The organism is Paenibacillus phytorum, assembly GCF_013141715.1.
GTDB classification, from domain to species: domain Bacteria; phylum Bacillota; class Bacilli; order Paenibacillales; family NBRC-103111; genus Paenibacillus_E; species Paenibacillus_E phytorum.
The window spans coordinates 1-113,986 of the sequence record NZ_WHOA01000023.1; the positions used below are offsets into that span (position 1 = coordinate 1).

123 protein-coding genes and 1 other annotated feature are annotated in these 113,986 nt (G+C 44.8%); of the genes, 82 read left to right on the forward strand and 41 right to left on the reverse strand.

The window, feature by feature from the left end:
* Positions 1-230, forward strand: a 230-nt coding sequence (locus GC098_RS03065) for a gamma-glutamyltransferase (protein WP_171640869.1), incomplete at its 5' end; no start/stop codon positions are given.
* Between the two features lie 70 nt (positions 231-300).
* Here the strand turns inward: GC098_RS03065 and GC098_RS03070 are convergent.
* A complete protein-coding gene (locus GC098_RS03070) occupies positions 301-513 on the reverse strand; it encodes a hypothetical protein (protein WP_156396697.1) in 213 nt (70 codons plus the stop codon).
* Between the two features lie 429 nt (positions 514-942).
* Here GC098_RS03070 and GC098_RS03075 point away from each other — a divergent pair, with 429 nt between their 5' ends.
* The 27 genes from GC098_RS03075 to GC098_RS03205 all read left to right on the forward strand — a co-directional run bounded on the left by GC098_RS03075 (position 943) and on the right by GC098_RS03205 (position 26,177).
* Positions 943-1,782, forward strand: a complete 840-nt coding sequence (locus GC098_RS03075; protein WP_171640871.1) for a hypothetical protein — start codon at positions 943-945, stop codon at positions 1,780-1,782.
* Between the two features lie 373 nt (positions 1,783-2,155).
* Entirely contained in the window at positions 2,156-3,739 is a 1,584-nt protein-coding gene (locus GC098_RS03080; RefSeq protein WP_171640873.1) for a sensor domain-containing diguanylate cyclase, read from the forward strand.
* A gap of 186 nt (positions 3,740-3,925) precedes the next feature.
* Positions 3,926-4,816 (forward strand): LysR family transcriptional regulator, encoded by an 891-nt coding sequence (locus GC098_RS03085; RefSeq protein WP_171640875.1) that lies wholly within the window; start codon positions 3,926-3,928, stop codon positions 4,814-4,816.
* Positions 4,817-4,963: 147 nt separating this feature from the next.
* Positions 4,964-5,806, forward strand: coding sequence for a transporter substrate-binding domain-containing protein (locus tag GC098_RS03090; protein WP_171640877.1), 843 nt, complete (start codon positions 4,964-4,966; stop codon positions 5,804-5,806).
* A 44-nt stretch (positions 5,807-5,850) separates the two neighbouring features.
* Positions 5,851-6,633 carry an amino acid ABC transporter permease gene (locus GC098_RS03095; protein WP_171640879.1) on the forward strand — a complete coding sequence of 261 codons (783 nt, stop codon included), beginning with the start codon at positions 5,851-5,853 and terminating at the stop codon, positions 6,631-6,633.
* Positions 6,630-7,340: an amino acid ABC transporter permease gene (locus tag GC098_RS03100; protein ID WP_171640880.1), complete on the forward strand. Its 711-nt coding sequence runs from the start codon at positions 6,630-6,632 to the stop codon at positions 7,338-7,340. The genes GC098_RS03095 and GC098_RS03100 overlap by 4 nt, the downstream gene beginning before the upstream one ends.
* A complete protein-coding gene (locus GC098_RS03105) occupies positions 7,337-8,089 on the forward strand; it encodes an amino acid ABC transporter ATP-binding protein (RefSeq protein ID WP_171640882.1) in 753 nt (250 codons plus the stop codon). The genes GC098_RS03100 and GC098_RS03105 overlap by 4 nt, the downstream gene beginning before the upstream one ends.
* Positions 8,090-8,116: 27 nt before the next feature.
* Positions 8,117-9,127 (forward strand): LLM class flavin-dependent oxidoreductase, encoded by a 1,011-nt coding sequence (locus GC098_RS03110; RefSeq protein WP_171640884.1) that lies wholly within the window; start codon positions 8,117-8,119, stop codon positions 9,125-9,127.
* A 38-nt stretch (positions 9,128-9,165) separates the two neighbouring features.
* On the forward strand, positions 9,166-10,353 hold the full coding sequence (locus GC098_RS03115; RefSeq protein WP_171640886.1) for a M20 peptidase aminoacylase family protein: 1,188 nt from the start codon (positions 9,166-9,168) through the stop codon (positions 10,351-10,353).
* Positions 10,350-10,826, forward strand: a complete 477-nt coding sequence (locus tag GC098_RS03120) for a DinB family protein (protein WP_171640888.1) — start codon at positions 10,350-10,352, stop codon at positions 10,824-10,826. Before GC098_RS03115 ends, GC098_RS03120 begins: the two co-directional genes overlap by 4 nt.
* 41 nt (positions 10,827-10,867) lie before the next feature.
* A complete protein-coding gene (locus tag GC098_RS03125) occupies positions 10,868-11,398 on the forward strand; it encodes a GNAT family N-acetyltransferase (RefSeq protein WP_171640890.1) in 531 nt (176 codons plus the stop codon).
* 22 nt (positions 11,399-11,420) lie between these two features.
* Complete coding sequence (locus tag GC098_RS03130) at positions 11,421-12,749, forward strand: LLM class flavin-dependent oxidoreductase (RefSeq protein ID WP_171641177.1); 1,329 nt, start codon at positions 11,421-11,423, stop codon at positions 12,747-12,749.
* Between the two features lie 225 nt (positions 12,750-12,974).
* Positions 12,975-13,421 carry a tellurite resistance TerB family protein gene (locus GC098_RS03135; RefSeq protein WP_171640892.1) on the forward strand — a complete coding sequence of 149 codons (447 nt, stop codon included), beginning with the start codon at positions 12,975-12,977 and terminating at the stop codon, positions 13,419-13,421.
* A 106-nt stretch (positions 13,422-13,527) separates the two neighbouring features.
* Entirely contained in the window at positions 13,528-14,127 is a 600-nt protein-coding gene (locus GC098_RS03140) for a TerD family protein (RefSeq protein ID WP_029195148.1), read from the forward strand.
* A gap of 37 nt (positions 14,128-14,164) precedes the next feature.
* On the forward strand, positions 14,165-14,746 hold the full coding sequence (locus GC098_RS03145) for a TerD family protein (protein ID WP_171640895.1): 582 nt from the start codon (positions 14,165-14,167) through the stop codon (positions 14,744-14,746).
* A gap of 52 nt (positions 14,747-14,798) precedes the next feature.
* Positions 14,799-15,386 (forward strand): TerD family protein, encoded by a 588-nt coding sequence (locus GC098_RS03150; protein WP_171640897.1) that lies wholly within the window; start codon positions 14,799-14,801, stop codon positions 15,384-15,386.
* A 71-nt stretch (positions 15,387-15,457) separates the two neighbouring features.
* Positions 15,458-16,714, forward strand: a complete 1,257-nt coding sequence (locus GC098_RS03155) for a TerD family protein (RefSeq protein WP_171640899.1) — start codon at positions 15,458-15,460, stop codon at positions 16,712-16,714.
* A 32-nt stretch (positions 16,715-16,746) separates the two neighbouring features.
* A complete protein-coding gene (locus GC098_RS03160; RefSeq protein ID WP_171640901.1) occupies positions 16,747-17,484 on the forward strand; it encodes a MeeY/MeeF family manganese export membrane protein in 738 nt (245 codons plus the stop codon).
* A 75-nt stretch (positions 17,485-17,559) separates the two neighbouring features.
* A complete protein-coding gene (locus GC098_RS03165) occupies positions 17,560-18,663 on the forward strand; it encodes an HpcH/HpaI aldolase/citrate lyase family protein (protein ID WP_246358393.1) in 1,104 nt (367 codons plus the stop codon).
* Complete coding sequence (locus GC098_RS03170) at positions 18,608-20,023, forward strand: phosphoribosyltransferase family protein (protein WP_246358394.1); 1,416 nt, start codon at positions 18,608-18,610, stop codon at positions 20,021-20,023. The genes GC098_RS03165 and GC098_RS03170 overlap by 56 nt, the downstream gene beginning before the upstream one ends.
* Positions 19,996-21,129: a cysteine protease StiP family protein gene (locus tag GC098_RS03175; protein WP_171640905.1), complete on the forward strand. Its 1,134-nt coding sequence runs from the start codon at positions 19,996-19,998 to the stop codon at positions 21,127-21,129. Before GC098_RS03170 ends, GC098_RS03175 begins: the two co-directional genes overlap by 28 nt.
* Positions 21,126-21,962, forward strand: coding sequence for an HAD family hydrolase (locus tag GC098_RS03180; protein WP_171640907.1), 837 nt, complete (start codon positions 21,126-21,128; stop codon positions 21,960-21,962). Before GC098_RS03175 ends, GC098_RS03180 begins: the two co-directional genes overlap by 4 nt.
* A complete protein-coding gene (locus GC098_RS03185; protein WP_171640909.1) occupies positions 21,959-22,981 on the forward strand; it encodes an ATP-grasp domain-containing protein in 1,023 nt (340 codons plus the stop codon). The genes GC098_RS03180 and GC098_RS03185 overlap by 4 nt, the downstream gene beginning before the upstream one ends.
* A 255-nt stretch (positions 22,982-23,236) precedes the next feature.
* Complete coding sequence (locus tag GC098_RS03190) at positions 23,237-23,812, forward strand: hypothetical protein (RefSeq protein ID WP_171640911.1); 576 nt, start codon at positions 23,237-23,239, stop codon at positions 23,810-23,812.
* A gap of 92 nt (positions 23,813-23,904) precedes the next feature.
* A complete protein-coding gene (locus tag GC098_RS03195; RefSeq protein ID WP_171640913.1) occupies positions 23,905-24,549 on the forward strand; it encodes a pentapeptide repeat-containing protein in 645 nt (214 codons plus the stop codon).
* A gap of 63 nt (positions 24,550-24,612) precedes the next feature.
* Positions 24,613-25,173, forward strand: coding sequence for a 5' nucleotidase, NT5C type (locus tag GC098_RS03200; RefSeq protein WP_171640915.1), 561 nt, complete (start codon positions 24,613-24,615; stop codon positions 25,171-25,173).
* A 158-nt stretch (positions 25,174-25,331) separates the two neighbouring features.
* On the forward strand, positions 25,332-26,177 hold the full coding sequence (locus GC098_RS03205) for a hypothetical protein (protein ID WP_246358395.1): 846 nt from the start codon (positions 25,332-25,334) through the stop codon (positions 26,175-26,177).
* Between the two features lie 800 nt (positions 26,178-26,977).
* On the opposite strand, the gene GC098_RS41450 is transcribed toward GC098_RS03205, so the two are convergent.
* Positions 26,978-27,154 carry a transposase gene (locus GC098_RS41450; RefSeq protein WP_171640917.1) on the reverse strand — a complete coding sequence of 59 codons (177 nt, stop codon included), beginning with the start codon at positions 27,152-27,154 and terminating at the stop codon, positions 26,978-26,980.
* 72 nt (positions 27,155-27,226) lie between these two features.
* Positions 27,227-27,826: a transposase gene (locus tag GC098_RS03215; protein ID WP_171640919.1), complete on the reverse strand. Its 600-nt coding sequence runs from the start codon at positions 27,824-27,826 to the stop codon at positions 27,227-27,229.
* Positions 27,827-28,381: 555 nt separating this feature from the next.
* Between GC098_RS03215 and GC098_RS40715 the strand changes: the two genes are divergently transcribed.
* Positions 28,382-28,513: a hypothetical protein gene (locus GC098_RS40715; protein WP_281366899.1), complete on the forward strand. Its 132-nt coding sequence runs from the start codon at positions 28,382-28,384 to the stop codon at positions 28,511-28,513.
* Positions 28,514-28,719: 206 nt separating this feature from the next.
* A complete protein-coding gene (yunB, locus tag GC098_RS03220) occupies positions 28,720-29,517 on the forward strand; it encodes a sporulation protein YunB (protein ID WP_246358396.1) in 798 nt (265 codons plus the stop codon).
* Positions 29,518-29,526: 9 nt separating this feature from the next.
* Here yunB and GC098_RS03225 read toward each other — a convergent pair whose 3' ends face one another.
* Entirely contained in the window at positions 29,527-30,585 is a 1,059-nt protein-coding gene (locus tag GC098_RS03225) for a M23 family metallopeptidase (protein WP_376773823.1), read from the reverse strand.
* A 107-nt stretch (positions 30,586-30,692) separates the two neighbouring features.
* Between GC098_RS03225 and larC2 the strand changes: the two genes are divergently transcribed.
* The gene (gene larC2, locus GC098_RS03230) at positions 30,693-31,181 is read left to right on the forward strand and encodes a nickel pincer cofactor biosynthesis protein LarC2 (protein WP_171640923.1); all 489 of its coding nucleotides are present in this window, start codon (positions 30,693-30,695) and stop codon (positions 31,179-31,181) included.
* A 50-nt stretch (positions 31,182-31,231) separates the two neighbouring features.
* Here larC2 and larC read toward each other — a convergent pair whose 3' ends face one another.
* Genes larC through larE form a run of 3 tightly spaced genes read right to left on the reverse strand, consistent with a single transcriptional unit; the run spans position 31,232 to position 33,717 of the window.
* A complete protein-coding gene (gene larC / locus GC098_RS03235; RefSeq protein ID WP_171640925.1) occupies positions 31,232-32,086 on the reverse strand; it encodes a nickel pincer cofactor biosynthesis protein LarC in 855 nt (284 codons plus the stop codon).
* 9 nt (positions 32,087-32,095) lie between these two features.
* A complete protein-coding gene (gene larB, locus GC098_RS03240; RefSeq protein ID WP_171640927.1) occupies positions 32,096-32,872 on the reverse strand; it encodes a nickel pincer cofactor biosynthesis protein LarB in 777 nt (258 codons plus the stop codon).
* Positions 32,869-33,717: an ATP-dependent sacrificial sulfur transferase LarE gene (gene larE / locus GC098_RS03245; RefSeq protein ID WP_036632720.1), complete on the reverse strand. Its 849-nt coding sequence runs from the start codon at positions 33,715-33,717 to the stop codon at positions 32,869-32,871. Before larE ends, larB begins: the two co-directional genes overlap by 4 nt.
* A gap of 155 nt (positions 33,718-33,872) precedes the next feature.
* Between larE and lipA the strand changes: the two genes are divergently transcribed.
* Both lipA and GC098_RS03255 read left to right on the forward strand, forming a co-directional pair.
* Positions 33,873-34,748 carry a lipoyl synthase gene (gene lipA / locus GC098_RS03250; protein ID WP_171640929.1) on the forward strand — a complete coding sequence of 292 codons (876 nt, stop codon included), beginning with the start codon at positions 33,873-33,875 and terminating at the stop codon, positions 34,746-34,748.
* Between the two features lie 40 nt (positions 34,749-34,788).
* Entirely contained in the window at positions 34,789-35,106 is a 318-nt protein-coding gene (locus GC098_RS03255) for a YutD family protein (protein ID WP_047681416.1), read from the forward strand.
* Positions 35,107-35,167: 61 nt separating this feature from the next.
* Here GC098_RS03255 and GC098_RS03260 read toward each other — a convergent pair whose 3' ends face one another.
* The 4 genes from GC098_RS03260 to spoVV form a co-directional block, all read right to left on the reverse strand.
* Complete coding sequence (locus GC098_RS03260; protein ID WP_171640932.1) at positions 35,168-35,980, reverse strand: NAD kinase; 813 nt, start codon at positions 35,978-35,980, stop codon at positions 35,168-35,170.
* 89 nt (positions 35,981-36,069) lie between these two features.
* Complete coding sequence (locus GC098_RS03265) at positions 36,070-36,744, reverse strand: flagellar brake protein (protein ID WP_171640934.1); 675 nt, start codon at positions 36,742-36,744, stop codon at positions 36,070-36,072.
* Between the two features lie 127 nt (positions 36,745-36,871).
* Complete coding sequence (gene glgP, locus GC098_RS03270; protein ID WP_246358397.1) at positions 36,872-39,499, reverse strand: alpha-glucan family phosphorylase; 2,628 nt, start codon at positions 39,497-39,499, stop codon at positions 36,872-36,874.
* Positions 39,474-40,712, reverse strand: coding sequence for a dipicolinic acid transporter SpoVV (gene spoVV, locus GC098_RS03275; protein ID WP_171640936.1), 1,239 nt, complete (start codon positions 40,710-40,712; stop codon positions 39,474-39,476). The genes glgP and spoVV overlap by 26 nt, the downstream gene beginning before the upstream one ends.
* A gap of 281 nt (positions 40,713-40,993) precedes the next feature.
* On the opposite strand from spoVV, the gene GC098_RS03280 reads away from it, so the two are divergent.
* Positions 40,994-41,386 carry a globin domain-containing protein gene (locus GC098_RS03280; RefSeq protein WP_171640938.1) on the forward strand — a complete coding sequence of 131 codons (393 nt, stop codon included), beginning with the start codon at positions 40,994-40,996 and terminating at the stop codon, positions 41,384-41,386.
* 42 nt (positions 41,387-41,428) lie between these two features.
* On the forward strand, positions 41,429-42,133 hold the full coding sequence (locus tag GC098_RS03285) for a DUF2225 domain-containing protein (RefSeq protein ID WP_171640940.1): 705 nt from the start codon (positions 41,429-41,431) through the stop codon (positions 42,131-42,133).
* Positions 42,134-42,201: 68 nt separating this feature from the next.
* Here GC098_RS03285 and GC098_RS03290 read toward each other — a convergent pair whose 3' ends face one another.
* From GC098_RS03290 to GC098_RS03300, 3 genes are read right to left on the reverse strand one after another with little or no spacing between them, the layout of a single operon-like run.
* Positions 42,202-43,350 carry a diguanylate cyclase gene (locus tag GC098_RS03290; RefSeq protein WP_246358398.1) on the reverse strand — a complete coding sequence of 383 codons (1,149 nt, stop codon included), beginning with the start codon at positions 43,348-43,350 and terminating at the stop codon, positions 42,202-42,204.
* The gene (locus tag GC098_RS03295; protein ID WP_082562640.1) at positions 43,347-43,580 is read right to left on the reverse strand and encodes a hypothetical protein; all 234 of its coding nucleotides are present in this window, start codon (positions 43,578-43,580) and stop codon (positions 43,347-43,349) included. The genes GC098_RS03290 and GC098_RS03295 overlap by 4 nt, the downstream gene beginning before the upstream one ends.
* Positions 43,581-43,583: 3 nt before the next feature.
* Positions 43,584-43,748, reverse strand: a complete 165-nt coding sequence (locus tag GC098_RS03300) for a YycC family protein (protein WP_082562639.1) — start codon at positions 43,746-43,748, stop codon at positions 43,584-43,586.
* Positions 43,749-43,904: 156 nt separating this feature from the next.
* Here GC098_RS03300 and GC098_RS03305 point away from each other — a divergent pair, with 156 nt between their 5' ends.
* A complete protein-coding gene (locus GC098_RS03305; RefSeq protein WP_171640944.1) occupies positions 43,905-45,713 on the forward strand; it encodes a M3 family oligoendopeptidase in 1,809 nt (602 codons plus the stop codon).
* 55 nt (positions 45,714-45,768) lie between these two features.
* On the opposite strand, the gene GC098_RS03310 is transcribed toward GC098_RS03305, so the two are convergent.
* Entirely contained in the window at positions 45,769-47,028 is a 1,260-nt protein-coding gene (locus GC098_RS03310) for a methyl-accepting chemotaxis protein (RefSeq protein ID WP_171640946.1), read from the reverse strand.
* A gap of 283 nt (positions 47,029-47,311) precedes the next feature.
* Between GC098_RS03310 and GC098_RS03315 the strand changes: the two genes are divergently transcribed.
* Positions 47,312-47,680 (forward strand): O-methyltransferase, encoded by a 369-nt coding sequence (locus GC098_RS03315; RefSeq protein WP_171640948.1) that lies wholly within the window; start codon positions 47,312-47,314, stop codon positions 47,678-47,680.
* Positions 47,681-47,736: 56 nt separating this feature from the next.
* On the opposite strand, the gene GC098_RS03320 is transcribed toward GC098_RS03315, so the two are convergent.
* From GC098_RS03320 to GC098_RS03330, 3 genes are read right to left on the reverse strand one after another with little or no spacing between them, the layout of a single operon-like run.
* Complete coding sequence (locus tag GC098_RS03320; protein ID WP_171640950.1) at positions 47,737-48,549, reverse strand: ABC transporter ATP-binding protein; 813 nt, start codon at positions 48,547-48,549, stop codon at positions 47,737-47,739.
* Positions 48,550-48,582: 33 nt separating this feature from the next.
* Positions 48,583-49,632, reverse strand: coding sequence for a FecCD family ABC transporter permease (locus tag GC098_RS03325; RefSeq protein ID WP_171640952.1), 1,050 nt, complete (start codon positions 49,630-49,632; stop codon positions 48,583-48,585).
* Entirely contained in the window at positions 49,629-50,660 is a 1,032-nt protein-coding gene (locus tag GC098_RS03330) for a FecCD family ABC transporter permease (RefSeq protein WP_171640954.1), read from the reverse strand. The genes GC098_RS03325 and GC098_RS03330 overlap by 4 nt, the downstream gene beginning before the upstream one ends.
* Positions 50,661-50,840: 180 nt before the next feature.
* Between GC098_RS03330 and GC098_RS03335 the strand changes: the two genes are divergently transcribed.
* The 6 genes from GC098_RS03335 to GC098_RS03360 all read left to right on the forward strand — a co-directional run bounded on the left by GC098_RS03335 (position 50,841) and on the right by GC098_RS03360 (position 57,499).
* The gene (locus tag GC098_RS03335) at positions 50,841-51,839 is read left to right on the forward strand and encodes an ABC transporter substrate-binding protein (protein WP_171640956.1); all 999 of its coding nucleotides are present in this window, start codon (positions 50,841-50,843) and stop codon (positions 51,837-51,839) included.
* A 528-nt stretch (positions 51,840-52,367) separates the two neighbouring features.
* The gene (locus GC098_RS03340; RefSeq protein ID WP_171640958.1) at positions 52,368-53,045 is read left to right on the forward strand and encodes a FadR/GntR family transcriptional regulator; all 678 of its coding nucleotides are present in this window, start codon (positions 52,368-52,370) and stop codon (positions 53,043-53,045) included.
* Between the two features lie 119 nt (positions 53,046-53,164).
* Positions 53,165-54,520 (forward strand): ABC transporter substrate-binding protein, encoded by a 1,356-nt coding sequence (locus tag GC098_RS03345; protein WP_246321196.1) that lies wholly within the window; start codon positions 53,165-53,167, stop codon positions 54,518-54,520.
* Between the two features lie 69 nt (positions 54,521-54,589).
* Positions 54,590-55,471 carry a carbohydrate ABC transporter permease gene (locus GC098_RS03350; RefSeq protein ID WP_171640960.1) on the forward strand — a complete coding sequence of 294 codons (882 nt, stop codon included), beginning with the start codon at positions 54,590-54,592 and terminating at the stop codon, positions 55,469-55,471.
* Between the two features lie 2 nt (positions 55,472-55,473).
* Complete coding sequence (locus GC098_RS03355) at positions 55,474-56,307, forward strand: carbohydrate ABC transporter permease (RefSeq protein ID WP_171640962.1); 834 nt, start codon at positions 55,474-55,476, stop codon at positions 56,305-56,307.
* A gap of 31 nt (positions 56,308-56,338) precedes the next feature.
* Positions 56,339-57,499: a trans-sulfuration enzyme family protein gene (locus GC098_RS03360; RefSeq protein WP_171640964.1), complete on the forward strand. Its 1,161-nt coding sequence runs from the start codon at positions 56,339-56,341 to the stop codon at positions 57,497-57,499.
* Between the two features lie 193 nt (positions 57,500-57,692).
* Here the strand turns inward: GC098_RS03360 and GC098_RS03365 are convergent, their stop codons facing one another.
* Positions 57,693-57,932: an alpha/beta-type small acid-soluble spore protein gene (locus GC098_RS03365; RefSeq protein WP_029194830.1), complete on the reverse strand. Its 240-nt coding sequence runs from the start codon at positions 57,930-57,932 to the stop codon at positions 57,693-57,695.
* Positions 57,933-58,091: 159 nt separating this feature from the next.
* Here GC098_RS03365 and GC098_RS03370 point away from each other — a divergent pair, with 159 nt between their 5' ends.
* The 6 genes from GC098_RS03370 (at position 58,092) to ilvD (ending at position 64,973) form a co-directional block, all read left to right on the forward strand.
* Positions 58,092-58,589, forward strand: coding sequence for a hypothetical protein (locus tag GC098_RS03370; RefSeq protein ID WP_171640966.1), 498 nt, complete (start codon positions 58,092-58,094; stop codon positions 58,587-58,589).
* Between the two features lies 1 nt (position 58,590).
* Positions 58,591-59,238 carry a ribonuclease H gene (rnhA, locus tag GC098_RS03375; RefSeq protein WP_171640968.1) on the forward strand — a complete coding sequence of 216 codons (648 nt, stop codon included), beginning with the start codon at positions 58,591-58,593 and terminating at the stop codon, positions 59,236-59,238.
* A 268-nt stretch (positions 59,239-59,506) separates the two neighbouring features.
* Positions 59,507-60,601, forward strand: a complete 1,095-nt coding sequence (locus GC098_RS03380) for a sugar ABC transporter substrate-binding protein (RefSeq protein WP_171640970.1) — start codon at positions 59,507-59,509, stop codon at positions 60,599-60,601.
* A 69-nt stretch (positions 60,602-60,670) separates the two neighbouring features.
* Positions 60,671-62,179 (forward strand): sugar ABC transporter ATP-binding protein, encoded by a 1,509-nt coding sequence (locus GC098_RS03385; RefSeq protein ID WP_171641189.1) that lies wholly within the window; start codon positions 60,671-60,673, stop codon positions 62,177-62,179.
* Between the two features lies 1 nt (position 62,180).
* Entirely contained in the window at positions 62,181-63,167 is a 987-nt protein-coding gene (locus GC098_RS03390) for an ABC transporter permease (RefSeq protein WP_171640972.1), read from the forward strand.
* Positions 63,168-63,287: 120 nt separating this feature from the next.
* Positions 63,288-64,973: a dihydroxy-acid dehydratase gene (ilvD, locus tag GC098_RS03395; protein WP_171640974.1), complete on the forward strand. Its 1,686-nt coding sequence runs from the start codon at positions 63,288-63,290 to the stop codon at positions 64,971-64,973.
* Between the two features lie 366 nt (positions 64,974-65,339).
* Here the strand turns inward: ilvD and GC098_RS03400 are convergent, their stop codons facing one another.
* A complete protein-coding gene (locus GC098_RS03400; RefSeq protein ID WP_246358399.1) occupies positions 65,340-66,491 on the reverse strand; it encodes a permease in 1,152 nt (383 codons plus the stop codon).
* Positions 66,492-66,651: 160 nt separating this feature from the next.
* Positions 66,652-66,916, forward strand: a binding site (T-box leader).
* A 64-nt stretch (positions 66,917-66,980) separates the two neighbouring features.
* Here GC098_RS03400 and trpS point away from each other — a divergent pair.
* Complete coding sequence (gene trpS, locus GC098_RS03405) at positions 66,981-67,964, forward strand: tryptophan--tRNA ligase (protein ID WP_171640976.1); 984 nt, start codon at positions 66,981-66,983, stop codon at positions 67,962-67,964.
* A gap of 78 nt (positions 67,965-68,042) precedes the next feature.
* Here trpS and GC098_RS03410 read toward each other — a convergent pair whose 3' ends face one another.
* Positions 68,043-68,225 carry a DUF5325 family protein gene (locus tag GC098_RS03410; protein WP_029194821.1) on the reverse strand — a complete coding sequence of 61 codons (183 nt, stop codon included), beginning with the start codon at positions 68,223-68,225 and terminating at the stop codon, positions 68,043-68,045.
* 153 nt (positions 68,226-68,378) lie between these two features.
* Between GC098_RS03410 and GC098_RS03415 the strand changes: the two genes are divergently transcribed.
* Complete coding sequence (locus GC098_RS03415; protein ID WP_047681486.1) at positions 68,379-68,606, forward strand: alpha/beta-type small acid-soluble spore protein; 228 nt, start codon at positions 68,379-68,381, stop codon at positions 68,604-68,606.
* 130 nt (positions 68,607-68,736) lie between these two features.
* On the opposite strand, the gene GC098_RS03420 is transcribed toward GC098_RS03415, so the two are convergent.
* Positions 68,737-69,720 (reverse strand): metal-dependent hydrolase, encoded by a 984-nt coding sequence (locus GC098_RS03420; protein WP_171640978.1) that lies wholly within the window; start codon positions 69,718-69,720, stop codon positions 68,737-68,739.
* Positions 69,721-69,969: 249 nt separating this feature from the next.
* Here GC098_RS03420 and GC098_RS03425 point away from each other — a divergent pair, with 249 nt between their 5' ends.
* Entirely contained in the window at positions 69,970-70,266 is a 297-nt protein-coding gene (locus GC098_RS03425) for a hypothetical protein (protein WP_171640980.1), read from the forward strand.
* A gap of 56 nt (positions 70,267-70,322) precedes the next feature.
* Here GC098_RS03425 and gerQ read toward each other — a convergent pair whose 3' ends face one another.
* The 7 genes from gerQ to urtA all read right to left on the reverse strand — a co-directional run bounded on the left by gerQ (position 70,323) and on the right by urtA (position 76,840).
* Positions 70,323-70,778, reverse strand: coding sequence for a spore coat protein GerQ (gene gerQ / locus GC098_RS03430; RefSeq protein WP_246358400.1), 456 nt, complete (start codon positions 70,776-70,778; stop codon positions 70,323-70,325).
* A gap of 169 nt (positions 70,779-70,947) precedes the next feature.
* On the reverse strand, positions 70,948-71,634 hold the full coding sequence (locus GC098_RS03435; protein ID WP_171640982.1) for a response regulator transcription factor: 687 nt from the start codon (positions 71,632-71,634) through the stop codon (positions 70,948-70,950).
* A 225-nt stretch (positions 71,635-71,859) separates the two neighbouring features.
* Positions 71,860-72,555 carry an urea ABC transporter ATP-binding subunit UrtE gene (urtE, locus tag GC098_RS03440; protein ID WP_312879976.1) on the reverse strand — a complete coding sequence of 232 codons (696 nt, stop codon included), beginning with the start codon at positions 72,553-72,555 and terminating at the stop codon, positions 71,860-71,862.
* Positions 72,548-73,339, reverse strand: a complete 792-nt coding sequence (gene urtD, locus GC098_RS03445) for an urea ABC transporter ATP-binding protein UrtD (RefSeq protein ID WP_171640986.1) — start codon at positions 73,337-73,339, stop codon at positions 72,548-72,550. Before urtD ends, urtE begins: the two co-directional genes overlap by 8 nt.
* Before the next feature lie 49 nt (positions 73,340-73,388).
* Entirely contained in the window at positions 73,389-74,465 is a 1,077-nt protein-coding gene (urtC, locus tag GC098_RS03450; RefSeq protein ID WP_171640988.1) for an urea ABC transporter permease subunit UrtC, read from the reverse strand.
* 21 nt (positions 74,466-74,486) lie between these two features.
* Positions 74,487-75,392 carry an urea ABC transporter permease subunit UrtB gene (urtB, locus tag GC098_RS03455; RefSeq protein WP_171640991.1) on the reverse strand — a complete coding sequence of 302 codons (906 nt, stop codon included), beginning with the start codon at positions 75,390-75,392 and terminating at the stop codon, positions 74,487-74,489.
* Positions 75,393-75,565: 173 nt separating this feature from the next.
* Entirely contained in the window at positions 75,566-76,840 is a 1,275-nt protein-coding gene (urtA, locus tag GC098_RS03460; protein ID WP_171640992.1) for an urea ABC transporter substrate-binding protein, read from the reverse strand.
* Between the two features lie 283 nt (positions 76,841-77,123).
* On the opposite strand from urtA, the gene GC098_RS03465 reads away from it, so the two are divergent.
* The 8 genes from GC098_RS03465 to GC098_RS03500 all read left to right on the forward strand — a co-directional run bounded on the left by GC098_RS03465 (position 77,124) and on the right by GC098_RS03500 (position 83,701).
* Entirely contained in the window at positions 77,124-77,426 is a 303-nt protein-coding gene (locus tag GC098_RS03465; protein ID WP_029194808.1) for an urease subunit gamma, read from the forward strand.
* Between the two features lie 33 nt (positions 77,427-77,459).
* The gene (locus tag GC098_RS03470; RefSeq protein ID WP_171640994.1) at positions 77,460-77,843 is read left to right on the forward strand and encodes an urease subunit beta; all 384 of its coding nucleotides are present in this window, start codon (positions 77,460-77,462) and stop codon (positions 77,841-77,843) included.
* 13 nt (positions 77,844-77,856) lie between these two features.
* Positions 77,857-79,539 (forward strand): urease subunit alpha, encoded by a 1,683-nt coding sequence (gene ureC / locus GC098_RS03475; protein ID WP_216625143.1) that lies wholly within the window; start codon positions 77,857-77,859, stop codon positions 79,537-79,539.
* Between the two features lie 40 nt (positions 79,540-79,579).
* Positions 79,580-80,305, forward strand: a complete 726-nt coding sequence (locus GC098_RS03480) for an urease accessory protein UreF (RefSeq protein WP_246358401.1) — start codon at positions 79,580-79,582, stop codon at positions 80,303-80,305.
* A 55-nt stretch (positions 80,306-80,360) separates the two neighbouring features.
* Positions 80,361-81,020 (forward strand): urease accessory protein UreG, encoded by a 660-nt coding sequence (ureG, locus tag GC098_RS03485; RefSeq protein WP_171640998.1) that lies wholly within the window; start codon positions 80,361-80,363, stop codon positions 81,018-81,020.
* A complete protein-coding gene (locus GC098_RS03490; RefSeq protein WP_171641000.1) occupies positions 81,013-81,867 on the forward strand; it encodes an urease accessory protein UreD in 855 nt (284 codons plus the stop codon). Before ureG ends, GC098_RS03490 begins: the two co-directional genes overlap by 8 nt.
* Before the next feature lie 206 nt (positions 81,868-82,073).
* Positions 82,074-83,051: a heme o synthase gene (cyoE, locus tag GC098_RS03495; RefSeq protein ID WP_312879977.1), complete on the forward strand. Its 978-nt coding sequence runs from the start codon at positions 82,074-82,076 to the stop codon at positions 83,049-83,051.
* 17 nt (positions 83,052-83,068) lie between these two features.
* Positions 83,069-83,701, forward strand: coding sequence for an SCO family protein (locus tag GC098_RS03500; RefSeq protein WP_171641002.1), 633 nt, complete (start codon positions 83,069-83,071; stop codon positions 83,699-83,701).
* Between the two features lie 21 nt (positions 83,702-83,722).
* Here GC098_RS03500 and GC098_RS03505 read toward each other — a convergent pair whose 3' ends face one another.
* Together GC098_RS03505 and GC098_RS03510 are read right to left on the reverse strand one after the other, a co-directional pair.
* Positions 83,723-84,076 carry a ribonuclease M5 gene (locus GC098_RS03505; RefSeq protein WP_171641005.1) on the reverse strand — a complete coding sequence of 118 codons (354 nt, stop codon included), beginning with the start codon at positions 84,074-84,076 and terminating at the stop codon, positions 83,723-83,725.
* 168 nt (positions 84,077-84,244) lie between these two features.
* Entirely contained in the window at positions 84,245-85,411 is a 1,167-nt protein-coding gene (locus GC098_RS03510) for an MFS transporter (protein ID WP_171641007.1), read from the reverse strand.
* Positions 85,412-85,732: 321 nt separating this feature from the next.
* Here GC098_RS03510 and GC098_RS03515 point away from each other — a divergent pair, with 321 nt between their 5' ends.
* From GC098_RS03515 to GC098_RS03550, 8 genes are all read left to right on the forward strand, one after another.
* A complete protein-coding gene (locus GC098_RS03515) occupies positions 85,733-86,167 on the forward strand; it encodes a hypothetical protein (RefSeq protein WP_171641008.1) in 435 nt (144 codons plus the stop codon).
* Between the two features lie 32 nt (positions 86,168-86,199).
* Positions 86,200-87,348: a transglutaminase domain-containing protein gene (locus GC098_RS03520; RefSeq protein WP_376773824.1), complete on the forward strand. Its 1,149-nt coding sequence runs from the start codon at positions 86,200-86,202 to the stop codon at positions 87,346-87,348.
* A 265-nt stretch (positions 87,349-87,613) separates the two neighbouring features.
* Positions 87,614-88,336: an HAD-IA family hydrolase gene (locus tag GC098_RS03525; RefSeq protein ID WP_171641010.1), complete on the forward strand. Its 723-nt coding sequence runs from the start codon at positions 87,614-87,616 to the stop codon at positions 88,334-88,336.
* An 18-nt stretch (positions 88,337-88,354) separates the two neighbouring features.
* Positions 88,355-90,418 carry a peptidoglycan D,D-transpeptidase FtsI family protein gene (locus tag GC098_RS03530; protein ID WP_171641012.1) on the forward strand — a complete coding sequence of 688 codons (2,064 nt, stop codon included), beginning with the start codon at positions 88,355-88,357 and terminating at the stop codon, positions 90,416-90,418.
* A gap of 812 nt (positions 90,419-91,230) precedes the next feature.
* On the forward strand, positions 91,231-93,105 hold the full coding sequence (asnB, locus tag GC098_RS03535; protein WP_171641201.1) for an asparagine synthase (glutamine-hydrolyzing): 1,875 nt from the start codon (positions 91,231-91,233) through the stop codon (positions 93,103-93,105).
* Positions 93,106-93,131: 26 nt separating this feature from the next.
* A complete protein-coding gene (locus tag GC098_RS03540) occupies positions 93,132-93,881 on the forward strand; it encodes a Cof-type HAD-IIB family hydrolase (protein ID WP_216625136.1) in 750 nt (249 codons plus the stop codon).
* 37 nt (positions 93,882-93,918) lie between these two features.
* Positions 93,919-94,398 carry a DUF456 domain-containing protein gene (locus GC098_RS03545; RefSeq protein ID WP_171641017.1) on the forward strand — a complete coding sequence of 160 codons (480 nt, stop codon included), beginning with the start codon at positions 93,919-93,921 and terminating at the stop codon, positions 94,396-94,398.
* Positions 94,399-94,431: 33 nt separating this feature from the next.
* On the forward strand, positions 94,432-96,105 hold the full coding sequence (locus GC098_RS03550; protein WP_171641019.1) for a putative polysaccharide biosynthesis protein: 1,674 nt from the start codon (positions 94,432-94,434) through the stop codon (positions 96,103-96,105).
* A 10-nt stretch (positions 96,106-96,115) separates the two neighbouring features.
* Here GC098_RS03550 and GC098_RS03555 read toward each other — a convergent pair whose 3' ends face one another.
* Positions 96,116-97,417: a DUF2515 family protein gene (locus GC098_RS03555; RefSeq protein WP_171641021.1), complete on the reverse strand. Its 1,302-nt coding sequence runs from the start codon at positions 97,415-97,417 to the stop codon at positions 96,116-96,118.
* Between the two features lie 91 nt (positions 97,418-97,508).
* On the opposite strand from GC098_RS03555, the gene GC098_RS03560 reads away from it, so the two are divergent.
* A complete protein-coding gene (locus GC098_RS03560; protein WP_216625137.1) occupies positions 97,509-97,688 on the forward strand; it encodes a hypothetical protein in 180 nt (59 codons plus the stop codon).
* Between the two features lie 314 nt (positions 97,689-98,002).
* On the opposite strand, the gene GC098_RS03565 is transcribed toward GC098_RS03560, so the two are convergent.
* The 3 genes from GC098_RS03565 to GC098_RS03575 form a co-directional block, all read right to left on the reverse strand.
* Positions 98,003-98,365 (reverse strand): hypothetical protein, encoded by a 363-nt coding sequence (locus GC098_RS03565; protein ID WP_171641025.1) that lies wholly within the window; start codon positions 98,363-98,365, stop codon positions 98,003-98,005.
* A 112-nt stretch (positions 98,366-98,477) separates the two neighbouring features.
* Positions 98,478-98,669: a type II toxin-antitoxin system antitoxin gene (locus GC098_RS03570; protein ID WP_171641027.1), complete on the reverse strand. Its 192-nt coding sequence runs from the start codon at positions 98,667-98,669 to the stop codon at positions 98,478-98,480.
* A 12-nt stretch (positions 98,670-98,681) separates the two neighbouring features.
* Positions 98,682-99,521 (reverse strand): SPFH domain-containing protein, encoded by an 840-nt coding sequence (locus tag GC098_RS03575; protein WP_171641029.1) that lies wholly within the window; start codon positions 99,519-99,521, stop codon positions 98,682-98,684.
* 165 nt (positions 99,522-99,686) lie between these two features.
* On the opposite strand from GC098_RS03575, the gene GC098_RS03580 reads away from it, so the two are divergent.
* Positions 99,687-100,031 (forward strand): thioredoxin family protein, encoded by a 345-nt coding sequence (locus GC098_RS03580; RefSeq protein ID WP_171641031.1) that lies wholly within the window; start codon positions 99,687-99,689, stop codon positions 100,029-100,031.
* 86 nt (positions 100,032-100,117) lie between these two features.
* Here GC098_RS03580 and GC098_RS03585 read toward each other — a convergent pair whose 3' ends face one another.
* Complete coding sequence (locus tag GC098_RS03585) at positions 100,118-100,639, reverse strand: general stress protein (protein WP_171641033.1); 522 nt, start codon at positions 100,637-100,639, stop codon at positions 100,118-100,120.
* Positions 100,640-100,884: 245 nt separating this feature from the next.
* On the opposite strand from GC098_RS03585, the gene GC098_RS03590 reads away from it, so the two are divergent.
* The 5 genes from GC098_RS03590 to GC098_RS03610 all read left to right on the forward strand — a co-directional run bounded on the left by GC098_RS03590 (position 100,885) and on the right by GC098_RS03610 (position 106,182).
* Positions 100,885-101,784 carry a COX15/CtaA family protein gene (locus GC098_RS03590; protein ID WP_171641035.1) on the forward strand — a complete coding sequence of 300 codons (900 nt, stop codon included), beginning with the start codon at positions 100,885-100,887 and terminating at the stop codon, positions 101,782-101,784.
* A gap of 134 nt (positions 101,785-101,918) precedes the next feature.
* Positions 101,919-103,682 carry a UbiD family decarboxylase gene (locus tag GC098_RS03595; protein WP_171641037.1) on the forward strand — a complete coding sequence of 588 codons (1,764 nt, stop codon included), beginning with the start codon at positions 101,919-101,921 and terminating at the stop codon, positions 103,680-103,682.
* Positions 103,679-104,635: a DMT family transporter gene (locus tag GC098_RS03600; RefSeq protein WP_171641038.1), complete on the forward strand. Its 957-nt coding sequence runs from the start codon at positions 103,679-103,681 to the stop codon at positions 104,633-104,635. Before GC098_RS03595 ends, GC098_RS03600 begins: the two co-directional genes overlap by 4 nt.
* A 37-nt stretch (positions 104,636-104,672) precedes the next feature.
* Positions 104,673-105,383 carry a Cthe_2314 family HEPN domain-containing protein gene (locus tag GC098_RS03605; RefSeq protein WP_171641040.1) on the forward strand — a complete coding sequence of 237 codons (711 nt, stop codon included), beginning with the start codon at positions 104,673-104,675 and terminating at the stop codon, positions 105,381-105,383.
* 7 nt (positions 105,384-105,390) lie between these two features.
* Positions 105,391-106,182 (forward strand): SDR family oxidoreductase, encoded by a 792-nt coding sequence (locus GC098_RS03610; protein WP_171641042.1) that lies wholly within the window; start codon positions 105,391-105,393, stop codon positions 106,180-106,182.
* 65 nt (positions 106,183-106,247) lie between these two features.
* Here the strand turns inward: GC098_RS03610 and GC098_RS03615 are convergent, their stop codons facing one another.
* Positions 106,248-106,493, reverse strand: coding sequence for a NifU family protein (locus tag GC098_RS03615; protein WP_056829608.1), 246 nt, complete (start codon positions 106,491-106,493; stop codon positions 106,248-106,250).
* A 95-nt stretch (positions 106,494-106,588) separates the two neighbouring features.
* Between GC098_RS03615 and GC098_RS03620 the strand changes: the two genes are divergently transcribed.
* The gene (locus GC098_RS03620; protein WP_057307555.1) at positions 106,589-106,843 is read left to right on the forward strand and encodes a YuzB family protein; all 255 of its coding nucleotides are present in this window, start codon (positions 106,589-106,591) and stop codon (positions 106,841-106,843) included.
* A 2-nt stretch (positions 106,844-106,845) separates the two neighbouring features.
* On the opposite strand, the gene GC098_RS03625 is transcribed toward GC098_RS03620, so the two are convergent.
* Together GC098_RS03625 and mqnE are read right to left on the reverse strand one after the other, a co-directional pair.
* On the reverse strand, positions 106,846-107,910 hold the full coding sequence (locus GC098_RS03625; RefSeq protein WP_171641044.1) for an NAD(P)/FAD-dependent oxidoreductase: 1,065 nt from the start codon (positions 107,908-107,910) through the stop codon (positions 106,846-106,848).
* Between the two features lie 44 nt (positions 107,911-107,954).
* The gene (gene mqnE / locus GC098_RS03630) at positions 107,955-109,058 is read right to left on the reverse strand and encodes an aminofutalosine synthase MqnE (protein ID WP_376773826.1); all 1,104 of its coding nucleotides are present in this window, start codon (positions 109,056-109,058) and stop codon (positions 107,955-107,957) included.
* A 332-nt stretch (positions 109,059-109,390) separates the two neighbouring features.
* Between mqnE and GC098_RS03635 the strand changes: the two genes are divergently transcribed.
* The 5 genes from GC098_RS03635 to GC098_RS03655 all read left to right on the forward strand — a co-directional run bounded on the left by GC098_RS03635 (position 109,391) and on the right by GC098_RS03655 (position 111,657).
* Positions 109,391-109,579: a Spo0E family sporulation regulatory protein-aspartic acid phosphatase gene (locus GC098_RS03635; RefSeq protein ID WP_312879978.1), complete on the forward strand. Its 189-nt coding sequence runs from the start codon at positions 109,391-109,393 to the stop codon at positions 109,577-109,579.
* A 132-nt stretch (positions 109,580-109,711) separates the two neighbouring features.
* The gene (gene erpA / locus GC098_RS03640) at positions 109,712-110,083 is read left to right on the forward strand and encodes an iron-sulfur cluster insertion protein ErpA (RefSeq protein WP_029194777.1); all 372 of its coding nucleotides are present in this window, start codon (positions 109,712-109,714) and stop codon (positions 110,081-110,083) included.
* Positions 110,084-110,219: 136 nt separating this feature from the next.
* Positions 110,220-110,567, forward strand: a complete 348-nt coding sequence (locus GC098_RS03645) for a VOC family protein (RefSeq protein WP_171641048.1) — start codon at positions 110,220-110,222, stop codon at positions 110,565-110,567.
* 80 nt (positions 110,568-110,647) lie between these two features.
* A complete protein-coding gene (locus GC098_RS03650) occupies positions 110,648-110,926 on the forward strand; it encodes a hypothetical protein (RefSeq protein WP_171641050.1) in 279 nt (92 codons plus the stop codon).
* 149 nt (positions 110,927-111,075) lie between these two features.
* Entirely contained in the window at positions 111,076-111,657 is a 582-nt protein-coding gene (locus GC098_RS03655) for a glycoside hydrolase family 73 protein (protein WP_246358402.1), read from the forward strand.
* Between the two features lie 145 nt (positions 111,658-111,802).
* On the opposite strand, the gene GC098_RS03660 is transcribed toward GC098_RS03655, so the two are convergent.
* The gene (locus GC098_RS03660; RefSeq protein ID WP_029194774.1) at positions 111,803-111,964 is read right to left on the reverse strand and encodes a hypothetical protein; all 162 of its coding nucleotides are present in this window, start codon (positions 111,962-111,964) and stop codon (positions 111,803-111,805) included.
* A 340-nt stretch (positions 111,965-112,304) separates the two neighbouring features.
* Between GC098_RS03660 and GC098_RS03665 the strand changes: the two genes are divergently transcribed.
* Positions 112,305-112,460, forward strand: coding sequence for a sporulation histidine kinase inhibitor Sda (locus GC098_RS03665; RefSeq protein ID WP_082562636.1), 156 nt, complete (start codon positions 112,305-112,307; stop codon positions 112,458-112,460).
* Between the two features lie 311 nt (positions 112,461-112,771).
* Here GC098_RS03665 and GC098_RS03670 read toward each other — a convergent pair whose 3' ends face one another.
* A complete protein-coding gene (locus GC098_RS03670) occupies positions 112,772-113,773 on the reverse strand; it encodes an NAD(P)/FAD-dependent oxidoreductase (protein ID WP_171641052.1) in 1,002 nt (333 codons plus the stop codon).
* Between the last annotated feature and the right edge of the window lie 213 nt (positions 113,774-113,986).

A 113,986-nucleotide genomic window follows, 5' to 3' on the forward strand; every position in this document is an offset into this window, starting at 1 on the left:
AAGCAGTAGCTGCCTCGCGGTTTTTTATAGATGAAAGAATGATATCTGTTGAGAGCCCGCTTCCGGCTGCTGTGGCAGATGATTTAGCCAAGCTCGGATATGAGGTAGTGAACAATGAGGATCCTATGTTTTACGGGGGGATTCACGGATTAATGAGATGTCATGACACAGGACAAATAGTTGGTGCTGCCGATCCAAGACGGGGAGGAGCAAGTCAAGTAAGCGAATAAGATACAACCCCTAAACACAATGCGGAATAAACTTTATTGCTGTAAGAATATTAAAAAGGGGCGGCTCATATTAGCCGCCTTTATTATATTCACTTAATGGATAAGAGGGAAAGGAAGGATAGCCAAACTCCAATTCGTCCAAGCAAAGAGTGCAGACTTCACCTAGAATTAGGAACTCCCCGGTTTTGCTGTTGCACCTTGGACATAGCAGATGTCCGTTCTTATTAGCTTCCTTATCGATCGTTCGATCGGGTTGGGCGGAAATAATAATTTCCTCAGCCATTGAATGGATGTTGTTTATCACACTTCTCAATCCTTTCTTGTACTCATAGTCTGCTTTATGATCTCATAAATAGTATACACTATATTTAAATAGTGTGTATTATTTAAATATTATAAAGTCATAATGATGTCTTATATATACTTAAGTTTGTATTTTTTTCATAACCGAACAGTAGTGACAATTTGATTGCTGATATGTTTAAAGTAGCATTAAAACTTTTTTGACCCCAAAAAACCGCTAAAAGCGGTTAATCTTTTTCTATCGGTTTCCGTCGTCAATTGTGACCCCTGCATATGTAAAATTTACGTTCTCGACGATGTGTTCTCATATTCCTCGCTGATGTCGAAGGGAATGCTTCTGTAATGTTTGATAAAAATAGTCAGTAGGGGGAACTATTCAATAAAAAAGAATAAAGCGGAGGTTATAAGAATGGAGCATTCATTACTCTCAGAGTTGAAGGAGCTTATTACCAATCTGGAGCAAAAAAAGGCTGAGACCCGTTATACGATTCCCAGTGAAATTATGGGGGCCACGAAGAAGGCAAAAAACTTGGAAAGGTTCTTACACGATATATTGGCTGTAGTTAACGGCAGCGGCGGGATTAATCTGCTAAGCATTATCCGTAGAGAGTTTGGCATGAGCGTGGACCTTACAGATCATATCGATCAGTGGGCACCCTACAACAAAGATCAGTTTGAAGATGCGCTCCATGATGCGATTGACCGGGCTGAAATTCGTGCGGGAAAGCAAGGGTTATTTTTTGAAGGTTCGCCTGATAAAAAGGAAGCCACAGAAGCACTGCATTTGCTTAAGAGCATCGCCCATGCCGCGGTTAAGTGTCAATTTAGTCCAAAACTAGCTGGACCTCATGCTTATATTGAAATTTTGGATCATGTAATCCAGTTTTATGCACTTCCCAATTCGTTCCCTGATGATAGAATGATCAAGTACAGAAACCTACTGTCCTCTGATCGACTTTATGCAATGTCGGGGCACGATGATACTATAACAGCTGCATTGAAGAGTCATGTAAAAGAGTGGTACCAACGTTCATCCTATACGTTTTTGGAAAACGCCGAATGGTATCATACGTACGAATCAGTCCTAGATTATTTGTACGTTTTAACGGAAGAGCAGCTAGAACGTTTACGGATAGATTTTATCCAGCATATTAGGAATGATTTTAAAATAGTGAAAGTAAAACCAGAGCTGCACCGGGTGAAGCTTCTGAAGTCGATGCTGGAAACCGTTTTGAACTGGAAGGTTTAGTTACCACGAAACCGCTTAATTTCGAAGAAGCGCTCATATTAACAGCCATCGTTAATTGTTCGATACGCAAAGGCTCAGCAAAATCTTGCTTAATTAAGCTAATTGTTTTAGCGATACGCTCAGTTGTGAAGTATGAATATTAGCGGTTGAATGATGTTGTATAAAGTGAAACAATTGCTGCCCTAATCTTGCCTCTCACTCCTCGTTGTTGCATCGTGTACAACGCAACCTTTCAAATACTCTCGACTAAGACTGGCGCAAGCAGGTTATATCATTATTTAGGTTTAATTGTATGCATGGCATTAAAAATGAAGGAGATCTGTCGAAAGTTGTCGAAACGACTCGTATCTATCTTTTTTAGGAGATGAGGAGTATGAGAACAACCGATGCTGCTCCGCGGATACGACTTGTTCATTTTATAATTCTATTGATGCTTGTATCTATTTCGATCATTTCTATCATTCAAATAGCTGCTTCGTTTAAGGCGGAACGAGATTCCTTGTATGAAACGACACTAGAGCTTAATTATGAAAGCGCCAAAAAAATGAGCGTGACTATGAACTCCCTTTTCAAAGCGATGGAGAGAAGTTTGAAAGTGACCTCTGAACACCAGGAGAAGAGTATGCAAACACCAGATTCTATTCAAGCCCAATTGGATTTGGTAACGGGGAGCAGCAATTACTTTAATTCACAAATGGTCAATGACGCCAATGGGAATGTCTTAGCCATTTCTCCTGTTTCGGTAGGTCTCACAAGCAAAAAACTGACATCGAAAGCCGTATTAGATGCGATTGAGCAGCGAAAGGCTGCGATCTCAGCACCTTTTGAATCTGTAACGAATAGGCTTATTGTATTAATGACAAATCCCATATTTAATTCCTCAGGCCAGTATTTGGGTTCATTAGGAGGCGCTATTTATTTACGAGAAAACAATGTGTTAAATGATATATTCGGTTCCAACAGCTACTCTCCATCAGGTTCATATATCTATGTTGTTGATGGGGCTGGAAATCTTATTTATCATCCAGATCACAATCGGTTAGGTGAGAATGTAAGTGCCAATCCAGTGGTAGCCAAGCTCATTAATGGACATAGCGGTAAGGAGAAAGTCGTGAATACCTTGGGAGTGCCGATGCTTGCTGGATATTCTTATGTCCCTGCTAACGGGTGGGGAATCGTTGTGCAATCGCCGCTGGAGGAGATAAATGAAAAATCGATGCGTTTGATCAAAAATGCCATTCTGTACTCATTACCCTTTCTCCTCCTCATACTTATGCTAACGGCATGGCTGGCCAAAAAGTTGACTCTTCCCTATGCTCGATTGGCTGCGACTGCCTATAAAATCCTGAATGGCAAACAAGTCGCAGATCTGCCAAAGGTAAGAACGAATACGTATGAAGCCTATCATTTGTACAAAACCATGTTAATCACGATCGATGCTTTGCAAAAGAGAGCGATTCAATATGCACTGGAAGCTCAAACGGATAATTTAACGGGTCTTGCCAACAGAAGGAGTATGGAAACACAAATGCTTGAATGGTTGGAGGAAGGCATAGATTTTTCACTCATTGTACTGGATATTGATCATTTCAAAGTTATTAATGATACACATGGGCATCTTGTAGGAGATACCGTTCTAAAATATTTAGGAAAGCTTCTGCTTTCAATGACAAGTGAGAACGAACACTACTTCCGCTTTGGCGGAGAGGAATTCATTGTTCTGCTGCCCCATGTGACGAAAGATGATGCGTATCTGTATGCGGAGAAGATCCGTAATAAGCTGGAAATAACCATAAGCCCAGTAGGTCAACCCATCACGGTATCTTTGGGAGTGTCCTCATTCCCAACAGATGGAGTGACGGCACATGAAGTGCTTGATCATGCGGATCAAGCGCTCTATTTTGCCAAAGGAAAAGGGCGGAATTGTACCGTTGCTTACGATCCTAAATATGCATAGTCCAAAGACCTTAGATCAATCGCAAGAATTTGCGGCGGAGCTAAGGTTTTTTTCTAATGAAGAGACATTTCTTATATTGACAGCGATTGGTAGAAAGCTTATAGTAATGAAAATATTTAATTCCGAGTTAACTCATTGGAATAGTTAACGTAACATCTTTTTAGGTCTAACTGGAGGGGCACTGCGATGAATATTGAGAATATTGAAGCGTTCGTGTATGTCATCCATTATGGCAGCTTTAACAAGGCATCGGAAGTATTATTCCTTTCCCAGCCTTCGGTAACAGCTAGAATTCAATCGTTAGAACGGGAATTGGATTGTCGGCTCTTTGATCGAATTGGCAAGCAAGTTCATTTAACGGAAGATGGCAGGAAGTTTCTTCCTTACGCGCAGCAATTACTGCAAACATTTCAGAAGGGTAAAATCCATCTTAAGCAGAAAAAGGCGCTGCCTAATGAGCTGCGAATCGGCTGTACGGTATCTGTATCTAATTACATGATGCCAGTAATCATCCCCAAGATGAAGCATAAATACCCGGAAATCAATTTTAAACTAACGACAGGAATAACGGATGATCTCGTCAACAAAGTTCTGAACCGAGATGTGGATATCAGCTTTGTACGGGGAATCACCCATCCAAGTATTTTGTCAGCCAAAATTTATGAAGATCCTATTCGACTCTATGTCTATGAAGGGCATCCTTTTATTGGGAAAGAAAACTTAACGATCCAAGACATCGGACGTCAGGCTCTTATTTTCTTTGAGTGCGGCTCGCTAGACTGGATGCGGATTCACCGTGTATTTGATAGTTTGAAGGAGTCGCCAAACATCCAGATCCAGACGGATAACTCCGAAACAGCCAAGAAGCTGGTTCTACAGCGGGCGGGTATCGCGTTCTTGCCTGGGCTTAGCGCCAGTCAGGAAGTTAAGGACAATAAGCTATTTCCAATTGACTTCCCAGAGACAGCGGGCATTGCCTTGCAGACGAACTTGATTACGCTAAATGGGGAAAATACGTTATTTTTCAACAGTATTTTGGATATTTGCAAAGGATTATGGGGCCGAACGAAAGGGTAATATCAGATTCTTATATATGCTTATAGAAAAACTCTATTATCCAGTTGTGAAACTTGATGATAAATTAGTGCTAATATTAATTCATACAAAACAAGTAGGAATTATAAGTTTTAATATTATAACCGAAAAAATGGAGGGTATACACAGATGAGAAAATTAACAATCCTTGGAACAACACTAACTTTGGCTTTGGTAGCAGCAGGCTGCGGGGCGAAAAATACAGAAACGATCGCATCACCGAAGGCAACTGCTTCAACTGCTGTGGCGGAGCCCGTCAAAGTGAAGAAGATTATTGTAGGAACGGGCACACAATTTCCGAATGTAGCTTTTCTTGATAAAGACGGTAAGCTTACCGGTTATGATATCGAGCTTGTCAAAGAACTGGATAAACGCCTTCCTGAGTATGAGTTTGAATTCAAAACGATGGATTTCGCTAACCTGCTCCTGAGCTTGGAAACGAACAAAATTGACTTTGTTGCCCACGAAATCGAGAAGAACAAGGAAAGAGAGCAAAAATACCTTTTCAACAACGAGCCTTATGCCTACTGGAAAACAAAAGTTATCGTGGCTAAAGACAATACAAACATTAAATCGATTGATGACTTAAAAGGTAAAAAAGCGTTAACGACAGCGACTAGTGCCGAATCTACGCTATTAGAAAATTATAATAAAGCAAACGATAACGCGATCAAAATTGTTTACCAAAACGGTGCTGCCAACGACTTGGTTAGCCAGCTTACAACAGGACGTGCAGACGGAGCACTCGGAGCGGATTTCTTACTGCCGCTGGTCGACCCGCAAACCAAATTAAAAGCAGTGGGTCCGATTATTGAAGAAGCTGAGGTTCGTTTCCTCTTCCGCAAAAATGATAAAGACGGGCAAGCTCTTGCGGATAAAATCGACGTGGCGTTGAAGGCAGTGAAAGCAGATGGAACGCTTTCCAAACTTAGCATTCAATGGCTGGGCGGAGATTATACGAAAAAAGATTAATGCAGCTTTGAGTAAGAACGGTACAGAAAGGTGAGATCGTCCGCATGGAACAACAATTTGAAATCACCTATGTCTTTGATTTTTTACCCAAATTAGTATCTTATCTGCATATCACATTGTTTATCGTAGCTTGCTCTATGCTGCTGGGTGTACTAATCGGATTCCTCATAGCCCTGCCAAGGCTGTATGAGGTTCCGGTGCTAAGAAGGATATCCCAAATCTATGTGTCATTTTTCCGGGGGACACCGATCCTCATCCAGTTGTTCCTCATCTATTATGGACTTCCCGAGATATTGAAGCTCATTAACGTCGATGTCTCCAAAGCCCCCGTCCTGACCTTCGTCATTCTGACTTTTGGCCTGCATGGCGGTGCTTATATCTCTGAAGTCATTCGGGCTGCTGTGAAAGCTGTGGATCGAGGGCAAATTGAGGCTGCCTATGCGATAGGTATGACAGGGTACCAAGCCTTTACACGTATCATCATGCCACAAGCGCTTGCCATATCGATACCGAACTTTGCGAATCTGCTTATCGCCAATTTGAAGGATACTTCGTTAGCCTTTTCGTTAGGCGCGATGGAATTGATGGGGAAAGCCCAGACGCTTGGTGCGGCAACACAGCATTTTATTGAAACTTACATTTGTTTATCGCTCATCTACTTTGTCATTTGTTACGCGTTAGAGAAGCTGTTCTTGGATATCGAGAATAGACTGCTGCGGCATGAACAACCCATTGTTCAACGTGATTCGAAGTTTACATTTAGGCGTTTATTTAAGACACCTTGGGCAGCATCCGCTCAAACGGATAAAGGAGGGTATCAATCATGAAACTCGATCTTGGGTTTATCGGTTCCGCCTTTTTTCAACTGCTTTCTGCTTTGCCCATTACGCTGCTAATTACGTTTGTATCGGTTTTCTTTGGATTTCTGATTGGATCGGCAGTGGCGATCATCCGAATATACCGCGTACCTGTTATCCATTACATCGCAAGCGGCTATGTGACGTTCATCCGAGGAACACCGATGCTAATGCACTTGCTGCTCATTTATTTCGGATTACCTGTGATTATTGATTCTTTGGCAGCAGTCCTCGGTTGGAGTTTCCGATCGACTTCTATTCCAATGATCGGTTTTGCCTTTCTTTCCTTCTCGATTACAGCAGGAGCCTATTTGGCTGAGGTAGTTAGATCAGGCATTCTAGCCGTGAATAAGGGGCAAATCGAAGCTGCCTATTCCATTGGCATGACAACACCGCAAGCGTTAAAGCGCATCGTGCTTCCTCAGGCATTGGCTGTTAGCTTGCCTAACTTATCCAATTCGTTCATAGGTATGCTTCACGGTTCTACACTGGCTTTCACGGTATCCGTTGTTGAAATTAATGCCAAAGCGCAAATCGTTGCTACGACAAATTGGAAATTCTTTGAATCGTATATTGCCGCGGCTTTCCTGTTCTGGGGAGTGACGATTCTGATCGAGAAGATAACGGAGCTGCTTGAGAAACGAATAAATATTTACAACCGAGGTGGTGTACGATGATCAAAATGGCGAATATCACCAAAGCATTCGGCAAGCATGAGGTGCTGAAAGGTATCAATTTGACGGTAAAAAAAGGAGAAGTCGTCTGTATCCTTGGCCCAAGCGGTTCAGGCAAAACGACGCTGCTTCGCTGCATCAATTACTTGGAGAAGCCGAATCAAGGTGAGGTAACGATTGGGGATTTCACCATCAATTGCAAGCGCCCGAACAAACAGGATATTCACACGCTGCGTAAGAAAACGGCGATGGTATTTCAACATTACAATTTATTTAAACATAAAACGGTGCTGGAAAATGTGATGGAAGGCCTTGTCATTGTACAGAAGCAATCCAAAGAAACTGCACGGCAAACGAGCATTCAAATGCTGGAGAAAGTGGGGCTGGGAAGTAAGCTGGACGCTTATCCAAGCCAACTGTCAGGCGGACAGCAGCAGAGGGTGGGCATTGCCCGTGCGCTGGCACTCAATCCAGAAGTGATTTTGTTCGATGAACCTACCTCTGCACTTGATCCTGAGTTGGTTGGTGAGGTGCTGGAGGTAATTCAGAAAATTGCCAAAGAAGGCATTACGATGATCGTCGTTACGCATGAAATGGGCTTTGCTCGTGAAGTTTCGAATCATATTGTTTTTATGGATCAAGGTGTGATTGTGGAAGAAGGAAGGCCTCAGGATATTTTTAGCGATGCGAAGGAAGAGCGTACGAGACAATTTTTGAAACGAATTACGCCGGAGTATACGTTTAACATTTAAATTTACAGCGAATACGGAGTGGATGATATGGGGATCAAACTTAGTATTTTGGATCAAAGCGTTATTTTCCCGGGGGAGAATGCGGAAGCCGCTCTGCAGCATACGATTGAGCTTGTGCAATTAGCGGAAAAGCTGGACTATCACCGCTTTTGGGTATCGGAGCATCATGATTCCGATCAATTGGCGGGTTCATCGCCCGAGGTGCTAATTTCTCATTTATTAGCGAAAACAGAGCGCATTCGCATTGGCTCTGGCGGCATCATGCTGCAGCATTACAGTCCATACAAAGTAGCAGAAAACTTTAATGTCCTGGCAGCATTAGCACCTGGAAGAGTAGATCTCGGTATCGGAAGGGCACCTGGCGGGCTTCCTCGTTCTACGAAAGCTCTGCAGCAGGGCATCACGGAGCCAGCTACTTTATCGGAGAAGCTGAAGGAACTCAAACAATTTGTTCATAATCGATTGGATGCTTTCCATCCACTTACAGGACTTCGGGTATCTCCGATTCCGACACATCCAGCGGATATCTATCTGCTTGGCGCCACTGCGGCCAGTGCAGAATTAGCTGCTGAATTAGGGCTTCCTTATGTATTTGCCCAATTCATTAATGGTGATCATGCTGTGGCAGCGGCAGCTTTTGAAGCGTATCACACTGGATTTAATCGAGAACATGGCGGACAGCCGAAGGCGATCTTGGCTCTGTCCTTAATTGTAGCTGACACAGAAGAAGAGGCTAAAGTGCTGGCTGGCGAATATAAAAATGTCAAAATCCATTTGGAAAACGGTAAAACATTGACGGTAGGAACGCTTGAACAAGCCGAGGAGTATGGACGGCAAACACAAGCCAAATTCACCGTAGAAGAGAAGGAAGCGGAGATAACGAAAGGAACCAAAGAATCCGTCCGCCAAAGGCTGCTGGACATCCAGCAAACGTATGGGGTAGATGAGTTCATCGTTACAACGTCGGTGAAAGATTTCGCCAAGCGCTTGCGGTCCTTTGAATTGCTTAGTGAGGCGTTCTCGGAGCTGCTTGTGTAGGTAAAAACGCCATACGTCTTTTTGGAGGGGGAATGAGCATGAGCGAAGCGCTATCGGAACAATCACAGTCGGCATTTGAGCAGAAACTGATCGCGATTCGGCGTCATCTGCATCAAAATCCGGAATTATCAAACGAAGAAGTTCAAACAACCGCATCGATCCGAGGCTGGCTGCAGGAAGCGGGCATTCGAGTGGCTAACTTTCCGCTGAAAACAGGTCTTGTCGCGGAGGTTGGAGGTCTGCACGAAGGACCCATTATTGCGCTGCGAGCCGATATTGATGCTTTGCCTGTCCAGGAAGCTACTGGACTGGCTTATGCCTCATTGGTTCCGGGCACCATGCATGCTTGCGGACATGATTTTCATACCGCAGCCATTCTGGGCGCCGCTTTCTTATTAAAGCAGCAAGAGAAGGAGCTGCAGGGCACGGTTCGTTTCATTTTCCAACCGGCAGAGGAGAAAGCGCAAGGAGCGGAGCAGGTCATCAGAAGCGGTGCCTTAGAGGGGGTTCGTGCGGTATTTGGGATGCACAATAAACCCGATCTTCCTGTGGGCACAATCGGCATTAAACCGGGGCCACTCATGGCTTCTGCAGATGGGTTCGTTGTTGAAATCGAGGGTAAGGGCACACATGCTGCAGTGCCTGAAGCGGGGATAGATCCCATCGTAACCGGCGCACATATCGTCACAGCACTCCAAGCGATTGTAAGCCGAAATGTGAGTGCGCTGCAAAGCGCCGTGATAAGCGTCACCAAGATACACAGTGGAACCGCTTGGAATGTCATTCCGGATAAAGCGGTCTTAGATGGAACGGTGAGGACATTCAATGAGGAGGTTCGAGCCACGGTTCTGAACAGGTTCGATCAAGTGGTTCATGGTGTAGCGGCTGCTTATGGGACGAAGGCAACGGTACGATGGATCAAGGGTCCTCCAGCCGTGCAGAACGATGCGGGGTTAGCGGAATTAGCAACCCGAGCTGCGGATATTGCAGGCTTGCAAGTCATCACGCCTACACCATCTCTAGCAGGGGAAGACTTTGCTTTCTATCAGAAGAAGGTGCCAGGTATCTTTTTATTTATGGGCACATCGGGTACGCAGGAATGGCACCATCCCGCCTTTGATCTAGATGAGCGCGCGCTGCCGATCAGCGCTAGCTATTTTGCCATATTAGCGGAGCAAGCTCTCAAGCAAATAAGCTCCAAATTCGAAGTGGAGGTATCAGGATGAGTCAACTTGTAATCGATATTGGGCCTTATATAGATACTAATAAACAGTTGAGATCAGCGATTGAAGGTCTTACGGAAGAGCAGTTGAGATGGAAGGAGACCGAGGATAAATGGAGTGTGACGGAAGTTCTGTCCCATTTGACGGATCATAACATTGTTGTTTCCTTTCGCATTCGCGAGATTATTTCTGGCTCCACGGTTCAACTGCCTGCCTTTGGGCAAGATGCTTGGGTAAGTAGTGCCAAGGCGAATGAAGGCGCAGCCGTTGATATTTTGGATGCCTTCCAAGCGCTGTTGACGTATAACAGCCTATTATTGCGAAGAATATCCCCACAAGATTGGGAGAAAACGGGTGTTAACTTCAAAGGACAGACGTTAGCATTAACGGATGTCGTTCAATCTTTTACCGCACATGTGCAAGTGCATCTTGCCCAAATAGAGCGGATTAAACAAGCTAGGCAAGCCGCCATATAAAACCGATTAAACCTATTGTGATAGAAAGAGGTGTGGGGGAAATGAGTACAAATAGGATTCGGATTCGTGAAGCTCGTACAGAAGACCGTGAGGTGATCAGGCAGCTTCTTATTGATGCCTACAGTCAGTACGAAGCAGTTCTTCCTCCCGAAGGATGGCAGCAGTACAGAGACAACATTCTTGCCTCAGTAGATGGCGACGCTCCTTCTGCACGACTAATTGCTGAAATCAATGGAGAAATCGTGGGCAGCTCCCTCTTGTTCCTGTCTTCTCAGGTTGCCTATGGACTTCCTGAATTGGATATCCATACTCCGATTATTCGATTATTAGCTGTTTCTCCGCAAGCTAGAGGCAAGGGAATCGCTACGGAGCTAATTAAAGAAAGCGCCCGGCGAGCGCTGGAATTGGGTGCATCTACACTGCATCTGCACACTTCCGATATGATGGAATCTGCCGTGAAGCTTTATGAGCGTTTAGGCTTCGAACGGGCAGTTGATAAGGACATTTTAAAGGGCGAAAACGTTGTAAAAAGCTACCGCTTGCAGTTGAAAGAAGCAGCGATTCTTCAATAATAATCATAAGGACGTGATGATGATGTCAAAACAAAAGCAACTGAAGCTTGGAGCAATCATTCATGGTGTTGGTGGAAACATATCAGGATGGCGCCATCCCGAGGCGATTACTGATGCCAGCGTCAATTTTGGCTTTTATAAACAGCAAGCCCAGAAAGCTGAAGCCGGTAAATTCGACCTGGTTTTTATTGCAGACGGTCTTTACATTACCGAGAAATCCATTCCTCACTTTTTGAATCGGTTTGAACCGATTACGATTCTTTCGGCGCTGGCTGCTGTCACGTCCAACATCGGTCTCGTTGGTACACTTTCGACCTCCTACAGCGAGCCATTTACTGTGTCCAGACAATTCGGCTCGATTGATCTGATCAGTGATGGGCGTGCAGGCTGGAACATCGTGACTTCACCTCTAGAGGGATCAGCTAGAAATTATAGCAAAGACCAGCACCCTACACATCCAGAACGATATCGAATCGCGAATGAATTCTTAGAAGTGGCGCGTGGACTTTGGGATTCCTGGGAAGACGATGCCTTCGTCCGGGATAAAGAAAGCGGCGTATTCTTTGATCCGAGCAAACTGCATACGTTGAACCACAAAGGAGAGTTTTTCTCCGTGCAGGGACCACTCAATATTGCTCGTTCGAAGCAAGGTCAACCGGTTATCTTCCAAGCAGGAGCCTCTGAGGATGGTCGGGCTTTCGCGGCTAAAGTCGCTGATGCCATATTTGCCGGACACGAAACGATTGAGGAAGCTAAGGCTTATTATCAGGATATTAAAAGCAGAGCGGTAGCTTCTGGCCGTTCAGCCGAAGATCTCGTTATTCTTCCTGGGATTAGCCCGATTATCGGACGCACAGAAGAAGAAGCGGAAAGCAAATATCAAGAAATTGCTAATTTAGTTACGATTGATAAAGCTTTGGATTTTCTCGGGCGCTTCTTTGAGCACCACGATTTCTCTCAATATCCACTTGATGAACCGTTCCCGGATCTCGGCGATTTCGGCAGCAACAGTTTCCGCAGCGGTACGGATAAAATCAAGCAAACGGCGAAAGAGAAAAATCTCACTTTGAGACAAGTGGCGCTTAGCGTGGCAACCCCGCGCAATGAGTTCACGGGAACACCTGAACAAGTAGCGGATCGTGTCGAACTCTGGTTCAAAGAAGAAGCGGCAGACGGCTTTATTATTGCTGCAGCTCTTCCCAAAGGATTGGACGATTTCGTCGATCTCGTTGTGCCGATCCTACAAGAGCGCGGTATATACCGAAAAGAGTATGAATCCGACACGCTGCGGGGAAACCTAGGCGTACCGATTCCGGCGAATCGCTACACGAAGGTAGAGGCTACTATCTAAAGTCAGTTAGTATTGGTGCTCATTTCCATTTTATTTACTTAGTCTTTAACCGCCCGTTTTGGGCGGTTTTATGGCGTTTAGGTTGAATTATTTCCCAAAGCAGCTTCGAAATTCCAATATTTGAAAACAAATGTGTAATCGTATAAACTGTGAACATAGACTATTGTGGAGAAAAATGTAGCCTATAGTCAAAATGTGTTACTAAATCATATAGGTGGTGCTGAAATGAGTACGTTTAAATCATGGTTTTCAAGTGCGAAAACAGGCTTGTCCGAGCAAGTCAAAAAATTTCAAAACAAAGATTTTCTGGATGCCGTTGTAGCAGGTTGCGCGATTGTAGCGGCTGCTGATGGCAGTATTGGTAATTCAGAAAAAGAAAAGATGATTGGTTACATCAGCCGTAGCGAAGAGCTTAAAGTTTTTGATGTAAGTAATGTCATCGCTCGCTTTAACCACTTTGCTGGCAACTTTGAATTCTCAGCCATTGTAGGCAAGCAAGAGGCTCTTAAAGTTATTTCCAAGTTTAGCAATAAGCCCGAAGTTGGACGAATCATCATTGCGGTATGCTGCGCAATTGGTGCTGCAGACGGTGATTTTGATGATCAAGAGAAGAAGGTTGTCAAAGATATTTGTAACGCGCTGAACCTCAATCCTAGCGAATTTAGTCTTTGATCGTCGATTTACAAAACATTTAATCGGAAAAATGAAACGTGTTCGAACTTCATCCGTATCAAATGAAAGAATGAACGAATACAGGATATGAGAGGAGGTGACCTCGTTGACAATTAGCTTGGTCAAAGGTCAAAAAATTGATTTAACCAAAGGTAATGCGGGTCTTTCCAAAGTTGTAGTTGGACTAGGTTGGGATCCTGCGGTTGTGGAGAAGAAAGGTTTCTTCGGATCCAAAAAAACAGCTGTTGAAATTGATTGCGACGCTTCCGTCATCTTATTAGATGAGAATGGGAAATTGACTAAAGAGAAGAATGTTGTTTTCTTCGCAAACTTGCAAAGCCCTGATGGTTCCGTTGTTCACTCCGGTGATAACCGCACGGGGGAAGGCGATGGCGATGATGAGCAAGTATCTGTTAATTTAGGACAAGTTCCTGCGGATGTTAGTAAAATCGTATTCGTTGTTAATATTTACGACTGCGTAAATAGAAAACAAGATTTCGGTCTCGTTCAATCCGCCTATATCCGATTAGTAAATGATTCGAATAACCAAGAATTAATTAAATTTAATCTGACCGAAGATTATTCCGGTAAAACATCCCTGATTGTTGGTGAACTTTATCGTCATAGCGGAGAATGGAAATTCAACGCGATTGGTGAAGGCAGCACAGATACAACGATTGGCCAATTAGTTAAACGATATCAATAAGATTAAACAAAATCCCCTATAAAGCGAGGTTATTTCAATGGCAATTTCACTATCCAAAGGTCAAAAAGTAGATTTAACAAAAACAAACCCAGGTTTAACTAAAGTTATTGTTGGTTTAGGTTGGGACACGAACAAATATGATGGCGGTAAAGATTTCGATCTAGACGCTTCCATTTTCGCTGTTAATGCTTCTGGTAAAGTAGGAACTGAATCTGATTTCATCTTTTACAACAACCCGAAGAATGCGAACGGTTCTATCGTACATACCGGCGACAATCGTACCGGTGCAGGTGATGGAGACGATGAGCAAATCAATGTTGATCTGAGTGCAGTTCCCGCAGAAACGGAAAAAATTGCTTTCTGCATTACGATTCATGATGCAGAAGCAAGAGCGCAAAACTTTGGACAAGTTTCCAATGCTTACGTTCGTATTCTTAACGAAGGTTCAGGCGCAGAATTGATTCGTTTTGATCTAGGAGAAGACTTCTCCATTGAAACAGGCGTAGTCATCGGTGAATTGTACCGTAACGCGGGCGAATGGAAATTCAGCGCAATCGGTAGCGGCTACAAAGACGGTCTTGCAGGATTAGCTCGCGACTACGGCTTGCAAACTTCCTAAGATTTTACTAATAATGCTAGTTTTCTTGCGAAAACTCTAAGGAGATGCAGCAATGTCAATCAGCTTGTCAAAAGGTCAAAGAATTGACTTAACGAAGTCGAACCCTGGTCTCAGTAAGGCTATTATCGGATTAGGTTGGGATACGAACAAATATAGTGGTGGGCATTCATTCGATTTGGATGCGTCAGCCTTTCTACTTCATGCTGAAGGTAAAGCCAAAGGGCTTGAGGACTTTATTTTTTACAACAACTTGGTTGGTGTAAATGGTTGCGTTCAGCATACTGGCGACAATCGGACAGGTGATGGTGATGGGGATGACGAGCAAATCAAAGTTGATTTCTCCAAAATCCCTGCGCATATTCACCGAGTCGGTATTGCAGTAACGATCCATGATGCGACTAATCGTAGTCAAAATTTCGGACAAGTATCGAATGCGTTCGTTCGCCTTGTTGATGAGGTAACGAATCGGGAGATTTTACGTTATGACTTGGGCGAGGACTTTTCTGTAGAAACTGCCGTTGTCATTTGTGAATTGTACCGAGATAGCCAAGGTCAAGAATGGAAGTTCCAAGCTGTGGGAAGTGGTTTTCAAGGTGGTCTCCAAGCCCTTTGTAAAAACTATGGACTTGATGCTCAGTAAATTCAGAAACAGGTGGGGTGGTGCTAGTAAGGCATCACCCTTCAATTATTAGTACGGAAGGGACAGCCCTTATGCATATATCTCTTGTTAAAGGCCAAAAGACGGATGTTACAAAAACAAATCCGGGACTCTCACAGATTGGTATTGGACTCGGATGGAACTCTCCTGCGAACATAGATCTGGATACTTCAGCATTCTTGTTAGGCGCTAATGGGAAGGTAGATAATGACGAACAGTTGGTATTCTACAACAATCCTACAAAAAGCGGTGTGAATTTCATCGATCAACCCTCTCATGGGACCGATAAGAAGCAATTTTCTATTCAATTTTCTAACGTTCCAGCTAATGTTGAGAAAGTTGCTATTACACTAACCATCCATGAGGGTGAGAAGCTAAAGCAGCAATTCAGCCAAGTGACACAAGCTTATTTACGGATTTTTCATCCTAGCACAGGGCAAGATATGTTGCGATATGAATTAGGAAATCAATTCTCCGTTGAGACAGCTATTGTTGTAGGGGAACTATATAGATACGGCACAGAATGGAAATTCAGTGCGATTGGGTCTGGCTTTTCCGGTGGGCTGAAAGCGCTGTGCGGTAATTTCGGAATCGAGGTTAAGGATGAACCTACACCTAACCCTGTACCTAATCCGACACAGACGCCTCCCCCAGTTCCAACTCCGGCGCAAGCGGGTAAACCTCCTCTTATCCCTCCAGCTCCAATTAATCTGAATAAGATTGAATTGAAGAAAAAAGGCGATCGCATTAGTCTTGCGAAAAAGACGACAGGTAATCTCGGGGAAATTGTCATTAATTTAAACTGGAATCAGAAGAAGAAACCTGGTGGATTTTTCGGTAAAAGCAAAGGGATCGATCTGGATCTAGCTTGTTTATATGAATTAAAGAACGGTGAAAAGGGCGTTATTCAAGCGCTTGGCAACCGATTCGGTTCACTCCACAGAGAGCCGTATATTGCACTAGACGGTGATGACCGTACTGGCTCGGTAACAACAGGAGAGAACATTCGAATTAATGGGAATAAGCTTTCTGAATTTGAACGCATTCTAATTTTTACCTTCATTTACGAAGGTGCAACCACTTGGTCTGAAGCAGATGGCGTAGTGTCCATCAAACAGGATGGCGGACCCGACATCGAAGTGAAATTGAACGAACACGATAATCGTCAGGGCATGTGTGCCATTGCGTTAATTCGTAACCAAAACAATGAAACGTTTAGCATTGAGCGGCTTGTTCAATATTTCTCTGGACATAAGGCACTAGATGAAGCCTTTGGATGGGGAATGAGATGGGTTGCAGGAAATAAGTAAATAATTAGCGAAATATACAGGAGGGTCAAGGCATGTCAGATTTTTTTCAAAGTTTTATCAACAACTTCCTTAACTTTTTCGACTGGGAAGTGCTTTCAACAACACTTTCTGATCCAGTTAACTGGGGAATTATCGGGACATTAGTTATCTTAGAGGGTCTTTTATCCGCTGATAACGCATTGGTACTGGCAGTAATGGTAAAGCATTTACCGAAGGAGCAGCAGAAAAAAGCTTTATTCTACGGACTCCTAGGTGCCTACATTTTCAGGTTCATAGCTATTGGAGTAGGTACGTTCCTTGTTCAAATTACTTGGATTAAAGTGCTCGGCGGCGCCTATCTCCTTTGGATTGCCATCAGTAATCTTTTCTTCAAGAAGAAGGAAGAGGAAGGGGAGGTTCAGAATAAAGGGCTTTCCTTCTGGCGTACTGTTCTTGCTGTAGAAGTCATGGATATTGCTTTTAGTGTCGATAGCGTACTGGCTGCCTTCGGCGTAAGTGACCAGGTTTGGGTATTGTTCCTTGGAGGCATCATAGGTGTACTTATGATGAGAGGCGTGGCGCAGGTCTTCTTAAAGCTCATTGACAAGATTCCAGAGTTGGAGAAAGCAGCCTTCATCCTTATTATCATTATTGGTCTTAAGATGATTGCCGGTGCATTCGGTGTCCATATTTCACATGTTCTTTTCTTCTCAACCCTTATTGTCATATTTGGAGGCACGATTGTTCTTAGCTTGCTTCGCAAAAAGGACAAGCAGAAATCAGCTAGCTAATAATACCGTCTATACATTGACAATCCCTCCTTTATGGGGGGATTGTTTCTTAAACGAAAGAGGGAGGAATCGGGATTGAGATATTTTAATTATTTAACAGCGGATGAAGAGAAAGCTCTATTTTATTTACCTCCGACTTCCTTCCATAATCATTCGCGCAAAGAAATCCTTGCTTATTCCATTGGTGCTGCACTTTATATGCCTGCTACACGTCCCACGTTTGCGGAAGATATCGCTTTTGGTAAAATTGAAGGTCTTGTTTCAGTTATTATTGATTTGGAAGATGCCGTTGGGGAAAATGAGGTTCATGCCGCAGAAGAATCCTTGGTGAATCAAATGAATAAGCTAGCCACCTTCATGGAGGTCGGAATTCTTCATACGGACAATCTTCCGCTTTTATTCGTACGAGTAAGAAGTGTGAATCAGTTAAATTACTTGATCGAAAGATTAGAAGAGAACGTAGCCCTTTTAACGGGATTTGTATTCCCGAAATTTACTGGAGACAATGGAGCGGCTTATTTTGAAATACTAGAAAATTATAATGATGAGAGACCGTCTTCTGCCCCCATGCTTTATGGTCTGCCAATTCTAGAGTCTGGACCAGTGATTTATAAGGAAAGCCGTACCTATACGCTTCAAACGATTAAAGAGATCCTAGAGCAGTATAAGAATTTGGTCCTCAATGTAAGAATAGGCGCTACGGATTTCTCCAGCTTATTTGGTTTGAGACGCAGCCCAGACATGACCATTTATGACATAACGCCAATTCGAGATTGTGTAGCTGACATTATTAATATATTTGGGCGTGTTGACGCCTCTTACGTTATTTCTGGGCCTGTATGGGAATATTTTCCTCAAAAGGGATTGGTTCGCGAAGTGATTATGGATAAAGAGAACGGCATGATTGGCAAGACGATTATTCATCCTACTCATATTAAACCCGTTCAATCGCTATACGCGGTGACTCATGAAGAGTATACGGATGCTACAAGCATCATTACGAACAATAATGGCGATCATGGCGTTATTAAGAGCGCATATGCCAATAAAATGAATGAAATCAAACCTCATTTGAGCTGGGCCAGACGTATTCTCTTACGATCACAAATATATGGGGTGCTGCATGAACAACAACAATATGACGGATTACTGCTCAAGCATAATCGAGCATACGTATAAGATCGCAGGTGATTTAGAGCTTCAAGTGACATTGACCTCTAATCCCTTTGAGATTCCCCTCGACTCTCTGTTCGCCATGGCGGCAAGAATCAATAAGAAACGATCATTTCTGTTTGTTAGCAAAGTGCTGGGGAAACATATTCCTGTGAATCCGTATTCCTCCTTATTAAGCGGAGCTTCACTGGCACTACTCTTGCAACAAGCCTTAAAAGGTACTATGCCGCAGCAGTTAATCCCTCAAGCCATTCTGGGCATTATTGATCCTTCTCAGGCCGAGGCGGCCTATAAAGAAATTATGTCCTATCGTTTAAGCTTGCCGCAATCCGTTGCTTTTATAGGATTTGCTGAAACTGCCACAGCCATTGGACATGCCGTTTATGAAACCTTTGGTCAGGGTGGCAGCTATATTCATACCACGCGTGAAGTGATCGAAGGATCGGCATCCATCATTAATTTCAGTGAGGAGCATTCCCATGCGGTAGCACATTATTGTTACGCGAATGATCCTCAGATGCTTACACATCCTGAGATTGTAGTCCTTGTTGATGATGAAATTACGACAGGTAAGACCTCTTTAAACATTATTCGAGATATGCAGGGGAAATTTCCGAAGAAAACCTACTACATCCTTGCTCTGCTTGATTGGAGAACCCCAGAGGATCAGCAGCAGTTTCTGAAGCTAGAACTGGAGCTAGGTATCTCCATCCACGTGCTTTCCTTAGTCAAAGGTGAGGTAAAAGTAACGGGTTCATCTGAAAGTTTAACCCCCCAAGTGCCTGTCCTTCCTATTCCAAATCAAATGGGACCCATTCACTTCACGTATATAGATCATCTATTCGCTCATGCTCCTTACGTGAGCCAACATCCTTATTTACAGCATAGTGGAAGATTTGGTCTTACACCGGAGGAAAGCGAACAATCCGATCATTCCATATCTCAAGCTGCCAAGCAGTTGAAATTTACTCGTATAGGTAAGAAGACGTTGTGCGTAGGCACAGGTGAGTTTATGTATATCCCCATGCGAATTGCTGCTGAAATGGGAGAAGGTGTGTCTTACCAATCGACGACGAGGAGTCCAATTCATACCATTGATACAGAGGATTACGCAGTAAAGGTAGGCTATCCGTACGCATCTCCGGAGGATCCCGACGTAACTCATTTCCTATACAATGTTCCGGTAGGAGAGTATGACGATCTCTATTTATTTATGGAACGAGAAGCAGATCCAGCTTCGATGCAGCCATTGCTTCAAATTCTTCAAACGCGAGGGCTGAAACAGATTCATATTGTCATTTTCTCTCCTCAAACGGTTGAATGGAAGGAGAGTGAAACATGGAAGATTGGCGAGTTAAACCAATAGAGGAGCCCATGCACTTGGGCAGCTATCCAGCTTCCGATGTGACATTCCTGCTAAAGGATTTGAGCGAGGTTAAGCTGGAAAAGTCGATGGATGCGAGAGAACTAGCCATTCAATCGGGTACTCATTATTCAGAAATGCTGCCGCAAGAGCATCTACCAACGTCCGATTATTTAAAATTGTACCGAGAGACGCTGCAGATGTCAGCCAAGAAAGTTGCATTAGCCGTCGGTACTACGGCAGAGCTTATTCGAAATAAAAAAGGACCGAATACGGTGCTGGTTTCTCTTGCGAGAGCGGGCACGCCTGTCGGTATTCTAATAAGACGTTACCTGCAAGAGATGCATCAGTTGGACTTGCCTCACTACAGCATCTCGATTATTCGGGGTAAAGGGATTGACGAGAACGCTTTGTTTTATATCCTGCAAAAGCATCCAGACGCGAATCTACAATTCGTCGACGGGTGGACCGGCAAGGGAGCAATCCGTAAAGTGCTTATAGAAGCTTGCGGCAAGCTGGAACGAGAATACGGGATCAAGCTAGACGATGATCTTGCTGTGCTCGCTGATCCTGGTCATTGCACGGATATGTTTGGAACGCGAGAGGATTTCTTGATTCCGAGTGCATGCTTGAATGCGGTGGTATCCGGTTTAATGAGTCGAACGGTGCTGCGTGAGGATCTCATTGGGCCGCATGACTTTCATGGTTCCAAATATTATAAAGAGTGGTTGGACCAGGATCTCTCCAATCATTTTATTGCGGAGATTGTGCCCTTTTTTGGTGAGGTAGTGGAAGAAGCAAATCAAAGCGCCAGGGAACTACTCTTGCATCCTCCGACGATTTCATGGAAGGGGTTGCAGGATATCCAAGCGATTCAAAGCGAGTATCAGATTGCGGATATCAACTTGATTAAACCCGGTGTTGGAGAAACGACCCGTGTACTGCTCCGTAGAGTGCCGTGGCGGATATTAGTAGACCGATTAGATAATCCGAATATACGTCATATCCTCCTTTTAGCTGAAGCTAGGGAAGTACCTATAGAAGTGTACCCAGGTCTCACTTATTCCTGTTGTGGTATTATAAAATCCGTGAAAGGAGATGCCGAATGATATTTGCAAGCGATTTAGATCAAACGTTAATTTATTCACAGCCTTTAGAGCGTGCTGAAGAATTAGGCGATCGGATTATTACAGCAGAGCTTATTGACGGTAAAGTGAGATCGTATATGTCCTCAAGTTCCTACCAGCTGCTTCAAAAGTTGATGACGGAGCTCATTTTCATCCCGGTTACGACACGAACCATGCAGCAGTACAATCGTATACATTTAATTAGTCAAATGTTGAAGCCCAAGTATGCCGTAACGAGCAACGGCGGGAATATTCTGATAGATGGACATCCGGACCTAGAATGGCAAGCCTCAGTAGTTGCTCGCGTTAGTGAATCAAGTGAGCATGTGAAGGATGTCAGGAAACTGCTAGATCGTGTCCTTAATCCGGAATGGGTCATCAGTTCTAGCTATTGCGACGAGCTATTTTTTTCCCATATCATTGACCGGGCAAAGATGCCGCTAGAGGAAGTTACTCAGATGAGTGAAGAACTTCAGCGTATGGGCTGGAGCACTTCCGTTCAAGGAAGAAAGGTCTATGTCGTTCCCCAAGTTGTTAATAAAAGAGATGCCGTTCAGCATCTAAAACAATTAACAGAGAAGCGCCAAGTTATAGCATCTGGTGATTCCCTATTGGATCAGATCTTGATTGATTTTGCTGATTTCTCTATAGTCCCTAGGCACGGAGAATTATTTCGACAAGAGCAGCTTCAATCGACGGGGAACTATTCATTTACCGAGGAATCCGGGATTTTCGCTACGGACGAAATACTTAAGTATGTTGAATCCGTAAACATAGAGCAAACGAATCTATTTGTCATAAAGGAGTCCTCATGAAAAAAGTATGGTTTAACCGTTGGTTTTCAGTAGCCTATCATTATATGAATAGCATTCGCAATAATGAAGATGGCGTCCAATTCAAAATGTACGCTACTCATCCAGACCGTACCCACATGGCTCTACAGGCGGCTGATTACGCGGATACCGAACCTGTTTTATGTGATAATGATTATGTGGAGTTTGCCCTAGATTTCTGCGAAAAGCATGGCATTGATGTATTCATTCCCAGATTACATATGTACGCAATAGCGAAGCATATTGATTTGTTCGAAAAGGTAGGAACAAAAGTAACAGTTTGTCGTGACCTTGAGCTATTAGAGAACTTGCTGGAGAAACAAAAGTTTTATGAAGCCATAAGGGAAACGAACATTATTTCAATCCCTGACTATCATGTGGTCAATACGGCAGATGAATTTATGACAGCCTATGAAGCGCTCGTGAGTGCAGGTCACCAGGTTTGTATGAAGCCAACGAATGCCGAGGGCGGTATGGGCTTCAGAATCATCAGCAATGGGCGGGATACATTAAGTGACCTGTTCGGCACAGTTACACCATATCTCTCTACGGAACAGGTATACAAGACCTTATCATCCGTAGATCGTTTCGAGGACCTGATGGTGATGGAATTATTAAACGGCTTTGAGTACAGCATCGATTGCTTAGCATCGGCTTCTGGGGAATTACTTGCCGCTGTGCCGCGTCGTAAAGCGGACGGACGGTTAAGGCTACTTGAGGAAGTGCCTGAGCTGATCAAAATTGCACATCAGGTTGCTGCCACCTACAAGATCCCATTTAATTACAACATTCAAGTGAAGTACAATCAGGGTGTGCCTAAATTACTTGAGATTAATCCGAGAATGTCTGGCGGGTTGCATGTGACTTGTCTATCAGGTATTAATTTCCCTTATTTGGCAGTGAAATCAATTTTGGGTGGGCATGTGGACAACCAAAAGCCTAATTATGGCATTCTGGCCAGTCATATTGAGAAATACGTTATTATGGATTTAGGCGAATAAAAGGAACCGTGCATCATATCTTTGAATATAGATGAACAAATCTGTCAAAGAAGGTGCACAGGATGATAATAAGCGGGATTATACTTTCTGGAATAATCATGGTGCTCATTGTCGTAGCAAGCGCTGAGAAAGCAGAATATGTGTCTAAATTCATTGAAAAATAGTCATCTATGAAACCTGAAAAGGTTTCTTTTTTTTGTTATGATTTGGTAGAATATAAGAATAGATTTGTAATGCTGGGGAGGGGGCTGTACGTTGCTGGATTTTACATTTGAGATTGTTGACGAGTCGACTATTAATACCAGAATTTTGTATGCTAACGAATGGTTCACTTTCAATATATATGAGAAAGATCATGTTTGGACACTTCATCCCTTTGATGGTATGTTAATACGGAATAAAGATATGTGTCAGCTTGTGATTAATGAGCTGCTCAAAAATAAATATTTTCATGTCATGTGCGCGAAAGAGAATATCCTATTGTCAGAGTTGCGGACGACAGTAGATTTAAGTAATAGAACGAGCATGTCTACACCTAGACCTACTCCTTCACCTAGAGAAGAACAACTGGATGAAGAGCTTCCCGACGATATGAAGTCATTTATGGATTATCATACCTTGGATGAAATTTTAGACATGGAGAAACAAATTATTCATAAACGAATGACTTTTTACAAACAAATGTTAGAGGCCATGTTCATGCAAGGGGCAGGACCGGCGGACGAGGAATTTATTCAGATTCAATCCATTTATGTGATGTGGAAAGGATCGTATGAGAAATTGAATGGGTTAAGCGATCAAGATTTGTCTGGTGGGAAGAAGAGATGGTAGTATAAAGGGAGATTTAAATACCAAAGAGTACATGTTCAAAAAGCCGTAAGGCTTATTTTTTTGCCTATCACTTGATTACAAAGGAGTACCAGATGAGCATTCCCAAAATTGAAACACCGAAAATCCCCAAAGAAATACCTGCCATTACACTGCCGAACGAGGAAATGCAGCCGGAAGATAGCTTTCATACGGGTCTTATAAGTGATTGTATCATTGACAATCAGACCGCATATAAAGTCGCTTTTGATAAAGTGATATTTCGTAATGTCACCTTCACACGGATATCGATGAAAGACATAGAGCTAACAGATGTTATTTTCGAGAAATGCGATCTATCCAACGTTGATTTTGGTGAAGCTACGATCCATCGGACTGAATTTAGAAACTGCAAAATCATGGGCATTGACCTGACAGAAGCAACCGTACGAAACGTCTTATTTCATACATGCTTGGCCGACTATGCAACCTTTCGTATGGCTAACTTCAAGCAGATTGTTTTTCAGGAGTGTTCGCTTTTAAATGCTGATTTCTACGAATCCGCGCTGCAAAAAGTGTATTTTGATAACTGTCAGCTGGACCGAGCACAATTCACGGGTGTGAAGCTTGCAGGAATTGATATCAGTAGCTGTGAATTTACAAGTTTAGGTGTGAGTATAGAGGATTTGCGCGGCTGCATCATTTCGAGAGGACAAGCTTCTGTTTTTGCAAGTCTATTCGGACTTATATTAAAGGAATAAGGGGAAAATAATAAAGGAGATTGCTCCGGCAGCCTAGTATATCCGTGAAATGAGGAGTTAACCTTGAAATTCGGCTTTGATATCGATGATACACTTATTAATTTAAGAGAACATGCCTTTCATATTTATAACCATAAGCTAAAGCAAAATATTGGCTTGGACGCGTTCCACGCCTTAACGACGATGGAAATTCACAGTGCCTTCGGTTTGACGAAAGAAGAAGGAGGTAAGCTGTGGTCAAGCCTCCGTGATGACATTTATTATTCTCAGTGTCCTTCTTTCCCCTATGCCGTAGATATCTTGCAGGAATTAGTACATCAAGGTCATGAGGTCTACTATATTACGGCAAGGGCCAAAGAGCATACAGACCGAACGGAAAAATGGTTAATAGCCAATGGTTTCCCGGTGGTTGAGGGACATTTTTATTGTGGGATGAGTGATTCCGAGAAAGTACATATTATTGAAAAACTGAACTTGGATTATTATTTTGATGATAAACCGGCCGTTCTGGAAACCTTGTCTCACCTCCCATTGAACTTATATGTGAAAGATAGATCGTATAATCAGCACTTGGACCTGCCTCGAATTGTATCTTGGGATGAACTCCGAGAAATTATAAAATGAAACAAAGCTGAACTCCTAAATGTTATGGGGTTCAGCTTTTTTACTCATTTAACTAGATTTACAATAAACACAAGTGTAGATAATCATCCAATGACATTCTTCCCTTAATGTCAGTCTTGTAAGGATAAACTTTCCATAAGGGTAGAGGAGATGAACTAATGTTAAAGAAAAATGCTCTGATGGTCGTCCTAGTGGCCGTAGTAGGAACAAGTTTACTTGCTGGCCTAGGTGGAGCACCAAAACCTGCCGCAGCTGCGAGCAACATGGTACCGAATTATGAAGTGAAGCTTCTCCTTAATCCAAGCGCAGTTCTTGGATCAGATTTTAAACTTACAAGCAGCGTAAAGAGTGCATTTGGCATGCCTGATAGCGTGACCAAAATGAACGTCCAGTTCCTGGATACGAACGCCAAGGACATTTATAACAATGGGTGGAGTCCAAGAATTCGTAAGACAGAGGGGGATAACGACTTCGAGCTTACCTACAAAAAGCGCTATGCAGTTATTGGCAACGATATTAATGGTGCCTTAACACTGGCAAACCAACAAGGCTTTGATTCCAGCGATACAGGCTACGAGGCGCAAGTCGAGTGGGGATATCAGAAAAAGACACTAAGTATCACACGTCCAAAGACAGGTACTAAATCAGGCTATAGCGGTATGGATCTCCCAAACCAGACCGATTCCCGCAGTCTTCTGATTAACAATGCACCTGATAAATTTAATAATTGGCTCTACAGTGGTTGGGGGACTAGCAAGCTTTCCTCTTCCCGTGTCTATGGTCCGGTTCTAGCTAAACGTTCAATCGGAACATGGAGCGGCCAACAGCTTTATATCGAAGTGTGGCCTATTCTAAATGCAGCTGGTACGGGAACTGAATACGTTGTTGAAGCTTCATTTAAAACAAATAGTGAATCGACAGCATCCAGTAAGCATGATGAACTAATTACCTATCTGCAAAGTAAAGGATGGTTCCTCGCACAAGATTCACTGAAACACAGCTAATCATGGATCGGTATTAAAAAGATTGTCTGTACGATACCGACCATAAAACGAACCATGAACTAAGATCAAGGACTAGGGACTATGAATAAAGAATCAAGAACCGTGAACGAAGAACCGAGAACCCAAAAACCAAAAGCCAAGAACCAAAAACAAGAACCATGAACCAAGACCGAGAACCAAGAGCCAAGAGCCAAGAGCCAAGAGCCCAGAACAATGAACCGAGAACCGAGAACCGAGAACCGAGAACTCAGAACCCAAAACCAGGAAACCAGGAAACCAAGCATCCAACCCCCAACCCCCAACCCCCAACCCCCAACCCCCAACCCCCAACCCCAACCCCCAACCCCCAACCCCCAACCCCCATACCATAAATCCAAACTTGATCACCTTTCAACAAAGGTGGTCTTTCGCTTCCAGTTCACTATGCTCACTATCCCTTTAACTCAGAATGAAAGCAGACATGAATGTAGGAATGAATGTATGCATGCATGTTTGTAAGTAAGTATGTAAGTAAGTATGTGAGTAAGTATGTAAAATAAGTATGTAAGTATGTATGTACGTACGTACGTATGCATGCATGTTTGTAAGTAAGTATGTGAGTAAGTAAGTAAAGTAAGTATGTAAGTATGTATGTACGTATGCATGTACGTATGCATGTAAGTAAGTAAGTAAGTAAGTAAGTAAGTAAGTAAGTAAGTATGTAGGAACGCATTATCAAGTTGTCGTTCAATTGAAACTAAGTTTTATTTCTATAATTACAAAAAATTGAATAGCCAAATAGAATACTACTCTTTGTCTAATTAGTAGCAAGCGGGTTTGAAGCATAGTTGAACTAAATGGGCAAAAATAGGTATGTTTTTTGAAGAAAGGTTTTGTCGATAACTAAATTCGTCTAAGTACTTTTGCAAATGTTTGGGTCCGAGGCCATGGAAGGTGTTATTTATCCATTTACTAGCTTGTTTAGCGAATATAAGCAATGGGCGAAGTCGTGTTGGGGTATAAAAACCTGTAACAATCTCAATATTTTGGGTATCGGATTCTATGTGCTGTTATTGGAAGGCTGTTGTTTCAAAACGAGGAATATGTCTTTCTTTTGGATTCGTAAGAAGTACGTGCTTTATTTTGAGGTAGGTAGATTCATTCCATTCATTAACTGATGAGCCTATGAGAAGAAGGTGCTCTTGCGGGTGTTTGCGAACAGAAGGATTATAAGGACGTCCATAGATAGCCGAATTAATACAAACTGAGCCCGAAAGCGGAGTTTGATTATCGGAGCTATGAATCATAGAACGGATTTTATATAAGATTAGCCAGGCAGTTTTATAAGTAACCTTAATAAATTTAGAAAGTTCGATTGCAGTCGTACCTTTATTTGAACGGGAGAAAAGAAAAAGAGCCAGCATCCATTTAGTTAGTTCAGTTCGGCTTCCCTCCATAATTGTCCCCGATATAAGAGACGTTTGATGGCGACAGTGACAGCATTCGTAAAGCGGAAGACGACGGGTAGTTATCACATAAGCATGACTGTGTTTACAACGCGGGCAGCTAAAACCTTCAGGCCACTTAGTATGAAAGATATACTCGATGCAAGTACTATCAGTGGAAAAATGATTTTGAAATTGATCAAGTGACATACTTGCAAAATTCATATGCATCTCTCCAGTTATATCGAAATAGGAATGTGTGTTCTACTAATAATATACCAAACGTATGATCTTATTTCAAGAGAAAATGGAAATATTTGATTTAGAAATGAATGATTTTCTAGTTTCTGAGTAATGGGGATAGTGTCCATAGAGGTGGTGAAAAGTTGGGTTGGAGACAAGTGAGGTGTCGTGGGAGGGAAGATAACAATGAGATGAGATACAGGTACGCAGTCAGGATAGGATAGGAAGTGACAAATTGTGTCTGGTGAAGGTTGTGGTGGGAAAGGGAGTGTGATGCGGAGACGATGGGGTGTAGAGATGAGTAAATATGGAATGGATGAGACGCACGTGGGTAGTAGCAATGATGATAGTAGAAGTGTGAGTAGATAAGGAATGGATGAGATGTACATAGGAAGTTGCAATGATGATGGGTTGCAGCGTGAGAAGATATGGGATGAATGGGACGCACGCGGAAAGATGCTAAGAAGATGGGTCGCAGGCGTGAGATGATATGAATAGGACGTACGTGGAAAGATCCTAAGATGATGGAGCGCAGGCTTGAGAAGATACGGAATGGATGAGATGCACGTGGAAAAATCTGAGATGATCGGTCACAGAAGCGAAGACGCAGGGGACGATGTGCCCAGATGTGAGCGGATACTAATGATGGGGATAACTGAGCAGGCGTAAGTAGGTTAGACCCATTGGGTTCAGTCACGATAACGATATGGACGCGCATGGGACGGGACACAAATGATTGGGGAAGAGATAGATTAACATAGGAGATGAACGTATGACCGTTGAGTGGACTTGCTGTATGGAACGTGTCTTCTTTTTCACTCCATGTCCGCATAAGGTAGTACTAATTGATTTGAGTGGCTAGGGGAGGGAATGGGATGCTGCTAAGGCGACGCTGGAGAAGCAGACCTACAGGGAAAACAAACCGCAAAAAGGTGCTGTTGATCGGTCTTCTCATCTTTGTCTTATTTGGCGTGCAGTTTTTTATTTTCGTGGAACGCAATCTTAGACCTCCGCTGATGAATTTGGCAAAAGTACGCATCAAGCAGATAGCAACACAGGCGATTAATAGTGCTATTGCGGATCATGTGGCTGGAAGTACAAGTGCGGAGCAGTTAATTGATTGGAAGATGGATAAAAACGGTAAAATAACAGGCTTCATGCTTAATTATAATGAACATATGCGTATAACTGCAGATACGATTAAAACTGTGCAAGGTGAACTGAAGGATTTGCAAAGTATATCAGAACATATTCCGGTTGGGCAAGCGATGAATAGTGCGATTCTTTCCTCATTTGGCCCTGATATTCCGATTCGGCTGCTGCCAGTTGGGACTGTGAAGGTTGATCTGAATACACGTTCTCAAAATGCGGGAATCAATATGGTTATGTTTGAAGTGTATGTTCGCATTATTGCTGAAGTATCGGTGATTATTCCCTTTGATTCTGATACTGAAATTGTGGAAACAGAAATTCCTATTTCATATTCTCTCGTGGTTGGGGATGTCCCTACGTACTATTATGATAACAAGGGTAAACCTGTGGGCAGTAATAAGGATGCGAGTCCACCGAGTTTATCGCTGCCTAGCATTCCGAATTCGGGAACTACAACAACACCAAAGGCAGAAGGAGTTTCAACGCAAGAAAGCAATACACAAAAAGAACCGCCCCAATAATGGAGCGGTTTATTTTTTCTTTTTCATCCGATCTTCACGTTCCCATTTGCGAAGGGAGGGGTAAGGATCGAAGCTCCATTCGGTTAGCCCATTATCACGATAAAGCCCAAAATGAAGATGCGGTGGGAATTTACCTGATGTTCCCGGCTTACCATAACCAGAACTACCCACCCAGCCGATGGTTTGTCCAGGCTTTACAATATCATTTTCTTTGATTCCTTTTTGATAACCAGAGAGATGGGCGTAGTAATGATAAATATTGTTCACATCTCGAATACCAATCCGCCAGCCTCCGTAGGGATTCCAGCCTTTAATTTCCACAATGCCATAGCAAGTGCTTCGTACTGGAACACCATAACCAGCAAATAAATCTGTTCCTTCATGGGAACGATGCCCGCCCCATCCGCGGCTGTCCCCCCATGTGCTGCGGTAGGAGTAGTCCGCGGTCACTGGCAGTGGAAAAGCATGCTCGTAAGCATCGAGGGTACCTAGTGTGGCATAGATTGTAGCGAATTGCTTGATACGTTCAACACTGCGCGAGTTTTGATAATAATTCCACAAGTTAATTTGTAAATTTTCTTCTTTGTGGCCATTATTGCTCATTAGTGTGGCCATAGCTGCTAGTACGTCTAAATCATTGTTTCGATCAGCGATGCCGTCACCTGAACCATCTCGCCCGTACCCATGAAAGAAGGAGATGCTTCTTGGATTCGTATCTTGCTGGTCTGGATTCAATAAGCCGACCCAATCTGCTTCAGGGAAGTAAATGCTGGTAATCCCTTGATGCATGGGTCTTTTTTTCGCGATATTCATGGTTCTTTCGTACTGATCAACTGCGGCAAGGTATGCCCATGGAATGCCTGACAAGATGCTTGTTTTTTCGAATAGCTCTTTCCGCTCTGTGTTTAAGTTCGGGTTAACTTTTGACGGAGCTGCGGCAAATAATTGGTCAGATGCAGTGGCATGGGATTCAGCACTGCCTGAATGAGTCCCGGATTCGATTGCTGATAGGAGGAGGCTAAGAACAAGAACCCGCGACCAAAACGGTCTGCTTTTCATCTCTATCATCCTTCCTGAAATGTTAGTTCTTAGGATGTACTCTTCTACGAATGTTTATCCCTGCATCTTTCGTTGTTATCCGATTTTTGCTATGATGCCTGTAAGAGGTGAGGATAGTGAGTTTTAATCATAGGGATGAGCATGTGGACGATAGTATGCTGTTAATTCAGGCTAATTTGGATGATATGAACCCGGAGTGGGTTTCTTATATAATGGATAAGCTTTTTGAAGTAGGTGCGAACGATGTATTTGTAGTTCCTATCATTATGAAGAAAGGCAGACCAGGGATTATGCTGAATGTGCTGGTTGAAGATGAACGACTCTCTGTTGTAGAGGAAGTTATTTTTAGCGAGACAACGACACTTGGCATCCGGTATATGCACGCTTCCTGTCATAGATTGGCTAGAGAATTCGAGCAAGTGTTAACACGATGGGGACCTTTAACGGTAAAAGTCGGTTATCATCAGGGGGAAATGGTACAATATGCACCAGAGTTCAAAGAATGCGAACAAATTGCTAAGGAGCATCAAGTTCCTTTGAAGCAGGTATACGAAGAAGTTAGGATGCAGTTTGTGCAGCAAAAAACAAAAAACGTCTCCTCCTGATTCGAAGGAAGAGGCGTTTTTGGCATTTTATAAATGGTTCCCGTGAAGACTCATGTATGGTGCGGATGTGTGTGTGAATGTTCATGTTGGTGGTGATGATGGTCATCATGTGTATGTCCATGACTATGCTCATGTGCAAGGTGCTCGTGGCTTACTTGCCATTTTCCAATATAAGGATCTACTTTGCCGACTACGACGCGAAGCACATTAGGTTGATTAGGTAAATCTCTTGTACCTGCACCGTAACCGATGGTATCAACGATCATAGGAGGAAAGCTTTTGGAGAACTCGTCCACGATTCCGGAAATAATTCCGGCACCAGTTGGCGTGGTCATCTCTAGGTTATAGTTAGTTGAAGCAATGGGTAACCCTCGCATCATTTCCAGTGTTGCCGGAGCGGGTACGGGATAAATACCATGATCGATATGTATCGTTCCTGAACCTAGTGGTACTGGAGAGGCAAAGATGCGCTCGACTTGTAGGGAGTCAATGGCTAAGGCCACACCTACGATATCAACAATGGAGTCAATGGCTCCGACTTCGTGGAAGTGTACTTTTTCAACGGGAATGCCATGGATTTTGGCTTCAGCAATACCGATCTTTTCAAAGATAGCTAAGCTGAGAGCTGTAACACGCTCATTGAATCCTGCCTGTTGAATGACTTGTACGATTTCTGAGTAATGACGATGGTGTTTCGGCGGATACTGTGGGTCTAGAATGACATCTAGCTTTAAGGCGGAAATTCCGCGCTTGACTACGCGCTTCCATTCCAACATGTACGGCTCTAGCTTGATTTTGGTAAGCTCTTCTTCAATGTAAGTTCGATCTGCTCCCGCATCTACTAAAGCACCAAGGGTCATATCGCCGCTGATTCCTGAGAAGCAGTCTAAATATAAAATGCGCATTGTAGGATCTCACGCTCGTTTCGACATATTTTTGTTGATGAGCCCTGCATAGTAGCCGGCTCCAAAGCCGTTGTCGATGTTCACTACTGAGATTCCTGGTGAGCAGCTATTTAGCATCGACAACAATGGGGCGATACCTGCAAGATTCGCGCCATAACCGATGCTTGTCGGCACAGCCACGATCGGTTTGGCTACTAGCCCGCCGACGACGCTGGCGAGCGCGCCTTCCATGCCGGCAACGACCACAATCGCGTTTGCACCGCGAATGAGCTCCAGCCGGCGGAAGAGCCGGTGAATGCCTGCTACACCCACGTCGAATATGCGTTCAACGTGGCTGCCTAGGCATTCTGCCGTAAGAGCCGCCTCCTCGGCCACGGGGAGGTCGGAGGTGCCTGCGCACACGACGGCGATATAGCCGTCGTGGACTTTAAGCATGGGTCGCTTAAACCAGGTCAGCGACCTCGCCGTTTCGTGGTAGGTGACACCTTCCACGGCAGCGGTAACATGGGCGGCTTTGGCCGCGTCTACGCGCGTAGCGAGCACGCGGTCGGTGTGTTCCATCAGTCGCCGGAAAATCTCCTCGATTTGCTCGGCGGTCTTGCCTTCCCCGAAAATGACCTCGGGGAAGCCCGTACGCTTCTCGCGATCGATGTCGAGCTGAGCAAATCCAAGATCAAGGTTAGCTGGGCCTGCGGCACTGCCTTCCTTGATGATTTGCTTTTTGGCTTCTTCTACGTCCAGATCGCCCGCCTGGACGAGCTTTAGGATTTTCTCTAAGTCCATCATAAGGATGCTTCTTTCACCTTGTCTTTCGTCTCCTTGGACAGTACTTCGTTCATGCTGCCCGTGCGGTAACCTTGTAAATCGAGCGTCACGTAAGTGAAACCGAGCTTGCTGAATTTTTCATAGATCGCATCGCGGTGTTCAACGACTTTATGAATCTCATCCGGCATAACCTCGATCCGGGCAATCTTCTCATGGTGACGTACGCGCACCTGATACAATCCAAGCTGGGACAAGAAGTATTCGCCTTCATCCAGTTGGTCGATTTTCCACTTCTCAATTTGCGTCCCGTAAGGGATACGAGAAGACAAGCAAGCAAAAGACGGTTTATTCCAAGTACGGAGTCCTAGCTCTTTGGAAAGCTGTCTGATCTCGTCTTTGGTCATACCGGACTCCTGCAAAGTACTACGAACGCCTTGCTCGTTCTTGGCTTGTAGACCCGGTCTATAATCACCAAGATCATCCATGTTCGAGCCATCAAGAATGTAGGGGTACCCTAACTCTTTGGCTAGTTGCTGCAAATGTGAATAAAGTCCCGTTTTGCAATGGTAACAGCGATCTGGATTGTTAGCGACGAAATTCGCATTCTCTAGTTCCTTGACCTCTGTTTTGTACAGTGGGACACCGATTTGTTCTGCTAGTTCAACGGCCGCATCGAATTCCCGAGAAGGGAATGTTTCGGATGCTGCAGTGACGGCTAAGACTTGATCACCGAGCTCCTGCTGCGCACGTTTGAGGACGAATGTACTGTCAACCCCTCCGGAGAAGGCGATTAATACTCGGCCCATACCTCTTAAAATTTCTCCAAGCTTGCGGTCTTTCTCTCGTGTTACTTCTTGTATGCTCATGTTTCTTCCCTCCCATACAGCCTTTACGTGATAGGTTAAGCTGTTTTGGCCATCTTGATAAGTGTATCATAACTGACTGGCAAAGTGGATTGTTTTGTCAGTCATTCATGTTATAATAACAAGAACGAGAAACCAAATAAAAGGCGGGAATTATAGTGCCTCCAAAGCCATTAGAGAGAAAACCAGACTGGTTAAAAATCAATCTCAAGACAGATGAGAATTTTAAAGAAATAAAGTCAATGATGCGTTCCAAGACGCTGCATACGGTTTGTGAAGAAGCCAAATGCCCAAACATTCATGAGTGCTGGGCCAATCGTACAGCCACTTTTATGATTTTGGGCGATATTTGTACCCGAGCATGCCGATTCTGTGCAGTCAAAACAGGGCTTCCTACCGAGCTGGATCTTGAAGAGCCAGAACGTGTAGCTGATGCCGCTTTACAAATGGGACTGCGTCACTGTGTCGTCACTTCCGTAGCGCGCGATGATTTAGCTGATGGCGGCGCAATGATATTCGCTGAGACCATCAAAGCGATACGCCGCAAATTGCCAATGTGCACAGTCGAAGTGCTGATCCCAGATTTCTTGGGTCGGGAAGAGTCACTGGCTACGGTTCTAGAGGCTAAGCCTGATATCTTGAACCATAATATGGAGACTGTTGAGCGCATGTCAGACCGCGTCCGCTCGAAGGCGAAATATCGCCGTTCTCTAGAACTGCTGGAGCGTTCGAAGCGTATTGCTCCGAACATCCCAACCAAATCCAGCGTCATGATTGGTGTAGGCGAGGAGTGGGACGAGCTGCTGCAAACGATGGAGGATTTACGCGCAGTTGGCTGCGACATAATGACGATTGGGCAGTATCTGCAGCCTTCTACAACGCATTTGGCTGTAGCCAAGTATTATACGCCTGAGCAGTTTGCTATTCTCAAAGAAGAAGGTATGAAACGTGGCTTTAAGCATGTTGAGTCGGGACCATTGGTACGCAGCTCGTACCATGCTCATGAGCAGGTTCAAGCCGCATCGAACGTTTAAATTAACGAACGGATCATAGAAAGGAGAGCTTCCTACCATCATGATTCATATTGCAAATAAAACATACGAGCTCGTAACAGACCATAAGAATGGCTGGAATTTTGAAGTTTTTAAAGAACGCTTTAGCGAAGTATTAGAGCGATACGATTATATTGTCGGCGATTGGGGTTACAGCCAGTTAAGGCTGAGAGGATTTTTTAAAGAAATCCATCCTAAAGCGACAAAGGAATCATCCATCGCCGCTCTTCAAGATTACTTGAATGAGTACTGTAACTTCGGCTGCGCGTATTTCATTATCGAAAAAGTGAATGGCACAAAGCAGCAAGTGCCTTCTGAAGTGATTACAACCACTTCTTAATGTAGTGAAACCAAAAGACGCCTCTCATTCTCCAACGGAGTGAGGGGCGTCTTCTTCTTGTTTATTTCACTTCTAACCCAACAAAAGCTTCCCGAACCCTATTCCAGAAAGGAAATGGGCGGAATCTGGCAAACTTAACTTTCACGTTGGCTGCTACACGGCAGCGGATAGAAACAACGTCGTTTCGCTGCAAGTATAAGTGATCAAGTGATAAAAGCATATTCTGCTGCGCCTTGGGATAAATGTCACAGTGATGATGCTTCGGTAAAATCATGGAAGAACCGAGTGTGCGGTAGACCCTATTGTTAATCGAGGCAATCTCTGCAATTTGAATGGCTTCGAGCGAAGGGTGGACCATTGCTCCGCCTAAGCTTTTGTTGTAAGCAGTGCTGCCAGCAGGCGAGGAGATACAGATTCCGTCACCGCGGAACATTTCGAACATTTCGTCGTTAACGTGAAGTCGAGCGACTAGCGATACTTCGATTCCTCGTATGGTAAATTCGTTGAGCGCTAGATGCGTCTCGGAGCCCTTTTCTGTCGTAATTTCAATTTCTACGACGGGGTACTGCACAACACGCAGCTCCTCGGGGGTGGTGACGCTGAACATCAATGAAGCTAGATGATCCAGCTCATCAGGTTTCCAATCTGCGAAGAAACCTAAGTGTCCTGTATGGATACCAACGAAAGCGATGTGATCAAGCTGCTGCACATATTTATGAAAAGCTTGCAGCATCGTCCCATCTCCGCCAATAGAAAGGACAATGTCCGGATTTTCTTCATCTCTCGGCATGCCATGCTGTGCGGCGAGTTTGTGAAACCGCTCTGTCAGCCCCTTGGAGATGTCATCGCCTCGTTCAATGACGTTGTATTTCAATTTGTTTCCTCCTAAGAGTTTTGCTTTAGCAAAACTATCTTCGTAAGCATAAGCTGAGTTTTGCTTTAGCAAAACTTTCTTCGTAAGCATTAGCTTGTAATCGAGCAATATTTATCAATGTCCTGAAGCATTGATTCAGGAGTATGTCGGAATTCGGCGGCAACCCGATAAGAATCATTACTGAAATTCGTCACCCTAATAATTTCACCATAGGCGGTAATAGGATGGGGATACCCGGGGAGAATGAAGCTGAATTCCAGAAATAAGGGAAAGAAAAGCCGATTCGTCGTAACGAAAGAAAGACCGCTCGCGCTAATATCAAGCAGTTGTCCGGAAAAGGCGACTCCCTTGCTTGCGGATAAGCCGCGAATGCCAACAATGCGCAGAGTGATCGGTGTTCGAAGGGAGAGCTTAGCTCGGCTATACCTTCTGTTCTGATGATGATGAATTTCTTCGGGAATGGATAGCGAGAGGTAACATATCGTCTTCTTTAATTCAAGTTGAATTAAATCGACATAGGCGTAATATAAAATTCCACGGTCTTTAAAAGAAAACTCAATGAAAGAAATATGCTCTAATTTGTCGAATGGAAAAATTCCGGATAGTTCTAAACAAACGGTGAATGAAGCTTCACCTATTTTATCAATGGAGAAATTTTCTTCATAGCAAAAAGGCGACCCATCTTTACATTCTCCGACAATGATCAAATGACAATCCGTATTCGGTGCGATATATGCCAATTCCAGTGCCTTATTCCAATCCATAGCATCACCAAGTGGTTAGATTTGCATTCACGAACGCATGCACATACCGTAAGTTCTCTATTCATAATAATTTATAAAAGAAAATAAGAAAAGCCCCAAACGGGGCTTTATCTAGGAATTCGCGTATTTACTGCCACGATAATGTACTGGTGACTAAGGAAAGTTCAAAGGAATGTGCGAAGTTAGATGAGATGGGGCGCACGCGAATAGAGAAGTGAGGCCCATGAATCAGATGGGACGGAATGGTCGCTTTATAGCTTTGCATCTGTTCAATCAGTTCGCCAATAGGTTCCATTGGAATAATTTTTTGCTCCCATGTTTCGCCATTTTCCTCGTAATAAATGACTTCTACTGCCGTATCTTGCGGCCATATGGGGCCGAAGTGAACTTGGGTCGTAATTTCCTTCGATGATGGCTTTATCTCGTTTAACGGCACTTCCGTAGATAATTTGGCAGAGCGATCATCGATGCCAATGATTTTGACGTGATACCAGTTTGAACGGATGAACTGTTTGTAATCGGCAACCTTAGTTGCAACATCATAGTGATTAGAAACAAAGAGTCGGGCTCGCTGAGACGTCGGCAAATAGGTGAGCTCTGTGTAGTCTTGCACCATGCGATGCGTGTTATAGACCGGGCTTAGCGATTGAATAGAGCGCTTCATGCGGCGGATCCATTGATGCGGGAGTGTTCCTTGATTGTAGTACAGTGGAATAATTTCTTTCTCTAAAATGTGATAGATGGCTTGTGTGTTTTCTTTCTCTTGTGCAGCCCAGTCAGCCGCTCCTGTGGAACCGATAGCCCAGCCGTTCGCACCGTTGTAGCCTTCCTCCCACCAGCCATCGAGTACACTAAAATTAAGTACCCCGTTCATGGCGGCCTTTTGACCGCTCGTTCCACTGGCCTCAAGAGGTCTACGGGGGTTATTTAACCATACGTCTACCCCTTGTACGAGGTAACGGGCCATATTCATGTCATAGTTTTCGAGAATAACGATTTTTCCGACGAATTCTTTCATTTGCGAAACGCGATAAATTTCACGGATAAGCTCTTGACCTGGGTAATCTGCAGGGTGAGCCTTGCCCGCAAAAATAAATTGTACAGGTCTCTCGGGATCATTGATTATCTTCTTAAGCCGGTACAAATCATTAAAAATGAGATTAGCTCGCTTGTAGGTCGCAAACCTTCTGGCAAATCCAATGGTTAATGCCTTGGGATTCAAATACTGTCTGACTTCCTCGATCCGCTCTTCTGTTTCCCCATTGCGCTTGCGCTGCTCGAACAAATTTCGTCTGGCGTAACGAACTAGATCTTCTTTCAGTTGTTGATGCACTTTCCAGATGGACTCGTCTGGAATGACCTCGATTTGCGCCCACTGGTGCTTATTAGCTTGTTCTTCCCGCCATGAACCAGGCAGGAAACGATCAAGCAGTTCTTTCCATTGCGGCGCTGTCCATGTATCCAGATGGACACCATTCGTAATGGAACTAATGGGAACTTCGCTCGCATCGATATGACCGTGAAATTCTTTGAACATTTCTCGGGAGACTTGACCGTGGAGCTTACTGACCCCATTGCGCAGTCCGGCTGTATTCATAGCCAAATGGGTCATATTGAATTGACCCGTATGGTGATCGAGCCCTAATGCTACAATGTCCTGTTTGTGCCGTGACAGCTCACTCAGGAGAGGCCCGAGATAGTGTTCCACCATCTCGATGGAGAATGTGTCATGCCCCGCAGGTACAGGCGTATGGGTAGTAAATACAGTGGCTGAGCGAACGGTTTCAACCGCCACATGAAAGGGAAGACCTAGATGCAGAAGCTCCTTCAGTCGCTCCAGCGTGAGGAAAGCCGCATGCCCTTCGTTAATGTGGTACACGTTGGGGTAGATGTTAAGCCGCCGAAGCGCCTTGACGCCCCCAATGCCAAGAACCATTTCCTGTGCAATCCGCGTATCTTGATTGCCCCCATACAGCTGAGCGGTCAGTTCTTTGTCCGCTGGATTGTTGGCTTCATGATCGGCATCCAGCAAAAAGATCGAATTACGACCGACACGCACACGCCAAACCTGTAGGGTGATGGCGCGACCAGGCATATCAATGGAAACGACGAGCTGCTGGCCATTTTGCAGGACAGGTTCGATCGGAAGCTTGGTGAAGTCATACGGATATAGTTCACTTTGCTGACCGCCGGAGGCATCAATTTTCTGCGTGAAATAGCCTTTTTTATAAAGAAGTCCAACACCGATCAAAGGGATACCCAAATCACTTGCAGATTTCGTATGGTCACCTGCTAAGATTCCCAGTCCTCCTGAATAAATCGGCAATGATTCATGAAAGCCGAACTCCGCGGAGAAGTAAGCAATTTGTACATGACCCTGGTCCGGATGCTTCTCCTGAAACCAAGTGGTGCCGTTCATATAAGCATCGAATTTGGCAATTACTTGTTGATAGTTTGCTACAAAATCTTGATTTCCGCTAAGGGCCTCGATCTGTGAATTGTCTAACAGGTGAAGTAAACGAACAGGATTATGGCCACATTGATCCCACTTTGCAGGATCCATTTGTGCAAAAAGCTGCAAGGCGTCATGGTTCCAACTGAACCATAAGTTGAATGCTAACTCAGTTAAACGCTCAATCGTTGGAGGCAAAAGTTTCGCTTCTTGGGGGAAGGATGCTTGCATATCTGGATGTTCTCTCCCTTTATCATCATGATCGTGATTACCCATATTATCTTGTTCCACCAACCTTTTCATACACCAGTTTAAGTAAGGAATATGCAGCAAAGAGTCCGACAATGACAGAAATAGCACCAAGGAAGACCGTTCCGCTAATTGGCAGCATAAGCCTTAAATAGCTAAGAACAGGAGAAGCCGAATCATATTGAGGTAAGAAAACGGATTTGGTTTCACGAAAAATCTGCATAGGCTCCCAAAAAACGAGAACAATAGCAGCTGAGAGCAAGGCATGGATGAAGCGAGCGGTGACGAATGGCAAATAACGCAGATTCGTGTGGCTTAATAGGCTAACTATTTGAGCATGAACGGACATGCCGCCCCATGACAAAATGAAAGCGCCGATAGCCACTTTGCTGGAGAGCGCGAGCGACGCTGGAGCATTCCCGGCAGCCTTCGCCCCGAGTGTCACCTCAAACAAACCATTCATTACTGCTTGTGATAACTCATGGGGGAGTCCTGTGATTTGCAGGATGGAGGCTATGAGCAGGTAGATCGCATTCATGACTTTAGCTGCTGTTAAGACTTCTAAAACAACAGAGAAGAAGACAACTAATCCACCTACTACGAAAATCAAGCTGAGCGACTGAAGAATGGACTGACTCAGTAGTGTGCCTATGGATCTGCCGTCGTTGATTCGAGCGCTGTGCATCGCTTCAAAAGCACGCTTCCAGACCCCGCCTTTGCTCTTAGTCTCCTGCGCTGTAGGCAGGCTCTTCCTGCCGTGAAATCGCATCATTAAACCTATAAGCACGGATCCTCCGTAATGAGCAACAGCCAAGACCATTGCCAAAGAAGCATCGTGGAAGAAGCCTATCGAAACGGCTCCGATTAAGAAAATCGGATCGGAGCTTGTTGTGAACGCAACGAGTCGTTCACCTTCCTCCCGGTTGACAAGCTTCTGCTCCCAGAGCTGGGAGGTCAACTTAGCGCCGACCGGGTAACCTGCAGCGAAGCCCATGGCCATTACGAAGCCACCGATGCCAGGGATACGAAAGACAGGACGCATCATCGGATCTAGCAGCATACCGAAGAAATGAACGATACCGAAGCCAAGCATAATTTCGGATATGACGAAGAAAGGGAAAAGTGCGGGAAAGAGCACATCCCACCAAATGGAAACGCCGCGCAAGGCTGCTTGAAGACCGTCATGAGGGAACGCAAGTAAGCATAGAATAATGGCAACAACAACAAAAGACATGAGTAACGCAGCCGTGAAATTTCGTTTCCGCATGAGATTGGATACCTCCTCCTACTCAACTATATGAACGGGATGGGACATACATGCCGTCCCAAAATACTTAGACTTTGGTACTGTTCATGGTCTGGTTTTATGGTAAAATAGAACTAGTAAAGTCTTATATCCTAGGCAGCGGGAGTGATTCAAATGACAGGTGTCATTGCTGGTTTGGTTGTATGTATGTTCGTATTTGTCATTCGAGAAACGCTCATGCATGCAGGGGATGAGGATTTAGAAAACTATTAAAGTGATTATGAATAGCGAGGTTTACCCTAATGTCAGAAAGTGATCGCAGCACGTTGTACGAATTGATGGGGGGAGCGGAGACGGTACGCCGACTCGTGGAAGCCTTTTATCCAAAAGTTCAGCAGAATCCATTGTTATCGCCTCTGTTCCCTTCCGATATAGGACCAGTTATAGATAAACAGTTCATGTTTTTAAGTCAGTTTTTTGGTGGTCCAACCTTGTATTCAGATACGCATGGACATCCGATGATGAGAGGTAGACATATGGCATTTCCGATTACAGTAGAACGTGCAGATGCCTGGTTAAGCTGTATGTCGGAAGCCATGGTAGAAGTAGAACTACCGGCTGATTTACGGGATTTTTTACTTGAACGTCTTAAAGGCTCTGCCTATCATTTTATAAACACATCTGAAGGAGAATAGTTCTTCTATCCTACATACAACATTAGTGAAGGCGGGGTTTCAATGATGGTTGAACCTTTATATGAAATTTCAGTGAATTGCACATATTGCGAGAATTCCTACAAAACGATGAAGGTTCGCCCGAGTTTCAAGAAAGCTAGCAAAACGGATACGGATTTCTGTGTTCATTATAAAGACATCAACCCCGACTTTTATGTCGTGAGGGTCTGTCCGTTTTGCGGATATGCCCATACGGAAAACTTTTCGGATAAATGGAAACCGACGCAGAGGGAAGTCTTTTACGAGAGAGTGGCTCAAAACTTGTCAATGCGCAATTATTGCGGAGAAAGAACCTGGGAAGATACGCTTCTGAGTTACAAGTTGGCCCTTCTTACCGCGCAGATTAGAGATGAGAAATCGCGTGTTATAGCAGGTCTTCTACACCATTTGGCGTGGTTGTATCGTTTCAAAGGAGACTGGGAGCAGGAGGAACGTTTCCTAACGTTTGCCTTGGACGCATATGTCAGTGTGTATGAAACAGAAGGTTTGGATCTCAATAATGCCCGACTCATGTACTTAATAGGAGAGCTCAATCGCAGATTAAGCCGCTTCAATGAGGCGGTCAAATGGTTTTCACGCATTATTAATGACCGCAAGATTATGGATGCTGGTATGATTAGAGCAAGTCGTGAACAATGGATAGCAACCCGCGAAGATATGCTTGCTATTCGTATGGAGCTGCCAGACGAAATGAAACAAGCTACATAGTGAATATTGCCGTATTAATCAAATGAACGCTTATCTATTCTTGGGGTTGATTTCAATCCCTTGAATGGTTAAGCGTTCATTTTTTCATTGATTAATTGCACTCTTTTGTAAAGGGTAGAACGATTTTTACCGCGATGCTTAGATTCATAAAGCGCATGATCCGCTTCAGAGATGATTCGTTTCAGTTCCGCCTGAGGTTCCTCTGCGGTTGAAATTCCTATTGAGATCGTTATTGGTGCAGAATCCGTAAGGTTCTTATGGTGGAATGTATCAGCGACTATGGAGCATAGCTGCTCTGCATATTTGCTTAGCCGTAGGGGATCAATCTCTGAGCTGAGAAGAATAAATTCTTCACCCCCATATCTGGCCAAATAATCCTGTTCATGGATATGGTGTCGTAAAACACTGCTGATCTCGCGGAGCAGCTGATCACCTTCTAGATGTCCAAACTGATCATTGTATTGCTTGAAATTATCTAAATCAATCATCATGATGGATACTCTGCGTTTGTGAAGGGCATTGCTAGCAATCGGCATAAAGCTGCGCAGATTCGGTAGTTTGGTTAGGCTGTCTTGATTGGCTTGCAGTTCTAACTGGCGCTGCAGCCGCCAACTTTTATTCTCATCATTGACCATGACGATAATGATGATGAAAGTAGCTGACATGATGGCCAGCATAAACAATTGATGTAAGGCGTATGGCCATGATAGGTTGCTCTCTAGAAGCTCGTGTATGAGTAAGCGAAGGAGGAAAACGAATGAGCATATTTGGAGCCCATGTCGAATAGGAATGTCCAAGAAGCCGCTGCGGTATTCTTTGTTGTGAAACAAGGAGCTAATCAGTGCTGGGACAAGCAGTTCTTGTGCGATGATGAACCAGGCATGGCTTCCTTGCGTGAAGAGGGTAAGGCTCGAAGGTAATACAGTCGATAGCAGGGCAACAGGCAGTCCATAACGCAAGCCTGCCATAAAGATAGGGACAGAACGTAAATCAATCAGGACAAACACCTCTGGTAGGGGGACCAGCATCATGATGATGCTGGCTAATCCGGTGAGAAGTGGTGCAATCAAGTGCTCATAAGAATCGATAAGCATCTTGCTGCGAACTTTCATTGCCATGTAATTTAACGTAACTAACGTACATGCGCTTGTCAAAGGAACGAGGTACTCATTCATACTGACTCTTTCTACTCCTTGCGCTTGGAAGCTGCGATTCATTTGCGTATTGCGGTGTCCGCCAATAAATAATCGCGATCTGTGTCGACGAGCGTCAACTTATTATGGCAGCAAGGAAACACAAGCAGCTTTTTTTTACCTTCGTGAATGGATGTCAGTTCGTGTATTTTCAACGGCAGCAGCACATTGGGGCTATGGCAAAAGGGACATTGGGCCACATAAATGTCCTTCATAATAATGTCATAAGGCCAAGTGTTAGCGAAAGGGATCAAAGCTTACTTCGATTCTGGATCGCTATTTTCCGTAGAGGAAGCTTTAGCGAGCTCCGCTAATTTTTGCAGTAAAATATGTTGTGGCATATGCATGAGATGTTCTAAAGGCACCTTAAGTTGTTCAGCTAGCTTAACGGCCGTTTCTGGAGAAATTTGTAACGGTTTCATAATTTGAAATCACCCATCCTGTTCCGAATATATGGTGTGGGAACTACCTTTAATTGAATCATACTTTTTACCTAGAAGCAATGAGCAAGATGAGTATTATTGGCGATCAGGTGGCGTTTATGATTTAATAAAAGATGGAAAGGAAAGGTGATAGCTTTGCTTAATTTACCTCTTAATCAAACATGGAATTTAGAAAACTTTTTTCCTGGGGGAAGCGAGTCTCCTGCATTCGCAGCTCATCTGAAAGAGCTTCAAGCATCGATTGCTGCTTTTCAAGAACAAGTTCGAAATACCCCTTCACCACAACAGGCAGAAGATACAGCTTCGCTAGAAAGACTGATCGAATTGTTTCAGCATAATTTGAAGCATATCCATGAGGCGGATTCTTTCGTAGGCTGCTTGTTAGCGGATAATCAGAAGGATAAGAAAGCGCCTGTACTTAGCGGACAGGTCAAAAGCTTGTTTGCAGAGCATTTGTCTTCGCTCACCCATTTTGATCAAGTTCTGACGGGGATCCCAGATGATGTATGGTCAGCTCTACTGCAGAAAGAGCCGTTCAAAGCCATTGCTTTTCCGCTCCATGAGCGACGTGCCTTAGCCCAAGAGAAGTTGCCGCCTGAGCAGGAAGCCTTAATTAATGATTTGGCCGTAGATGGCTATCATGGGTGGGGAGATCTGTACAATACGACCGTTGGTCAATTCCGTATGCCTGTGGAGGTTGACGGTGAACAGGTGGAGCTATCCGCTGGTCAAGCGTTTAATAAACTGCATACAGAGAATCGTGAAGAACGACTGGATCTGTTTGAAAAATGGGAACAAGCATGGACGGATAAAGAGGAATATTGCGCCGAAGCATTAAACCATTTAGCAGGTTTCCGTCTTCAGGTTTATAAATACAGAGGTTGGAAAAGTATACATAAAGAGCCGCTTGCTATCAATCGTATGGAAGAGAAAACGTTGAATGTCATGTGGGAAGTGATCGACCGGAACAAAGATATTTTCGTTGCTTATTTGAACCGTAAAGCGAAACTGCTTGGCGTTGATAAGTTGGCTTGGGTTGACGTGGATGCTCCACTGGGCGATTCATCGAAGAAAATTTCTTATGACGATGGTGCTAGTCTAATTATCGATCAATTTAAACAGTTCAGTCCGAAGCTGGCAGCCTTTTCGGAAGAAGCCTTTGAGAAGCGCTGGATCGAAGCTGAGGATCGAGCAGGGAAGCGACCTGGGGGCTTTTGTACATCTTTCCCGATAGCGGGAGAGACGCGTATCTTCATGACCTATGGCGGAACGCTAAACAATGTTTCTACACTAGCACATGAGCTAGGTCATGGCTACCATCAGCATGTTATGACGGATATGCCTGCGTTAGCACAGGAGTACGCGATGAACGTCGCTGAGACAGCCTCTACCTTCGCTGAAATGATTGTAGCGGACGCAGTTGTGAAGAGTGCCTCAACAGATGAAGAACGCATCATTTTACTCGAGGATAAAATCCAACGCGCGATCGCTTTCTTCATGAATATCCATGCGAGATTCATCTTCGAGACAAACTTTTACGAAGCACGAAGTCAAGGTTTAGTTAGCGTTGAGCGCTTGAATGAGCTCATGGTGGATGCACAGAAGCTTGCTTACAAAGATGCTTTAAGTAGCTATCACCCGCATTTCTGGGCGGCTAAGCTGCATTTCTATGCGACGGATGTACCTTTTTATAATTTCCCTTACACGTTCGGTTACCTGTTTAGTGCAGGTATTTACGCGAGAGCGGTGCAGGAAGGCGCAGCCTTTGAAGAAAAGTACATCTCCTTGCTTAGAGACACAGGCAGCATGAACGTGGAGGAGCTTGCTCAGAAGCATCTCGGCGTTGATCTGACAGAGCCGGATTTCTGGCAAAGCGCAGTCGATATGGCAGCTCAAGATGTGAAGCAGTTCATGGAACTGACAGAAGCTAAAGTCCAAGTATAAAACAAAAGGCTTTCCCACGATCGAAGTGGGAAAGCCTTTTTTGTGCAATAAAAGCTTATAGTTTGAAAATCTGAATCGTCTGTTGTAATTGTGTGACTACACGCGTCATCTCTTCGGCTTGTGTCACGATCCCTTGTACCGTAGCGATCTGCTCATTCATAGAAGCAGAAACTTCTTGCGTACCAGCCGCTGATTCCTCCGTGATCGCCGATATGTTCTCCATCGCTGCAGCGATTTGTTCGGAGCTTGTCAGCATTTGCTCGCTTTCTTCCGCGAAGCGGGTAATTTCTTCCGAAATAAAGCCCACGCTTCCGACGATCTCAGCGAAAACAATTTCGGTTTGCTCGATTAACACGGTTTGTTTCTTTACGACATCTTCGTTCACTTGAATGCTGCGAATGGCTTCTTGAATGCCTTGCTCGATGCTTTTCACGAAACCGAATACTTCACGTGTAAGAGAGGTTGACTCTTCAGCTAGCTTGCGCACTTCCTGAGCGACGACTGCAAAGCCACGGCCATGTTCGCCAGCTCTAGCAGCTTCGATGGAAGCGTTGAGGGACAAGAGGTTCGTTTGCTCAGCAATCTCGGAAATGGAACGAGTAACGCTGCTGATGCCTTCGGCTTGACGAGCCAGCATGTCGATTGTATCAGACACCTGCTGTGTAACTTCTACATTTCGTTTCATACCGATGCCTTGACTTTCAACGGACGTGCGTCCTTTTTCTACAAGGGTCATCATCTGATCCGAACGATCTTTCATTTCTTTCGCAGAACCGGCATAATTGACGATTCTGACTTCAATGTCTTTGGAGGTGATCGAAACACCAGAAACTTCTTCTGAAATTTGCCCGGCACCCGAGGCCAGCTCATGGGCCGAAATACTTACTTGTTCTAGGACTGTACGGAAGCTTTCATTTTTAACATAAATATCGCGGCTTGTTTGAAAAACCTGCTTCGAAATTGTTCCTGTGTCGCGAAGAATTTCGCGTAGTTTATCTATCATTTTGTTAAAAGATTGACCAAGCTGTCCAAGTGTATCATCTGAGGTTACGGTTACTTTTTGAGAGAAGTCTCCTTTGGAAATGTTGAGCGCTATTCGGGATAAATCAGCAATGGGTTCCGTTAGCTGATTCTCGAACCATCGAATAAACGGGTAACTGCCTCCAAGAATAATAAGTAGGAATATGATGCCAAGTAAGCGATTCCAATCTGAGGCAAATGTAACAATCAGCATGAAGATTGAGTTCAAACCAATAAGTGCATAACAACCAAGTTGTAGTTTCTTTCTGAACGATAAGGATGATACTTTATCCAATCCGACCGACTCCTCTGCGAAATTTGTTTATTTGTGTTGGAATCCATGATGTGTGTTTGCAAATTATAACATTGAATCTGGAAATATTCTACATCATTTCGACAAATATCGTTCGTTTCTTACAACTGAAATGGGAATAATATTAACGTTACATAAAAAATAGTAAGAATTGTGTGAATAATGTAAATAAACTGTTGAATTATGTAAAAGGTGTGAGTATAATAGGTCTACAGTCGCATAAATTACATAATAAGTAAAAAAATAAAACTTAAGGAGGAAAGTAATGAATTTGGATCAAATGCCACTCGCTAGACAAATCGATTTGGTGTTTAGAAAGATCAAAGAAGAATTATCTCATGTGAATTCCGGTACTGTTTTTGTTCACATTCGCAACAATGAAATTGGTAAATTCGGCATTAAGCACCTTCCATTTGAGAGTAAAGACGGTGTATTGCCTGCAACCACGACCAAAGGTTTGACGGAGCAGCAGTATCAATCCTTTCGGCAGATGGCTATTGAATCCTTGAAACGGAAGAAAAGCTGGACCCATGGTGAAATTTTGTTCGATTTCACAATTAGGCAAAATCTGGTGTCTGCAAGTATTATGTTCGAAAGTAATTACAATATGGCTAATTTTGCAAGAACAATTTAGCACTTATACCTTTTATCGCAAACAACCCCGGTCACGTAGATGACCGGGGTTGTTCATTATTTATGGGGAAGAATGCGGCCCTTTCCGTAAGGGATACACATGGGTGTGCGGAAGATAGGGTCAGGCGCAACGCTGCATTTCATATCGAACACATCTAGTAGCAGCTGCTCGTTCACGATGTCTTCTGGTTTACCCTCTGCATACACAGAACTATCCTTAATGGCTACGATGTGATGGGCATAACGGCAGGCCAGATTGATGTCATGCAGCACCATCACGATCGTGCGTTGTTCGTTCTCATTCAGCTCGAAGAGTAAATCCAGCACCTCAATCTGATGGGTTAAGTCCAGATAGGTAGTGGGCTCATCGAGGAGCAGTGTAGGGGTGTCCTGAGCCAGTGTCATGGCGATCCAAGCTCTTTGGCGCTGCCCGCCAGATAAGGAATCCACACTGCGATCCGCGTAGGTAAGCATATTCGTAAGCTGGAGGGCATGCATCACTTTGCTCTCATCTTCCGACGACCACTGCTGCAGCCAACTTTGATAAGGGTAGCGTCCTTGCTTCACGAGCTGTCGTACGGTGAGCCCTTCGGGCGCGGAAGGTCCTTGTGGGAGGATAGCCATTTTCCGGGCTACCTCTTTTGTGGAGAGTTTGGCGATTTCCGTGCTATCCAGTAGGATTGCGCCTGATTTCGGCTTCAGCAGTCTAGCAAGGGAACGTAGAAGTGTAGATTTCCCACAGCCATTGCTGCCAATAAATACGGTAATTTTGCCTTTAGGTATTTGTAAATTCAAGCTGTGGAAGATCGTTGTCTCTCCATATGTTAACTGAAGCGATTGTGCTTCTAGTGCCTTTTCCAAGGTGGGCATAGGTCTATTCTCCTTTAAGTAAAACCGCTGTTGTTAACCGCGATTTCTACTGCGATATAGCACATAGATGAAGATAGGGGCGCCGATAGCTGCTGTGAAGACACCTGCCGGAATATCGAGCGGTTTGAACAAGAAGCGTCCTGCTAAATCAGCTAACAGCAAAAGCAGGGAACCTGTCAACGCGGACACAGGGATAAGCGCGCCGAAGCTAGGTCCTACGAGCTTTCGGGAAATGTGCGGAGCCATGAGACCAATGAAATTGATCGCACCACCGAAAGCGACTGCAGCCCCTGATAGTGCTACGCTAAGGATGATCAATAAGAAGCGTTGACGTTGGACGTTGCTTCCAACACTACGGGCGATATCTTCACCTAAGGACTGTATGGTAATGTGCCGCGCATACAAGAAGATGATGGGAATTAATAACACGACCCAAGGTAAGAGCGGGTAAACCGCTTTTTTCCAGGAAACTCCGTAAATACTGCCAGTCATAAAAGTCAGAGATTGATTAGCCAGAATAATCGGTCCGGAAAGCAGCATGAGATAGGAGAGTGCGCTCATCGCAGCTGTGAGTCCCGTACCAATTAGGACAAGCCGCAGAGGAGTGATCCCATTTTTCCATGAGAGTGAATAGACCAGTAATGTAGCAGCAAAAGCGCCAATAATAGCTGCAACTGGCAGCCAATGAATACTGATTTTATCCGAGAAAAAAAAGAAAAATGAAACAGCTCCTAGCGTAGCTCCACCCGTTGTGCCAATCGTATCCGGCGAGGTTAGCGGATTTCGTACAATGCCCTGCAGGATGGCTCCGGCTACACCAAGCGATGCACCAATCAAGACAGCAACAATGACTCTAGGTAGACGCAAAGTCCTGACGATCATCGTGTTAGGATCAGTCCCGTAACCAAAAACAGCGCGAACGACCTCAGCAGGTTTGATATAGACGCTTCCTATTCCTGTACTCAGAATCATCACGATGATGACGGCAAGGAGTAGAAAAAGAGAAACAATCAGAGATTTCTTACTGATCAGATAAGAGAAGCCTTTTTTTCGAATGGTGACATAACGATGGGAATGACTCATTTCAGAAGTCCGCCTTTACGAGCGATATAGATGAAAAAGGGTACTCCGAGAATGGCTGTCGCTACACCGACATGAACTTCCTTAGGCATAACAATGAAACGAGCTATAATGTCAGCTCCAACTAAAAGAATGCCGCCTAGAACCGCACAATACGGAATGACCCAGCGATAATCGATTCCAACAAGAAAGCGAACGATATGCGGAATGATAATCCCTACGAAAACAATCGGACCGGCAACAGCAACAGAGCCTCCGGCAAGAATGACAATCACAACTGCGGTAATGAATTTCACGTATACGGTGCGTTGTCCAAGCCCTTTGGCTACATCATCCCCCATAGATAATATGTTGATGTGCGGCGATAGAAGTATAGCGCCAATCCAAGCGATTAGGATATAAGGGTAAACGGATTGGAGCATGGCCATAGTTCGTCCTTCGACAGATCCGACAAGCCAGTATAAGACTTGGTCAAACGCTTTACCGTTTCCAAGCAAAATACCCTGGGTTAGCGAAGCGAAAAATGCCGTCATTGCTGAGCCCGCGAGTGTAATTTTCATAGGTGTTAAGCCATCGCGTCCTAAGGAACCCAGTCCATAGACAAGGGCAGAGCTGAATGCAGCACCGAGAAATGCAATCCATGTAAACTGTGTAAGGCTGGAAACATTAAAAAATCCAACGGATAACACAATGGCAAAGGCAGCGCCTGAATTAATGCCGAACATACTTGGAGAAGCCAGCGGATTCCGTGTAATAGCTTGCATAAGAGCGCCTGCAACAGCCAAGCTTCCTCCTACTAGTGCGGCAATTAAGGCTCTTGGGATGCGTACGGTTTGGATGATGATAGTCTCGTTTGTTGGTTTGGCTGCTTGTGCAAAGGAGGTCACAATTTGATCCCATGAATACGTATGTAGTCCGAACATGACGCTGCTGAGCATCATCGCAGCCAACAAGCAGCAAGCTGCGAGCAATCCAATACTTTTATAGAAATGGTGGAGACGTTCTTTGCTTGAATAACTTAAATTGTTCATGAATGAGTGCCTGCTTCCTTAAATGCTGCTTCATTTATTTTAATGAGTCTGACTAGTGAAGTCAACGAATATGATAATCATTATCAATATACATTGACAGGCAGGTGATACATTTAGTACTATGTGATAGATAATGATAATCGTTATCATCAATTGACTGCATGGAGGGAACTCATTTATATGTTTGTAAAAAGAAATCGTCAACAAGGGAGAGCTTGGGCTCTTATTGCACTTATGTTTGTTTTGTCCGTTGTTTTGACGGCTTGTGGAGATAAGCCAAGTTCACAGCCTTCGGCATCTGCAGCACCTCAAGAATCAGCGAAGGCGGATAGTCCTCGAACCATTAAACATGCCATGGGAGAAACGGCTGTACCGGCGAATCCTAAGCGTGTTGTCATTTTGACCAATGAAGGAACGGAAGCACTTCTCGCGTTAGGCATTAAACCGGTTGGTGCGGTTGAGTCTTATTATGGAAACCCATGGTTTGATCATATTAAAGCTGATATGCAGGGTGTGACGACAGTCGGTGGTGAATCACAGCCGAATTTGGAGTTGATTGCATCGCTTAAACCCGACTTAATCATTGGCAATAAGATGCGTCATGAGAAAGTCTACGATCAATTAAAGGCCATTGCTCCAACGGTCTACTCGGAGACACTGCGCGGTGAGTGGAAAAGTAACTTCAGCTTATATGCCGATACGTTAAATAAGAAAGCCGAAGGCGATAAAATCATCGCAGCTTTCGATAAGCGCATTGAAGATTTCAAAAGCAAAGCAGGCGATAAGCTGAAAGAGAAAGTGGCTGTCGTTCGTTTTATGGGTGGTAAAACCAGATTCTACTACGGCAATATGTTCACGGGTGTTATTTTTAAACAAATCGGTATGGTTCGTTCGGATGCTAAGAGTGATGAGAAATCGTTCGAAGATATTACCAAGGAGCGTCTAACAGAGCTTGATGCTGCGGATAAAGTGTTTTATTTTACCTATGAGACCGGTGATGGCAAAGGGACCAAGCAAGAGCAGGAATGGATGAATGACCCGCTCTGGAAAAATCTTAAAGTGGTAAAAGAAAATAAGCTAATCAAAGTGAATGATGCGACTTGGAATACAGCCGGCGGTGTCAAAGCGGCTAACATTATGCTGGATGATTTGTATAATTTATATCAAGTGAAGCCTTAAAACGACGGGGGTTGTCCCAAAAGTAGATAAAATCTAACTTGGGGACAGCCCCTTTTTGGCCTATTGACATTCTGGGATATTCGAATCGGTATTCAGAACGAATTTCATAGTTCCATTGGATTTTTCCAATGGAGGAACTAGCAGGCTTGCTGCGAAATTCGCAAAGTAGGAGCTGAATTGGTGAATTAGAAAGGCAAGTTGTACAGTGTACAAATTTACACGGATAAGCATTTGTTGTAGAGCTGAGAGCGCCGAAATGGCGCTTAAAGCTGTGAGCTTTGAGGTTTTGTGCGTTTGAGTAGCCGAAATGGCGCTGAAGGACGGTGCAAGCCGTTTATTTTGAAACGCCAGAATTTATAAGTTTTGAGTTGACCGAGAGGTTACCAATTATTTGTGCACCAGTTACCACACGAATGCAAATATTCTAATATAAAGACTTTGTTCACACATCTTGACAACTTCATAGAATTCATACTATGATTCACCTGTCTGATAGGTACACAGGTTCGAAGATAAGGGGAAAAATCGATGCACAAAATTCAGAAATACAATGTTCATGAACTAGTAGCACAAGAAATTCAACGATATATTGAGGAACATGCTTTGAAAGAGGGAGACAAGCTGCCTTCCGCCGGAGAACTAACCGCGATGTTTGGTGTTGGTCGTTCGTCCTTGCGGGAAGCTCTGCGCTATTTGGAAGCCGTTGATATTGTTCGTGTAGAGAACGGCAAGGGTATTTTTGTGCGCGATGTTGATACGTTTCGTTTCACCGGCAAAGTGAAGGTGGAGAATGAGAAGAAGTTCTTACTTTCCATTCTTGATGTGCGTCGTGCACTCGAAGGCAAGGCGGTGGAGCTATCCGCACGCAATATCAATGCTAATCAATTGAAAGAGTTGGAAAAAATCTTACAAGAATATAAAAGGCTGAAAGATAGCGGGAAAGATACCTCGCAAATCGACCTTGCTTTTCACCAACACATTATTAAATCTTCAGGTAATCCGATCCTGGAAAGCGTCATTAACTCCATGAGCGGCCTTTATCAAAAGTTTTTCAACGATCCGCTTGGAGAGAAGCGCTTATTTGACGAGACCTATCCTTTCCATCATACGATTTACGAGGGGATTTCCCAACATGATCCAGAAAGAGCGACAAGCGAGTTTCATCAAATGATGGATATTATCGAGAAACTGATCAAAACCTATTAAAAAAATTGTCGATTTTTTTACTTGACGGAGAAAGCGGTATCAATTATGATCAACCTATCAGACAGGATGACTGGATGATACATCATAATCTAATCGCAACCGAGGAGGGGTATCTTCTTATGTGGGGAAAACAAATGCGTAAAGTATGGCCAACAGTAGTTGCATCTACGATGCTAATGGGGTTGCTCGCAGCTTGCGGCAGCAATACGGACACTGCAAAAAGTGATGCGAAAGGCAATAGCGATCAAGCGGGTGCCGGAGCAAGTTCTGGTAAAGTGGTTACCGTTCATATGATCGAGAGCTTGACGAGCCCGAAACGGACCGACATTCTCAAAGCGATGATTTCCCAATTCGAGAAAGAGAATCCGACAATTAAGGTCGATCTCATCTCGCCTCCGTTCGATCAAGCGGATAATAAGATCAGAACAATGCTTGCAGCTAAACAAGAACTGGACGTTCTAGAAGTAAGAGATTTGAACATCGCGGAGTATGTGAACAACGGGTACATTGATCCGCTCGATACTTACACGGGTACTTGGAAAGACTTCGGTACAGTAACTGCTGTGGCTAAGTCGATTGCAACGAATAACAATAAACTTTATTTCATTCCAAATGGCTTGTACCAGCGTCAATTGTTCTACCGCAAAGACTGGTTCGAAGAGAAAGGCTTGAAACCGCCGGTTTCTTACCAAGAACTATATGAAACGGGCAAGAAGCTAACTGATCCTGCTAAGAACCGGTACGGGTTCTCATTCCGAGGCGGTATGGGGTCTGCAGGCATCACTGACCAGATGGTACTCGCTTATAACGGGGATCAGGTGAATTTGGAAGATGCGCAGTTCTTAAAGAGCGGCAATACGATTTACTCTTCACCAGAAGCTAAGGAAGCCATTGAATTGTATATGAAAATTTATAAAGAAGCTTCGCCTTCGGATGCTGTTAACTGGGGCTTCCAAGAGCAGGTACAAGCTTTCACCTCAGGTGTAACAGGCATGCTGCTGCAAGATCCGGACGTCATTCAAACCATTCAGGAGAAAATGAAGCCGGAACAATGGGCAACGGCACCGATGCCAACGGGACCAAGCGGCAAGGCTCTCATTCAAGCAGGTGGAGCTGGCTGGGGTATCGCATCCCAATCCAAGAACAAAGAAGCGGCCTTCAAGTTGATCGCCTTCTTGTCCAATCCTGAGCAGAATACTGAGTTTGGTAAAAAGTACGGCTTAGTACCGATTCACACAACAGCGGCAAACGATGAGTACTTCAAAACAGGTCCTTACAAAACGTTGCTGGATATGTCCAACAAGCCGGACGTATTCATGAACTACAAGCCGCCGTTCCAATATCCAGGCACGGGTCAATGGAATCAAGCGAGCATGGAGTCTGGCCAAGCATATTTACTCGGTAAGTTCACTGTCGTAGACGTTCTGAAGAAATGGGACGCTTATTGGATGGATCAAAAGTCGAAGAAGAAATAGCGTTTAACCTTCGTAATGGGTGGCGATTCGCTGCCCATTACCATTTTTCTATATGAGGTGGTGCATCTAATGAAGAGTCGGCAGCCGTTCATCTTATTTGGTTTGCTCCCCGCTCTATTACTGGTCCTTATTTTCACATATTATCCGTTCCTAAAGGGCGGCATTATGGCGTTTCAAGAATACAAACTGTTCGATCTTAGAAATGTTCATTTTGTCGGTCTGCAAAATTTTCGGGATGCATTCACGGATCCGAAGTTTCTGACTGCATTGACGAACAGTGCGTACTGGGTGTTTTTTTCCTTAGTATTTCAATTTCTCATTGGGCTGACGCTTGCGCTATTAATGAATAAAAAATTCCGGGGTAGAGGGATTTACCAAGGTTTAGTGTTTTACTCTTGGGCGCTTTCGGGGTTCTTGATCGGGATGATTTGGAAGTGGATGTTCAATTCACAAATCGGCGTCATCAACGATCTTTTGCTCAAGACCGGTATAATCGAAACGCGGATAGGGTTCTTGTCGGATCCTAAATGGGCAATGATCTCCGTCATTATCGCGAACGTATGGTACGGCATCGCATTTTTCGCCATTATGCTGCTTGCAGCGCTGCAATCCGTGCCTTCCGAGCTGTATGAAGCAGCCGAGATGGATGGAGCGAGCGAGGCGCGTAAGCTGCTTAGCGTTACGCTGCCCTACATTTTACCAACGATCATTACGACTACTCTCCTTCGTGTCATCTGGATCTTTAATGATCCTACGATCATTTACGGCATGACGAACGGTGGACCAGCAGGAAGTACACACATTTTATCATCATTAATGCTGGATAAAATCATTTATGCTGGTGATTACGGCGCGGCATCCGCCATCGGGGTTGTCATGATCGTGCTTCTATTGCTTTACACGTTGTTCTACTTATCCGTAACCAAATCTGAAAAGATGGGGGATTTCTAACCATGAAGACGCGCTTACAATTCATAGGTCCATTCAAGGTGTTTTTTCTAGCGCTTCATCTAGTGATCATGGTGTTCCCGCTATATTGGATTTTGATTACTTCATTAAAACCCCAGAACGAGATTTTCACTTATCCGCTAAAATATTGGCCGACGAATATTACGTTCGACAATTATATCAACATCTTTAAAATATCCAAATTTCATGTCTACATCGGTAATAGCTTGTTGGTAGCTATCTCATCAGCACTAATTGTAATTGTGATCTCCGTCTTGAGCGCTTATGTCCTTGCCCGTTTTCAATTTCGCGGACATCGGCAAATTATGTTGGCGTTTTTCGCGACACAGATGCTGCCAGGATTCATTTCGCTCGGACCACTTTACCTCATGATGACGCAATTGGATTTAATTAATTCCAGAATCGCTCTCGTACTCATGTACACGGTAGGGTTAATACCATTCTCGACCATTATTTTACGGGGCTTCTTTCAACGCATTCCTGCCAGTCTGGAAGAGGCGGCAATGATCGACGGTTGCTCGCGGCTCGTTGCCCTAATCCGAATTATCGTGCCAATCATGATGCCAGGGATCGCATCGACTTTTATTTTCGCATTCGTGCAGAACTGGAACGAGTTGTTTATGGCGGTCATGTTCATCGATCACGACGCATTGAAGACGATGCCTGTGGCATTGAACTCACTTATTCTCAAATATGACGTCGATTGGGGCGCTATGTCGGCAGGCACCGTCTTGTCCGTCATTCCAACCGTCTTTCTGTTCGCGTTCGCGCAGCGTTTTATCGTAGAAGGCCTCACGCAAGGCGCAGTGAAAGGCTAAGCAGCAAATTTCGGATCGGAGAGAAACATCTATGAATAAAGATCAATCGGGGGATTCGCTTTACACCAAGGCTGCGCATGACCCGTACGATACTCGACACCATGGGGCGATTAACGTCCCCGTCTATCAAAATAGTTTATTCGCCTTTGAAACTCACGAGCAATTCGATCTGGCGATGCAAAATGTGTTAGGGCATCACGTTTATTCGCGCGGCAACAATCCGACCGTTCGCAATCTGGAGGAGAAGCTAGCCGAAATGGAAGGCGGCGAAGACGCGAAGTGCTTCGCTTCGGGGATGGCCGCCATTACAGCGGCAGTTCTTTCTGTTGTCCAGCAAGGCGATCATATCGTCTGCGTGAATCACGCTTACGGTCCAACACGAGAGTTTCTTGGATCATACTTAGTCAAGTTCGGTATAGAGACGACTTTCGTTGACGGGACCGAACTCAGCAATTGGGAAGAAGCCATCAAGCCTAATACGAAGTTGATGTATCTGGAAAGTCCGACAACAATGACGTTCGAGCTTCAAGACTTACGTTCGTGTGCTCAGCTTGCCGCGAGCAAGGGAATCAAGACCATCATCGACAACACATGGGCTACACCATGTCACCTATTGCCGATTACGCTAGGTATTGATCTGGTAGTCCATTCTATAACGAAATATATATCCGGACATAGTGATTGCTTAGGCGGGGTTGTCATCGGTTCAATGGAACTCATGACTCGACTTAGCAATTCGGAGTATATGCTGTTCGGTGGGATCATGACACCACAAACAGCGGCGCTAGTGATGCGCGGATTGCGGACACTTCCGCTTAGAATGGAACGCCATCAGCGCAGTGGGATGCTCGTAGCCGAGCATATTAGCAAACAACCTTACGCCGTTAAAGTCCACCATCCAGGACTCCCTACGCACCCTCAACATGAATTGGCGCTTCAGCAGCTAATAGGGTTCAGCAGCTTATTCTCGTTCGAATCATTCGAACCGTTGGAGAGGCTGAAGGCTTGGGCGACGAAGCTCCAGTATTTCAAAATTGGCGTTAGCTGGGGCGGATTTGAAAGTCTAGTCAACGTAAATGTGGTGCGGAGCGGAGATACCGAGCGGCACATTGTCCGCCTTTACGTGGGCCTTGAGGATCCTCAGGATCTGATTCGGGATATAGACGATGCGGCTGCGGCTACTTTACTATGAACATAATCCCCCGAGGGGATAATCTCGGTGGAACCGTATGCGACAACTTGCCTATACGGATCTGTAAGAGGCCTATGCACTTGTGCATGGGCTTCCTTTATTTATTTGTTAGCATAAAAATAGAAGGGCTTTCTTCCAAGTAGGTTGCTACTCGAAAGAAAGCCCTTATTAAACGTAAGTATAGGGGAAACTGTTATCTGCTGAATTTACCGGCTGCGCCGCCAGCAAGTTGCTGTTCAGCAATTTGTACGAGACGACGAGTGATGTTACCACCTATTGCTCCTGTATCACGAGAAGCCATGTAGCCATAGTAACCGTCTTGAGGAATTTGGATGCCCAATTCTTGAGCAACTTCATACTTCAATTGGTCTAGAGCTTGTGTAGCTTGTGGAACAACTAGTTGGTTGCTGCTACGAGATTGTCCTGATGCCATCTGATATCACCTCCAGTAATGGTAGTATAATCATTTTTAGGAATTATACTCATACCCTAAACTGGAAATTTTCACCACAAGAAAAACCTTAAAAGCAGGAATGCACAGTCTTTGCTATAATGAGAAAACCGAATAAATGGGAGAGCGGAGGCAGGAGTTATGTTTGATATATCCATAAAGGGCTGGTCCCTAGATAAGGATTTACAAATTATTCAGGCAGATGTCCTCATGGCGGTGGACGATAGTATCATTATTGAAGAGCCACTGTGTGTAGATGTGGGGCTTCCTGCGTTTTTGTATAGTGCCCTGCATGATACCGCACCTAATCGTTTTGCGCCAGCGGATCAATGGGAGCGAATGCCGTTCTTTGTATGCGGCTGCGGAGATCCGGAATGCAGAGGTTTTTCGTTCGTTGTCCGTCATTTGGCGGATGAACAAGTGGAACTCGCATCCGTTGAAGAGCGCTCTAATGGAACGTACCGCGAGCTTGAAACGCATATGATCCCCAGCTTGGAGTACAGCAAGAAGGTTTTGGTGGTAGGCGAAAAATATCTAGCTTTTATTAAAGACTTGGACTACCGGCCTTATTTCGGTGATACAGTGAAAGTTGTCGAAGATCTTGTACATCAAATACATCAACAATTACGGAGTGAATAAGATGGCAGCAGTGAAATATTATGTTGTTTGGGTGGGACATCAACCAGGGATCTACCGTACGTGGGCAGATTGTCAGGCGCAGACCAAAGGTTATCCGCAAGCTAGATTTAAATCGTATGAATCAGAGCTGGAAGCGCGACAGGCACTGGAGAAGGGATGGCAGAAGTCGCTGAATTTCTCTGGAAAAGGGGGGGCAGCTGCAACTTCTACGGGCAAGACAGCTACCCCTGAGACGACTCCTGAAGTCGACTATAACAGTATCTCCGTCGATGTTGGCTGTTCCGGGAATCCAGGAATTGTTGAATATAAAGGTGTCGACACGAAGACGGGCGAGATTATTTTCTATCAAGGCCCTATTTCCAAAGGGACGAATAATTTGGGTGAGTTTCTTGCGATCGTTCACGGGCTCGCTTATCTGCAGAAGCAAGGTAGTAATAAAACTATTTATACCGACTCAGTCACAGCTTTGAGCTGGATACGTAAAAAGGAGGTTTCCACTAATCTAGTTAGGGATGCTTCCACAGAAGAAATTTGGACATTAGTTGATCGGGCGTTGAAATGGCTCAAAACGAACACCTATACGAATAAAATTATGAAGTGGGATACGCGGAAATGGGGAGAAATTAAGGCTGATTTCGGTAGGAAATGAGAAAACCTCTATCGAGGCTATTCAAGGATGAGCGACCGCGTTTAGAGGTAGGTTTTATCGCCAATAAGAAAGCGGTTTTCGGGAACCGAAAGCTTATACTTTCTTATGTGGTAAAAAAAGTCGAAATGTAAGAGAAAATATCTTCAAATGTATTGACGGGAAATCCTCCCAATGCTAATATACAGTAATTCCTATTAAATTACTCGGCATAATAAATCGATAGAGTTGATAGGAAATAGAGAAGAGCATTAGATCGGGAGGGTAACTCATGAAAAGAACGAAATTAGGCGGTTTATTCATCATCTTGGCTTTAGTAGGAAGCTTGCTTGCGGCCTGCGGACAAAAAGAGAGCAGCAGCGCAACGACAACACCTGCAGCAAGCGCGAAAGCGACTGATGCAGCTAAAGCAGCAGATTTAAGCGGAAAGAAAATTGCACTCGTGATGCAATTCAATACAGGTACATTCTCATCTCAGTATGTAGAAGGTGTGAAGGATCAAGTAGAGAAGCTTGGCGGTAAGGTAACGGTATTCGTTGCTGATACGGATCTGGCGAAAATGTCATCCAATCTGGATGCAGCGATTAATCAGAAATTCGATGGTATTCTCATCGATCACGGAACAGCTGAAGCGTTGGAAGCAGGCGTGAAGAAAGCACTAGAAAAGAAAATTCCAGTTGTAAGTTTCGATTCGATTCTTACTGTTCCGGGCGTTACGTCCTTAGAGCAAGGCGATCAGAAGATGGCTGAAGCTACACTAGAGCAGCTTGCGAAGGATGCAGGCGGTAAAGGGAACATTGTGAAAGTATGGGTAGCCGGCTTTGCACCGATGGAACGCAGACAATTGGCCTACCAAGCTTTCCAAAAGAAATATCCAGACATTAAGGAAGTGGCTGCATTCGGTACAGCCAAAGATCCTGCGCTAGATACACAAACGCAAATGGAAGCGATTCTGAAGAAATACCCGAACAAAGGTGATATCACGGCGGTATGGACAGCTTGGGATGAGTTCGCGAAAGGCGCGTCTCGTGCGATTCAACAAGCAGGTCGTACAGAAATTAAAGTGTACGGGATTGACCTGAGCGATGAAGACTTGCAATTGCTGCAAGATCCGAAAAGCCCATGGGTGGCATCAGCAGCCGTAGATCCGAAGGATATCGGTCGCGTGCAAGTGCGTTACTTGTATCAAAAGCTGCATGGTGATCAAACGCCTGAGAAAGTGGTATTGGAGCCTGTTTATGTATCCAGAGACCAACTACCGAAGGACAAGCAAGTAAATACAACACAGCTTAGCGAATACGTCAAAGGCTGGGGCGGAAGCCAACAAGGCTATACGGACTGGTTGAAAGCTGCAGAAAAAAAATAATGTAATCCATTGCGGTCCCATCGTCATTATGCGATGGGACTTTCAGATTGAGATGAGAGGTGAATGATGATGTCGGAAAACAATGGATCTTTGCTGCATATGAGAGGCATCACCAAATCGTTCCCCGGCGTGAAGGCGCTGCAAGAGGTTGATTTTGACCTGCAAAACAGAGAAATTCATGCCTTGCTCGGGGCTAACGGTGCTGGAAAGAGTACCTTGATGAAGATTTTATCAGGCGCTTATACCCATGATACGGGGCAAATTTCTATAAACGGCCAGTCTCTCAACATACAGACGCCTAAGGAAGCAATGAACCAAGGCATCTATTGCGTCTATCAAGAAGTTGACACAGCCTTAGTAGCTGGGCTTACGGTAACCGAAAACGTCATGATGGATAAAATGGTTCAAGGCGGGGCTTGGGTCAGTTGGAGAAAGCTGCATCGGGAAGCCGAAGCGATTCTAGCAAAGATCGGGGCTGCGTTCTCTGTTCGCAGCAAGGTGGACGAGCTGAGCATCTCACAGAAGCAGCTCGTTCTTATCGCTAGAGCGATGGCGCACAAGGCCAAGATCATCATCTTCGACGAGCCGACAGCACCGCTTAGTCTGGAGGAGTCAGAGCGGCTGTTCCAGATCATGGACAGCCTGAAGCGCGAAGGGGTGGGGATTATCTTCATCTCCCACCGCTTGCAAGAAGTGTTCCGTGTCGCTGACCGGATCACGATTATGCGCGACGGCCGCCACGTGCTCACGCAGGCGGCCGCAGACATGGACGTCGCCGGGGTCATTGAGGCGATGCTGGGCAAGACCTTCACCGAGGAGTTCCCCAAAGCCGATGTTCCTATCGGCGATACCCTCCTCGAGGTGAAGGGGCTGCGCCGCGGCACCAAGGTGCGCGGCGTTAGCTTTACCCTCCGCCGAGGTGAAATCCTCGGCGTCGTGGGGTTGGTCGGCGCCGGCAAGACGGAGCTGAGCCGGCTGATCTTCGGCGCCGACGCCGCGGACGGCGGCGATGTGTGGCTCGCCGGGCGCAAGCTCGCGCTGCACCAGCCGAAGGATGCCGTGCGCGCCGGCATCGCGCTCGTGCCCGAGGAGCGCCGCAAGCAGGGCGTCCTCGTGGAGGAGACCGTGAAGCACAATCTGTCGCTTCCGATACTGCGCAAGCTGAGCTCGCTCGGCTTCGTGCAGCGCGGCGCAGAGAATGTGCACGCGGCGAAGATGGTGAAGCAGCTGGGCGTGCAGCCCAGCGATCCGAATCGCGTGGTGAAGCATCTAAGCGGCGGCAACCAGCAGAAGGTGGCCGTAGGCAAATGGCTGCCGACGAATGCCGATGTCTATATGTTTGACGAGCCGACCAAAGGGGTCGATGTTGGCGCGAAAAGCGATATTTTCCGCTTAATAGGTCAATTGGCGTCGGAAGGCAAAGGCATTATTTATTTATCCTGCGAGCTGAATGAAATTATAGGAATTGCCGATCGCATTTTAGTAATGAGCTATGGTTCTGTGGTGAAGGAGCTCTCCCGCGCGGAAGCGACACAGGATCTCATTTTAACGTATGCGAGTGCGGGGGAGGCTGAATAGCATGAAGGAAAGAAGCTTGGATTTTACATTTAAATACGGTGCTTTGTTCATCATAGCGCTGGTGGTTATCGTCTTTTCTATCATTAATGAGAATTTTATGACTTATGACAATATCGCGGACATCTTAAGGTCGATATCGATAGTGATGTTTGTCGCTATTGGGGTCACGTTATCGCAGATTGTAGACGGCTTTGATTTATCAGTGGGGTCAACGGTTTCATTATCAACGGTGGCTGCTGCGGCTTTGATGGTTTGGTATCAACAGCCATTAATACTGGTCATCCTCGTTCCTCTTGTTATTGGAGCTATCATCGGTCTCATAAATTCATGGCTCATCGTAAAAATTCGCATTCCGGATTTACTTGCTACTTTAGCGGTAATGTACATCATCGGTGGTGTGCAAAAAACGTATACGAAAGGCTTTTCCATCTATAATAATATGAGATTCCAAGACGGCACGGTGGCCAAAGGGAAGTTTGCGCCAGAGTTTCTCTGGATCGGACAAGGCAAGCTTCTTGGAGTCCCTGTGCCTGTTATTCTTATGATTGTGGCTGTTATTGCTGTGCATGTCTTTCTGACGTACACTCGATGGGGGCGCCAGCTTTACATTACAGGAGGTAATCGGGAGGCAGCACGTCTCTCTGGGATTTCTGTTAACAAAATACGCTTAGCGGCCTATGTGTTGTCCGGTATTTTCGCAGCGTTCGGAGGTATTCTGTATGCTTCTCGTGTCGGTTCCGGACAGATTGATGCCGGTGCTCCGCTTCTGATGGAAGCTGTTGCCTCGGTGTTCGTCGGGTATTCCGTGCTGGGTGCAGGGAAGCCTAATGTTATTGGGACTTTCTTTGGTGCTGTATTGATTGGCGTATTGCTCAATGGACTTACGATGCTGAATGTGCCTTATTTCGGATTTGATATTGTCAAAGGCGGAGTGCTGGTGCTGGCATTGGCCATTACTTTCGTTCATTTGAATCGACGCAAAGCCTAATATAGTGAGTTTAGTGTCACATTGACGCGTTATCACACTAAAGGCAGAAATTTTACGAGAAGTGTGGTATGATAGATTCATTATTTTCTTAAAAGAAATGAAATCTAGGAGGAATTGAGAATGGCTCATCCAAAACAGCGCAGCGATATGATTAAAAAAGGATTCGACCGCGCTCCGCATCGCAGTTTGCTGCGTGCAGCCGGCGTTAAAGAGGAAGATTTCGGCAAGCCGTTTATTGCGGTTTGTAACTCTTATATAGACATTATTCCTGGACATGTTCATTTGCAAGAATTCGGTAAACTCGTGAAGGAAGCGATCCGTGAAGCTGGCGGTGTTCCTTTCGAATTCAACACAATTGGTGTTGATGATGGTATTGCGATGGGGCATATTGGTATGCGTTATTCCTTGCCAAGCCGTGAGATTATTGCGGATTCCCTGGAAACGGTAGTTAATGCTCACTGGTTCGATGGCCTTATCTGTATTCCTAACTGTGATAAAATTACACCGGGTATGATCATGGGTGCACTTCGCGTAAACATCCCAACGATGTTAGTGAGTGGTGGACCGATGAAAGCCGGTAAAGATAAAAACGGTAAATCGATTTCTCTTTCCTCCGTATTTGAAGGCGTAGGTGCTTTCCAAGCTGGTAATATTGATGCAGCTGATCTTGAAGAATTAGAGCAATACGGCTGTCCGACATGCGGATCTTGTTCCGGTATGTTTACAGCGAACTCCATGAACTGCTTGGCTGAGGGTCTTGGTCTGGCAATGCCTGGTAACGGTACAATTTTGGCTGTTGCGGAAGAGCGTAAGCAATTCGTGAAAGATTGTGCGAAACAATTGATGGTCCTAATTGAAAAAGATATCAAGCCTCGTGATATCGTTACGATCGAAGCGATCGATAACGCATTTGCTCTCGACATGGCAATGGGTGGTTCCACGAACACGGTTCTTCACACATTGGCTATCGCGGCTGAAGCGGGTATCGAGTACCCGATTTCACGTATTAACGAAGTGGCAGAACGTGTACCTCACTTAGCAAAAATCGCCCCGGCTTCCGATTATCACATTGAAGATGTACATCTAGCTGGTGGTGTGAGTGCAATTATTAACGAGCTGCTCAAAAAGCCGGGTGCATTTGACGGTGACCGCATGACAGTAACAGCCAAAACGTTGCGTGAAAATGTAGCGGGCTGTGAAATTGTGAACCATGAAGTGCTTCGCCCAATTACGAACCCGCACAGCGAAAGAGGCGGACTAGCTGTTCTGTTCGGTAACCTTGCTCCTGAAGGCAGTATCGTTAAGGTCGGCGCGGTTGATAAATCTGTTGGCGGACGTCACGTTGGCCCAGCTATTTGTTTCAACTCGCAAGACGAAGCTTTGTATGGTATTGCGAACGGTCATGTTAAAGAAGGCCATGTCGTTGTTATCCGTTACGAAGGTCCGAAGGGTGGACCTGGTATGCCGGAAATGCTGGCTCCTACTTCCCAAATCGTAGGTATGGGTCTTGGCGCGAAGGTTGCGTTAATTACTGACGGACGTTTCTCCGGCGCATCCCGCGGGATCTCGATCGGTCATATCTCACCGGAAGCGGCTGAGGGCGGACCTTTAGCTTTCGTACATGATGGCGACATCATTGATGTGGACATGGACGGCCGCAAAATCGAATTGCAAATCAGCGATGAAGAATTCGCGAAACGCCGCGAGAGCTGGACAGAGTTCCAACCGAAAATCCAAACCGGATATTTGGCGCGTTATACGAAAATGGTGACAAATGCTAGTGCAGGCGCCATTCTGAAGTTTTAATTGTTTATATATAAAAAAAGGGAGTCTCGCGATTGATGCGAGCTCCTTTTTTTAACACGCCAGAATTTATATGTTTTGGGTTTGGGGTAAGCAAAGCTTACTTCTTTTTTATTCGTGCGCTCAGGAATAAGCTCGTTTTCCGAGCTTATTCAGCGAGGACGCGCAGGATGGTCTCCTGAGAAGTCGATTTCCTGCTTCTCGGACTGTGTCAACGAGCTACGGCTCGCAGAGCTCTCGCTGTAAGCGCGGTTATTTGTTCGGGCGCACTAGAATAAGCGCGGTTTTCGCGTTTATTTATTTGAGGCTTATGCTGTTGATTGATTAAATGGTTGAGAATCCCTATATGCTGGGATCCAAAATCTCCTTTTAAGCTAAAAAGAAATGCATGAAAAGCAATGAACCCGTCAATACCGTAACCGCGACGACGATGGAGAGAGTCAGCACGAAGCGGGCTTTAAAGATGGAGAGCATCATCAGCGTGCTTTTGACGTCGATCATAGGGCCGAACACAAGGAAAGCCAGTAAGGAGCCTGGAGAGAAGGATTTGGCGAAGGAGGCAGCTACGAACGCATCTGTTGTTGAGCATAGGGAGAGCAAGTAGGCAAAGCCCATCATGAACACATGTGAAATGAAAGGTCCCTGACCGATCGCGGATAAGCTGTCTTGGGCAACGAATGTTTGGATAAGAGCGGTCAGAAAGGCGCCCAGCATTAAGTACTTACTCATTTCGAACAGCTCGGTCGTACCGTGGCTGAACATAATCATCACACGACCACCGTCGTGCGAGTGGTTGTGGCCGTGATGATGATCATGATGGTGTTCATGTTCATGATGATTATTATGGTTATGGCCATGGTGATGATCATGGTTGTGGTCATGAGAGTGGCCATGGTCGTGTGCGTGTATATGGTCGGCGTGATGTCCAGGGCTGGAACCCCCGTGGTGGTGCAGCGTGTTTGCCTCATTTTCGATAGGATGACGCAATGGATTGCCTTTCAGGAAGCGTGTCAGCAGCAGTCCAACGATGAGCGCAACGCCAAATGTAAGCCCCATTCGCGAATATGCCATCGAAGGCGCGCCACGGAAAGCCATGAACGTCGAGGCGAAGACGATGGGATTCAGAATTGGACCGACTAGAATGAAGATGACGGCTATGTACACAGGCATTCCTTTTCGCATGAGCCGGCGAACGAAAGGAATCATTCCGCATTCACAGAGCGGGAACATGATGCCAAGAACGCAGGCAAATAAGATACCACCTAGCGGGTGCCGCGGCGTCATGCGTCTGATGAACGCTTCAGGAATGAAGTTTTCAACGACCGTGGATAGAAGGACGCCCAGTAACATAAAAGGCAAAGCGTCGAGAAAAATATCCAGGAAGGCTGTAAAGACGTGCTTGATTTCATAAATGACCAAACCCATAGGAGGGAGCTCTCTCGTTGTCACAATTAAGATGAGGAGAAACGCGCAAATCACCGTGGAGATAGGAAGGCTCCAGCGATATAGAGTCGATGGCAATTCGTTGACACCCCTTTGTCCGTTGATGCGTCCCCGAAGGACGCGGAGTTATTTTTATCCATAGAAAGGCTAGTATGATCTATCCTATGTACATGCAGGTCCAGATAGGACAATGTCCTTGATTGACAATAGATTGTAAGGGTGTATAATTATATAAAATCAATTCGCGATGATAGGAACAAGTAAGTTTGTCTTCTGTTTCTCAGAGAGCCGGTGGTTGGTGTGAACCGGTGAAACAAGCAAACCGAATGGATCCTTGAGCATGAGGCTGAACACAGTATGCAGGTTGCCGGAACCTAGGCCGGAGAACATCCTCATCTGTCCAAGTATGCCAAACGGCAGCTCCCCGTTATCAGAGCTTGAAGGTCTTTTGAACAATTGTTCACGGACAAATTAGGGTGGTACCACGGTCTCTCGTCCCTTGCGGGGAGAGGCCTTTTTGTTGTTTTTTTAGACTATAAGAAGATAAGAATCTGGAGGGATTATCCAATGAAACGAGTATTATCCGGTATGCAATCCAGCGGACAGCTGACGATTGGCAACTATATTGGCGCACTTCGCAATTATGTGAAGCTGCAGCATTTGCATCGCTGTTATTTTATGGTCGTCGATATGCATGCCATAACGGTTCCTCAGGATCCGGCAGCTCTGAAGGAGCAAACAGAGTCTATAGCTTCGCTTTATATTGCTGCGGGACTAGATCCTAGTAAAGCATCTATTTTCCTACAATCCCATGTTCATGCGCACGCAGAGCTCGGCTGGATCATGACGACGCTGACGCATATGGGAGAGCTGGAGCGTATGACACAGTTCAAAGACAAATCCGAAGGCAAGGATTCCGTCGGTGCAGGCCTATTTACGTATCCATCTCTGATGGCTGCTGATATTTTGCTATACAATGCCGACCTTATTCCAGTTGGAGATGATCAGAAGCAGCATTTGGAGCTGACGCGCGATTTGGCGAACCGCTTCAATAACCGTTTTGGTGAAATGTTTGTCATGCCGCAGCCTTATATGCCTGAGATTGGTGCGAGAATCATGTCTTTGGATGATGCGTCTAAAAAGATGAGCAAAAGCAGTCCGAATGCAGGTAGTTACATCGCCATGCTGGATGAGCCGGATGTGATCCGTAAGAAGCTGAGCCGTGCGGTCACTGATTCAGGCCGTGAGGTAAAATATGATCTACAAAACAAACCTGAGGTTAGTAATTTGATGTCCATTTACTCACACTTTGCTGAGATGAGTTTAGCTGAGATTGAAGCCAAATACGATGGGCAAGGCTATGGTCCTTTCAAAAAGGATCTAGCTGAACACATCGTGGCTGTTCTCGAGCCGATTCAACAACGCTATCGTGAAATTCGCAGCTCAGGCGAAATTTTCGACATCTTGAAAAAAGGTGCGCAGGAAGCAGCTGAAGTGGCTGATCAAACCTTACTCGAAGTGAAGAAACGGATGGGCTTCGTCGTTCTATAAAAAGCAAAAAAGAGCTCGAACAGCTAAAATAGCTGTTTGGGCTCTTTCTCTTTTTGACGATAGTTGTAGATTCCTTCGTTAAGACCGCGTATTTTTCTTGCGAATCTTCGCTTTAACCGCAAATCCATATCCGATAAAGCCTAACGAGATGATGGAACAGGCAAGGATCATCCAAGGCTGCCTGAGGGCAATGAATAAGCTGATGGAGGCGAGCAGCAAGGTGCCAACAACAGCGAAAAGAAGAGCGAGTGGTTTGCTCATGAACGTGACCTACTTTCTAGAAGAATGAACATTGTCTTCTTATTTTAAACTTTTTTGATCGCTGTGCATATAAATTCATTTCCTCCACATACTATCTTTGCAAGCTTGCAAATACATCAAAGATTATAGCTGACTGAAAGGAGTCTGATCCTTATGGCGCAAAATCGTAGCAGCAACACATTGGTAGTTCCACAAGCCACTCAAGCTTTAGATCAATTGAAATATGAGGTAGCTCAAGAGCTGGGCATCCAAATTCCTCAAGATGGTTACATGGGTTATATGGCTACTCGCGATGCTGGTGCAATCGGGGGTAACATTACTCGTCGCTTGGTGCAAATTGCTGAGCAAACGCTGGCAGGACAATCTGGCTTTCGCAGCTAGGTAACCTGACTCGTTAATAGCTTTCCCGAATTATTTAACAATAAAGCTCAGGGGCTTAAAAACCCTCTGGGCTTTTTGTATGTCTATTTTTAAATGTAAAAAAGACGCGTTTGGTTAACGCGCCTTTTTTCTAATAAAGATCTACTTTTAGCTTTTTTTCAAGCCTAGTGTCACTTACCCAACCCACATAAGAATCGAGTGTTTGGAAATTGTGATCCATCCGGATAACACCTACGAAAGGATACTGCTTGCGATGACGATAACGCACATCAGCCCATCTTACTTCGTAGCCGAAGCGGTGTTCTTTCACTTCAGCACATGTGAAGGATGAGAAGTAGAGTAAGGCTTGGATGTCTTCGTGACTTTTGGACACCTCGATGGCTGGATGGTCTTCACATTTGACGGTGTCGATCCACCTAAGCTTCGAATTCTTCAGTTCACCCAGCTGGAAGGTGCCGTCAGCTCTGCGTTTCACTACGTTCCACACATAGAGGTTGAATGTTACAATAAGTGTGTATTTATCCCCAGGCATATGGGTGGGATCTTTGCGATAAAGCCCTTTTTCTACGATGTAATGGTCGAGAGAGCGCCAGATGTAATATAGGGCGATAACCCCGTACAAAGTCGGAAATACCAGCTTTGGACTAGCGACATGGAAAGACCACATGAAAATAGCTGCGATGTGGCTTGAAAAGATAAAGGGATCAAAGATGTGTATAATGTTCCATGACACCCACTTTTCAGAGAATGGCCGGAACGCTTGTGTACCATATGTGTTGAAACAATCTGTGAAGACGTGAAAGCAAACGGCGATTCCTACCCACATACCAAGGTGCAATAAGGGGATTCCATGGAAGAAAAGAGCAAGAGCTCCAGTGATCAGCAGTGTCCATAATAGTAAAGCCGGCAAAGAGTGAGAACGGCCGCGGTGATTTCGAATGTAAGTGGCATTCCCTTTAAAACGGAGCAGCCCGTCCACATCCGGAATCTGTGAGCCAATAACAGTTCCTATGAAGACTGCAGTGGTTGCTGCTGTGTCTGCAGAAACGCTAGGGTCAATTTGAGACAGTCCCGCTAACCCTAATCCAATTACGAGATGAGTGCCTGTGTCCAAATGGGTTTCCTCCTAAGAATTTTCCGTAGAAAATTTTCTTCGTAAGCATGGGCTGAGTTTTCCATAGGAAAACTTACTTCAGTTGATAAGAAAGATAAGTTTTATACTTTTGCTTCGCATCAACCTTGATAAACGCGCTCGTCCTTATAAAACGACGAAATCATTTATCCTTGTAAGCATGGTCATTTTACCGTCTTTTTATTAGTTTACCATTTTGGAGCAAAAAATAAATCAGAGGGAGATCTAAAAATGTCTAAAGTTTTTGTAGAGTATGCCATAAAACCCGCTTTTCGGGACTCTTTTCTCATCTATATGCAGGAATGGCAGCGGCGGGAAGGGCGATTTGAACTGCTGGAGGGAACGGATCAGAAAGGGCTTTTTGTTGAAATTTGGAAGGAAGTTACCTATGAGGAGTATCTTTCTTTGAAACAAGAACGTTTGCATGGAACCGAAGATGTTTCACAGCAAGCCATTTGGGAAGAGTGGATTGAAGGCGGCCTGCGCAAACTGCATATGTGGCATTTCACAGAAGTGACTTCTTCATGACAAAAAAAGCCGCTGCTCTTACGAAAGAGCAAGCGGCTTTATATGTGATCTAACTTTTATCTCTGGGGGCCGGCTCCGCCCGCGTATGGATACATGTACTGGAGTTCCTCGTCGAATGTAATGTAGTCTAGATTCACCATGAGCAATAAGTATCGCATACCGGTAGCTGGATCGCTGATAATAATATGATCGCGGCCAGCTGCTTCCAGTTTGCCTTTGAAAATTTTGGCATTCCATTGCGAGTTATTTTCGTATGTCATGTAGATTGTAGCCATTTTACCAAGGTTCAAACGGAGAATATTCTCGATATAGGATTCTTCCATTGGGAGTTGGCTAGGTACATTTACACCGGTTTGCAGACCGCCAGCAGGTGGAAATCCAGTTCCAATTGGCATAGGTTTATTCATACCCGTTGTTGGAACGGGATAAGCCGGATAAGGATATCCGTAAGGGACTTGCTGTGCCATACCTTGGTTTCCTTGGTTACCAATTTTGTAAGGGTTATTCAACATGATCGTATTTCCTCCTTGAGCTTTCCTTGAGAAAGCTTTCTTCATAATTGAAATGTGAAACAGATACTAAGTTCGTGTCATTATCCATAATCATCATATTGTGCATCTGCCCATTTGGTGACTGGTTATTGCCGAATTATCCCAAACAAAAAAAAGCCCCATTGGGAGCTTACGTAAGTAGAAATTTATAACCGACACCCCAAACCGTCTTAATATATTTCGGTTCTTTGGGATCAGCTTCTATTTTTTTGCGAAGGTTTGCGATATGTACATCGATTGCACGTTCAGTTACATAGGAATCGAAACCACGGACCCGGTTTAAAAGCTCCTCCCGGCTGTATACTCGTCCTTGATTCTGCCAAAAAAGTTTCATAATTTCAAATTCAGAGAAAGTGGTCTCAATGATTTTGCTATGTACAAAAAGACAGCGCTTCTCTAGATCCAGATGAACGATTTGCTCGGCCGAAGCAGTTGATTGAGCTGGCGGAGGAAAAGCATGTGAACGTCGCAGTAATGCTTGTATTCTTGCTGACAGTTCCCTCATTGAGAATGGTTTACATAGGTAATCATCAGCGCCAGTTTGCAGACCTTTGACGCGATCGGAGACCTCATTTTTGGCGGATACCATAAGAATGGGGATGGTTGACGAATTTCGGAAGTCTGTGCATAGCTGAATCCCGTCAACATCAGGCAGCATAATATCAAGCACGATGACATCGGGTTCGAAATCTCGGAATAACATTTCGCCTTGACGTCCAGTTTCCGCACGCATAACTTGATAGCCTTCTTCGTACAAATAAATCGACATCATTTCACCAATGCTTAAATCATCTTCAATAATTAAAATTTTAGACATAAACGTTCCCCCCTCCTTTTCCTTCCAAAGGTTCGGTGCTCGATATGCCGGACGCAACATTCGATCCTATATATGCATGTTATCATTATCCATTTTGTGACGTCCAGTTTAACTTCATAATTAGTTCCTACGTATGAAAAAAAAGAAGCTGGAAGGTACTTGACGCCTAATTACATAGGTCAAGTAATCCAGCTTCCATCTATAATGTGAGTCTAATAAGGAGAATCATACCGTTAAATGCTTTCGGACTTGATCTTCGCTCAAATGCTCGGCATAACCTTCGGCGGCTATTGTCCCCCGGTCTAATACATAATAGTAATCGGCGATGCTTGTAGCGAACTCTAAGCTTTGTTCGACCAGCAATACGGCAATTTCTCGACTGCGCTTGATTGATTCTATGATGGCTTCAATCTCCATGACAATAGAAGGCTGGATGCCCTCCATCGGCTCATCCAGCAGCAGTAGCTTGGGGCCTGGGGCTAAGGCACGGGCTATCGCTAATTGCTGCTGCTGCCCGCCGCTGAGGTCGCCTCCTTTGCGGTGAAGCATTTGACGAAGCACGGGGAAGGTGTCGAAGAGAGAATCAGGGAGCTTTTTTCTTCCATCTGTTGCAGCTTCAAGTCCAAGCAGCAGGTTTTCCTCGACCGTAAGCTGTGGGAAAATCTCCCGCCCTTGCGGCACGTAGCCGATCCCTAATTTGGCTCGTCGATCTGGTGGGAAGGACGTTATGTTCCGTTCGTTATAATGGATCGTGCCGGACTTCGGCTGAATGAGTCCCATAATGCTCTTCATGAGTGTGGATTTCCCTACACCGTTGCGGCCCATTAGACAAACGATTTGCCCAGGCTTCACCTTAAGGTTGACATGGCGTACAACCATACTCTCGCCGTAACCGGCTTCTATCTTTTGAAGGTTAAGCACCGCGTTCCACTCTCCTTCCAAGATAAACTTCAGCAACCTTATCATCATTCTGAATATCCTGCATCGTGCCTTCCCGAAGCACGGTGCCTTCATGAAGTACCGTGACTGTTCTAGCGAATTGGCGAACAAACTCCATGTCGTGTTCAACTACGATGATCGTCTGATTAGCCGCTATTTCGTGCAGCAGCTCACCTGTTTTCTCGGTTTCGCTATCTGTCATGCCAGCGGCAGGTTCGTCCAGCAGCAGTAGATCGGGCTCCTGCATGAGCAGCATCCCGATTTCAAGCCACTGTTTCTCGCCGTGAGAAAGTGACCCTGCGCGCTCTTTGACTTTGCTTTGCAGGCCAATCATCTCGAGTCGGAGATGCAAGCGGTCTCGCTGTTCACTCGTCGTCTTGGTCCATAGAGCGCTAAGGAGTCCGCGCTGCTGTTTCATAGAAAGAGCCAAATTTTCAAAAACGGTTAATGTTGAGAAGACGGAAGGTGCTTGGAATTTACGTCCAATGCCGAGCTGTGCAATTTGGTGTTCTTGGTGCTTGGTAAGATCAATTGATTCTTTGAAATAAACGTGACCTTGCGAAGGCTTCACTTTCCCGCAAATGACATCTAAGAGCGTTGTTTTGCCTGCTCCGTTCGGCCCAATGAGAAACCGAAGCTCTCCATATTGCAAGGAAAAGTCCAGATTGCGTAAGGCTTTAAAACCGTCAAAGCTCACTTCAAGCCCTTTAACGCTAAGGATTTTCTCTCCGGTTACAGGTTGTTTTTTCGCTAATTGTCCTAGCATTGGGATGTTCCCCCTTCAAGTTTCATAACATTAAAGATTTGGTGTATGGTCAGCTTGCTTCATGCGATGAAGAAATCGGCTTAGGAAGCATGGGTTTTTTCCAATTGGAGGTGTAGTGTGTGATCGTACCGACGATACCTTTGGGCAGCAGCAGTACAACAATAATGAACATGGCTCCGAGCATAATCGGCCACCAAGCAGGGTAAGCTTCGCTAAACGTTGTTTTGGCTGCGTTGGTGATTAACGCTCCAAGAACGGCGCCTCCGATCGTTGCACGCCCCCCGATAGCCACCCAAAGAACCATCTCAATCGAAGGGACAATGCCCATTTGTGCGGGTGAGATAATGCCTTCCTGAAGGACGAAGAGCACACCGGCAAGTCCGGCTAATCCGGCTGAAGCGCAGTAAATGAATACTTTATAAGTGACTGGATTGTAGCCAATAAAGCGAACCCGATTTTCACCATCACGAATGGCCGTGAGAATGTTCCCCATACGGCTGGTGACGAGTAGACTGCATAGGATAAGAACGACAACAACAACAGCTAAAGTGAGATAGAAAAATAATAGTTTCGTAGATTGTGATTGCAGGTTTAATCCAAGAAAGGTGGTGAAATTGGTTAGTCCGTTAGTTCCGCCTGTATAGCCTTGTTGGCCAACGAATAACGTTACGGTAATAATGACCAACGCCTGTGACAAAATGGAGAAGAAAGCACCTTTAATGCGGTTGCGGAATGTAAAATATCCTAAGATGAACGCGACGATCATTGGAACAATGAGGGCAAGAAGGAATGCAGCGCCTGCATGTTGGAAAGGAACCCAGAACCAGGGGAGGCTTTCAACACCGCTCCATGACATGAAATCCGGCAGTTGGTCTGGCGTCGCGGCAAGCTTAAGATGCATAGCCATACAATAAGCGCCAAGTCCAAAGTAGACGCCATGGCCAAGGCTAAGAATACCGGTATAGCCCCAAATAAGATCAATTCCCATAGCAATGATGGCATAAGCGAGAAACTTGCCAAGTAGGGAAAGTCGGAAGTCTGACATGAACAGAGGAGCCAGAGCGATAGCGATCAAAAAAACGGAATAGACGATCAATTTAAGCTTGGATTGTCCCGTTAAGAGCATGGAAGATGCCACATCCTTTCTTCAATCTAAGGATCTTGAACGGATCGTCACAAGTCCCATCGGTTTCCACTGCAAGAAGGCGATTATAAGTGTGAAAACAAGCACTTTTCCGAGTGTAGCACTTGTTGTATATTCCAAAGCTGTATTGAAAACCCCAATACCTAATGCTCCTGCTACGGTTCCAATCAGCTTACCAATGCCACCAAGTACAACAACCATGAACGCATCCACAATATAATAAGTGCCTATAGTTGGTCCAATGGGTCCAAGCAGCGTTAAGGCGCATCCGGCAATTCCTGCCATTGCGGAGCCAAAAGCGAAGGACTGAGCATCTACTCTTCGTGTGGAAATACCAAGACAAGCAGCCATTTCACGATTTTGCATAACAGCTCTCATGCGTCTTCCTCCGGCAGAGTGGTACAGGTACATATAAATCACCAAGATACAAAGCGCAACCAAAGCAATAATAAAGAGGCGCTTGTAGGGGAGAATGAGGTCGGCCGATAAATGAAGTCCGCCTTCCAACCACTCGGGTGCTTTAACTGCAACATTAGGAGCACCGAAGATGGTGCGTGCAAGCTGTTGCAAGACAAGGCTTACTCCCCAAGTAGCAAGCAGGCTGTCTAACGGTCTGCCGTACATGAATCGAATGAGAAAAACTTCGAGCAGCCAGCCAACGAAGAAGGCTACCGCAAAGGCAACGCCTAACGACACGATGAAATACCATCCGAAAGCGGAGGCCGGTAGAAACTTCTGGAACCACTGCTGGACTAGATAAGCCATGTAGGCACCAATCATGATGAATTCGCCATGTGCCATATTCATAACATTCATCAAGCCGAATGTAATCGCAAGACCGATGGCAATCAACAACAGAATGGAGCTAAGGCTTAGACCGTTAAATAATTGTAGAAGCAGCAGACTCATGATAATCCCTCCCAGTAAACCCCAAGTAAACAAAATAAACGTCTACGCCGTCCTTCTTGGACGGGGGCGTTTATCCAGAAATATAGCCGACTTATCGTGTGAAACATATAAATTCTTATATTTTGGTGAAATCCAGGACTGCCCTTAGGCAGTCCTGGCCCCAATAACTAACTTTATTTTTTCGTTACTTCTCCGCCCCAAGGGTATGTTTTGAGAAAAGGATCTGGTTTGAGTGGTTGGCCGGAGTTCCATATTTCTTTGATTTGGCCATCAGCCGTAATTTGACCGATACGTGCCGTTTTGGAAATATGTTGATTCTCTCCATCAATAACCACTTTACCTTCAGGGGCGTTAAACTCGATACCTTTGGCAGCGGCTTTCACTTTCTCTACATCAAAGGATCCTGCTTTCTTAACAGCAGCTGCCCATAAGTAAACGGCCGTGTAACCAGCTTCGATCGGATCATCCGTAACACGGTCTTTACCGTATTTAGCTTTGTAAGCTTCAACGAATTTTTTGTTCTCAGGTGTATCTGTTGTTTGGTAGTAATTCCAAGCTGTATAGTGTCCATCTAGGACAGACGCTCCAATACCACGAACCTCTTCCTCCGCGATACTTACGGACATTGTTGTTAGATCTTTGGATGAAATGCCTGCATCTTTCAATTGCTTGAAGAAGGCTACGTTACTGTCGCCGTTCAGCGTATTGAAAATGACATCTGGTTTCTCTTTTTTGATTTTACTAATGATTGTATTGTAGTCCGTGTGTCCAAGTGGTGTGTATTCTTCGGCAACAAGCGATCCGCCTTCAGCTTTCAACTGCTCTTTAATAATTTTGTTGGCTGTTCTTGGAAAGACATAATCGGAACCAAGAAGGTAGAATTTCTTGCCTTTGTTTTGAAGAAGCCAAGTTACCGCGGGGATAATTTGTTGGTTCGTTGTTGCGCCAATGTAGAAGATATTAGGTGATGATTCCACGCCTTCATACTGCACCGGATACCACAGCAATCCTTTGTTTTGTTCGACGACCGGAAGCACGGCTTTGCGGCTGGCAGATGTCCAGCAGCCAAAGATGGTTACGACGCTGTCTTTTTGCAGTAACTTCTTAGTTTTCTCTGCAAAAGTCGGCCAATCGGATGCACCGTCTTCAATCACGGGCTTGATTATTTTACCTAAGAGTCCCCCAGCTGCATTAATTTCGTCAATCGCCATAAGTTCAGCATCTCTTACAGACACCTCGCTTATGGACATCGTGCCTGTTAGTGAGTGAAGAATCCCAACAGGTACCGTTTCATCCTTCGTCTCCGCCTTAGCTTCAGCGGCTTTGGTCGCCATAGGTGTAGTTGTCGTGGATGTAGTTGGCTCTGTCTTTGCACAGCCAGCCATGACCATCATCAAAGCCATACTCAAAGCGACTGTGAGCTTACCTTTGTTTCGTATCTCTCTCATTCACGTCCCACTCCCTTTGCTTACAAGATTTGGATTACAACGCTTATGATAAAGTGCAAAACAAGCCAGTGTCAATATAGATGACATCAATTAAAGCTTTTTTGGTAAAAATGCACAAGGGTTAGCCACTTCTTTGTGAAAATCACATAAAATACGGAAAATGACTTCAAGAATCGTTGCTTTAATGTCAATATATCTAACATAAATGATTTACAATCCTAGAATACACGAATATAATAAGGATAAAGGATTACCATTATTCGGATTTTAATGAGGTGAAGATGTGCATTTAACGGAGAGAGAAAAAGAAAAGCTGCTCATTACTGTGGCTGCAGATCTAGCACGCCGAAGACTTGCCAGAGGCTTGAAACTGAATTATCCCGAAAGCATAGCACTGCTAACATCCGAAATTATGGAAGGAGCAAGGGACGGATTAACCGTTGCTCAATTGATGGCATTCGGCACAACGATTCTGAGAGCGGAGCAAGTTATGGAAGGTGTGCCTCAAATGATTCATGAGGTTCAGGTAGAGGCTACGTTTCCCGATGGGACCAAATTAGTAACCGTACACGAACCAATAACCTAACTATACAAATGCATAATCGAAAGGGGCGAGAAGATGGTTCCAGGAGAATATCGAACAGTCAAGGGATATATTGAAATGAATATAGGAAGACAAACGATTGATCTTATCGTTACGAATACAGGAGATCGTCCCATTCAGGTCGGCTCGCATTTTCATTTTTTTGAAGTGAACAGAGCTTTGGACTTCTCGAGAGAACAAGCCTATGGCATGAGGTTGGACATTCCAGCGGGAACGGCTGTCCGTTTTGAGCCGGGAGAACAGAAACCTATTCAGTTAGTTGAACTTGGCGGAGCCAAACTTTCTTATGGACTAAATAACTTGAGTAAAGGCTTAGCAGCTAATGGAAATATGACAAGTGCTGCGAGAGAAAGATGGCAAGCATGGGAGGGAAAGCCCGGTGAATCGAATAGATCGTAAAAGTTATGCGCTAATGTTCGGGCCTACTACGGGAGATGCCATTCGTTTGGCTGATACCGAGCTATGGGCACAAATCGAGCATGATTACACCGTATACGGTGATGAATGTAAATTTGGCGGCGGCAAGGTCATTCGCGACGGGATGGGGCAATCCAGCAGTGCTACCCGCGATCAAGGTGTTTTGGATACCCTGATTACGAATGCTGTCATTATTGATCACTGGGGTATTGTCAAAGGTGACATCGGCATCAAGGATGGTCATATCGTGGGTATCGGTAAAGCGGGGAACCCGGACATTATGGATGGCGTGCATCCCAATATGATCGTTGGTGCAAGCACGGAAGTTATTGCAGGTGAAGGTAAAATTGTAACCGCAGGCGGGATCGACGCTCACATTCATTTTATTTGTCCCCAGCAAATTGAAACGGCGCTTTCCTCTGGCGTGACGACGATGATAGGTGGAGGGACAGGGCCTGCCACAGGGACGAATGCCACAACTTGTACACCAGGCGCATGGCACATGCAGCGTATGCTGGAGGCAGCTGAAGCTTTTCCAATGAATCTGGGCTTTACGGGTAAAGGTAACGCTTCATTCCTAGCTCCGTTGACGGAACAAATAGAAGCGGGAGCTATTGGTTTGAAGCTTCATGAAGATTGGGGAACGACGCCGGCAGCAATCGATACTTGTCTCGAAGCAGCAGATCAATATGATGTTCAAGTAGCCATTCATACAGATACATTAAATGAAGCGGGATTTCTCGAGGATACACTGGCTGCCATCAAAGGCCGTACGATTCATACGTATCATACCGAAGGAGCAGGCGGGGGGCACGCGCCGGATATTATCCGTGCGGCTGCTGAGCTTAACGTACTACCGTCTTCGACAAACCCGACACGTCCGTATACGATCAATACCATTGAAGAGCATTTGGATATGCTCATGGTGTGTCATCACTTGGACAGCCGGATTCCCGAGGATGTTGCATTCGCGGATTCCCGGATTCGTCCGGAAACGATTGCTGCGGAAGATATTCTTCATGATCTAGGTGTGTTCAGTATGTTGAGCTCAGATTCCCAGGCAATGGGGCGGGTCGGCGAGGTCATTATTCGGACATGGCAAACCGCCGATAAGATGAAGAAGCAGCGTGGACCGTTGGCTCCCGATACGGAAGATGGCGACAATTTCCGAATTAAACGTTACATCGCCAAATATACGATAAATCCGGCGATAACGCATGGTGTCTCGCACCTTGTCGGCTCCATTGAGCCTGGCAAATTCGCGGATCTTGTCATTTGGAACCCAATGTTCTTCGGGGTTAAGCCGGATCTAGTACTCAAAGGCGGCAGCATTGCTTATGCGCAGATGGGAGATCCGAACGCTTCAATTCCAACACCGCAGCCTGTATTTGGGCGTCCGATGTTTGCTGCTTTTGGTAAAGCTTTGACGCAAAGTTCGATTACTTTCGTCTCTCAAGCAGCATATGATCGTGGCATCGCTCAGAAATTAGGGCTGCAAAAGCGTGTCGAGCCTGTGAAAGGGTGTCGCCATATATCGAAGAAAGACATGATTCATAATAACGGAACGCCTTCTATAGAAGTAAACCCAGAGACCTACGAAGTGAAAGTTGATGGGGAAGCCATTACTTGTGAGCCGGCGACCGAGCTGCCGATGGCGCAGTTATATTTCTTATTCTAAAAGAATGGGAAGTCCCTGATCGAGGTGACGATATAAAGCGATGACAACAAAGACAACGACATTCATTGAAGAGATGACGCCGAGGTTTCATTGGCTCGCTTATCAGCAGCTTCTGGATTCAGCCTTGCCCATTGGCGGATTCTCTCATTCCTTTGGTTTGGAAACACTCGTACAGCAAGAACGATTAGTAACGATTGAAGAACTCGAAGCTTATATTCGCACGATGCTCGCGGGTAGCTGGGCAACGTCAGATGCATTGGTAATCAAAGCTGCCTATACCCATATTCCAAGACAGGAATGTGATCAGCTTTGGGAGATTGACCACATGCTGCATGTGCAGCGTGTATCGAGTGAAGCGAGGAGCGGCGTTCAAAAGATGGGCCGCAGGCTGCTCCAACTATCGCGCTCGATGTATCCAGATCTGAACTGGATGCCTCTGGACGAAGCTGTGAAAGCCGGCAACTGCAGCTCCAATCATCCGATTGTCCATGGATGGGTGAGTTATCACCTTGGTGTGCCCTTACATCAAGCGGCGGAAGGCTATCTTTACAGCTGTATCATGACCTCTATCAACAGCGCGCTTAGACTCATGTCCATGGGTCAAACCCAAGGACAAATTCTTCTTGCGAAGCTGCTGCCTTTGACCGGAAGCGAGTGGCAGCGTGTAGCGCATTTGGATCCCTTGGATGCGTATACGAATTCACCTGCCGCAGATTTGGCCATGATGCAGCACGAAACGCTGTATTCGCGATTATTCATGTCTTAATGTTGTAACTCGTAAAGGCAATTATGCCCTAATCATAATTTTAGGAGGAATGACTATGTGTCAAGGTCAAGGTCATCATCACCACCAATGGGAAAAACCAGCCGTGGATCGGAGTCGCCCAATGCGCATTGGAATCGGCGGACCTGTTGGTTCTGGTAAAACAGCGCTAGTGGAGCGGCTGGCTCGGAAACTCAACAACCGCTATAGTATTGCGGTGATCACGAATGATATCTACACGAAGGAAGATGCCCGTATCTTGATTAGCTCCGAGGCACTGCCCGAGGATCGCATTATTGGGGTAGAAACAGGCGGATGCCCGCATACAGCGATCCGTGAGGATGCTTCGATGAATTTCGAAGCTATCGAAGAACTGGAGAAGCGATTCGATAATCTCGATATTATTTTCATCGAGAGCGGTGGCGACAACTTGGCTGCTGCGTTCAGCCCGGAGCTGGTAGATCGCTTCATCTATATTATAGATGTCGCCCAAGGGGAAAAAATACCGCGTAAAGGCGGTCCTGGCATTATGCGTTCCGATATGCTTATTATCAACAAAATCGATCTAGCCCCGTATGTAGGCGCCAGCCTGGAAGTAATGGATTCGGATACGAAGAAGATGCGCGGCGACCGTCCGTATATTTTCTCAAACCTGATGGGCGGTACAGGGTTGGACGATATTGTCACATGGGTGGAACTGGAGTTCAGCCATGCCTAGCGTGACTGGGGAGATTAAGGCGGAATTTGAGGTACGCAGCGGCTTGACGCAGCTCGTCCACAAATTCCACACCTCCCCGCTCAAAATCGCCAAAACGTTTCGTTACGAGAACGAAACGCTCACCCAGGACGCCCATCCTGCGGATCAATTGGGCGTCTATATGATGGACTGCTCCCCAGGACTCATGTCGGGGGATCATTACGAAATCAACGTGCGCCTTGGAGAGGGCGCACGTGTTTTTCTAACGAACCAATCGTTCACGAAGGTGCATCCGTCTGAGGTTGGTCATGGAAGTACGCAGCGTCAGACGCTGCATTTGGAAGCTGACGCGCTGCTGGAATACATTCCGGAGCCCTTAATGCTCTATAAGGATGCAAGCCTAGTCGCAGAAATGGATGTTCATTTATCACTGGGGTCTGCGTTGATTCTCTCGGATGTATGTTGTCCTGGACGAACGCAGCGAGGCGAAGTATTTCAGTATTCCCGTTATATGAATCGTATGAAAGTCTGGCACGGCAAGGAATTGATTTTTTATCAGAATCAAAGAATTGAACCACAGACCATGCAGCTATCAGCGCCAGGCTGTTGGGAGCGGGAGACACATCTCGGTAATCTGTACATTTTCTCGGATCGTCTTAAACAGCTGCATCTCGAGAAAGTATTGGAGAGTCTTGAAAAGCTTGAAGGTGTAGAGGTCCGCATAGGAGCTAGTCTTACACATAAATACGGTTTAATCGTCACAGTCATGGGAAGACATGCATGGGAATTACAGCTGGCTTTGAGGAAGGCGTGGCATGATATTCGCCGCAGCTTATTAGCATTAACGCCACTTATGGTTAATAAATAATAGAATTAAACGATTGAAGGGAGCCCTGGGGGCTCCTTTTTACATGGAATCGAATGTTCCGATCATTTTCCACGCATACTGGAAGGAGAATCGACAATATGATGACAACTGGCTGCACTTCATTGTCAAACGTTGTAAGGGTTGGTATGATGAGAATGTTCATTATTCAGTTTGCTCGGAAATTCGACATAGAGGAGGACGTTTACGTGGGAAATCAAGTTAGCTACGAAAGCGTTGCGAACGGTTCGTCACAAGGGTCTATTGGGACAGAATCCATAGAAGCTAGCAATACTCAGGCATCGGCTGAGCCTGTGACCTTGAAAGATTTTTATCGCTTGGTTAAGCCAGGCATTATTTATTCTAATCTAATGACAGCTTTTGCTGGCTATTGGATGGCGGCCCATTGGGATGTAAGCTGGGTACATCTTATCATGACCATGCTAGGAACAGCTCTTGTAATGGCAGGAGGAACGGTGCTCAACAATTATTTGGACCGTGAAATGGATGCGAAGATGGAGCGGACGCAGAATAGAGCTCTTCCAAGTGGGAGAATGAGTGCTAATGTCGTTCTATGGTACGGTATTATTTTAGGAACGATCGGTCTGGGAGTCCTATATTTTGGAGCGCAATCGCCTCTTGCAACGTTGATCGGACTGATTGGACTGTTCTTATATGTTTGGCTCTATACCGCATGGTTTAAGAGAACTTCGGTATGGAGTACATTCGTAGGGGCATTCTCTGGCGCTACACCTCCCGTAATTGGATACTGTGCCGTGAGTGGTACGGTTGATCTTGGTGCTATTCTCCTTTTTGCTTTCTTATTCCTCTGGCAGCCTCCTCATTTCTGGGCTCTTGGGATTCGCCGTATGGAAGAATATCGCGCTGCAGGATTTCCACTTTTACCCGTTGTGAAGGGGACTTACGTGACCAAGATCAGTATGGTGCGTTATGTGGTTTTACTTGTTCCTGTAACCGTGATGTTAACCGCTTATGGATATGTGGGTTATTTGTTTTTATTCGCATCAACTATTTTAGGATTGATTTGGGCTTTCATGAGTATCAAAGGATTTAAGGCAACAGGTGAGGCCGAAGTGGTATGGGCTAAGCGTATGTTCCTGTTCTCACTGTTGTATTTAACTCTCTTATCGTTCCTCATGGTTATTGATACCGTGAAAATTAGTTAGAATTGAGGGCTGAAGTAATGAGTACGTTTCTAGGGAAAAATTGGTTTAAATTAGCGCTTGGAGCTATATTAATTGCCATGATTGCATCATTTGCATATAAATTATGGGCAAACGGCAGTGAACCTGACCAACGATTAACAGCAATGAAACAAGCTCCTTCGTTTCAATTGCAGGACTTAGACGGTAAACCTGTTTCCTCTCAGGATATGGATGGTAAAGTTAGACTTGTATACTTCTTTTATTCCTTTTGCCCGGATGTTTGCATGCCGACGACTTTCTTGCTTTCTCAGGTTCAGGAATCTTTGAAGAAAAAAGATTTGCTGGGTACTAAAGCGGAAATTGTATCCATAACAGTCGATCCAAAACGAGATACACCAGAAGTGCTTAAAGAATTCGGTAACCGATTTGAATCGAAGCCAGTTCCGGGTGGGTGGACATTCCTACGTGGTGAGGAATCGAAAATTCACAAGCTAGCTGAAGATTTCGGCATTATGGTGATCAAAGAGAAGGATGGTAATTTCTCGCATTCGAATGCTATTTTGCTGGTTGATCCCAAAGGAAAACTCCGGAATTATTATGATGCGAGCAACCCAGAGTTGGATGTTGACCATATTGTCAAAGATGTCGTGACCTTATCTAAAGGAAAGTAAGTCAATCCTTCATGATATTAACTATTCAAAAGCAGGGTCTGGAGCAGGGTATTTGATATACTCATCCAGCCCTGCTTTTTCTAATTGCTGAATGATGTATTCCTCAGGTGTTCCTTCCACGCCAGCATACCCTCTGCGCGTATATATTTGTTCTGCGTCTGGAAACGTTTCTCGCAATAGAAAACGTATTTTTTTGCCGGAAGAGTCATTATCCGTAAATATAAAAACAGGATTGTCTTCTGCTTTTTTTCTCAGTTCTTCGAGAGTTAACGAGCTTGGGGTACCGAATGTACACAGGATCATGACATTTTCATCAACCACGCGTTTTAACCGGCTTTTATCGTTTTTACCTTCTACAATGATGACAATCGACATGGGATTTCCTCGCTTTAGGTTTTTTTGTAGTATAACCCGTTTTGGCAAGTGATCCAAGGATTTCATTCGACGATTTGGCAAATATGATTGTGTAATTTCCCGGGAAATGACAGGGATTGACAGCGTAAAAGACGGCTTGATAAGCTCAAGCCGTCATTTTATCGGAAATTACGTTGTGATAGGCGTTTTAAATGTGCGCAGCGGTAAGAGGGAAAGGGCCAGCATTAAGATGAAGAACGCGATGAAGTAAGAGGAAATGTGATCCCGAAGCTGTCCGGCCATCATTGGACCGATAAAGGCGCCAACGGAATAGGAGATGGAAAGAAGGGAAAAGACGCGTCCATAACGATTGCTGCTTGTTATACCGGCAAGAAGGGCAGCGAGAGCGGGATAAATGACACCTTTCGCCATTCCAATTAGGAAAAGGGAAACAGTTAGCGGTATCGGCCACTGAATGGCTAAACCGAAGAAAACGATCGCAAGCGATATACTACCACAGACCGTTCGGATAAACGGGGGGATCTTATTTAAGAACCAGAAGCTGATGCTTAAAAGGGCACCCAAACTGATTAAAGTGAAAAAAACGCCGGACGTTAGGATAGAGTCTCTGGCCGACTGCATGAGTGGAAGCTCAAAGAAAAGAATGCCTTGCGAGCAAGAGAGTGCCATCGGAATGAGAAAGAATAACCACGGAATCGTTACGCTGGCGGGTAGATCGGATTCATCACTCAGCATGCCATGATCATGATGATCTAAGATGGGGGATTTGCTTCCTGTTTGGGCTAAGAGCTGTTTTTCTTTCACACCGAAGATGGCAAGAATGCCTGTGATAATAAGAATCCAACCTAAGACGGAGAAGGCTGTTGTAAACCCGATTTTGGCAACTAACACAGCGCCTGCTGCTGGAGATACCACGGAAGCAAGGGTATGTATGAGACCGTTGCCAGCCATCAGTTTACTTTGATGGATACGATCCTTGGCTATGCGCGCAAGCAGCGATAAGCAAGCAGGGGATAAGAAGGCGAGCACGAATCCGCTAATCGAACGAATGTATAGCAAGTGCCAAGGATCTTTCACATTGGATTGAAAAAGTAAGATGATCCCTGCTACAATCAGGCTAAAGACAATAAAGATTTTACTTCCGTATTTGTCTACGCCATAGCCAGCGATTAGATTCCCAGGCAAGTGTGTAATTGAATATACGCCCATAATTAGCCCTATAAATGAAGGAGCTGCTCCTAAAGATAAGGCGAAGGGAGAAAGAATCGGGTACTGCGCGTGTAAATCGAAAAAAGCAACAAACATAAATAAGTACAACCAAATAGCTGTTCGCATGTTCTCACCACCTCAATCATTTAGACTTGTCTCTTCTTAAGATGTACGCCGCTCGTCCTATAGATATGACCTTTCCATACAAATGACACATTTCTGTTTTTAGGAGGCTTTATGGACGCATATGTGATTGTTTTACTCGCTGGCGCGGCTATTTTCCTGATTTTTCGCTTGAGGCAGTCTTTTCGAAAGACAAGAAGTAGAGTCGATAAAACAGAGGAGATAGAACGAAAGTTAGCCATGTTAAGGAAAAAAAGAGATGAAGATTAAGGATTCCCTGTAGTATGATAGGAAGGGACTTTTGGATAATTAGGAGGGGTTAGTTTGGATCAGTGGATTTCCTTTGCGCAGGATCGTTGGTACTTAATTGTAGCCGCTATTATTGTGCTTTTTATCGTGATCGGAATTGTGAAAACCGTGGTGAAATGGATTGTGGTCATCGCGATTGTTGGGGCTCTCGTCGTTTATGGAGCGAGTTATAAGGATAAAATAAAGGATATTGGGGCAAGCGTGGTCTCGCAAGTCGGCGATGAAATCAAAGATAAGGCTGTCAGTACGTTAACCTCGGAAGCCAAAGATGCACAATTTAAAGCGAATCCCGATGGTTCCTTCCTTATTACGACGAAGAGCTTAAAGGTGGAAGGTAAAGCAGGGACGGATGAAGTACAAGTCACCTTCCTTGGTAAAACGTTTAAGATGAACGCGAACGCAGCTGTTAATGCTTTCATCGAGCAAGCAAAGAAAAACGCTAAGCAGTAAGTAGATTATAAAAAATAGGATGGTGAGAAATCATGGCGGATATGACGTGGTTACAATCAACTTCGATAAATTTAATATCCATCGTGATCGTTCTCACATTTGTAGGCTCTGTCGTTCAAGGATTTTTCCGAGGAGGGTCAGGTTCAGCCAAACATCTTCTGTCTATGCTCGTGGAGGCGGTTATCGTCATTCTGTCCATGTTTATCGCGTGGAAAGGGGTCCAGTGGGTATCGCCTGTGATTCAAACCTGGTTGAAAGGGCAGAATTTGCAAATTCCATCCGTAGAGATAAGCATGCTTAAACAAATCTATTATACAGCCATGACGAGTATCCGCGATTTCCCGCTGCTGCGTTTCGGTGTATTGTTTTTACTTGGCTATATGATCGTGAAGCAATTGTTGAATCTGTTGGTTGATCCCTTGTTAGGAAGCTGGTTGGCTAATCGTGATCCTTACAGGGAGCGCAGCAATTCTTTTATTAGTTCAGTCTCTGGTGGAGCCATTGGTTCTGTCGCAGGAATCGCTAGGGCGCTCATTCTTATTGCCGTGCTTTTCATTTATGTAACGTTATTCCCGCACTCTTTGGTCACACCCTACATTGAATCCTCACAGTTGTATCAGAAAGGTGCCAAAGAAGTCATTTCACCTTTCACGGGTGACTTCATTGCCGACAAAGTGCCCGTGTTCACACGTGCTGTGGAACAGGAATTTACGAATATCCTTCAGCGTAAGTATGAAGTTCTAGACGCGAAAATTCCAGGCAATATTGCAGATGCGGCCAAAGAAGTAACCGTCAGTGGGAAGACGGATGAAGAGAAGGCCAAGCTGTTGTACAAATGGGTAGGCAGCCGCATCCAATATGATTGGGATAAGGTAACTCTTTATGAAGAGAAACGAATCTGGAAGGAACAGACGCCGGAGGATACCTTCAACACCAAGGAAGGGGTTTGTATAGACTACTCTAGGTTGTATGCACAGATGGCCAGATCCATCGGCCTTGATGTGAAAGTTGTGACGGGGCTAGGCTATGACGGGCAGGGCAGCTATGGTCCTCACGCTTGGAATGAGGTTTACCTGAAGGAGTCTGATCGCTGGGTTCCGCTAGATTCCACCTGGGTGGCAAGCGGGGGCAACTGGTTCAATCCGCCTAACTTTGATCAAACTCATATTAAGGACGCTTAATAAAGTATCAGCAAGAAGCCTTTCCTTTGGAGATCAAAGGAGGGCTTTTTTTTGTATAGTAGATAAGAAAGTATAAGTTTTATACTTTTGCTTCGCATCTACCTTGATAAACGCACTCGTCCCAGAAGGACGACAGAGTCGTTTATCCTTGAGGCGACAGATCTTTTAAGGGAAATCATGGATAGATCTGGCGGGTTTTCTCATATGGTGATTAAATGTGGTACACTAATAAGATAGGATTGTTTATAAGAATGAGGGAGATTGTATGCGGAAACCACTTCAGGAATATAAGATGATTTACTTAGATGCTGGGGACACTTTACTTACGATTCCAGCAGCCCAGACGATACTCAAACAGTATTTACAATTGCGATCTGTGGATCGTGATGAAGCTCATATTAGTGAACTATTTACGGAAGCTTTTCGTCTTTTTTATTATGTGAATAAGCAAGATAATTTCGTGGTTTGCAGTCCAGAGTCAGATCGTGAGTTCTGGGTCAATCTATATAAATATGTGCTTCATAAATTGGGCATTCACGAGGAGTGGACAGAGGAAGAGATTTATACCTGCTGCCACGAGCTCTACGACATTTACACGGCACCTGAGTATTATGAATTGTTTGATGATGTTAAGCCATTCTTAGATGGTTTGAAGGCACAGGGTTTTCGAATTGGGATTATCAGCAATTTTGCTCCTACCTTGAAAGCCATATTGGAGGATAAGGGAATTTTGCATGATTTCGACCCTGTCATTGTTTCAACAGAAGTGGGTCTAGAGAAACCAAATCCAGCAATTTTTCAGCTTGCCCTGGATAGGGCGGGGTTAGAGGCTAAGGATATTCTTTATATCGGTGACCATGAAACGAATGATATTTGGGCGCCAAATCAAGTCGGTATCGATGCAGTGCGAATTATCCGTTATTCCTATCATACAGGGGAGGGTATTCATTCCCTGCTTGAGTTGTTTCATGAACAAGCCATAGCGTAAGAAAGGATCTGAGAGGCGATGAAGTCATCCATTATGGATGATCCGAAGAAAAAAGAAATTACCAAAAAGCGGCACTTTTCGTTTCGGATCAATATATTTTTCTTTGTAACGTTTTTATTATTTTCTGTCTTAATCGTCCGTTTGGCTATCTTACAATTCGTTCAAGCCAAAGATCTTAAAGAGGCAGAGAATACAAATACGAATCAGACCACGAGTATCGCTCCCATTCGAGGCAATATCTACGACTCTACAAAATCTCCTCTGGCTTATACGATTCCTGTTCAGTCCTTGTTTTTCCGAGTTGAACCAGGTCAACAAGACAAGAAGGATGAAATTATTGCGCTTGCTAAGCGGTTAAAGGTTGATGTTTTTGACAAATATGCCAAACCGAATTCGATTAGCCCAACACCCGAAGAGATCGTTCTAGCGATGGATTTAGGTTACGATATCAATAAAAATAAGGTGAAAGATCCGAGTTACTATTGGGTTCCGCGACGGCTTAAGGCTGATTTATCCAAAGGAGAAATCGCCTATTTACTTGAGCATAGAGATGAATTTAAGTGGCTAGAAGTAACGGAGGAGAGTATCCGTACCTATGAGATGGATGATGATAATACGACGATTGCCACACATTTGGTTGGATATTTAAAATCATTTTCTACACAAACGGCCAAAGATATCTATGAAGATAGCCCAAATAGCAAAGAGTACCTGAACTCTGAAAATGTCGGATTTGATGGTATCGAACGCATGTATCAGGATGAGCTGCGCGGTAAAAACGGGAGCAGGAAATATCCAGTAAATGCGGCTATGAAAATTATTGGAAGAGCCGAAGTGACAGCGCCTATCAAAGGGAATAATCTATATCTTTCGATTAATAAAGATATTCAGAAGGCAACAGAGAGAATGCTGGAGAGTCATATTAAATATTTACGCAGCCCCACTCATGCCAATGATTTGTATATGAAAACTGGGATGAAGGCTTCTTCCGGTTTTGCCGTTGCGATGGAAGTGGATACAGGGCGCGTTGTCACAATGGCAAACTATCCGGATTACGATGCTAATGCTTGGACCGGAGGTATTTCGCCAAATATTTACAAGGAAATTGGTACGTATATTTCTAATGGATCCATCATGACAGCTAAATCCAAATATCCGGACGAAAAAGAAAATGCGAAGCATCCCTCTTCCATTGTTTTTATGGGTTCAACCATTAAGCCTTTGTCTGTATTAATAGGTCTTGAGGAGAAATTATTCGGCGCTTATGAGGACTATTACGATACAGGATCTTTTAGCTTTGGTAAGGGTGGCACCAGCACAATCTCGAACTCTGGTAAAGCTGCTTATGGACCGATTAATGCTTCGTCCGCTATTGAACACTCTTCTAACACGTATATGTCAGCAAAAGTGGGCATTCCCTTTTATTTGAAATATGGGGGAGAAACGCCAAAGGTCACAACGAAATGGGCAGAATACCTTGCGAAATTTGGCATGGGCGTGAAAACAGGAAGCGGTCTTCCAGGTGAATTCGCAGGTTCGAATGATTTTATTAAAAATGCCCAGAAAGACAGTTACCAATCAGCAATGGTCTATGCTTCATGGGGTCAAAATGAAAAAACGACTACCTTGCAGCTCGCTCAATATACAGCTACACTAGCCAGTCGTGGGAAACGTATGAAGCCTCTTTTCGTAGATGAAATTCGAGACTACCAAGGTGAATTAGTTAAAAAAGTTGAGCCAGAGGTTATTCAGGATTCTTCCTCTGAATTTTCTAAAGAAGATTGGAATGTCATCATTCATGGGATGAAAAGTGGCGCCGAGGGCATTGAGGAATTACCGTATAATGTAGCACGCAAAACAGGTACATCGACGCAAGCAGTATCGGGAGGCACGGTAGAAAACGCCGTATTTATCGCCTTTGCTCCCGTAGAGAATCCAAAACTTGCCGTTGCAGTTGTTGTACCTGAAGGTGGATTCGGACGTTATGGGGCATCCCCGATAGCAGCCAAAATCTTTGAGGCTTATGACGCGGCGAACGACGGTATTCTTACGAAGCTGGGCGGCGGGAAAAGGCCGTGGTAATTGATAAGAATTACAGGAAAAGCTTTATTCGAAATCGTCCCAACAGTGTGGATCAAATGGTATTGGAAGGTAATAAATAAAGGTGAATATAAAGGGGGATCTGCGGAAGCAGGTCCTTTTTCTGTTTTTGGGTTAGGGATCGTATGTTTAATATTCGCGGTTGAATGATGATGTAAAAAGTACTACAATTCTGCCTAAATCTCGCCTCTCTCCCTTCATTGTTGCATAACGTACAACAATTTGATCCTGAATAGGCCATTTCTCAGCAATGGGCTCGAAATGTTGTACAAACTACAACTTCAAGTTGCAAAATAGCCTTTGAGCGTGTGAATTGTTGTAGATAATACAACAATGGGGAACCACTATTGCTCATCTGCCCTCACGAAAGTTGAATGACTCTAAAATCGAATTTTGGAATTATAAATTCCAGTTGTGAATTAATTGACAGTTTATGTTCTACAACAATTCAGCCTTTTTATCGTCTTTAGAGTTACTTTTCAAACAGTATACAAGTACAGGAACCGTTTCCCATCCTTGATCATATCCTAGTGTAGGGGATAGGACATTTTCCAACCCAAAAGTTGCACAAGGCAAACTTTTATGCGTAGAGGAAAGGTGGAGGAATGTATGAAAAAAACCAGGTTATCAGCTTCATTAAAGCGACTTCTGATTTCCATCATTTTTCTATAGGATACAGCGCTTTCACGTACTTTCATCGCATTTCCAGTATGACGGACAGATATGGTATACTAATATATCGGTTGTCGAATAGAAAGATTGATGATGAATGGTACGGAGGAGTGAGTTTCACCATGTGTGGTATTACGGGTGTAATGTATTTTGAAGATAGAGAACCAACCACTGCAATGTTGCAGCAAATGACAGATGTTATTGTTCATCGGGGTCCGAACGATTCCGGTTTTTGGACGGATAATCGAATTGGTCTTGGCTTTCGCCGCTTGTCTGTTATTGACCTGAAAGAAGGACATCAGCCTTTGGCTAATGAGGATGATTCTGTGTGGATCATTTTCAACGGGGAAATTTATAATTATAAAGCCCTGCGCAGTATGCTGCAGGAGCGTGGGCATCAATTCCGCACGCAAAGTGATACGGAGGTTATCGTTCACCTCTATGAGGAGTATGGAGAGGAATGCGTCAAACACATGCGCGGCATGTTTGGCTTCGTTATCTGGGACAAGAAAAAGAAGCAGCTGTTCGGTGCGAGAGACCACTTCGGCATTAAGCCGTTTTACTATCATGTCAATGACCGTCAGTTCTTGTTCGGCTCCGAAATTAAGAGCTTGTTGGCTGCGGACGGCATGAACCGGTTGATCCATACGGACAGCTTGCTGAACTATCTGACCTTTCAATACGTGCCGGAGCCTAACACTATGTTCCATGGCATACATAAGCTTCCCCCAGGGCATACGGTCAAAATAACGTTCGACGGAGAAATGTCGATACATAAATATTGGGATCCTATGTTTGAGCCGGAGGAGCGCCCGTTTGACGAGTACGTGGAACAAATTCGTGAAACATTGAAGGATTCGGTCAAGCTCCACATGGTGAGTGATGTGGATCGCGGGTGCTTCTTGTCGAGCGGGATTGACTCGACGGCGATTGCTACACATATGCGGAATATCGAACCGATCCGCACGTTCTCCGTTGGCTTCGAAGGCGCCAACAATGAAACGCCGATTGCCGCCCAAACGGCTGCGACACTCGGCACAGAGCATTACGACAAAATCATCACGCAGGATGATTTCTTCGGCACGATGCCGAAGGCGATCTGGCACCAGGACGAGCCTGTCGCCGATCCTTCGGCCATTGCCCTTTATCACGTGGCGAAGCTTGCGCGCGAGCACGTGACGGTTGTTCTGTCCGGCGAAGGCGCGGACGAGCTGTTCGGCGGCTACCGCATTTATCGCGAGCCGCAATCATTGCGTCCGATCGACCAGCTGCCGCCATCGGTGAAGCGCATGCTGAACCGCTTTGCCCGGATGCTGCCAAGCAGTGTGAAGGGCCGCAACTACTTGCTGCGCGGCACTACACCGCTTGAGGAGCGTTTCCTCGGCAACGCCAAGATTTTCTCCGAGGATATGAAAGCGGAGGTACTGCGCCTTGATAGTGAGATGCTGCGCAACTATAAGAATCCAGTGCAAATTGCTGGCGATTATTACAGCAAGACGCAGCATCTTGATCCTGTGAGCCGGATGCAGTATATCGACATGAATCTATGGATGCCTGGCGATATTCTGATGAAGGCTGACAAGATGACGATGGCACACTCACTCGAGCTGCGTGTTCCTTTCCTCGATAAGGAACTGTTCGAAGTGGCACGCCGTATTCCAGCAAAGTACCGAATCGCGAATGGAACGACGAAGTACATTTTCCGCAAGGCCATGGAAGGTATCATCCCTGATCCTATCCTGAACCGTCCGAAGCTGGGCTTCCCGGTACCGCTGCGCGATTGGATGAAAGGTTCGATGGGCGATATGGTCCTTGAGCAAATTAAGTCCAGCGGGATTGAAGATTACATTGACATCAACGCTGTGGAGCGCATGCTGCATAAGCATCGTAATGGTCAGGGCGACTATGCTCGCCGCATTTGGACCATCTATATTTTTGCCCTCTGGCATGTGACATTTATGGAAGAACTGCCTAAGAAAGTGCTCGCTGCTTACTAGGTCTACTAATGACGTAGAGACAGGGGATGGGAAACGTGGGATCTTATAAATTACTTGCCCTCGATATGGATGGCACCTTGCTGGACGATGACAAAAAAATATCTGTTGAAAACCGAGAAGCGATTCAGGAAGCCACTAAAACGGGTAAGATCGTTATTATGTCTACAGGACGCGGAGCTGTAAGCGCCATGCCTTATATTCAGGAGCTAGGGCTTACCTCACCGCTTGTCGTGGTAAATGGGAGTGAAGTATGGGAGTCTCCGACTAAATTACTTAAGCGGACCCTGCTTCCTGCTGAGACGGTACTTAATTTACATAGTCTAGCTCTAACGTATGATTGTTGGTGGTGGGCTTATTCTGTAGAAGGTGTGTTCAATCGTGAGAGCGAAGCCATGGACATTGACAGGCAAGAATGGCTAAAGTTCGGTTATTTCACCGAAAATATGGAGAAACTTCAGCAAATCCGGGACATCGTAGAGGGATGGGGAACACTTGAAATAACGAATTCCCATCCATCTAATATTGAACTTAACCCACTAGGCATTAGTAAGGCTAGCGGCGTGGAGACTGTATGTCAGCTTCTAGGCATTAACATGTCCGAAGTCATTGCCATGGGGGATAGTGAGAACGACATCGCGATGATTCGTGAAGTAGGTCTTGGTGTAGCTATGGGTAATGCACAGGATGAAGTGAAGCGAATTGCCGATATTACGACCGTTACCAACAATGAACATGCCATAGCTAAAGTGATTCGCACTTATATGCTGGAGAAGTAGAAGTGATAAACCACTTAGATTGGAGGAGATGCAATCAATGATCACCTTAGGCTGGACATTAGTTATCCTTTTATTTGTAGTGGGTATGATTGGTGCTGTTTATCCGGTGCTACCCGGTGTGTTAGCGATTTATGGAGCTTTCTTCATCTATGGTTGGTTGATTAGCTTCGAACCGTTCGGCGTCTGGTTCTGGATTATCCAATCCTTGATTGTCATCATCATCATGGTGGCCGATTACGCAGTAGGTGCGCTAGGGGTAAAGAAGTTCGGAGGCTCTAAGGCAGCTATCATCGGAAGTACAATTGGTCTTATCATTGGACCTTTTGTTATTCCAGCTTTCGGCTTACTAATTGGCCCCTTCTTAGGCGCAGTGATTGGTGAAATCATCATCGGTACGTCGTGGAAAAAGGCGATAAGTGCCGGTGTTGGTTCTGTGCTCGGTTTCTTTGCAAGCAGTGCGGTGAAAATTGCGCTTCAGCTGGCGATGATTATTATCTTTTTAATCTGGGTTTTTTAATGGAATGAATACTGTAAGAGAGTAGGAACGGACTTGACGAAGGAAACCAAAGATTCTCTAGTAAAAGGGACGCTCATTCTCACCGTGGCCGCGCTAATAGCGCGGTTTCTCGGCGTTTTCCAGCGAATTCCGCTGGTGCATTTGCTTCATGAAGAAGGAATGGGCAGTTATTCCATTGCTTTTAATCTATATTCGATCTTACTTGTTGTAGCAACAGCAGGTATCCCCAGCGCACTAAGCAAAATGGTGTCCGAGAAATATGCGATCGGAAGACCCGCAGAAGCGCAGCGGATTTATCGCGCGGCAATATGGTTTGCCATCGTAGCTGGAGCCGTGATGACGGTACTACTTTATGTCTTTGCACCGATCTATGCCGAGCACATTTCGCATGGTGGACCGGATGCCACGCTAGCTACTCGCGCTATAGCGCCAGCCATGCTGTTCTTCCCGCTTATAGCCATCATGCGGGGCTATTTCCAAGGTAGACAAAACATGATGCCTAACGGGATTTCACAGGTTGTGGAACAAATATTTAGACTCGTAACCTCAATCGGACTGGCATTTATTTTATTGAACATCAGCTTAGGTTGGGGAGTTGCAGGCGCATCATTCGGAGGGGTTATGGGAGGGATTGCGGCACTTGCCGTTATGCTTTACTATGCCTTGAAGCTGAAGCGTAGAGATGCGCAGTCGAATATAGCGGCCGAACAGACAGCAGCGGGAAGCACGCAATCGCCACAAGCACATACGCCAGTTCGTTATAGTGAAATCTATCGCAGCTTATTGAAGCTGTCGATTCCGATCGTTATTTTCTCAGTGACGGTTACACTTGTGTATGCGATCGACACTTCTATCATTATCCCGCTCTTAGAAGGGACAATTGGCAGAAGCGAAGCGCTTGGGCTTGTTGGTATCATAGGAGGACGTGCCCAGTCCTTGGCGGGAATTCCGATTATTTTGGCCATCGCGCTTAGTCAATCCGTCGTTCCCATCATCTCAGCGGCCTACTCCCGCAAAGATATGAAACAGGTTGGTCACCATACAACTCGGGTGCTTCAACTCTCAATTCTTTCTGGGTTACCGGCCGTATTGGTAATTGCCATTGCTGCCCGTCCATTAGATTTCTTCATGTTCGGGCATGAGGATACCGCTTTCGGTATGAGTCATGGACCTCACATGATTTCACTGCTCACATTAGGAGCTATGTTTCAAATTGTGATGCAAACATCGGGCGCTGTCCTTATGGGCATGGGCCGAATGAAACCGCTGATGCTGCATGTTGCCGTTGGTATTGCGGTCAAGCTAGCTGGTAGCTTCTTACTTGCTCAGTGGTTTGGCATCTATGGAATCATCGGCTCAACGGGTCTTTGTTTTATTGTCATGTCTTGGCTCAATTTACGCTCACTTCGTAAAGAAGTCGACTTTACGATCCTCGGACGTCGTTTCATCGGATTACTGTTTTCAATCGTCGTCATAGTTATCCTTGGTTTAGGGGCAGAATGGCTCACACATACGTATGTGCATCCAACTAGCTTGTATCGATTAAATGAAGGAATAAATGCTGTACTTGTTTGTGGCTTCTCGGCTGCCTTGTATCCATTGATGCTGATGGTTACACGTGTTGTAACGAAGGACGATGTGAAAAACTTCCCATCGCCAGTACAAAAGCTAATCGGCAAAGTGAGTCGTCTTATCAAACGTTCCTAGCCAAGCTGAGTTAGCGAATCACTTTCTTAATCGCTTGGGCAGCTACAATACCTAACTCAATCTTGCTTAAACCAAAGTACACTTCTTTCGTTAAATCATAAGGAATCGGTACAGGAATGGAGTGCATATGCACCAATGGCTCCTTCACTTTCGTAAACCAATCACCGGGCTCTACGGGGGCCAAGCTCCTGTCAGGCCATACCGATGTAAGCTTAGGACTATAAAACGGCTGTGTTCCTTTCTTAAGGGCATAGCCATCCAGCCTCTCCTGATATTTCATATCGGGAGGGGTTTTTCTTATTTGTGCAAAAAGGTGAGGCCAGTAATCGGAACGTGATCCAGTGTGGGGAGTTGTGGCCGCAAATCTAAGCACGCCTTGAAGTACTTCAGGTGCTCCGTAAAGTATCGCATACAAGCTTTTTCCGAATTCGATGCGTTCTGTTAAGCTAGCGAAATTCTCAAGTATCAGTCCAGCCAGATGCGGCCCAGGTGCTTGTGTTTCGATCGATGCGGGAAAAAAGGGAAACCCGATTTGATTCAATTGCAGCCATGCTTGTGTTTTGAACAAAGGCGTATTCAACACGTTTTGCTGAATCTGTTTATTCTTTACTATTCGTTGTTCGATGTAGTTTTGCTCATTAACAATAAGTGCAATGGTTAGCGCGGCCGATTCTTGATACATCCAAAAGTCCTTCCAAACAGGGACCATCCAGGATGAGATGTTCATATGCGGTAGGAGATGAAACAAACTAATCTTTCGTCTCTTACTTTCGCCGTAAAGCAGTAGTTGAGGATAAGCATCTTGAAAAATAAGACCGTTCGCTCGTTCCAGAAAAGCAAATAGATGCTGGGCCAATTCATTGCTTATCAAATGTGGCAGCAGCTCCCCACGAAGATCGGTCATACACCAACCCCCGTTGCGTGAAACCATATGGGCAAGCAGTGCCCAGTGAAGCTCCGGATTAGCTTGATAACAAGACCAATACGCATTAGTTCGTGTCACATTATTTCGGTTTTCCCGCTGAGTGCGTTCCTTGATTTGATGCACAATCACCTTCTCATCAGTGGAGAGAGGAGAACTTACGACACCGCTTTGCTGCAGATCTAATTGATGTTTTAGACCCTTTTCCAGCCGTCCTATGAATGCTGTCGTGACAGGAATTTCCTCCAAAGGACCAACTATTTTAGCAGAGGAATGCAAAAGCAGCGATGCTTGCTGTTTGAACAGCTGTGCGACTGCGTTCGGCAGTCCTCTCATTTTGCTGAGAACGCCTTTAACGTTCTTACCTCTGGGTTTGACTGTTCCTCCCAACACCAAATACCTCCCCGACCTTCTCCGAATCCTTGCCTCTAGTGTTTGCTTATTCACTTACAGGTATGTGGAAACGCGGCCAATTATGGCTATGCTTTCCATCCTATTATTACCTAGAGGGATTAGGGGGATTACTCCTAAGAATGTAGTGGGAAGATGGTTTGCCAAGGAATTAATCGAGCGCAAAGAAAATTTAGAGGTAAGAAATGTAATGAATGAACAATATTTGATTTTATGGTCGTTCAGCAGCTTCGTTAGGGTAGATGGGTAATCGTGGTTACCAAGTTGTAATTTATACAACAAAACACACGCCAAAAGACTATTTTTCAAGTTTATGTTGCTGTTTATACAACATTTCGAACCCATTTGTTGCGAAATGGCCTTTATAGAGCCCAATTGTTGTACGTTATGCAACATTGAAGGGAGAGAGGCGGGATCTAGGCAGCAATTGTTGTACTTTCTACAACATCATTCAACCGAGAATAGGGATTCATTCATCCGACAACCTTAAGTAAGCATGTTTGACGATAGATCCTGGTTTAAGATACTTAATGTAGAACAAGATTGGATGAATGAATTGACGGTCTATTCCGGTTTGCTGTTGATATTCTGGTATTCCGGTAAATCCCCCAGATTCATAGCTTCAATATGCTTCTTTGTTTCAGTCGTCCCCAACTGGTACACAAGAAAATAAATATCCTTAAGCCGCTCATCATAAGCGCGATTTTTCATGTCCTGGTCTTTTTCCGGGAACGCCTCATACGGTGTGCTTGCCCGTCTCACCAATTGTTTATCTACCAGATTGATTTCCCGGAATTGTTCATCGAGCTGGAGAAGCTCAGCCTCATCGGCTTGGATCTCGAACTCATAATGGTCTCGAATGAGCAATTCACTGGCTGGCACGACTTCTTGCCTTCCGACGCTAACCCAGTATGTTGTTCTTGGCATGCTGTATCACTCCTTATCTCATCTTTATTTCTATATACCCTGAATCCGATGGCTAGAAACTTTAATAAATAGAAAAACCTTGCGAAGGTTAATCGCAAGGTCATCATAGAAATCACTCATCTGTCTTTTCCAAATTGGTTTGCTCTGTTCCGGGTTTGATCACACGTCCGGTTCGATGGAGCGCTTCACGCAGCAAATACTCGATATGACCGTTCACACTGCGGAATTCATCCTCCGCCCAACGCTCTAAAGCCTCATACAGCTTGGGATCAAGTCGGAGCGGGAAATTTTTCTTAGGAGCCATAACGGGGTCCCGTTAGTACAACGAACCGGTATTAATGACCGGACTCGCTGAGCGGTCCGATACAATCGCAACAAGAAGATTGTTAATCATGGCCGCTTTCCTCTCTTCATCCAGGTGGAGACCTTCGGATTCCAAACGAGCAATAGCCATCTGAACCATACCCACAGCGCCATCGACAATAATTTGGCGAGCGGATAAAATAGCAGAAGCTTGCTGGCGTTGAAGCATGGCACTGGCAATTTCAGTCGAATAAGCAAGGTGGGTCAGCCGGGATTCGATGACCTCTACACCTGCTACAGACAGACGCTGCTGCAGTTCAAGGCTAAGCTCAGCGGCAACTTCATCTGCATTGCCCCTAAGTGAGTAGCCTTCGCTTTCAAAACGGTCATAAGGATATTTGCTGGCGACATGACGCAGCGCTGTTTCACTTTGAATTTCAACGAACTTTTCGTAGCTGTCCACATCGAAGAGGGCCTTGTAGGTATCGACTACTTTAAACACGATGACGGCCGCAATCTCGATAGGGTTTCCTTCAATATCATTTACTTTGAGTTTCACACTGTTAAAATTGCGCACCCGCAATGAAATTTTCTTTCTGTTTGAAAAAGGGACAATGAGCCATAGGCCGCTCTTTCGAATTGTACCTAAGTAGCTGCCGAAGAAAGTGATGACAGAAGCTTCATTCGGATTAACAGCAGTGATCGTCGAGACGAATATCAGCCCCAGAATAATAAGGATGATGCCCGGCGCAATTCGTTCTTGCGTAAGAAGGAAAACACCAATCCCACCGCCGATAATAAATAACAATAAACCAAGAAAACCATTTAATGACCAAGCATTCGTTTCTTTCATTCCTGCAGCTCCCCTTAGAAGAATATCTTTTTGATATTTATATGATATCACTTTTTACTTTTATTGTAAATGTCTTTCAAACAGAACGCAGCCTATTTTTTAATCTTGACACAATTGTTAGGGCATGCTATAAGTTAATAAATTCTAAGCAGTGAGGTGCTCGTCATGATTAAAGTATCCAATGAACAAGCTTTTCAAGAACAAGTCTCGCAGCCTACGTTGACCATTGCTGTATTCAAAGCAAGTTGGTGCAAAGACTGCCATTATATCGAACCCTTCATGCCGGCAGTGGAAGAAGCTTATGCTGGGCGTATCACATTCATCGAGTTAGACCGCGACGAAGTACCTGATCTTTGTGAGCAGTTGAACATCCTTGGTATACCGAGCTTTATCGCCTTCCGTGGAGGCCAAGAACTGGTTCGTTTCGTCAGTAAACTACGCAAAACACGCGAAGAAATTGAGGAGTTCCTGGGTCGTGCTATCGAAGTGTCCGATGCGCTAAAGTCATAGGCACAAAAAAATCTCTCTTTTGAGTAAATGGGGTAAAGTTTGACCCCATTTTACCAAAGAGAGATTTTTTTAACCCAAGTATATATCTAGGATCGATACCCATACTCAGGGGTATAGGTGTTAGCATTCAACGATTTGTTATTGCGAAATGTTTCATAGGCTTTAGGATCGCGGGTCGAGTCAGATTCGACAAGGACAAGGATTTTACCATCCTTAACGTAATTGTCATAATCCTTGGCCTCGTTCTCGGGAATACCTAAGCCGATCAAACCACCGACAAGGCCGCCTGCACCCGCGCCAACGGCTGCGCCGGTCAAAGTCGCGACAATTGGTCCAGCTGCTATGATGGGGCCAATACCTGGAATGGCGAGTGCACCAATACCCAGCAGTAATCCCGTAACGCCACCCAATACACCGCCAGCAGCTGCGCCTGTTGCAAGTCCTTCTTCCGCTTTGGATTCAGTTTCATTCTCAATGTGACTTAAGCCTTCGTTATTCCGACCAATAACCGAGATATCATCTGCTCTGTAGCCTTCTGCTTTGAGTTGGTTAATCACGCGAATGGCTTCTTCTTCCGAATTGAATACTCCAATAATGTGCTTACCCATAGATAAAACCTCCTGCGATCGATTTTGGTTGAACCGCAATAATTTGGTGCTCATCTTTTATTTACCCTCGTCCAAAAAGTTGAAACATTGAATGCCTTATGAACTTCATGACGGCCTAACGCGTGGTTTCGGAGCTTTGTAACAATTGCGAATGGATTTGCCTACTTATTACAGCTATAATTGAAAGCGGAACAACATCATTCGACATGATTAACAGAAGTCACGACATAAAAGTAGGTGCAATCATGCAAAAATTGATTCAAAGATTAGCGAATCTTTCCGCCATTGGCATGTTTCTTATTCTTGCAATGGGTGCCTTAGTTACGAAGGCTGACGCAGGTAGAGGCTGCGGAGATGAGTGGCCCCTGTGTCATGGGAAATTCGTCCCGGCACATACGATTTCATCGCTTATTGAGTACAGCCATCGATTGGTTGTCGGCATTGTGACGTTAATCCTGGTTGCTACATTCATCCTTGTATTTCGTTATGTGAAACGTAGAGATGCCAAATTTTTCATCTCTGCTACGGTATTGATGACGCTCATTCAGGCAGCAATGGGTGCTATGGCTGTCGTATGGCCGCAATCTTCACTCGTCTTGGCATTACATTTTGGATTATCCTTATTGGCCTTTGCTTTTTCTTTGCTATTAGCCATTGTTTTTACGCCTTGGGGGCAATTCCAGCGTGATACGGCCATTCGCAGCAGTTTTAAAGCCCTTGTATGGATAACGACGATTTACAGCTATGTCGTTGTTTATCTGGGTGCATTCGTTCGTCACACGGTTTCATCAGGTGGATGTTCGGGTTGGCCTTTATGCAATGGGGAAGTAGTCCCTGAACTCAGCGGGGCAACGGGTATTGTCTTTACCCACCGTGTAGCGGCATTACTGCTTTTTATATGTATTTTGTTTCTTTACTTACAAGCCAAACGTTATTATCATGGCTCAGACAAGCTAAGATTTGGCAGCAAATGGGCGCTAATTTTAGTGTCTCTTCAAGTGATTAGCGGTGCCGTTGTGACCTGGTCAATGGGGAATGAAGTCGCTTATTTATTTACCGGCATGATTCACGCGGTTATTGTTTCTTGCATGTTTGGATTCTTATGTTACTTATGCGTACTTACGCTATATGACCGCAAAGCTTAATACCTGACGGACGAGCTCCTTGGAAGCACGGCAGGGCTACCTTTGCGGTAGAGGAGGCCTTCTGACGCGGAAGGCTATTTCCTTTTTACTTACAATTACTCATCTACAATCTCACAGCCAAAGGTGGAACATACATGGTACCAACGAATTTACGAGCTTTTCTAGACATTTTGCGCCGCGAAAATCAACTGATTGAAATCTCCGCTCCAGTAGACCCAAATTTAGAACTCGCCGAGATTCATCGTAGAGTTATTGATGAGCAAGGCCCAGCCTTGCTGTTCACGAATGTCAAAGGAAGTTCATTCCCTGTCGTCTCCAATCTGTTCGGGACAACAAGACGCGTTGATCTTGCCTTCGGCCCCAAACCGGAGCAATTCATGAAAGCGGTTATTAACGCTACAAGCACGTTAATGCCCCCAACGCCGCAAGCGCTCTGGGGCGAACGTGCCCTCATTATGGATCTGCTGAAGGTTGGAACGAAGAAAGTACAACCGAACCAAGCGCCGATTCTCGGCGGCTTGAAGCAGGACAACCCACTCGCAGGACTGCCTGTCCTGACGAGCTGGCAAGAAGACGGCGGCCCGTTCGTCACGCTGCCGCTCGTCTACACCGAGCACCCGGACGGCGGTCATCATAATCTCGGCATGTACCGCATGCAGGTTTATGATGACTTCACTACCGGAATGCACTGGCAAATACATAAAGGCGGCGGCTTCCATTACCATGAAGCCGAGAAACGCAACAAGCCGCTGCCCGTCACCGTGTTCCTGGGCGGCCCGCCTGCGCTCATCGCCTCGGCGATTGCGCCAGTGCCCGAGCACCTGCCCGAGCTGATGCTCGCTTCGCTCATCCTCGGCCAGAAGCTCCCCATGGTGGAGAACCCCCATGGGGGGCACCGCCTCGTGGCCGAGGCGGAGTTCGCGATATGCGGCTCCGTACCGCCGCATACGAGACGTGCCGAAGGGCCGTTCGGCGACCACTTCGGGTATTACTCACTCATCCATGATTTCCCGGTATTCAACGTGAATCATGTATGGCACCGCAAAGACGCGATCTATCCGGCAACGATCGTCGGTAAACCGCGCCAAGAGGATTACTTCCTTGGCGAATTCCTGCAAAGACTGCTCGAGCCCGCGTTTCCGATGGCGATGCCGGGGGTTAAAGATCTCTGGACGTATGCAGAGACCGGGTTCCACCCGCTCGCAGCTGCCGTCGTCCGTGAGAGCTATAGCCGTGAGGCGCTTGGCACGGCATTCCGCATTCTAGGTGAGGGTCAGCTGTCACTCACCAAGTTCTTGATCGTCACGGACAAGCCGACGGTCTTGGCCAACTTCACTGAGCTGCTTGAAACTGTGCTGGAGCGTTTTGATCCAGGACGTGACCTATTCATCTTCAACAAAACATCGCATGATACGCTTGATTATACAGGTGGCCAGCTTAATCACGGCAGCAAAGCAGTCCTTCTCGGCACAGGTGACCCTGTACGCGAACTGCCAAGAGCCTACACCACCGGAGAGCTGCCTGAGATCCATGATATCACCGTTTACTGCGGCGGATGTCTGCTTGTCTCAGGGGCATCTTACGCGGCGGAGCCGGAGCTGCCACAGCGTCTGCTGGCGAATGCAGCCAGCCGCTTAACCGAGTGGCCGCTAGTCATCTTAGTGGATGATGCCAGTGGCATCGCGAACGACCAAACCAAGTTCTTATGGACCGTGTTCACTCGTTTCAATCCAGCAAGTGACATGTACGCGCAATCCAGTGTAAATCGTCATCATATCGCTTATGAAGTTCCGATTGTGATTGATGCTCGTATGAAACCGGGATACCCAGATGAGCTGTTCCCGCGGGAAGATATCGTGGAACTCGTGGATCGCCGCTGGAAAGAATATTTCGCATGAATGCGGATCGGCTCCGTTCCTTTTATCCACATGCAGGATTTGTTATGGTGTATATCCTTTGGGGCATTAATTTAGCTTCGCTAAAGATTGGGGGAAGAGAGTGGGATTCCCTCGTTTTTAACGGGTTGCGCTTCGCAAGTATGATTCCGATCTTGTGGGTCTATACTTACTTTTATTATCGATCGCGTTCGCTGAAGATGCAGATTGCTGGTAAAGATCTTCTCCTTATATGTGGATTAGGCATTCTCAATGCTATTGGCATGGAAGCCCTTCTGCAGTATGCCTTGCAGTTTTCTAACTCCGCGAATGGCGCTGTACTAGGACGCGGCTTCATGCCCGTCATAACGGTTCTTTTCGCTTTAATAGCTGGTCAAGTGAGGCTCACATGGCGCATCCTTATAGGGATTCCATTAGCTTTATGCAGTGTAATCATCATAGTCTCAGGTGGGGTTGATGGATTCCATCTTGGAGGAGAAACGTTTAAAGGAGATATCCTATTACTGATGCGCAGTGTTATGGGAGCCATTTATCTCATCGGTATGAATCGACTTGTATTGCGCTATCCGCTGCCGCTGTTGATTTCGCTTGAAATGACAGCGGGGGCGCTTTCGTTATTGCCCTTCGTACTTTTGCGTGCTGACGCAGCCTATTATGCGGCCATCTCTTCGACAGGTTGGATCAGTTTAATTTACACTTCCTTGTTGGCTACTGCCATAGGATTTTCTATACACAACTGGAGCTTAGCTAAGCTAGGGCCGTTCAAATCCTCTGCTTATGGATACTTACTTCCTGTAACAGCAGCTATTGCAGGCTTTATTTTTTTACATGAGTCTATCTCTCTGTATCAATGTTTGGGTGGTGTTGGGGTTTTGGCAGCTATGTATTTAGTGCAACGGGATCGTTCACAGAAGGTGAAACAGACAATGCTAAGCGAACAAATAGCAAAGCTATAACCGAACAAATTTGCTAGGATGAAAAAGGGGTGTGCCCGTGCTGCGAGTATTGTTCAATGAACCGAAACGAATCGATAGCGGACTTCTTCTAGACGCTGGCAACGCGGTGAGAACGTATATTGAGCTGTTGGAATCTAAGGAGCATAGCCACCTAGCCTCAGAGTATCCCAAGTACCATAGACGGGCGATCTGGAGCAAGGGGTTTATCGATGCCTTGGATGAGCTGGAACAGAGCAAATATTGCTGTGAGCGTTACGCTGAACATATCAGTAAGGCATTCTTGGAGGAAATGAACCCGCAAGAGGTCGAAGAATATCATCGATTTGTTTATTTTTATAAAAATGCCTTCATTCGCTTGTTTTCGATCTTGGACAAATTGGGCACGTTTATGAATGATCTATTCGAGCTGAAAACAGAGACGCTTAAGTCTCGTTTCTCGTACTTTACCGTACTGCGCCGCATGCATGAAAAACATATTCACGGTTCACTGGAACTCCAGCTTTATAATCTCAAAATGGATTATAAATCGGCATTAGACCGATTGCGAAATCAACGTAATATGGAAATTCATTATATTAATGCTGAAATGCTGGATGATCTTATGCAAAAAGAACCGATTCCAGGAGAACGAATTCATGTTGAAAATGTGAAATCAAATGTCGCTGATCTGCAGCAGGGATTTGAAATGGTGTGCCGAACCTTAACAATAGCTTTCTCTTATATTACGGCAAGTATTGCAAAGGGGTAAGAGGACCATGGAATTAAGAGGCCGAACGGTTCTTATTACAGGCAGCGCCAAAGGCTTGGGCAAAATGACCGCGATCACCCTAGCACAGCGGGGTTGTCAGGTAGCTGTCAATTATGTAAATAGTGAAAAGGAAGCCTCTGAGCTCGTCCTTCGATTGGAAGATCTGGGTGTTCGCAGCGTAGCTGTCCAAGGGGATGTTGCTAAACGTGAAGATATTATACGTATGGTGGAACAAACGACCTCTAAGCTCGGTCCGATTGATATACTCGTGAATAATGCCGGACCTTTCTTCAGAGAGCGGCGCTTTTTCGCTGATTATAACGTCGATGAGATTGAGTATCTGATGCGCGGCAATTTGCTTGGCGTCATGGAGCTTGATCATTTGGTTCTGCCTATGATGCGGGAGAGACGCTGGGGACGAATCATCCATTTTGGATTCGGCAAGGCGGCTGAAGCTAGGGGTTGGACGCATCGCGCCGTATACGCGGCGGCTAAGGTAGGCTTAGTTTCCTTCACGAAGACATTGGCGGAAGAAGAAGCGAGTCATGGGATCACAGTCAATATGATATGCCCTGGCGATATTCGAGGTAAGAACAAAGAACGGACGATGCAAGAAGCGCGTCTGGAGGTTGATGGGGAAACACCGGTAGGAAGACCTGGGACGGGCGAAGATGTAGCTAGAGTCATTGATTTCCTTTGTTTACCTGCATCTGATTTTATTACTGGAAATATTATGGATATTTCTGGGGGCCTCGATCCGATCCAACCATTGCCGGTGCTTAACCAGCGTAAAAACTAGTCCTTATCATATATGCAAAAAGAGCTTACCATAGAGGTAAGCTCTTTCTTATGATATAGTCGTAATTAGAATACCTGTACGACTTCTGTTATGCCTTCAACCTCTTCAACCAATGCGCGCTCAATACCAGCTTTCAACGTGATTGTTGAGCTTGGGCAGCTGCCGCAGGCACCCATAAGTTTCAGCTTCACAATACCGTCTTCTACATCAACGAGATCTACGTCACCGCCATCGCGTTGTAGAAAAGGACGGAGTTTATCTAAAACCTCAAGGACTTCATCATAAATTACTTCTTTTGTTTTTTCAGTCATTTGATTCATCTCCTTTCTTCTATTATTATATTACAATAATGTTTAAATGAAAATGGTTGTGGGCTTGAATATCAACATAAGGTGGAATTTATATAATGAGACCAATCATTGAGTTTTGTGCCAGTAATATGCACCATGGAACTGATAAAGTCATGAAAGCCTTGGAACAAAATCCTGACTTCGACGTCATGGAATACGGCTGTCTAGGCAATTGCGGACAGTGCTATATGGAACCTTATGCGCTTGTGAATGGCGAAATCATTGCAGCTGAAAGCGCCGATGCTCTCCACGAGCGCATTTTAAACCGGATTAAAGAAATAGAAGCAATGTACGAACTTCTTGGAGACTAATCTTACCCGAAGTGGCGTTTCGACTTCCAGAGTACACCGCTTTTGAGTACACGAGCGATTTTACCCGTCATTAACGTACGTTTACCCATGATGCCGAAGCCGGCCTTTTTACCTAGTGAACCCAGTGTACCTCTAAGTTTGATTTTACCAAGACGAGGTGTATCGCCTTTCCAAATCGACAGCATGGCTTCGGCAATCTGCTTGCCTTGGGCTTGTGCCGCTTGCGCACTAGGAGAGAACGGCAGGGAAGCACAGTCCCCTACGACGAACACTTCTTGATACTCTGGGATTTGATGATACTCGTTAAGCAGGATCCGGCCTTGGCGGTCTTTGGGTACATTCAAAGCCTCTACGATTGGATTGGGCTGAATGCCTGCTGTCCAGATCGTAGCATCGGTTTTAATAATTTCATCCCCGTTGTACAAATCTCCACCATCTAGGCGGACTAAAGATACTTGAGGACGGAGCTCAATATGATGTTCCGTCATCCATTCGCGAACGTACTGCTGCAGATTGCTCGGGAAAGCAGAAAGTAAGCTTGGACCACGATCAATCAATCGAATGTTCAAATCAGCCCGGCTTTCACGGAGCTCAGCTGCCATTTCAACACCGCTTAGACCTCCTCCAATAATGGAGACTTGTCCATATGGCGCAATGTCGTTAATGCGCTGGTAGGTAGCACGTGTCTGGCAAAGAGTCTGGATGCTGGAAGAGTACTCTTTAGCACCGACAATTCCATGATAACTATCCACACAACCCAGACCAATAACTAACCAGTCGTACGAAAGCGGTTCTTGATCTTCAAAAAGAATTTGCTTGTTGTTCAAGTCGACGCTAGAAACCTCACCGAATGTTAGAAGCAGACGTGGGTCATTCGGATAGGCAACACGAATATGAGTTTCAGCAATCGTACCTGAGGCTAGTGCGTAATATTCTGTTTTTAACCCTTGAAAAGGGCTTCGGTCAATTAGTACGAGTAGTGTATCTTCTGGTAAATCCTTCTCCAGCATGTTTAAGGCTATGGTCAAACCGCCATAACCTCCTCCAAGAATCACGAACTTTTTCATTCCATCCAATATCCCTTCTGAACAATATCTCTTCTCTAGTATGACTAATATACTCTGATTTCATTATAAAAGGTGTCGCGTTCAACAGGAACTCGTCCTGCGCCTTTAATAAGATAAACGAGTTCATCACGTGTAAGACCTTCTGGTGACAAAGCTCCAGCAGCATGAGAAATCTTCTCTTTCACGATCGTACCATGTGCATCCGAAGCACCGAAAGCGAAGGATAGCTGGGTCAATTTTGTACCAATGTTGATGAAATAAGCCTTAATATGTGGGAAATTATCCAGCATCAATCGGCTAATCGCAATGGTTTTGAGTTCATCCCAAGCAGGTACACGTTGCTTGAGTCCTGCGTTTTTGCTTGCCGGTTGAATGGAATTCGGAATGAATACTAAGAAGCCACCTGTTTCATCTTGGAGTTCACGCAGCAACAGCATATGACGAATGCGTTCCTCTTTTGTTTCAATTGAGCCGTACAGCATTGTTGCGTGAGTTTTCATACCGAGCAAATGAGCGTTACGATGCACGTCAATCCATTCCTCCGAGGACGCTTTTTCAACTTTCATTTTAGTCCGGTAGCGCTCAGTCAGAATTTCGGCTCCTCCTCCTGGAAGAGTGGATAAGCCTGCATCCATTAGTGTTTTGAGGACATCTCGGAAACTGAGACCACTGATACGCGAGAAAAATTCAATTTCAGCCGCCGTATGAGCTTTAATCGTAACGTCTGGGTAGGCTTGCTTCAATTGGCGGATACAATCCACATAATATTCAAAAGGCAAATGCGGGTTATGCCCTTGGCTAATATGAAATTCTTTAATTTCTGGATTAAAATTTTCAGCTACATAATCTAACATTTGACTAGGTGTCAGTGTGTATGATCCTTCTTCACCTTCGTCGCGGCGGAAATGACAAAAAGCACAATGCTCCTCGCACACATTCGTAAAGTACAAACTCATATTTTGGACAAAATAAACCTTGTTTCCGTTCATTCGTGTATTAACTTTGTTTGCTAATTGACCGATGGTTAGTAAATCGTCCGATTCATACAAAAATAGCCCATCTTCCATAGATAGACGTTGATTGTTCTCAACCTTGTCAGCAATTTCGGCCATCCGTTTGACCGGGTCTGTAGTCACAACACTCATCATTATTCCTCCTCTGAATAGTAAATAAAGTCCATACTGAATCGACGCATTCAGCTACATAAGGACCAAATGCGTTTTGCGGTGTGAGACGCTCGCGTACCTGTTCATCCAGTTCGGTTCAGGAATTCACATCGCTTTTCACTATACGTGCAATCCATCCATCCCATTATAAACCTACGTGTTGGGAGGGGCAATATCATTTAGATGGAGATAAATTGACAATATGCAAATAGGACATGATTTTTCCTATTATATTAGGAAATGTTATTCCCAATATTAACAAATTCCTGTATACTATTGCAATGTGATTACGTAGGGCTAAAGGTGATTATATCGTGATACCAGTATTCGTGACCGAACCGCAGGAACGATTAAATATAGAAATAGAACAGCTTAGAGGCCACATGGTTTCCTTAGGTACGGCATACGGCTTCCTTCATCCAGAAGTGCAGCAGTGCAGTCGAGAGCTCGATCAATTGCTGTTACAATATTATGCGATAAGACATAACCGTAAGTATGGCTGAAATGGCTAAGAATGACTGCGCAGCTGCCCTTGAGCAATGCACCAGATAGGAGTATACTTGATAGTAAGCATTACGAAAACTTAGTATAATGCCAGTTTTCCATAAGGAGAACTTTAGGGAGGGATTTCCGTTATGATTAACATTAGTGAATCAGCGTCAGATAAGATTAAAGAGCTTCTATCTTCTGAAGAATCACCGAACCTGTTCTTGCGTCTAGGTGTCAAAGCTGGAGGCTGCAGTGGTTTCTCTTACGGCATGGGCTTCGATGATGAGCAGAAGGATGACGATAAAGTATTCACCATTCATGGCCTCAAGGTCGTTGTGGACGAAGATAGCTCCAAATATTTATACGGTGTTGAAATTGACTACACAGACGCAGGCATGGGCGGCGGGTTCTCCATTAACAACCCGAACGCAGTAGCTTCCTGTGGATGTGGCTCATCCTTCAAAGTGAAGGATGAAGAGGGTTTAGTTGAGAAGTGCGACGATAAAGTCGAAGCTTAATACGTGATTACAACCTCCAAGCTTATGTGTTGATGTTAATACACAGAAGCTTGGAGGTTTTTTTATGTTAAAGAATAAAGAGAGATGAGTGCTAAATGGTATAATAGGGATAAATAGGGAAATGGAGGAGTAAATCATGAAACTACGTGAATCAGGTATCATTTTATTTTGCGAAGATTACGAACGAGTCTTAAATTTTTACACGGAGAAGATTGGTCTTCCTATTCGTGAACAAAAAAGTGATTTAGCTGTACTTGATTTTGGTGGCAGTTATTTAATGATTGAGGATAATGGCACTGCATCAACAACACCAAAGACTAGAGCGCAAAACCCTACAGTGATAAGGTTCAACGTAAATGATTTTGAAGATACAATTTTGGAGCTATTGAATCGCGGTGTGAAAGTCGATGTACATTCATTTAATTGGGGGAAAATTGGCGTAATCATTGATCCAGAAGGAAACAGGATAGAGATCAAGGATTAGTCTTATGCATGTAATTTCAAGTGATACAATATACATAAAAAGGAATTCCTGCAGTTGGTGAGAGGAGTTGAATCCTATAAGTGAATTGGAATTTTAATGTTTCAATCATCTCTACAATTGTTGTCATTTTCGTATTAATGCTGTTTTACAGAAATAGGGAAGAAGACGAAGGATATTTAGGGTTGAAATTAGTTGGGTATTACATTTTAGGTACTTTCAATTTAAAAGTTGGTATTTTAATTCCTATTGGATTTATTATTTGGCTGCTTTTGTTTCACCCGAAGACGAACCGAACGATTAAGAGATATTCGGCTATATTTGGATTACTTATGATGTTGATTGGTTATTGGATTCATTAGCTTCCCGAGTGCAGGATAGTTGCACTTGTGGGAGCCTTTTTTACATTATTTGCAAAAAACTAATGACTAGCGGAACCCTTTTAAGCATGGAAAGAATAGAATAGATTGAAAGGTTTAGTTTACTAGTGATATAAGAAGAAGGTGTGTCGATGGCTACTAGACAGGAATTTATTGAGATGATTGCACCTATTGCAGTGAAGCTTCGCTTAGAGAACTCACCGATCTATCCTTCAGTGAGAATCGCGCAAGCCATTCATGAGACCGGGGGCAATTTGAACGCGTGGAACAATCTAGTCGGATATAAGGTTGGTACTGGGGTGTTAACACCCTATTGGCAGGGGGATCGCGTTTCAACAACAACATGGGAAGTCATTGGAGGTATACGTTATGATAACGTACCTGGAGATTTTCGCGCATATCTTACGCTTGAGGCAGGGTTTCGTGATCAGGATTTACTTTTTGGATCCCCTCGTTATGCTAGTGTCAGGATGGCGAGAAGTCCTGGTGAGCAAGTGAAAGCATTGCAAAGCAGTGGATATGCAACGGATCCTTCTTATGCTAGTAAACTGAATACGATTATTCAAACCTATGGTTTAACTCACTTTGATGAGGAGGTCGTTCGTATGTTAGAGAAACTGCAGGAACAAATCGTAGCCTTACAAAATAGAGTAAGTTCCTTAGAGGAGCAAGCGGCGATGGAGGTCGTACCGCAAGGGCGAAAGCTGCTGTAGACGCTGCGGTCAAAGCCTCATTAATCGATACTCCGGAGAAAGGGAGCTATGATTTCTATCGATTATTAACAGTTCTTCATCGCAAAGGGATCATCTAATGGCATGGAAGAGAAAAGGCCGCAAGTGTATAACGGGTTGCTTATCCCTAATACACCATGCGGCCTTTAATTTTAACATTATCACCATACTTGGCTTTCATGAGCTTACTTTGTTCTAGCATAAATGCGTAAATTTCTTTCAAACGGTTCTTACGTGGCTTAATCGTTTCTTTAATTTCACCATTTAGTACAATATCGTAGACGATCATATCTTTCGCTCCTTTGTTTTTGTCTTTCTATTATCATTGTAGGCTATGAATATTAAATGACGATTAAAATTTCTTTTCAATTGTGTGAACAATCTTAAGGATTTGTTAAGTGAACGTAAAATATTTCCGTTATTTCGATCAATTTTTTTTATCGGCAGACTGGCAGTTTAGCGTGTGCATAACTTTATACACAGTATCCCCTAGAAATACAGTGCGTTTATGGGACATATTAACAATCTACCCACAGGATATGCACAGGTATCTGTGGATAACGGAACGCTTGTTCTAATTTTCCCCCCATGATAATATAATTACAAATTATAGAATAAAGGTGATTTCAGTGAGACAAATTAGTGACGAAACATTGATCGACTCTTATTACAAAGCATTAGATTTGAGATTGGAATCAGATTTTGTTGACCTGTTGCTCGCAGAAATACAGAGACGTAATTTAAAACTGCACGTCTACATCAAGGATGAAACCCCGCTAAACTAGAGAGTTTCATCATGAAGTTATTTGGATGGTAAAATTCTGGTGGCAGTCGGCGCAGTTTACCAGATGAAGGCATTGATTATTCTGTGATCCTAGTGTCCCATCTGACATGGAGATATCATCAATCTCTCGATAAGGAGAGTAGGGACCTAGATAGTCACTCCATTTCCCGCAATCATTCATCTGTTGTGAACAAACAGGACACTCAGTATTCAGCTCCTGTAGGCCGTTGCAAACTGGACATATATATGACAAAGGGGTATTCCTCCTAATCCGTAGATTAGGTTTAGAATACCCCATTTTATTTGAGAAGATTAAAATTTTAAGTTACTGCTGTGTCCTGGCGAAAGCTTGGCATTAGGGTCAATATAGACTTTAGCGTTATTAATTGCAGTAGGTGCTTCACCAAAGCCAACAGCAATCAGTTTCAATTTCCCAGGATAAGTTGTGATATCTCCAGCAGCGAAGATGCCTGGAATGTTTGTTTCCATTCTGGAGTCAACAACGATTGAGCCGTTTTCAATCTCAAGGCCCCACTCGGAGATCGGACCAAGGGAAGAAACGAAGCCGAAGTTAATGATAACAGCATCGACATCATGCACGGTTTCTTCGCCAGATTTGATATCTTTAAGTGTTACTTGCTCAATGCGGTCACTACCGTGAAGTTTAGTGATTTCCGTAGGAGTTACAACATTTACTTTGGAGTTCATCAAGTTTTCTACGCTGTGCTCATGTGCACGGAATTTATCTCTACGGTGGATAAGCGTGACTTTCTCCGCGATAGGCTCAAGCATTAATGCCCAGTCAACAGCTGAATCGCCGCCACCGCTGATTAACACTTTTTGGCCAGCGAATGCATTCAAATCACTAACGAAGTAATGCAAGTTCTTCTTCTCGAATTGCGCGGCTTCCGGTAACTCAAGACGACGCGGTTCGAATGCGCCAACCCCACCTGAAATAATAACAGCGCGGCTCAAGTGTGTGCCTTTGTCTGTTGTTATTTCGAAGAGACGCTCTTCTTTTTTGATCACTTGGTGTACTTTCTCTTCCAAGCAAGTGTTGATTTGAAAGTGTTTCATCTGAGCTAACAAGTTGTCCACTAATTCTTGTGCGGTTACTTTTGGAAAGCCAGCTACATCATATATGTATTTCTCCGGATATAAAGCTGCAAGCTGACCACCAAGCTGCGGCATACTTTCGATAATCTTTACAGATGCTTGGCGCATACCCGCATAGAAAGATGCGAACATTCCAGCAGGACCACCACCGATAACAATAATGTCTACGATGTCTTGACTAGTTTCTCTCTCGTTCATTGATTAAACTCCTCCGATTCATTTCCTTTGATGTGTGTGATTCTCCTGAGTACAGTCACAATCATTATTCCATTATAAACGTCTCTTCTAATGAAGGAAACAGAAAAATGAGATTTCTTTATATAAATCGCTTATATATACGATAAATTATGTTTGCCACAGTTGGACAAGCTAGAAAGGTCCTTATGCCTTATTTTAAGCCAAAATAGGACT

What these genes read in the sequence shown, in the direction of transcription:
- GC098_RS03070 (WP_156396697.1), bottom strand. Translation starts at nt 513, where the DNA reads ATGGCTGAGGAAATTATTATTTCCGCCCAACCCGATCGAACGATCGAT.
- GC098_RS03075 (WP_171640871.1), top strand. Translation starts at nt 943, where the DNA reads ATGGAGCATTCATTACTCTCAGAGTTGAAGGAGCTTATTACCAATCTG.
- GC098_RS03080 (WP_171640873.1), top strand. Translation starts at nt 2,156, where the DNA reads ATGAGAACAACCGATGCTGCTCCGCGGATACGACTTGTTCATTTTATA.
- GC098_RS03085 (WP_171640875.1), top strand. Translation starts at nt 3,926, where the DNA reads ATGAATATTGAGAATATTGAAGCGTTCGTGTATGTCATCCATTATGGC.
- GC098_RS03090 (WP_171640877.1), top strand. Translation starts at nt 4,964, where the DNA reads ATGAGAAAATTAACAATCCTTGGAACAACACTAACTTTGGCTTTGGTA.
- GC098_RS03095 (WP_171640879.1), top strand. Translation starts at nt 5,851, where the DNA reads ATGGAACAACAATTTGAAATCACCTATGTCTTTGATTTTTTACCCAAA.
- GC098_RS03100 (WP_171640880.1), top strand. Translation starts at nt 6,630, where the DNA reads ATGAAACTCGATCTTGGGTTTATCGGTTCCGCCTTTTTTCAACTGCTT.
- GC098_RS03105 (WP_171640882.1), top strand. Translation starts at nt 7,337, where the DNA reads ATGATCAAAATGGCGAATATCACCAAAGCATTCGGCAAGCATGAGGTG.
- GC098_RS03110 (WP_171640884.1), top strand. Translation starts at nt 8,117, where the DNA reads ATGGGGATCAAACTTAGTATTTTGGATCAAAGCGTTATTTTCCCGGGG.
- GC098_RS03115 (WP_171640886.1), top strand. Translation starts at nt 9,166, where the DNA reads ATGAGCGAAGCGCTATCGGAACAATCACAGTCGGCATTTGAGCAGAAA.
- GC098_RS03120 (WP_171640888.1), top strand. Translation starts at nt 10,350, where the DNA reads ATGAGTCAACTTGTAATCGATATTGGGCCTTATATAGATACTAATAAA.
- GC098_RS03125 (WP_171640890.1), top strand. Translation starts at nt 10,868, where the DNA reads ATGAGTACAAATAGGATTCGGATTCGTGAAGCTCGTACAGAAGACCGT.
- GC098_RS03130 (WP_171641177.1), top strand. Translation starts at nt 11,421, where the DNA reads ATGTCAAAACAAAAGCAACTGAAGCTTGGAGCAATCATTCATGGTGTT.
- GC098_RS03135 (WP_171640892.1), top strand. Translation starts at nt 12,975, where the DNA reads ATGAGTACGTTTAAATCATGGTTTTCAAGTGCGAAAACAGGCTTGTCC.
- GC098_RS03145 (WP_171640895.1), top strand. Translation starts at nt 14,165, where the DNA reads ATGGCAATTTCACTATCCAAAGGTCAAAAAGTAGATTTAACAAAAACA.
- GC098_RS03150 (WP_171640897.1), top strand. Translation starts at nt 14,799, where the DNA reads ATGTCAATCAGCTTGTCAAAAGGTCAAAGAATTGACTTAACGAAGTCG.
- GC098_RS03155 (WP_171640899.1), top strand. Translation starts at nt 15,458, where the DNA reads ATGCATATATCTCTTGTTAAAGGCCAAAAGACGGATGTTACAAAAACA.
- GC098_RS03160 (WP_171640901.1), top strand. Translation starts at nt 16,747, where the DNA reads ATGTCAGATTTTTTTCAAAGTTTTATCAACAACTTCCTTAACTTTTTC.
- GC098_RS03170 (WP_246358394.1), top strand. Translation starts at nt 18,608, where the DNA reads ATGAACAACAACAATATGACGGATTACTGCTCAAGCATAATCGAGCAT.
- GC098_RS03175 (WP_171640905.1), top strand. Translation starts at nt 19,996, where the DNA reads ATGGAAGATTGGCGAGTTAAACCAATAGAGGAGCCCATGCACTTGGGC.
- GC098_RS03180 (WP_171640907.1), top strand. Translation starts at nt 21,126, where the DNA reads ATGATATTTGCAAGCGATTTAGATCAAACGTTAATTTATTCACAGCCT.
- GC098_RS03185 (WP_171640909.1), top strand. Translation starts at nt 21,959, where the DNA reads ATGAAAAAAGTATGGTTTAACCGTTGGTTTTCAGTAGCCTATCATTAT.
- GC098_RS03195 (WP_171640913.1), top strand. Translation starts at nt 23,905, where the DNA reads ATGAGCATTCCCAAAATTGAAACACCGAAAATCCCCAAAGAAATACCT.
- GC098_RS03205 (WP_246358395.1), top strand. Translation starts at nt 25,332, where the DNA reads ATGTTAAAGAAAAATGCTCTGATGGTCGTCCTAGTGGCCGTAGTAGGA.
- GC098_RS03215 (WP_171640919.1), bottom strand. Translation starts at nt 27,826, where the DNA reads ATGAATTTTGCAAGTATGTCACTTGATCAATTTCAAAATCATTTTTCC.
- yunB (WP_246358396.1), top strand. Translation starts at nt 28,720, where the DNA reads ATGCTGCTAAGGCGACGCTGGAGAAGCAGACCTACAGGGAAAACAAAC.
- GC098_RS03225 (WP_376773823.1), bottom strand. Translation starts at nt 30,585, where the DNA reads ATGATAGAGATGAAAAGCAGACCGTTTTGGTCGCGGGTTCTTGTTCTT.
- larC (WP_171640925.1), bottom strand. Translation starts at nt 32,086, where the DNA reads ATGCGCATTTTATATTTAGACTGCTTCTCAGGAATCAGCGGCGATATG.
- larB (WP_171640927.1), bottom strand. Translation starts at nt 32,872, where the DNA reads ATGATGGACTTAGAGAAAATCCTAAAGCTCGTCCAGGCGGGCGATCTG.
- larE (WP_036632720.1), bottom strand. Translation starts at nt 33,717, where the DNA reads ATGAGCATACAAGAAGTAACACGAGAGAAAGACCGCAAGCTTGGAGAA.
- GC098_RS03255 (WP_047681416.1), top strand. Translation starts at nt 34,789, where the DNA reads ATGATTCATATTGCAAATAAAACATACGAGCTCGTAACAGACCATAAG.
- GC098_RS03265 (WP_171640934.1), bottom strand. Translation starts at nt 36,744, where the DNA reads ATGGATTGGAATAAGGCACTGGAATTGGCATATATCGCACCGAATACG.
- glgP (WP_246358397.1), bottom strand. Translation starts at nt 39,499, where the DNA reads ATGAAAAGGTTGGTGGAACAAGATAATATGGGTAATCACGATCATGAT.
- spoVV (WP_171640936.1), bottom strand. Translation starts at nt 40,712, where the DNA reads ATGCGGAAACGAAATTTCACGGCTGCGTTACTCATGTCTTTTGTTGTT.
- GC098_RS03280 (WP_171640938.1), top strand. Translation starts at nt 40,994, where the DNA reads ATGTCAGAAAGTGATCGCAGCACGTTGTACGAATTGATGGGGGGAGCG.
- GC098_RS03285 (WP_171640940.1), top strand. Translation starts at nt 41,429, where the DNA reads ATGATGGTTGAACCTTTATATGAAATTTCAGTGAATTGCACATATTGC.
- GC098_RS03290 (WP_246358398.1), bottom strand. Translation starts at nt 43,350, where the DNA reads ATGAATCGCAGCTTCCAAGCGCAAGGAGTAGAAAGAGTCAGTATGAAT.
- GC098_RS03300 (WP_082562639.1), bottom strand. Translation starts at nt 43,748, where the DNA reads ATGAAACCGTTACAAATTTCTCCAGAAACGGCCGTTAAGCTAGCTGAA.
- GC098_RS03315 (WP_171640948.1), top strand. Translation starts at nt 47,312, where the DNA reads ATGAATTTGGATCAAATGCCACTCGCTAGACAAATCGATTTGGTGTTT.
- GC098_RS03320 (WP_171640950.1), bottom strand. Translation starts at nt 48,549, where the DNA reads ATGCCCACCTTGGAAAAGGCACTAGAAGCACAATCGCTTCAGTTAACA.
- GC098_RS03325 (WP_171640952.1), bottom strand. Translation starts at nt 49,632, where the DNA reads ATGAGTCATTCCCATCGTTATGTCACCATTCGAAAAAAAGGCTTCTCT.
- GC098_RS03330 (WP_171640954.1), bottom strand. Translation starts at nt 50,660, where the DNA reads ATGAACAATTTAAGTTATTCAAGCAAAGAACGTCTCCACCATTTCTAT.
- GC098_RS03335 (WP_171640956.1), top strand. Translation starts at nt 50,841, where the DNA reads ATGTTTGTAAAAAGAAATCGTCAACAAGGGAGAGCTTGGGCTCTTATT.
- GC098_RS03340 (WP_171640958.1), top strand. Translation starts at nt 52,368, where the DNA reads ATGCACAAAATTCAGAAATACAATGTTCATGAACTAGTAGCACAAGAA.
- GC098_RS03345 (WP_246321196.1), top strand. Translation starts at nt 53,165, where the DNA reads ATGTGGGGAAAACAAATGCGTAAAGTATGGCCAACAGTAGTTGCATCT.
- GC098_RS03350 (WP_171640960.1), top strand. Translation starts at nt 54,590, where the DNA reads ATGAAGAGTCGGCAGCCGTTCATCTTATTTGGTTTGCTCCCCGCTCTA.
- GC098_RS03355 (WP_171640962.1), top strand. Translation starts at nt 55,474, where the DNA reads ATGAAGACGCGCTTACAATTCATAGGTCCATTCAAGGTGTTTTTTCTA.
- GC098_RS03360 (WP_171640964.1), top strand. Translation starts at nt 56,339, where the DNA reads ATGAATAAAGATCAATCGGGGGATTCGCTTTACACCAAGGCTGCGCAT.
- GC098_RS03365 (WP_029194830.1), bottom strand. Translation starts at nt 57,932, where the DNA reads ATGGCATCAGGACAATCTCGTAGCAGCAACCAACTAGTTGTTCCACAA.
- GC098_RS03370 (WP_171640966.1), top strand. Translation starts at nt 58,092, where the DNA reads ATGTTTGATATATCCATAAAGGGCTGGTCCCTAGATAAGGATTTACAA.
- rnhA (WP_171640968.1), top strand. Translation starts at nt 58,591, where the DNA reads ATGGCAGCAGTGAAATATTATGTTGTTTGGGTGGGACATCAACCAGGG.
- GC098_RS03380 (WP_171640970.1), top strand. Translation starts at nt 59,507, where the DNA reads ATGAAAAGAACGAAATTAGGCGGTTTATTCATCATCTTGGCTTTAGTA.
- GC098_RS03385 (WP_171641189.1), top strand. Translation starts at nt 60,671, where the DNA reads ATGTCGGAAAACAATGGATCTTTGCTGCATATGAGAGGCATCACCAAA.
- GC098_RS03390 (WP_171640972.1), top strand. Translation starts at nt 62,181, where the DNA reads ATGAAGGAAAGAAGCTTGGATTTTACATTTAAATACGGTGCTTTGTTC.
- ilvD (WP_171640974.1), top strand. Translation starts at nt 63,288, where the DNA reads ATGGCTCATCCAAAACAGCGCAGCGATATGATTAAAAAAGGATTCGAC.
- trpS (WP_171640976.1), top strand. Translation starts at nt 66,981, where the DNA reads ATGAAACGAGTATTATCCGGTATGCAATCCAGCGGACAGCTGACGATT.
- GC098_RS03410 (WP_029194821.1), bottom strand. Translation starts at nt 68,225, where the DNA reads ATGAGCAAACCACTCGCTCTTCTTTTCGCTGTTGTTGGCACCTTGCTG.
- GC098_RS03415 (WP_047681486.1), top strand. Translation starts at nt 68,379, where the DNA reads ATGGCGCAAAATCGTAGCAGCAACACATTGGTAGTTCCACAAGCCACT.
- GC098_RS03425 (WP_171640980.1), top strand. Translation starts at nt 69,970, where the DNA reads ATGTCTAAAGTTTTTGTAGAGTATGCCATAAAACCCGCTTTTCGGGAC.
- gerQ (WP_246358400.1), bottom strand. Translation starts at nt 70,778, where the DNA reads ATGTTGAATAACCCTTACAAAATTGGTAACCAAGGAAACCAAGGTATG.
- GC098_RS03435 (WP_171640982.1), bottom strand. Translation starts at nt 71,634, where the DNA reads ATGTCTAAAATTTTAATTATTGAAGATGATTTAAGCATTGGTGAAATG.
- urtD (WP_171640986.1), bottom strand. Translation starts at nt 73,339, where the DNA reads ATGCTAGGACAATTAGCGAAAAAACAACCTGTAACCGGAGAGAAAATC.
- urtC (WP_171640988.1), bottom strand. Translation starts at nt 74,465, where the DNA reads ATGCTCTTAACGGGACAATCCAAGCTTAAATTGATCGTCTATTCCGTT.
- urtB (WP_171640991.1), bottom strand. Translation starts at nt 75,392, where the DNA reads ATGAGTCTGCTGCTTCTACAATTATTTAACGGTCTAAGCCTTAGCTCC.
- urtA (WP_171640992.1), bottom strand. Translation starts at nt 76,840, where the DNA reads ATGAGAGAGATACGAAACAAAGGTAAGCTCACAGTCGCTTTGAGTATG.
- GC098_RS03470 (WP_171640994.1), top strand. Translation starts at nt 77,460, where the DNA reads ATGGTTCCAGGAGAATATCGAACAGTCAAGGGATATATTGAAATGAAT.
- ureC (WP_216625143.1), top strand. Translation starts at nt 77,857, where the DNA reads ATGTTCGGGCCTACTACGGGAGATGCCATTCGTTTGGCTGATACCGAG.
- GC098_RS03480 (WP_246358401.1), top strand. Translation starts at nt 79,580, where the DNA reads ATGACAACAAAGACAACGACATTCATTGAAGAGATGACGCCGAGGTTT.
- ureG (WP_171640998.1), top strand. Translation starts at nt 80,361, where the DNA reads ATGTGTCAAGGTCAAGGTCATCATCACCACCAATGGGAAAAACCAGCC.
- GC098_RS03490 (WP_171641000.1), top strand. Translation starts at nt 81,013, where the DNA reads ATGCCTAGCGTGACTGGGGAGATTAAGGCGGAATTTGAGGTACGCAGC.
- GC098_RS03500 (WP_171641002.1), top strand. Translation starts at nt 83,069, where the DNA reads ATGAGTACGTTTCTAGGGAAAAATTGGTTTAAATTAGCGCTTGGAGCT.
- GC098_RS03505 (WP_171641005.1), bottom strand. Translation starts at nt 84,076, where the DNA reads ATGTCGATTGTCATCATTGTAGAAGGTAAAAACGATAAAAGCCGGTTA.
- GC098_RS03510 (WP_171641007.1), bottom strand. Translation starts at nt 85,411, where the DNA reads ATGCGAACAGCTATTTGGTTGTACTTATTTATGTTTGTTGCTTTTTTC.
- GC098_RS03520 (WP_376773824.1), top strand. Translation starts at nt 86,200, where the DNA reads ATGGCGGATATGACGTGGTTACAATCAACTTCGATAAATTTAATATCC.
- GC098_RS03525 (WP_171641010.1), top strand. Translation starts at nt 87,614, where the DNA reads ATGCGGAAACCACTTCAGGAATATAAGATGATTTACTTAGATGCTGGG.
- GC098_RS03530 (WP_171641012.1), top strand. Translation starts at nt 88,355, where the DNA reads ATGAAGTCATCCATTATGGATGATCCGAAGAAAAAAGAAATTACCAAA.
- asnB (WP_171641201.1), top strand. Translation starts at nt 91,231, where the DNA reads ATGTGTGGTATTACGGGTGTAATGTATTTTGAAGATAGAGAACCAACC.
- GC098_RS03540 (WP_216625136.1), top strand. Translation starts at nt 93,132, where the DNA reads ATGGGAAACGTGGGATCTTATAAATTACTTGCCCTCGATATGGATGGC.
- GC098_RS03545 (WP_171641017.1), top strand. Translation starts at nt 93,919, where the DNA reads ATGATCACCTTAGGCTGGACATTAGTTATCCTTTTATTTGTAGTGGGT.
- GC098_RS03560 (WP_216625137.1), top strand. Translation starts at nt 97,509, where the DNA reads ATGCTTTCCATCCTATTATTACCTAGAGGGATTAGGGGGATTACTCCT.
- GC098_RS03565 (WP_171641025.1), bottom strand. Translation starts at nt 98,365, where the DNA reads ATGCCAAGAACAACATACTGGGTTAGCGTCGGAAGGCAAGAAGTCGTG.
- GC098_RS03570 (WP_171641027.1), bottom strand. Translation starts at nt 98,669, where the DNA reads ATGGCTCCTAAGAAAAATTTCCCGCTCCGACTTGATCCCAAGCTGTAT.
- GC098_RS03575 (WP_171641029.1), bottom strand. Translation starts at nt 99,521, where the DNA reads ATGAAAGAAACGAATGCTTGGTCATTAAATGGTTTTCTTGGTTTATTG.
- GC098_RS03580 (WP_171641031.1), top strand. Translation starts at nt 99,687, where the DNA reads ATGATTAAAGTATCCAATGAACAAGCTTTTCAAGAACAAGTCTCGCAG.
- GC098_RS03585 (WP_171641033.1), bottom strand. Translation starts at nt 100,639, where the DNA reads ATGGGTAAGCACATTATTGGAGTATTCAATTCGGAAGAAGAAGCCATT.
- GC098_RS03590 (WP_171641035.1), top strand. Translation starts at nt 100,885, where the DNA reads ATGCAAAAATTGATTCAAAGATTAGCGAATCTTTCCGCCATTGGCATG.
- GC098_RS03595 (WP_171641037.1), top strand. Translation starts at nt 101,919, where the DNA reads ATGGTACCAACGAATTTACGAGCTTTTCTAGACATTTTGCGCCGCGAA.
- GC098_RS03600 (WP_171641038.1), top strand. Translation starts at nt 103,679, where the DNA reads ATGAATGCGGATCGGCTCCGTTCCTTTTATCCACATGCAGGATTTGTT.
- GC098_RS03610 (WP_171641042.1), top strand. Translation starts at nt 105,391, where the DNA reads ATGGAATTAAGAGGCCGAACGGTTCTTATTACAGGCAGCGCCAAAGGC.
- GC098_RS03615 (WP_056829608.1), bottom strand. Translation starts at nt 106,493, where the DNA reads ATGACTGAAAAAACAAAAGAAGTAATTTATGATGAAGTCCTTGAGGTT.
- GC098_RS03620 (WP_057307555.1), top strand. Translation starts at nt 106,589, where the DNA reads ATGAGACCAATCATTGAGTTTTGTGCCAGTAATATGCACCATGGAACT.
- GC098_RS03625 (WP_171641044.1), bottom strand. Translation starts at nt 107,910, where the DNA reads ATGAAAAAGTTCGTGATTCTTGGAGGAGGTTATGGCGGTTTGACCATA.
- mqnE (WP_376773826.1), bottom strand. Translation starts at nt 109,058, where the DNA reads ATGATGAGTGTTGTGACTACAGACCCGGTCAAACGGATGGCCGAAATT.
- erpA (WP_029194777.1), top strand. Translation starts at nt 109,712, where the DNA reads ATGATTAACATTAGTGAATCAGCGTCAGATAAGATTAAAGAGCTTCTA.
- GC098_RS03645 (WP_171641048.1), top strand. Translation starts at nt 110,220, where the DNA reads ATGAAACTACGTGAATCAGGTATCATTTTATTTTGCGAAGATTACGAA.
- GC098_RS03655 (WP_246358402.1), top strand. Translation starts at nt 111,076, where the DNA reads ATGGCTACTAGACAGGAATTTATTGAGATGATTGCACCTATTGCAGTG.
- GC098_RS03660 (WP_029194774.1), bottom strand. Translation starts at nt 111,964, where the DNA reads ATGATCGTCTACGATATTGTACTAAATGGTGAAATTAAAGAAACGATT.
- GC098_RS03670 (WP_171641052.1), bottom strand. Translation starts at nt 113,773, where the DNA reads ATGAACGAGAGAGAAACTAGTCAAGACATCGTAGACATTATTGTTATC.